Annotated in this window: 100 protein-coding genes and 6 tRNA genes; 42 read left to right on the top strand and 64 right to left on the bottom strand. The window is 36.7% G+C overall.

From position 1 onward, the window contains the following. Positions 1-915: two-component system response regulator RssB (gene rssB / locus JEP36_RS10220; RefSeq protein WP_198630162.1), on the bottom strand; the 915-nt coding region annotated here is incomplete at its 3' end. A 149-nt stretch (positions 916-1,064) separates the two neighbouring features. Between rssB and JEP36_RS10215 the strand changes: the two genes are divergently transcribed. The 3 genes from JEP36_RS10215 to JEP36_RS10205 all read left to right on the top strand — a co-directional run bounded on the left by JEP36_RS10215 (position 1,065) and on the right by JEP36_RS10205 (position 2,765). Then, on the top strand, positions 1,065-1,538 hold the full coding sequence (locus tag JEP36_RS10215) for a YchJ family protein (RefSeq protein ID WP_198619927.1): 474 nt from the start codon (positions 1,065-1,067) through the stop codon (positions 1,536-1,538). Positions 1,539-1,576: 38 nt separating this feature from the next. After that, positions 1,577-2,425: a formyltetrahydrofolate deformylase gene (gene purU / locus JEP36_RS10210; RefSeq protein ID WP_069368973.1), complete on the top strand. Its 849-nt coding sequence runs from the start codon at positions 1,577-1,579 to the stop codon at positions 2,423-2,425. A gap of 255 nt (positions 2,426-2,680) precedes the next feature. After that, positions 2,681-2,765 (top strand) — tRNA-Tyr (locus JEP36_RS10205). 32 nt (positions 2,766-2,797) lie between these two features. Here the strand turns inward: JEP36_RS10205 and JEP36_RS10200 are convergent. Next, positions 2,798-3,661, bottom strand: coding sequence for a LysR family transcriptional regulator (locus JEP36_RS10200; protein ID WP_198619926.1), 864 nt, complete (start codon positions 3,659-3,661; stop codon positions 2,798-2,800). A gap of 448 nt (positions 3,662-4,109) precedes the next feature. Between JEP36_RS10200 and xthA the strand changes: the two genes are divergently transcribed. Next, positions 4,110-4,916, top strand: a complete 807-nt coding sequence (gene xthA / locus JEP36_RS10195) for an exodeoxyribonuclease III (RefSeq protein WP_198630161.1) — start codon at positions 4,110-4,112, stop codon at positions 4,914-4,916. A 68-nt stretch (positions 4,917-4,984) separates the two neighbouring features. Here xthA and JEP36_RS10190 read toward each other — a convergent pair whose 3' ends face one another. The 3 genes from JEP36_RS10190 to JEP36_RS10180 are packed head-to-tail and all read right to left on the bottom strand — an operon-like array spanning position 4,985 to position 8,561. Then, positions 4,985-6,946, bottom strand: a complete 1,962-nt coding sequence (locus JEP36_RS10190) for a DNA topoisomerase III (protein WP_198630160.1) — start codon at positions 6,944-6,946, stop codon at positions 4,985-4,987. A 4-nt stretch (positions 6,947-6,950) separates the two neighbouring features. Beyond that, positions 6,951-7,994 carry a selenide, water dikinase SelD gene (selD, locus tag JEP36_RS10185; RefSeq protein ID WP_198630159.1) on the bottom strand — a complete coding sequence of 348 codons (1,044 nt, stop codon included), beginning with the start codon at positions 7,992-7,994 and terminating at the stop codon, positions 6,951-6,953. 15 nt (positions 7,995-8,009) lie between these two features. Next, entirely contained in the window at positions 8,010-8,561 is a 552-nt protein-coding gene (locus tag JEP36_RS10180) for an NAD(P)H nitroreductase (RefSeq protein WP_023581966.1), read from the bottom strand. A gap of 545 nt (positions 8,562-9,106) precedes the next feature. Here JEP36_RS10180 and sppA point away from each other — a divergent pair. From sppA to pncA, 3 genes are all read left to right on the top strand, one after another. Then, entirely contained in the window at positions 9,107-10,963 is a 1,857-nt protein-coding gene (gene sppA / locus JEP36_RS10175; RefSeq protein WP_198630158.1) for a signal peptide peptidase SppA, read from the top strand. A 245-nt stretch (positions 10,964-11,208) separates the two neighbouring features. After that, a complete protein-coding gene (gene ansA, locus JEP36_RS10170) occupies positions 11,209-12,231 on the top strand; it encodes an asparaginase (protein ID WP_109372094.1) in 1,023 nt (340 codons plus the stop codon). A gap of 22 nt (positions 12,232-12,253) precedes the next feature. Then, the gene (gene pncA, locus JEP36_RS10165) at positions 12,254-12,898 is read left to right on the top strand and encodes a bifunctional nicotinamidase/pyrazinamidase (protein WP_198630157.1); all 645 of its coding nucleotides are present in this window, start codon (positions 12,254-12,256) and stop codon (positions 12,896-12,898) included. 107 nt (positions 12,899-13,005) lie between these two features. Here the strand turns inward: pncA and JEP36_RS10160 are convergent, their stop codons facing one another. Beyond that, positions 13,006-13,287, bottom strand: coding sequence for a YeaC family protein (locus tag JEP36_RS10160; protein ID WP_100160296.1), 282 nt, complete (start codon positions 13,285-13,287; stop codon positions 13,006-13,008). Positions 13,288-13,368: 81 nt separating this feature from the next. Next, positions 13,369-13,806, bottom strand: coding sequence for a peptide-methionine (R)-S-oxide reductase MsrB (msrB, locus tag JEP36_RS10155; protein WP_196532548.1), 438 nt, complete (start codon positions 13,804-13,806; stop codon positions 13,369-13,371). Between the two features lie 343 nt (positions 13,807-14,149). Between msrB and gapA the strand changes: the two genes are divergently transcribed. Both gapA and JEP36_RS10145 read left to right on the top strand, forming a co-directional pair. Then, positions 14,150-15,145 (top strand): glyceraldehyde-3-phosphate dehydrogenase, encoded by a 996-nt coding sequence (gene gapA / locus JEP36_RS10150; RefSeq protein WP_109372088.1) that lies wholly within the window; start codon positions 14,150-14,152, stop codon positions 15,143-15,145. Positions 15,146-15,259: 114 nt separating this feature from the next. Continuing rightward, positions 15,260-16,144: a D-hexose-6-phosphate mutarotase gene (locus JEP36_RS10145; RefSeq protein ID WP_196532547.1), complete on the top strand. Its 885-nt coding sequence runs from the start codon at positions 15,260-15,262 to the stop codon at positions 16,142-16,144. A 101-nt stretch (positions 16,145-16,245) separates the two neighbouring features. Here JEP36_RS10145 and JEP36_RS10140 read toward each other — a convergent pair whose 3' ends face one another. The 5 genes from JEP36_RS10140 to fadR all read right to left on the bottom strand — a co-directional run bounded on the left by JEP36_RS10140 (position 16,246) and on the right by fadR (position 23,077). After that, positions 16,246-16,998, bottom strand: coding sequence for a MipA/OmpV family protein (locus JEP36_RS10140; RefSeq protein ID WP_198619918.1), 753 nt, complete (start codon positions 16,996-16,998; stop codon positions 16,246-16,248). Between the two features lie 101 nt (positions 16,999-17,099). Beyond that, complete coding sequence (gene hypF / locus JEP36_RS10135) at positions 17,100-19,403, bottom strand: carbamoyltransferase HypF (RefSeq protein WP_198630156.1); 2,304 nt, start codon at positions 19,401-19,403, stop codon at positions 17,100-17,102. A gap of 49 nt (positions 19,404-19,452) precedes the next feature. Continuing rightward, positions 19,453-20,565 (bottom strand): alanine racemase, encoded by a 1,113-nt coding sequence (gene alr / locus JEP36_RS10130; protein WP_198619916.1) that lies wholly within the window; start codon positions 20,563-20,565, stop codon positions 19,453-19,455. Between the two features lie 13 nt (positions 20,566-20,578). Next, positions 20,579-21,883 carry a D-amino acid dehydrogenase gene (locus tag JEP36_RS10125; protein ID WP_109373571.1) on the bottom strand — a complete coding sequence of 435 codons (1,305 nt, stop codon included), beginning with the start codon at positions 21,881-21,883 and terminating at the stop codon, positions 20,579-20,581. Between the two features lie 474 nt (positions 21,884-22,357). Then, on the bottom strand, positions 22,358-23,077 hold the full coding sequence (gene fadR / locus JEP36_RS10120) for a fatty acid metabolism transcriptional regulator FadR (RefSeq protein ID WP_109373572.1): 720 nt from the start codon (positions 23,075-23,077) through the stop codon (positions 22,358-22,360). 233 nt (positions 23,078-23,310) lie between these two features. Between fadR and nhaB the strand changes: the two genes are divergently transcribed. Further along, a complete protein-coding gene (nhaB, locus tag JEP36_RS10115) occupies positions 23,311-24,855 on the top strand; it encodes a sodium/proton antiporter NhaB (protein ID WP_109373573.1) in 1,545 nt (514 codons plus the stop codon). 178 nt (positions 24,856-25,033) lie between these two features. Continuing rightward, on the top strand, positions 25,034-25,558 hold the full coding sequence (gene dsbB, locus JEP36_RS10110; protein ID WP_109373574.1) for a disulfide bond formation protein DsbB: 525 nt from the start codon (positions 25,034-25,036) through the stop codon (positions 25,556-25,558). Between the two features lie 84 nt (positions 25,559-25,642). Here dsbB and JEP36_RS10105 read toward each other — a convergent pair whose 3' ends face one another. From JEP36_RS10105 to JEP36_RS10085, 5 genes are all read right to left on the bottom strand, one after another. Then, entirely contained in the window at positions 25,643-25,951 is a 309-nt protein-coding gene (locus tag JEP36_RS10105) for a putative hemolysin (RefSeq protein ID WP_198619915.1), read from the bottom strand. A 33-nt stretch (positions 25,952-25,984) separates the two neighbouring features. Beyond that, complete coding sequence (locus tag JEP36_RS10100; RefSeq protein ID WP_023581949.1) at positions 25,985-26,317, bottom strand: SMR family transporter; 333 nt, start codon at positions 26,315-26,317, stop codon at positions 25,985-25,987. Positions 26,318-26,451: 134 nt separating this feature from the next. Next, entirely contained in the window at positions 26,452-27,681 is a 1,230-nt protein-coding gene (locus JEP36_RS10095; RefSeq protein ID WP_198630155.1) for a sugar transporter, read from the bottom strand. 460 nt (positions 27,682-28,141) lie between these two features. Further along, entirely contained in the window at positions 28,142-28,561 is a 420-nt protein-coding gene (locus JEP36_RS10090) for a hypothetical protein (protein ID WP_198619913.1), read from the bottom strand. Between the two features lie 239 nt (positions 28,562-28,800). After that, positions 28,801-29,586 (bottom strand): class I SAM-dependent methyltransferase, encoded by a 786-nt coding sequence (locus JEP36_RS10085; protein WP_232805439.1) that lies wholly within the window; start codon positions 29,584-29,586, stop codon positions 28,801-28,803. Between the two features lie 289 nt (positions 29,587-29,875). Between JEP36_RS10085 and copM the strand changes: the two genes are divergently transcribed. From copM to JEP36_RS10065, 4 genes are all read left to right on the top strand, one after another. Next, complete coding sequence (copM, locus tag JEP36_RS10080; protein WP_109373579.1) at positions 29,876-30,247, top strand: CopM family metallochaperone; 372 nt, start codon at positions 29,876-29,878, stop codon at positions 30,245-30,247. A 167-nt stretch (positions 30,248-30,414) separates the two neighbouring features. Next, entirely contained in the window at positions 30,415-31,326 is a 912-nt protein-coding gene (locus JEP36_RS10075; protein WP_198619912.1) for an AraC family transcriptional regulator, read from the top strand. 228 nt (positions 31,327-31,554) lie between these two features. Next, on the top strand, positions 31,555-32,724 hold the full coding sequence (locus tag JEP36_RS10070) for an iron-containing alcohol dehydrogenase (RefSeq protein WP_198619911.1): 1,170 nt from the start codon (positions 31,555-31,557) through the stop codon (positions 32,722-32,724). A gap of 295 nt (positions 32,725-33,019) precedes the next feature. Then, positions 33,020-34,051: a glycosyltransferase family 9 protein gene (locus JEP36_RS10065; protein WP_198630154.1), complete on the top strand. Its 1,032-nt coding sequence runs from the start codon at positions 33,020-33,022 to the stop codon at positions 34,049-34,051. Positions 34,052-34,243: 192 nt separating this feature from the next. On the opposite strand, the gene JEP36_RS10060 is transcribed toward JEP36_RS10065, so the two are convergent. The 10 genes from JEP36_RS10060 to JEP36_RS10015 form a co-directional block, all read right to left on the bottom strand. Next, positions 34,244-34,330, bottom strand: a tRNA-Leu gene (locus tag JEP36_RS10060). A gap of 171 nt (positions 34,331-34,501) precedes the next feature. Next, positions 34,502-34,588, bottom strand: a tRNA-Leu gene (locus JEP36_RS10055). 133 nt (positions 34,589-34,721) lie between these two features. Continuing rightward, positions 34,722-34,808 (bottom strand) — tRNA-Leu (locus tag JEP36_RS10050). Positions 34,809-34,813: 5 nt separating this feature from the next. Beyond that, positions 34,814-34,887 (bottom strand) — tRNA-Cys (locus JEP36_RS10045). Positions 34,888-34,912: 25 nt separating this feature from the next. Then, positions 34,913-34,988, bottom strand: a tRNA-Gly gene (locus tag JEP36_RS10040). Between the two features lie 141 nt (positions 34,989-35,129). Further along, positions 35,130-35,678, bottom strand: a complete 549-nt coding sequence (pgsA, locus tag JEP36_RS10035; RefSeq protein WP_075674025.1) for a CDP-diacylglycerol--glycerol-3-phosphate 3-phosphatidyltransferase — start codon at positions 35,676-35,678, stop codon at positions 35,130-35,132. Between the two features lie 55 nt (positions 35,679-35,733). Beyond that, positions 35,734-37,566, bottom strand: a complete 1,833-nt coding sequence (uvrC, locus tag JEP36_RS10030; protein WP_196574360.1) for an excinuclease ABC subunit UvrC — start codon at positions 37,564-37,566, stop codon at positions 35,734-35,736. Next, the gene (locus JEP36_RS10025) at positions 37,550-38,209 is read right to left on the bottom strand and encodes a LuxR C-terminal-related transcriptional regulator (protein ID WP_198619909.1); all 660 of its coding nucleotides are present in this window, start codon (positions 38,207-38,209) and stop codon (positions 37,550-37,552) included. The genes uvrC and JEP36_RS10025 overlap by 17 nt, the downstream gene beginning before the upstream one ends. A 217-nt stretch (positions 38,210-38,426) precedes the next feature. Continuing rightward, positions 38,427-38,831 (bottom strand): GFA family protein, encoded by a 405-nt coding sequence (locus tag JEP36_RS10020; RefSeq protein ID WP_198630153.1) that lies wholly within the window; start codon positions 38,829-38,831, stop codon positions 38,427-38,429. A 104-nt stretch (positions 38,832-38,935) separates the two neighbouring features. Beyond that, on the bottom strand, positions 38,936-41,995 hold the full coding sequence (locus JEP36_RS10015) for a DUF2339 domain-containing protein (protein ID WP_198630152.1): 3,060 nt from the start codon (positions 41,993-41,995) through the stop codon (positions 38,936-38,938). Positions 41,996-42,201: 206 nt separating this feature from the next. Between JEP36_RS10015 and glpX the strand changes: the two genes are divergently transcribed. After that, positions 42,202-43,182 carry a class II fructose-bisphosphatase gene (glpX, locus tag JEP36_RS10010; protein ID WP_160230428.1) on the top strand — a complete coding sequence of 327 codons (981 nt, stop codon included), beginning with the start codon at positions 42,202-42,204 and terminating at the stop codon, positions 43,180-43,182. A gap of 109 nt (positions 43,183-43,291) precedes the next feature. Here the strand turns inward: glpX and JEP36_RS10005 are convergent, their stop codons facing one another. The 4 genes from JEP36_RS10005 to JEP36_RS09990 form a co-directional block, all read right to left on the bottom strand. Next, positions 43,292-44,323, bottom strand: coding sequence for a methylphosphonate esterase (locus JEP36_RS10005; RefSeq protein ID WP_075674019.1), 1,032 nt, complete (start codon positions 44,321-44,323; stop codon positions 43,292-43,294). A 10-nt stretch (positions 44,324-44,333) separates the two neighbouring features. Next, positions 44,334-45,290: a DMT family transporter gene (locus JEP36_RS10000; protein ID WP_075674018.1), complete on the bottom strand. Its 957-nt coding sequence runs from the start codon at positions 45,288-45,290 to the stop codon at positions 44,334-44,336. A gap of 130 nt (positions 45,291-45,420) precedes the next feature. After that, positions 45,421-46,158, bottom strand: a complete 738-nt coding sequence (locus tag JEP36_RS09995) for a glutamine amidotransferase (RefSeq protein ID WP_006532984.1) — start codon at positions 46,156-46,158, stop codon at positions 45,421-45,423. Between the two features lie 27 nt (positions 46,159-46,185). Continuing rightward, a complete protein-coding gene (locus JEP36_RS09990; protein WP_198630151.1) occupies positions 46,186-47,406 on the bottom strand; it encodes a PfkB family carbohydrate kinase in 1,221 nt (406 codons plus the stop codon). A gap of 1,032 nt (positions 47,407-48,438) precedes the next feature. Between JEP36_RS09990 and JEP36_RS09985 the strand changes: the two genes are divergently transcribed. Beyond that, a complete protein-coding gene (locus tag JEP36_RS09985) occupies positions 48,439-48,930 on the top strand; it encodes a DUF4822 domain-containing protein (protein WP_198630150.1) in 492 nt (163 codons plus the stop codon). Positions 48,931-49,055: 125 nt separating this feature from the next. Here JEP36_RS09985 and JEP36_RS09980 read toward each other — a convergent pair whose 3' ends face one another. The 4 genes from JEP36_RS09980 to JEP36_RS09965 all read right to left on the bottom strand — a co-directional run bounded on the left by JEP36_RS09980 (position 49,056) and on the right by JEP36_RS09965 (position 52,113). After that, a complete protein-coding gene (locus tag JEP36_RS09980; protein ID WP_198630149.1) occupies positions 49,056-50,192 on the bottom strand; it encodes an AAA family ATPase in 1,137 nt (378 codons plus the stop codon). Then, on the bottom strand, positions 50,189-50,893 hold the full coding sequence (locus JEP36_RS09975; RefSeq protein WP_198630148.1) for an RNA ligase family protein: 705 nt from the start codon (positions 50,891-50,893) through the stop codon (positions 50,189-50,191). Before JEP36_RS09975 ends, JEP36_RS09980 begins: the two co-directional genes overlap by 4 nt. A gap of 258 nt (positions 50,894-51,151) precedes the next feature. Then, positions 51,152-51,727 carry a YiiX/YebB-like N1pC/P60 family cysteine hydrolase gene (locus JEP36_RS09970; RefSeq protein ID WP_232799388.1) on the bottom strand — a complete coding sequence of 192 codons (576 nt, stop codon included), beginning with the start codon at positions 51,725-51,727 and terminating at the stop codon, positions 51,152-51,154. Beyond that, entirely contained in the window at positions 51,706-52,113 is a 408-nt protein-coding gene (locus JEP36_RS09965; RefSeq protein WP_196532529.1) for a DUF4878 domain-containing protein, read from the bottom strand. The genes JEP36_RS09970 and JEP36_RS09965 overlap by 22 nt, the downstream gene beginning before the upstream one ends. 832 nt (positions 52,114-52,945) lie before the next feature. Between JEP36_RS09965 and JEP36_RS09960 the strand changes: the two genes are divergently transcribed. Then, complete coding sequence (locus tag JEP36_RS09960) at positions 52,946-53,203, top strand: hypothetical protein (protein WP_006532995.1); 258 nt, start codon at positions 52,946-52,948, stop codon at positions 53,201-53,203. A gap of 110 nt (positions 53,204-53,313) precedes the next feature. Then, positions 53,314-54,006 (top strand): XRE family transcriptional regulator, encoded by a 693-nt coding sequence (locus JEP36_RS09955; RefSeq protein ID WP_109373592.1) that lies wholly within the window; start codon positions 53,314-53,316, stop codon positions 54,004-54,006. Between the two features lie 21 nt (positions 54,007-54,027). On the opposite strand, the gene JEP36_RS09950 is transcribed toward JEP36_RS09955, so the two are convergent. The 4 genes from JEP36_RS09950 to JEP36_RS09935 form a co-directional block, all read right to left on the bottom strand. Continuing rightward, positions 54,028-54,654, bottom strand: a complete 627-nt coding sequence (locus JEP36_RS09950; RefSeq protein ID WP_198630147.1) for an ABC transporter ATP-binding protein — start codon at positions 54,652-54,654, stop codon at positions 54,028-54,030. Further along, a complete protein-coding gene (locus JEP36_RS09945) occupies positions 54,648-55,424 on the bottom strand; it encodes an ABC transporter permease (RefSeq protein WP_109401741.1) in 777 nt (258 codons plus the stop codon). The genes JEP36_RS09950 and JEP36_RS09945 overlap by 7 nt, the downstream gene beginning before the upstream one ends. Before the next feature lie 99 nt (positions 55,425-55,523). Then, a complete protein-coding gene (modA, locus tag JEP36_RS09940; protein ID WP_196532527.1) occupies positions 55,524-56,279 on the bottom strand; it encodes a molybdate ABC transporter substrate-binding protein in 756 nt (251 codons plus the stop codon). A gap of 252 nt (positions 56,280-56,531) precedes the next feature. Continuing rightward, the gene (locus tag JEP36_RS09935) at positions 56,532-57,515 is read right to left on the bottom strand and encodes a sugar-binding transcriptional regulator (protein WP_099075600.1); all 984 of its coding nucleotides are present in this window, start codon (positions 57,513-57,515) and stop codon (positions 56,532-56,534) included. Between the two features lie 370 nt (positions 57,516-57,885). Between JEP36_RS09935 and cutA the strand changes: the two genes are divergently transcribed. Beyond that, positions 57,886-58,194 (top strand): divalent-cation tolerance protein CutA, encoded by a 309-nt coding sequence (gene cutA / locus JEP36_RS09930; protein ID WP_198630146.1) that lies wholly within the window; start codon positions 57,886-57,888, stop codon positions 58,192-58,194. A 398-nt stretch (positions 58,195-58,592) separates the two neighbouring features. Further along, positions 58,593-58,826, top strand: coding sequence for a stationary-phase-induced ribosome-associated protein (sra, locus tag JEP36_RS09925; protein ID WP_109373597.1), 234 nt, complete (start codon positions 58,593-58,595; stop codon positions 58,824-58,826). Positions 58,827-58,954: 128 nt separating this feature from the next. Here the strand turns inward: sra and JEP36_RS09920 are convergent, their stop codons facing one another. Both JEP36_RS09920 and JEP36_RS09915 read right to left on the bottom strand, forming a co-directional pair. Beyond that, positions 58,955-60,007 carry a DNA polymerase beta superfamily protein gene (locus JEP36_RS09920; RefSeq protein ID WP_198619901.1) on the bottom strand — a complete coding sequence of 351 codons (1,053 nt, stop codon included), beginning with the start codon at positions 60,005-60,007 and terminating at the stop codon, positions 58,955-58,957. After that, the gene (locus JEP36_RS09915) at positions 59,991-60,770 is read right to left on the bottom strand and encodes a nucleotidyltransferase domain-containing protein (RefSeq protein ID WP_198619900.1); all 780 of its coding nucleotides are present in this window, start codon (positions 60,768-60,770) and stop codon (positions 59,991-59,993) included. Before JEP36_RS09915 ends, JEP36_RS09920 begins: the two co-directional genes overlap by 17 nt. A gap of 142 nt (positions 60,771-60,912) precedes the next feature. On the opposite strand from JEP36_RS09915, the gene JEP36_RS09910 reads away from it, so the two are divergent. Beyond that, positions 60,913-61,500: a hypothetical protein gene (locus JEP36_RS09910; RefSeq protein ID WP_198619899.1), complete on the top strand. Its 588-nt coding sequence runs from the start codon at positions 60,913-60,915 to the stop codon at positions 61,498-61,500. A 60-nt stretch (positions 61,501-61,560) separates the two neighbouring features. Here the strand turns inward: JEP36_RS09910 and JEP36_RS09905 are convergent, their stop codons facing one another. From JEP36_RS09905 to guaB, 3 genes are all read right to left on the bottom strand, one after another. Next, positions 61,561-62,052, bottom strand: a complete 492-nt coding sequence (locus JEP36_RS09905; RefSeq protein ID WP_099075606.1) for a hypothetical protein — start codon at positions 62,050-62,052, stop codon at positions 61,561-61,563. A gap of 230 nt (positions 62,053-62,282) precedes the next feature. After that, on the bottom strand, positions 62,283-63,860 hold the full coding sequence (gene guaA / locus JEP36_RS09900; protein WP_100160335.1) for a glutamine-hydrolyzing GMP synthase: 1,578 nt from the start codon (positions 63,858-63,860) through the stop codon (positions 62,283-62,285). Positions 63,861-63,944: 84 nt separating this feature from the next. Then, entirely contained in the window at positions 63,945-65,411 is a 1,467-nt protein-coding gene (guaB, locus tag JEP36_RS09895) for an IMP dehydrogenase (RefSeq protein ID WP_109373637.1), read from the bottom strand. A gap of 169 nt (positions 65,412-65,580) precedes the next feature. Between guaB and xseA the strand changes: the two genes are divergently transcribed. Then, positions 65,581-66,963: an exodeoxyribonuclease VII large subunit gene (xseA, locus tag JEP36_RS09890; protein WP_198630145.1), complete on the top strand. Its 1,383-nt coding sequence runs from the start codon at positions 65,581-65,583 to the stop codon at positions 66,961-66,963. Positions 66,964-67,067: 104 nt separating this feature from the next. Here the strand turns inward: xseA and JEP36_RS09885 are convergent, their stop codons facing one another. The 5 genes from JEP36_RS09885 to maeB form a co-directional block, all read right to left on the bottom strand. Beyond that, positions 67,068-69,311, bottom strand: coding sequence for a TonB-dependent receptor (locus JEP36_RS09885; protein WP_198625718.1), 2,244 nt, complete (start codon positions 69,309-69,311; stop codon positions 67,068-67,070). Positions 69,312-69,477: 166 nt separating this feature from the next. Then, positions 69,478-71,646, bottom strand: a complete 2,169-nt coding sequence (locus JEP36_RS09880) for a S9 family peptidase (RefSeq protein WP_198630144.1) — start codon at positions 71,644-71,646, stop codon at positions 69,478-69,480. Positions 71,647-71,674: 28 nt separating this feature from the next. After that, a complete protein-coding gene (locus JEP36_RS09875) occupies positions 71,675-72,457 on the bottom strand; it encodes an energy transducer TonB family protein (protein ID WP_232797462.1) in 783 nt (260 codons plus the stop codon). Between the two features lie 45 nt (positions 72,458-72,502). After that, complete coding sequence (locus JEP36_RS09870) at positions 72,503-73,372, bottom strand: ChaN family lipoprotein (RefSeq protein WP_196532492.1); 870 nt, start codon at positions 73,370-73,372, stop codon at positions 72,503-72,505. Positions 73,373-73,587: 215 nt separating this feature from the next. Further along, complete coding sequence (maeB, locus tag JEP36_RS09865; RefSeq protein ID WP_198630143.1) at positions 73,588-75,870, bottom strand: NADP-dependent oxaloacetate-decarboxylating malate dehydrogenase; 2,283 nt, start codon at positions 75,868-75,870, stop codon at positions 73,588-73,590. 556 nt (positions 75,871-76,426) lie between these two features. Here maeB and JEP36_RS09860 point away from each other — a divergent pair. After that, positions 76,427-77,050, top strand: coding sequence for a response regulator (locus JEP36_RS09860; RefSeq protein ID WP_069368881.1), 624 nt, complete (start codon positions 76,427-76,429; stop codon positions 77,048-77,050). 77 nt (positions 77,051-77,127) lie between these two features. On the opposite strand, the gene JEP36_RS09855 is transcribed toward JEP36_RS09860, so the two are convergent. Beyond that, a complete protein-coding gene (locus JEP36_RS09855; RefSeq protein ID WP_100160343.1) occupies positions 77,128-77,688 on the bottom strand; it encodes a hypothetical protein in 561 nt (186 codons plus the stop codon). Positions 77,689-77,894: 206 nt separating this feature from the next. Here JEP36_RS09855 and JEP36_RS09850 point away from each other — a divergent pair, with 206 nt between their 5' ends. Genes JEP36_RS09850 through JEP36_RS09840 form a run of 3 tightly spaced genes read left to right on the top strand, consistent with a single transcriptional unit; the run spans position 77,895 to position 80,067 of the window. Further along, positions 77,895-78,266, top strand: a complete 372-nt coding sequence (locus JEP36_RS09850) for an ArsC family reductase (protein WP_109373644.1) — start codon at positions 77,895-77,897, stop codon at positions 78,264-78,266. Between the two features lie 5 nt (positions 78,267-78,271). After that, on the top strand, positions 78,272-79,402 hold the full coding sequence (gene dapE / locus JEP36_RS09845; RefSeq protein ID WP_198625720.1) for a succinyl-diaminopimelate desuccinylase: 1,131 nt from the start codon (positions 78,272-78,274) through the stop codon (positions 79,400-79,402). Further along, a complete protein-coding gene (locus JEP36_RS09840) occupies positions 79,399-80,067 on the top strand; it encodes a M15 family metallopeptidase (RefSeq protein WP_109373646.1) in 669 nt (222 codons plus the stop codon). The genes dapE and JEP36_RS09840 overlap by 4 nt, the downstream gene beginning before the upstream one ends. A gap of 2 nt (positions 80,068-80,069) precedes the next feature. Here JEP36_RS09840 and JEP36_RS09835 read toward each other — a convergent pair whose 3' ends face one another. Continuing rightward, a complete protein-coding gene (locus JEP36_RS09835; RefSeq protein WP_109373647.1) occupies positions 80,070-80,453 on the bottom strand; it encodes a DUF454 family protein in 384 nt (127 codons plus the stop codon). Between the two features lie 98 nt (positions 80,454-80,551). Here JEP36_RS09835 and JEP36_RS09830 point away from each other — a divergent pair, with 98 nt between their 5' ends. After that, entirely contained in the window at positions 80,552-80,761 is a 210-nt protein-coding gene (locus tag JEP36_RS09830; protein WP_109373648.1) for a YpfN family protein, read from the top strand. Here the strand turns inward: JEP36_RS09830 and JEP36_RS09825 are convergent. The 3 genes from JEP36_RS09825 to ypfJ form a co-directional block, all read right to left on the bottom strand. Further along, positions 80,724-82,772, bottom strand: coding sequence for a tRNA(Met) cytidine acetyltransferase TmcA (locus tag JEP36_RS09825; protein ID WP_198630142.1), 2,049 nt, complete (start codon positions 82,770-82,772; stop codon positions 80,724-80,726). The two genes, JEP36_RS09830 and JEP36_RS09825, sit on opposite strands and share 38 nt — an antisense overlap. A gap of 2 nt (positions 82,773-82,774) precedes the next feature. After that, on the bottom strand, positions 82,775-83,227 hold the full coding sequence (locus JEP36_RS09820; protein ID WP_006533030.1) for a DUF441 domain-containing protein: 453 nt from the start codon (positions 83,225-83,227) through the stop codon (positions 82,775-82,777). 61 nt (positions 83,228-83,288) lie between these two features. Continuing rightward, positions 83,289-84,173: a KPN_02809 family neutral zinc metallopeptidase gene (ypfJ, locus tag JEP36_RS09815; RefSeq protein ID WP_198619858.1), complete on the bottom strand. Its 885-nt coding sequence runs from the start codon at positions 84,171-84,173 to the stop codon at positions 83,289-83,291. Between the two features lie 268 nt (positions 84,174-84,441). Here ypfJ and JEP36_RS09810 point away from each other — a divergent pair, with 268 nt between their 5' ends. Further along, the gene (locus tag JEP36_RS09810; protein WP_198619857.1) at positions 84,442-85,140 is read left to right on the top strand and encodes a helix-turn-helix transcriptional regulator; all 699 of its coding nucleotides are present in this window, start codon (positions 84,442-84,444) and stop codon (positions 85,138-85,140) included. 102 nt (positions 85,141-85,242) lie between these two features. After that, positions 85,243-85,854 carry a glutathione S-transferase family protein gene (locus JEP36_RS09805; RefSeq protein WP_198630141.1) on the top strand — a complete coding sequence of 204 codons (612 nt, stop codon included), beginning with the start codon at positions 85,243-85,245 and terminating at the stop codon, positions 85,852-85,854. 166 nt (positions 85,855-86,020) lie between these two features. On the opposite strand, the gene purC is transcribed toward JEP36_RS09805, so the two are convergent. The 4 genes from purC to dapA all read right to left on the bottom strand — a co-directional run bounded on the left by purC (position 86,021) and on the right by dapA (position 90,061). Beyond that, positions 86,021-86,734 (bottom strand): phosphoribosylaminoimidazolesuccinocarboxamide synthase, encoded by a 714-nt coding sequence (gene purC, locus JEP36_RS09800; RefSeq protein ID WP_088495303.1) that lies wholly within the window; start codon positions 86,732-86,734, stop codon positions 86,021-86,023. Positions 86,735-87,258: 524 nt separating this feature from the next. Next, positions 87,259-87,849 carry a phosphatase PAP2 family protein gene (locus JEP36_RS09795; protein ID WP_023581905.1) on the bottom strand — a complete coding sequence of 197 codons (591 nt, stop codon included), beginning with the start codon at positions 87,847-87,849 and terminating at the stop codon, positions 87,259-87,261. Positions 87,850-88,098: 249 nt separating this feature from the next. Continuing rightward, positions 88,099-89,145: an outer membrane protein assembly factor BamC gene (gene bamC / locus JEP36_RS09790; RefSeq protein ID WP_198630140.1), complete on the bottom strand. Its 1,047-nt coding sequence runs from the start codon at positions 89,143-89,145 to the stop codon at positions 88,099-88,101. A gap of 16 nt (positions 89,146-89,161) precedes the next feature. Further along, positions 89,162-90,061 (bottom strand): 4-hydroxy-tetrahydrodipicolinate synthase, encoded by a 900-nt coding sequence (gene dapA, locus JEP36_RS09785; RefSeq protein WP_198619854.1) that lies wholly within the window; start codon positions 90,059-90,061, stop codon positions 89,162-89,164. 215 nt (positions 90,062-90,276) lie between these two features. On the opposite strand from dapA, the gene JEP36_RS09780 reads away from it, so the two are divergent. Together JEP36_RS09780 and bcp are read left to right on the top strand one after the other, a co-directional pair. After that, positions 90,277-90,834 (top strand): glycine cleavage system transcriptional repressor, encoded by a 558-nt coding sequence (locus tag JEP36_RS09780; protein WP_088495300.1) that lies wholly within the window; start codon positions 90,277-90,279, stop codon positions 90,832-90,834. Positions 90,835-90,852: 18 nt separating this feature from the next. Beyond that, positions 90,853-91,323, top strand: a complete 471-nt coding sequence (bcp, locus tag JEP36_RS09775; RefSeq protein WP_151435413.1) for a thioredoxin-dependent thiol peroxidase — start codon at positions 90,853-90,855, stop codon at positions 91,321-91,323. An 85-nt stretch (positions 91,324-91,408) separates the two neighbouring features. Here the strand turns inward: bcp and JEP36_RS09770 are convergent, their stop codons facing one another. Continuing rightward, on the bottom strand, positions 91,409-92,485 hold the full coding sequence (locus tag JEP36_RS09770; RefSeq protein WP_109373655.1) for an AI-2E family transporter: 1,077 nt from the start codon (positions 92,483-92,485) through the stop codon (positions 91,409-91,411). 154 nt (positions 92,486-92,639) lie between these two features. On the opposite strand from JEP36_RS09770, the gene JEP36_RS09765 reads away from it, so the two are divergent. The 3 genes from JEP36_RS09765 (at position 92,640) to JEP36_RS09755 (ending at position 96,423) form a co-directional block, all read left to right on the top strand. Continuing rightward, positions 92,640-94,112: a M48 family metalloprotease gene (locus JEP36_RS09765; RefSeq protein WP_198619853.1), complete on the top strand. Its 1,473-nt coding sequence runs from the start codon at positions 92,640-92,642 to the stop codon at positions 94,110-94,112. Between the two features lie 9 nt (positions 94,113-94,121). Continuing rightward, complete coding sequence (gene arsC / locus JEP36_RS09760) at positions 94,122-94,478, top strand: arsenate reductase (glutaredoxin) (RefSeq protein WP_109373657.1); 357 nt, start codon at positions 94,122-94,124, stop codon at positions 94,476-94,478. Between the two features lie 694 nt (positions 94,479-95,172). Continuing rightward, a complete protein-coding gene (locus JEP36_RS09755) occupies positions 95,173-96,423 on the top strand; it encodes an MFS transporter (protein WP_198630139.1) in 1,251 nt (416 codons plus the stop codon). Between the two features lie 218 nt (positions 96,424-96,641). Here the strand turns inward: JEP36_RS09755 and hda are convergent, their stop codons facing one another. The 4 genes from hda to upp all read right to left on the bottom strand — a co-directional run bounded on the left by hda (position 96,642) and on the right by upp (position 101,103). Continuing rightward, the gene (gene hda, locus JEP36_RS09750; RefSeq protein ID WP_006533048.1) at positions 96,642-97,349 is read right to left on the bottom strand and encodes a DnaA inactivator Hda; all 708 of its coding nucleotides are present in this window, start codon (positions 97,347-97,349) and stop codon (positions 96,642-96,644) included. A 225-nt stretch (positions 97,350-97,574) separates the two neighbouring features. Next, positions 97,575-98,780: a mechanosensitive ion channel family protein gene (locus JEP36_RS09745; RefSeq protein ID WP_088495294.1), complete on the bottom strand. Its 1,206-nt coding sequence runs from the start codon at positions 98,778-98,780 to the stop codon at positions 97,575-97,577. A 285-nt stretch (positions 98,781-99,065) separates the two neighbouring features. Then, positions 99,066-100,367: a uracil permease gene (gene uraA, locus JEP36_RS09740; RefSeq protein ID WP_109373660.1), complete on the bottom strand. Its 1,302-nt coding sequence runs from the start codon at positions 100,365-100,367 to the stop codon at positions 99,066-99,068. Positions 100,368-100,476: 109 nt separating this feature from the next. Further along, positions 100,477-101,103 (bottom strand): uracil phosphoribosyltransferase, encoded by a 627-nt coding sequence (gene upp / locus JEP36_RS09735; RefSeq protein ID WP_023581896.1) that lies wholly within the window; start codon positions 101,101-101,103, stop codon positions 100,477-100,479. Positions 101,104-101,334: 231 nt separating this feature from the next. Here upp and purM point away from each other — a divergent pair, with 231 nt between their 5' ends. The 6 genes from purM to mgtE all read left to right on the top strand — a co-directional run bounded on the left by purM (position 101,335) and on the right by mgtE (position 109,076). Then, on the top strand, positions 101,335-102,375 hold the full coding sequence (gene purM / locus JEP36_RS09730) for a phosphoribosylformylglycinamidine cyclo-ligase (RefSeq protein ID WP_198630138.1): 1,041 nt from the start codon (positions 101,335-101,337) through the stop codon (positions 102,373-102,375). Positions 102,376-102,388: 13 nt separating this feature from the next. After that, positions 102,389-103,018, top strand: a complete 630-nt coding sequence (gene purN, locus JEP36_RS09725; RefSeq protein WP_198619851.1) for a phosphoribosylglycinamide formyltransferase — start codon at positions 102,389-102,391, stop codon at positions 103,016-103,018. Positions 103,019-103,124: 106 nt separating this feature from the next. Then, positions 103,125-103,715 carry a spermidine N1-acetyltransferase gene (gene speG, locus JEP36_RS09720; RefSeq protein WP_088495291.1) on the top strand — a complete coding sequence of 197 codons (591 nt, stop codon included), beginning with the start codon at positions 103,125-103,127 and terminating at the stop codon, positions 103,713-103,715. Positions 103,716-103,761: 46 nt separating this feature from the next. Then, on the top strand, positions 103,762-105,843 hold the full coding sequence (gene ppk1, locus JEP36_RS09715) for a polyphosphate kinase 1 (protein WP_196532480.1): 2,082 nt from the start codon (positions 103,762-103,764) through the stop codon (positions 105,841-105,843). Between the two features lie 4 nt (positions 105,844-105,847). Next, on the top strand, positions 105,848-107,380 hold the full coding sequence (ppx, locus tag JEP36_RS09710; protein ID WP_196532479.1) for an exopolyphosphatase: 1,533 nt from the start codon (positions 105,848-105,850) through the stop codon (positions 107,378-107,380). 232 nt (positions 107,381-107,612) lie between these two features. Beyond that, the gene (gene mgtE, locus JEP36_RS09705; RefSeq protein WP_109373665.1) at positions 107,613-109,076 is read left to right on the top strand and encodes a magnesium transporter; all 1,464 of its coding nucleotides are present in this window, start codon (positions 107,613-107,615) and stop codon (positions 109,074-109,076) included. A 72-nt stretch (positions 109,077-109,148) separates the two neighbouring features. On the opposite strand, the gene JEP36_RS09700 is transcribed toward mgtE, so the two are convergent. Then, on the bottom strand, positions 109,149-109,370 hold the full coding sequence (locus tag JEP36_RS09700) for a hypothetical protein (RefSeq protein WP_198625726.1): 222 nt from the start codon (positions 109,368-109,370) through the stop codon (positions 109,149-109,151). Between the two features lie 772 nt (positions 109,371-110,142). Here JEP36_RS09700 and JEP36_RS09695 point away from each other — a divergent pair. Beyond that, positions 110,143-111,516, top strand: a complete 1,374-nt coding sequence (locus JEP36_RS09695) for an MFS transporter (RefSeq protein WP_198619848.1) — start codon at positions 110,143-110,145, stop codon at positions 111,514-111,516. The last annotated feature ends 77 nt before the right edge of the window (positions 111,517-111,593 follow it).

Below are 111,593 nucleotides of genomic sequence, written 5' to 3'. Positions count from 1 at the left end.
AAGTTGCAATGTACCTAAGGGAACACCGCTATTTAATTCAAATTTTTTACTTTCTGTTTTTATTTCAGCTTTTAAACCTGCTGAGGCTAATAATATATTTTTTTTCTGCGTATGATAATATCCTAGTGTTATAGGAAATTGTCCTTTTACCCCAATCTCATTAAGCATTTTATTTAGTTTATTCAACATATTATACATACTTGGTAAAGATCGTATTTTTTCTGATGACTTTAATACATCATTAAAAACAACCCGTAAGAGTAAAGCGACCAAAAGCCCATTTTCATCATCTCTCGATATATCGACACAATAGAAGATAATTTGATCTTCGGATAAAGCCGCAATATCAAATAATAAACCCATTTTAGCAATATCATTTAATTGACGATAATTAACACAATATCCCGCAACAATCTGCTTAACCTGTGGTTGCATCTGTTTTATGAACGATTGAATATAATGGGTATCTTTTCGTAAGCTATTCCAAAGTGGTTCTAAATGTATACCTTCTATTAATACTGATTCAAAAAAGCCAGGGCATAATACTTCAATGACTTTTTGTTTTAATTTCTCAAGATGTGTTATTGGCTTAAGAAAAATCTCTTGTGCCCCTAAACGCAACATATCATCTACTTCAGCCATATTATCTGTACATGAAATAGCAATAACAGGAATAGCCAATTTACGTTGTTCAAGATGACATAAAAAAGTGGGACCATTCATTACTGGCATACGGATATCACATAAAATAAGATCAGGAAGCAATCCCCCTTCTAATAAAGATAATGCTTGGCTACCGTTATCTGTTGTATAAACGCAAGCCTTTTCATGTGAGAAATATTCCGTCAACATGGTGCGAAAAACGACCTCATCATCAATTATTAAGATTTTTTTACCCACTAAGGCTTTATTCATTGGTGACTCCGGTAACTATCGTTTCACATGCTGATTAATTAGCGCTACATTATTAGTTTAGTTCAACATTGACGTTAATTATTTCCAATCATTACTTTTTTCAATCTATGGGAAATCGTCATACTGATAACGTGAGTTAGGACATTATTTTGTCAAGTTTATGCCCCTGTAATAGCCAATTATTCTACTCGAATTGCTGTGAGCCTTACCATTTAGGTCAAAAGAACGCCCCAACAGCAGAAGCATTGATGCGTTCGCGTTATAGCGCGTTCGTTAAACATAATGCTGATTACTTAATCAAGACGTGGCATCCCTCTTGTCGTGTTGTCTCCTTGCATGATGAATTAGTTTCTGGCTTTCCAAATACACAATGGCTTGGACTCAATGTTATCTCATCGCAAGTAAGCACAAATAAAAATGAGGCATATGTTGAATTCTCGGCTTGCTTTATTGAAAGAAATGCCGATGATAAACAGTACTTACATGAACGCTCTCGTTTTCTAAAAATAGATGACTGTTGGTTTTATATTGACGGTGTGAAACCGAAAGTGGGGCGAAACGATCCCTGCCCTTGTGGTTCAGGGCGTAAATACAAAAAATGTTGTGAAAATAACATCAAATAACTGCAAACACAGAAGTAAAAGAAAGGATTTATCCATACATGCAACACCAAAATACTCAAAAAAAAATACTGCGTACTATTTGCCCTGATGCAAAAGGACTTATCGCTAAAATCACGAATATTTGCTACAAACATCAATTAAATATTGTTCAAAATAGTGAGTTTGTTGATCATCGTACAGGTCGCTTTTTTATGCGCACCGAGCTTGAAGGTATCTTTAATGATGAAACCTTTCTTGCAGATTTAGATGATGCCTTACCACAAGGCTCAAAACGTGAATTAAATACCGCAGGTCGTCGTCGCATTGTCATTATGGTGACAAAAGAAGCACACTGCTTGGGTGACTTATTAATGAAAAGTGCATTTGGTGATTTGGATGTAGAAATTGCCGCCGTCATTGGTAATCACGATACGTTAAAACATCTAGTAGAACAATTTGGTATTCCTTTCCATCTTGTTAGCCATGAAGGCTTAACCCGTGATCAGCATGATGAAAAGTTAATTGCACAAATTAATCAATACAAACCTGATTATGTTGTACTCGCAAAATACATGCGTGTATTAACACCTGCATTTGTACAAAACTTCCCGAATCAAATTATCAATATTCACCACTCTTTCTTACCTGCCTTTATTGGTGCACGCCCTTACCATCAGGCTTATGAGCGCGGTGTGAAAATCATTGGTGCAACAGCACACTACGTAAATGATAATTTAGATGAAGGCCCAATCATCACTCAAAATGTGATTAATGTTGACCATACGTTTTCTGCTGAAGATATGATGAGAGCCGGTCGAGATGTTGAAAAGAATGTTCTTAGCCATGCTTTATATTGGGTACTTTCACAACGTGTCTTCGTTTACGGTAACAGAACAATCATTTTATAAGTTTTCTGTCACTAATAACGCAAACAGTGTGACTATCTAAATGTAAACCGCGATATAAAACATATCGCGGTTTATTTTTTATCTCTTACTAATAGAGATGATATTGCTTAAAATCAATACGATAGCGCATAAAGCTCGAACGATACGCACAATTTTACAGCAGTCAGTCTGTTTTTAGTAAAATAGCGCTTTACAGATCTCAGGTATTTGGTATTATTGCGCCCGCTGTCACGGACAGCAAAACAATTTAATGTTGGTGGGATACCCAAGCGGCCAAAGGGAGCAGACTGTAAATCTGCCGTCACAGACTTCGAAGGTTCGAATCCTTCTCCCACCACCATCTCCTCTTAGCTTTACCCCAAAAAATTCTTTTTATTTCATTTTATTAATTAAATCCAAAAATCGATTCAATACACTTGAATGATACTTAGATTTATAGATATAACAGCTATACTGAATTTCAGGCTGAATTAATGGTATAAAGCATAAATCTGCTTCATACTCACTTTTCAATGGGTTTTCATCTGTTAATAAAAGAGAATGATGCGTTTGAATAAAACGTAAACAGCAATTAAGATCATCCATTATTCTGACACACACTGTCTTTCCTCTATCCCCAATTTCACTCTCTAATTTTTTTATCTTAGCTGTTTTGTATAATGCCGGATCACATAACCAAATATTTTCACTTAAAAGCCTATCAATATTATTATTCACACTATTCACGAGTGTTTTTTGACAACAAATACCCAAGTGTTTATTTTCTATTTTATGAAGAAGACTAAATTTTTCACTAATAATTTTCTCAGAACTTAATATTAATGTATTACCATCATAGTCGGGTATTTCTTCAAAGTTTTCTCTTGAAAATCGCATTATATTTATATGGGAATAATTTTTATTTGCTGCTTGATAAAACTGAGTTAAATACTGACTTTTTCCCCAATCATAATAAACATGAATGCTATTATTTATAATCCCCGAGATATGTTTTTTAGTTATCTCTTTTTCCTGAAGATAGAGCGATTTCAAATCATTATAAAGCTCAAGACCCTCTTGGGTTAAACTCATACCAAACTTCTCTCGCTTAAATAAACGCTTTCCTAACACGGCTTCAAAGTCTTTGATAGATTTAGCGACGGGAGGCGTCGTGCGATTCATCACCCGCGCCGCTTTACTTAACGAGCCGTTTTCGACTACAGCCATAAAGGCTTCTAACTTACGAGAAAAAAACATAATTCACCATTCCTTTGCTGTGTAGAATAAAATAATTTCATTGATTCATTTAATGTAAATAAAATAGTGATTAATTAATTTAAAAATTAATTTTATATAAAAGCAGTCTTATATAAATATTCTTTTACCTCCTTTTAATGAATACAATTTATAACTACAATATTATTTTTATTATGTCATCATTCTTCACATATAAAGAATAATAATACTTATATTCTTCTATCAAAGATTAGTTTATGTTTCTAGTTTGTTTAATTAATATTTTTTGTTATACAATTAATTATTTTTATTAAATTAGCGCGCTTTATTTAATGGCCTTTATTTTTTATCTCATTTTATCTTTCTCTTGATAAGCTGTGCCATCATTTCAGTGATTTGCTTACATTCATTTTATGATCCTGCTAGTATAAGACATCCTATTATTCAATATATAAATGGTTACAGTCACATGAAATTTGTCTCTTTCAATATTAATGGCTTACGCGCTCGTCCTCACCAACTTGAAGCTATCATAGAAAAACATCAGCCAGATGTTATTGGGCTTCAAGAAACGAAAGTTCATGATGATATGTTTCCATTAGATACGGTGGGTGCCTTGGGTTATCATGTTTTCTATCATGGTCAAAAAGGGCATTATGGAGTTGCCTTACTCACAAAAGAAAAACCTGTCGCAGTACGTAAAGGCTTTCCTGGCGATGAGGATGATGCTCAACGTCGAATGATCATGGCAGATATCGAAACACCAGCGGGTTTATTAACAGTTATGAACGGTTATTTCCCTCAAGGCGAAAGCCGTGATCATGAGACTAAATTTCCAGCAAAAGAAAAATTCTATGCTGACCTGCAAAATTACCTAACCACTAGCTTAAAACCAACCTCTCCAGTACTTATTATGGGTGATTTAAATATTAGCCCAACAGATAAAGATATTGGTATTGGCGAAAATAATATGAAACGTTGGTTAAAAACAGGTAAATGTTCTTTCCTACCAGAAGAGCGGGAATGGCTGGCAACCTTAATAGGTTGGGGGTTAACAGATACATTCCGCCAACAACATCCTGAAGCTGATGATAAATTCTCGTGGTTTGACTATCGTTCTAAAGGGTTTGATGATAACCGAGGCTTACGCATTGACTTACTTCTAGCAAGTCGCTGCTTAGCGGATAATTGTATTTCAACAGGAATTGATTACGAGATCCGTGGAATGGAAAAACCATCTGATCACGCACCAGTTTGGGCTGAATTTAAAATCTAATCAGATAAAATCTTAATTCAGTAAAAGCACTTCCCTAAATAATAAAGGAAGTGCTTTTTTATTTGTGCTTAATTATCAGTAGTTGTTTCTTTACTCTGCACTTTATTTTTCGCGGGGCTTGCTTTGTTACTTCCTTTAGTTGCTGTCTTGCGCTTTTTATTATGCGCGGGTGCGGGAAGATTTCTGAAAGCTTGAATATTTGGACGACGCTTCGCTTGAGTAATCAACTCTATCAAGGTGTTATTTAATGGCATCATAAAATCTTGATATTTAAATTGTTTCTCACTAATTTGCGTGAGTATCGATTCCCAATGTGCAGTCATATCCGGTAAAGTTGCCATATCTGGCAATACATGAATTAATGCTCTACCCGCTGGGGTTGAATTAATGGCTCGCCCTTTCTTTTGCAAAAAACCACGCTTAAATAACAGCTCAATAATTCCCGCTCTTGTCGCCTCAGTGCCTAATCCATCCGTTGCTCTTAGGATTTTCTTAAGCTCTTTATCTTGAACAAAGCGCGCAATTCCGGTCATAGCAGAAAGCAATGTTGCATCAGTAAAAGGTCTTGGAGGCTGCGTTTGCTTTTCAACAATCTCTCCCTTTTCACACAGCAGTTCATCACCTTTAGCCACTATTGGCAATGCAGAGCCGTCATTTTCAGCATCTTGCTCTTTCGCACCTAATAAAACTCGCCATCCTGCTTGCGCTAAAAAACGCGCTTTAGCGATAAACTTGCCATTCTCAATATCAAGTTCAATAACGCATTTACGATAGACAGCATCAGGCATAAATTGCATTAGATATTGGCGAGCCACGAGATAATAAATATTTTTCTCATTTTCACTTAATGAGATATTGCCCGTTTTTGCTGTTGGAATAATCGCATGGTGAGCATCAACTTTTTTATCATCCCAGCAACGATTCTTTTTATCAATATCTAGAGTATCTTGCGGTAATAAGCTTGCGTCATGTGTGCTGATCGCATTAATAACGGCATGGCGGCCAGCAAAATGTTCATCAGGAAGATAACGGCTATCAGAACGCGGATAAGTAATTAATTTATGCGTTTCATATAATCGCTGGCAGGTATCTAAGACTTGTTGTGCGCTTAAACCAAAACGTTTTGCCGCTTCAATTTGTAACGCTGAAAGCGAAAAGGGTAATGGGGCAATTTCAGACTCTTGTTTATCTTGGTAATCTGTAACATTCGCTGGCTTGCCTTGAATTCTCTCAACAACATGCTCTGCAAGTTTACGATTTAATAATCGCCCTTCTTCATCTTGCCAAGGTTCACAATGTTCACTTGGTTGCCAAATCGCGGTAAAGCGTTCATCGGCAGGTGTTACAACATGTGCTTTAACTTCAAAAAAATCTTTAGGAACGAAGTTTTCAATTTCTTCATCACGCCGAACCACTAAGCCTAATACTGGCGTTTGTACTCGCCCTACTGACAATACACCTTGATAACCATTACGCTGACCTAATAGCGTATACGCTCGAGTCATGTTAATACCATAAAGCCAATCTGCTCTTGCTCGCGCTAAAGCAGATACGCACAATGGTACAAACTCATGGTTATAACGTAGCTTATCAATAGCTCGCGTCACTGCCGCTGGGTTTAAGTCATTAATTAAGCAACGACGCGCCTGTTTTCTTTGCTCTTCACTGATATTTAAATAGTTAAGTACTTCATCGACTAAGAGCTGACCTTCACGATCGGGGTCCCCCGCATGGATCACTTCTTTTGCCTGCTTAAGTAGTGTTTTGATGGTTTCTAGCTGCTTTTTAACATCAGCTCGGGGCTTGAGTTGCCATTTTTCAGGAATAATGGGCAAATCATCTAACGACCAGCGGGCGTACCGCGGGTCGTATGCATCCGGCTCAGCTTGTTCAAGTAAGTGACCAACACACCACGTCACATACTGGTTATCACCACAAAGAATAAAGCCATCGCCCCGTTTATGGGGCTTTGGCAATACATCAGCAATAGCGCGAGCAAGGCTGGGTTTTTCTGCAATAAATAATCTCATTACGTTAGTTAGTCACTTCAATCAACGCTTTTCCTGCCACTGGCTCAGTTAACTCACCGATAGAGGTTAGTTCAATATCAAAACGAGCAGCGACCTCTTTAACCTGTTCCACGGCTTCAGGTAATACAGCTAATAATAAGCCACCTGATGTTTGCGGATCACAGAGTAATTTACGTTGCATTTCAGTGATCTCACCAATTAAATGACCATAACTTTCAAAGTTACGACCTGTACCACCAGGAACACAGCCTTGTTCAATATAAGACTCTACTTCTGGCAATCTTGGGACTCGTGAGAAATGAATGGTGGCTTGTACACCAGAGCCATCACAGATTTCGCTTAAATGCCCTAATAAACCGAATCCTGTAACGTCTGTCATTGCAGTGACGCCTTCGATATCAGAAAAATCAGAACCGGCTTTATTCATACGGCACATAATTTCTGTTGCTAAACCTTGGTGCTCTGGTTTTAACAAACCTTTTTTCTCAGCCGTTGTTAATACACCAATACCCAAAGGTTTAGTTAAAAAGAGCTGACATCCTACTTTAGCTTCACTGTTTTTCTTCACTTTGCTCACAGGCACGACACCTGTAACGGCAAGGCCAAAAATAGGTTCTGGCGCATCAATTGAGTGACCACCAGCCAGTGAAATGCCTGCTTCTTGGCAAGCGGCTCGACCACCCTCAATCACTTCACGCGCAATTTCAGGTGCCAGTTTACTAATAGGCCAGCCTAAAATAGCGATTGCCATAATAGGTTTTCCGCCCATTGCAAAAATATCACTGATTGCATTCGTTGCAGCGATACGCCCAAAATCATAAGGATTATCAACGATTGGCATAAAGAAATCAGTAGTACTGATAATACCTGTGCCATTTCCTAAATCATAAACAGCAGCATCATCTTTGGTTTCATTACCTACAAGTAAGTGAGGATCATGAAACTTAGCTTGTTCGCTATGTAAAATGGTTTCTAAAACTTTTGGCGAGATCTTACAACCACAACCTGCACCATGACTGTATTGTGTTAAACGAATTGCTTCAGACATAACATGCCATCCTTTTTAAAAATAAGTCACAAAATCAGTTAAGTCAGCAGGAGAAACCGTCATTGGCGCTTTCAGGGCTGGCGTGCCTAAATAAAGGAAACCAATAATCTGGTCATGTTCACCACAGCCAAGTCCTTCTCTTACAACTGCATCATGAGTCCAAGAGCCTGAACGCCAAATCCCCCCAAATCCTTGAGCAACAGCGGCCATTTGCATTGCTTGTACACTACAACCGGCTGCAACAACTTGCTCCCATTCAGGAACTTTAGGATGATCTTTCACTTTCGCAATGACCGTGATGATCAATGGGGCACGAAAAGGTGCATTTTTTGCTTTTTCTTCAACTTCTGGCCCTAAATTACCCACAACCGCGGCTTTATGTAGTAATTGGCTAAAGCGTTCAATGCCTTCATTTTGCATCACAACGAAATGCCACGGCTTAAGTGCACCATGATCAGGCGCGCGCATACCGGCTTGTAAAATAGTATTGAGGGCTTCACTATCGGGGGCTGGAGTAGTCAGTCGGGAAGCTGAACGGCGGTTCAAAAGCAGTGTTAATGCATCCATTTTTATTCTCCTGTCAGCATTTTATTTTAGCAAGATCCCATTCTTATGGGGATGGACAGTTCTTATCAATTCGCAGTATAACAAACTGTTATATTACCACCATCCGCAGATTTAGGCGGGAATTTTTCTAAAAATCAGGTGTGTGGTCATTTAATCGTAATTTATTGTTCATAAAATGATTAATCTTAGCTTACTAAGTTAATTTAAGCTGATTTTGATCCTATTTTTCTTTTTAATTTGACGATTTTCTATATTACTTTGATGCTTTTTTGTGTGAATTTATTTAACTATTTTTACGTAAGATAAATGTTTGCTTAATAACATCTTAAGTAAAAAGTTATCATTAGTGTTTTCCTAAAAATCAATGACAGACATTCAATAAGAGCTATATTAGAATATTCCTTTATTGTTATTACTATTCTCTCTATTGATAACAACATTTTTTGTTTTAATAGTATGAGATTATGTAGATGTAGCCTGCTTACCAATAATTCTAGCATGACTGTTTAGGATTAAATTTTAGCTTTACATGATGTGGAGATAATATGAATAAAATTATGGAGTTAATCGGCGCAATATTAAAATTCAGTTGGCAAGCCATTAACTTTATCAGAAAATTAATCTTAAACGTTATTTTCTTTTTCCTTCTCTTTGTGGTCATTGGTATTTTCTTAATTAGCAAAGAAGCACAAAAACCAATGGATTATGAAGGCGCCCTTCTTGTTGATCTTAAAGGTGTGATTGTTGACCAAACTGCAACCCAAAATCCTTTAGGGGAAGTTGGGCGTGAGCTTTTAGGCGTTTCGGGTAGCCAGCTCCAAGAAAATTCATTATTTGAAGTCGTCGATACACTACGCCTAGCCTCTCAAGATCCGAAAATTAAAGGTATAGTGCTTAAACTTGATGAATTTGTCGGCGCAGATCAGCCTTCGCTAAATTATATTGGTAAGGCACTTACTGAATTTAAAAAAACAGGCAAACCGATTTTTGCAGTGAGTGGCTATTACAGTCAGCCGCAATATTATCTCGCTTCTTATGCAGATAAAATTTATCTCACACCTCAAGGTGCAGTGGGTGTTTATGGTTTTGGCTTTCAAAATCTCTATTACAAAACACTGTTAGAAAATTTAAAAGTAAGTACTCATATTTTCCGCGTAGGAACGTATAAATCTGCGGTTGAACCGTTAATGCGCAATGATATGTCTGCGGAATCTCGAGAAGCTTCATTACGTTTAGTTAATGCGCTGTGGTCTACTTATTTAACCCAAGTGGCAGAAAACCGTAGCATTACCACAGAAGATGTTTTCCCAGGTGCAAAAGAGATGATTGCACAGCTACGCAATGCAGATGGGGATAACGCAACTTATGCGCTAAATCGTAAATTAGTGGATTCTGTCAGCTCATACGCTCAATTTGAAGCTGATATGACAGAAACCTTTCAGTGGGATAAAGAGAACAAGCAATTTAACAATATCAGTATTTATGATTATGCCGATACGTTAACTTCATCATTACCTGCAAATGATGAAGGTAATATTGCCGTAGTCGTTGTTCAAGGCGCCATTATTGACGGCGAAAGCATTCCGGGCTCCGCAGGCGGTTCCACCATTGCAAATCAAATTCGCCAAGCCCGTTTAGATCCTAATATTCGAGCACTTGTATTACGTGTAAATAGCCCAGGTGGTAGTGTTTCAGCATCAGAACAAATTCGCAGTGAAGTTGAAGCCTTTAAACAGCAGAAAAAACATGTGGTTGTTTCAATGGGAGGATTAGCAGCATCAGGAGGATATTGGATCTCCACACCTGCAAATAAGATTATTGCTAGTCCTTCAACATTAACGGGTTCTATTGGTATTTTCGGTGTTATTAATACCTTTGAAAACAGCCTAGAGTCTATTGGTGTTTATACCGATGGTGTCACAACATCACCTTTAGCAGGATTATCTGTCACCAATAAGTTGCCTGAAGAATTTGCCGAGTTGTTACAACTGAATATCGAAAGTGGTTATAAAACATTTCTTAATTTAGTGGCTGAATCTCGTAAAAAAACGCCAGCTCAAATTGATCGTATTGCTCAAGGTCGAGTGTGGGTAGGAATAGATGCAAAAAATGTGGGCTTAGTCGATGAGTTTGGTGATTTTGATGATGCCATTGATGCCGTTGCTAAAATGGCAAAAATTAAAGAGCCTGTTATTGATTGGATGAAGCCAGAATTAAGTCTCTCTGAACAGATAATCATGAGCTTATCAAATAATGCAAAAGCTATTATCCCTGATCCATTACAAGCTTATTTACCAGCCCCTGTTTTAAGAGAAGTAAAATCACAAACGGAGTTTTATCGCAATATGAATGATCCGCTTAACCGCTATGCGTATTGCTTATCTTGTGGTGATATTCAATAGCCGTTTTTGTCTCAACACCTGCTCTTTCAGAGCAGGTGTTTTTCTCTTTTTTTCCTGACTTTGTTTAGCATAATATACTGACGATTATTTTTTGCCCGTTTTTATCAATAGTATTTTTAACACAATGATTTAAAGTAGATATTCATTAATCTCTATTTTCTTTTTTTAGCATCCTTTCCTTTTTTTATTCTGTAAACTCCCTATAATCAGGTATTTCTCACAGCCTAATAAGAGTGTTTTGTCTGATGCAAAAGAAATCAATCTACGTTGTATACACGGGTGGTACTATTGGTATGCAACATTCTGAACACGGCTATATTCCTGTATCAGGACATTTACAACGCCAATTAGCCAAAATGCCAGAGTTCCATCGCGAAGAAATGCCTGATTTCACAATCAAAGAGCATCTTCCGCTGATCGACTCTTCAAATATTACCCCTGAAGATTGGCAATCTATTGCTGATGATATTAGTGAAAATTATCACAACTATGATGGATTCGTTATTCTTCATGGTACTGATACAATGGCATTTACTGCTTCTGCACTCTCTTTTATGTTTGAGAATCTTAGCAAGCCTATTATTGTTACTGGCTCTCAAATTCCTTTAGAAGCCTTACGGTCTGATGGGCAAACAAACCTATTAAATGCGCTTTATCTCGCTGCTCATCATCCAATTAATGAAGTGGCTCTATTTTTCAATAACACGCTGTATCGCGGAAACCGCACCGTAAAAGCACATGCCGACGGCTTTAATGCCTTTGCATCGCCAAATAGCGCACCACTGTTAGAAGCGGGCATTAATATTAAACAATTTAAAATTAATTCCTTTCCTAAAGGAAATGGTGAATTTACTGCACATAATATTACGCCTCAACCTATCGGTGTTGTCACAATTTATCCGGGTCTTTCCGATGAAGTCGTTAAAAACATCCTGATGCAACCTGTGAAAGCCTTAATATTGCGCTCTTATGGTGTCGGTAATGCACCATCACACCCAGCTTTACTTTCTACCCTACGTGAAGCAACAGAGCGTGGTATTGTTGTTATCAACCTTACACAATGTATTTCTGGCCGAGTGAATATGGAAGGTTATGCAACAGGTCAAGCATTAGCGGAAGTTGGGGTGATCAGTGGCTTTGATATGACATTTGAAGCAACATTAACTAAACTGCATTATCTTCTTAGCCAACAATATAATTACACTGAAATCTGCCGACTAATGCAACAAAACCTACGCGGTGAAATGACATTAGACGATAACGACTAAGTTTAATCTAAAGGTAAAAGTGGTGAAAAATTCTGCACTGTTATTGGTTGATATACAAAATGATTTTTGTACAGGTGGTGCATTAGCTGTTAATGAAAGCGACATAGTTATACAAACAGCCAATCAACTTATTCATAGTTTCAAGCAATCTAAAAATCCTATTATCGCCAGTTTAGACTGGCATCCAGCCGATCATCTTAGCTTTGCTGAAAATTCAGGCACAGTTGTGGGAGAGGTAGGTACTCTTAATGGATTACCACAAGTTTGGTGGCCAATACATTGCGTACAAAATTCTTATGGCGCTGCATTTCATCCTGAATTAAACCAAGCACTGATTAATCATATTATTTACAAAGGGCAAAATCACCTTATTGATAGTTATAGTGCTTTTTTTGATAACGACCATGAATACCAAACAGGTTTGCATACACTTTTGCAGACATTAAATATAAAACATCTTTATATTTTAGGAATTGCTACGGATTACTGTGTCAAATTTACAGTGCTAGATGCGTTGTTATTAGGATATCAGGTTTCAGTTGTTACAGACGGTTGTCGCGGTGTCAATATTCAAGATGACGATAGCGAAAAAGCACTAGAAGAGATGAGAGCAAAAGGCGCAGCATTAATTGATTCAGCACATTGGCTTAATCGTAACAATCAATAAGTTCGTTATTTTCTTTATCTTCATAAAATGAAAAAGGGGCTAATTTTAACCAATTCGGTTAATAAATAGCCTCTTTTTATATTTATTCTATCCATTCAACACAGGTTTTATTCATCATCCATTGGCGTTAACGTCGCTAAGCGTTCAGATTGAAACTGAGCTTTTAATTCTTGTTTGCTCTTCATGGTAATTTGTCCATTAGTGCCTACCGTCATATGCTCAGGTGTGTGGTTATTTTTCGCCTGCCATAATAAAACAATCTGCATGCAATGTTCTTTTTGCTCATCGGTCAATGCAACACCATCAGGCCATTTACCTAGTTCAACTGCGGTTGAAATACGCTGATAAATTTCAGGGGTTACCATCGAAATAAGTTCATTAACTTCCATTGATTGCTCCATAAGCTAAATAATCATTTGAAATGGCTGAATCGTTTTTTCAATTGTTATTATTTTGTTAACTTAATTGAGTTAACCGACTTGTTTTTCGCCTGTTTCACTATTCGTAAATGAAAGAGATGCTGAATTAACACAATAACGCTCCCCTGTTGGGGCTGGGCCATCATTAAAAACATGACCTAAATGTGCATCACATTGCTGACAACGGATTTCAGTTCTTTTCATATTATGAGAAAAATCATCAATATAGCGAATTGCATTATCACTAACAGGTTGATAAAAGCTTGGCCAACCACATCCCGCATCAAATTTTGTATCTGAATAAAACAGAGGAGCAGAACAACATAAACAGTGATAAATTCCTGTTTGACGGTTGTGTAATAATTTACCACTAAATGGCGGTTCTGTGCCTTGCTGTTGCGTTACATAACGTTGCATTTCGTTGAGTGTTGATAAATCAAGGTGATTGTTATTACTTGAAATATTCACTTTCTTTTCATTATCTGCCATATCGACCTCTTGCCCAGAAAAATGCTTTTTAAAACAACAGTGAATAATAACAAAGATTTAACAACAAATCTGGAAAATATGGTCTAAAATCATCAAGAGTAATCTTTAGTTTTTGAAATGTGATGAATTTCACATAACGGAGCAAAGGTAACTTCATTTATCGGCGTTGATCCCGATAATACACAGCGTAACATTTGGCTAAAACGACCAATCTTTAAGCGAAAAGTGTTTTTTTAATTGATTTTTTGCAATTATTGACACGATTCCGCTTGACGATTGGCGCGGTTTTGGTAACTTTAGAAGCAACTTTTTAATTCACTAAATTAAAGCTGGTGGAATACATATGACTATCAAAGTAGGTATTAATGGTTTTGGTCGTATCGGCCGCATCGTTTTCCGTGCTGCTCAAGAACGTTCAGATATCGAAATCGTAGGTATTAACGATCTGTTAGACGCAGACTACATGGCATACATGCTGAAATACGATTCAACTCATGGCCGTTTCAACGGTACTGTTGAAGTAAAAGATGGCCACCTCGTTGTTAATGGTAAAACCATCCGCGTAACTTCAGAAAGAGATCCAGCAAATCTGAAATGGAACGAAGTCGGTGCTGACGTTGTTGCAGAAGCAACTGGTCTGTTCTTAACTGATGAAACCGCTCGTAAACACATCCAAGCTGGTGCGAAAAAAGTTGTTCTGACTGGTCCTTCAAAAGACAACACACCAATGTTCGTAATGGGCGTAAACCATAAATCATACGCAGGCCAAGATATCGTTTCTAACGCATCTTGTACTACTAACTGCTTAGCGCCTTTAGCTAAAGTTATCAACGATAACTTCGGTATCGTTGAAGGTCTGATGACTACTGTTCACGCAACAACTGCAACTCAACGTACTGTTGATGGTCCATCTGCAAAAGACTGGCGTGGTGGTCGTGGTGCTTCTCAAAACATCATCCCATCATCAACTGGTGCTGCTAAAGCGGTAGGTAAAGTTATCCCTGAACTGAACGGCAAACTGACTGGTATGTCTTTCCGTGTTCCTACTCCTAACGTTTCTGTTGTTGATCTGACTGCACGTCTGGAAAAACCAGCAACTTACGCTCAAATCTGTGACGCTATCAAAGCAGCAGCTGAAGGCGAACTGAAAGGCGTTCTGGGCTACACTGAAGATGCAGTTGTTTCAACTGACTTCAACGGTGAAGTTCTGACTTCAGTATTTGATGCTAAAGCAGGTATCGCACTGAACGACAACTTTGTTAAATTAGTTGCTTGGTACGATAACGAAGTTGGTTATTCAAACAAAGTTCTGGATCTGATTTCTCATATCTCTAAATAATTAGAGTTTAGAAAGTCACGATTTCTTTTAGAGCCACCTTTTCGGTGGCTCTTTTATTTTCTAGCCAGTCAGTTTATTGTATTGAAATAGTCAGTGACATAAGGTCATAAAATAATGAATGAGAAAATTTTTTCTTTGCCGATTATTGAACAAATATCACCTTACTTAAGTCGTCGGCAATTAGGCGAACTTCCTATCCTTGTTATTTCACATCCTAAAGTACGCGCAGCTATCAGTCTTCAAGGCGCACATTTAATTGCTTGGCAACCCGCACAAGAGCATCCTGTATTTTGGGTAAGCGAAGCCTCTCTCTTCACTCCCGGTGTTGCCATTCGTGGTGGTATTCCTATTTGCTGGCCTTGGTTTGCTTCAGCAGGTACACCAAGCCATGGATTTGCACGAATTCTTCCTTGGGAATTTAGTGCTCACACAGAGCAAGAGGATGGCGTACTCATTACCATGACACTAAAAGAGAGCCAGCAGACGCAGAAATATTGGCCTCATGAGTTTACGGTTATTGCTCGCTTTAAATTAGGCGCAACCTGTGAGGTTGAATTAGAATCTTACGGTGATTATGAAGCGACAGCCGCCCTTCACTCTTATTTTAATGTGAGTGACATTGATAATGTCTCTGTAACTGGCTTAGGAGGCCACTACATTGACACCGTGGCAGATAAAGAGGTTTACACTGATGAAACCTCATTACGCTTCAATGGACGCACTGACAGGCTTTATACAGAGCCTGACGATTTTAATCTTATTCATGATGATGGCTGGGATCGCACAATTGAGGTTCATCATTACCATCATAGTGATGTGGTATGTTGGAACCCCGGTGCAGAACTCGCAAGTTCAATGAAAGATATGAGCACAGGTGGCTATCGTAAAATGGCTTGCGTAGAAACCGCTCGTATCCACCAACCATTAAAACCAGATAACGTTCATCCTGGTCGCTTATCTCTGGTAGTTCGTGTTCGTAAAAATATTGCCGAAAAATAAAGTATTACTGATATCTTGCCACCATAAAAAAGCTTCGAGTTTGAATCGAAGCTTTTTTTATTATGGCTAATCTTACTAAATTCTAGTTAGATTTTCGCTAATTAGAATGCGTAAGTCACACCTGTCCACACAATCGCTGTAACAGATTTATTCACCATTGGGCTGTCTTTCACTTCACTTGGTAAATGGTCAACACGTCCCATCGCAAAGAAATTCCAGTTTTCAGCAAACTTATAGTTCGCCGATAGCTCTACATACGGTCTCCAGCTATCATTTGGCGTATATTCTGCTAAACCACTACGTTGAGATTCTGCGTGAGTAATACCATAAGCGTAACGGTTTTGCTTTTTGTTTTCCCAAACAACACCTGCACCTGGTTGTAAAGACCAGTTACCAAATTCGAAAGGATATAAATAAGCGGCGTCAGCGATAATACCGTTACTTTTGCCTAGCATATCACCAGAAACGATCGCTCTTAAGCTACCCCATGATTCGTGGTGTTTATAAGTAAAGCCACCCATCATAGTGTCACGGCGACGATTCAGTTTTTTCATTTGCTCATCGTCACTATCGCTTGGTTTAAAGGCTTGAGGATAGTAGTGTAAATCAACAGAAAGTTGATCTTTCGGTGTATTCCATAGGTAATATCCCGCCGCTAACGTTGCGAAATAGAAATTCTCTGATTGGTAATTAACTTGCGGTACTGGTAATAAATAATCTTTTGATTTAGCCCCTTTATAAGGAGTGACTTGTGCTAAAACTGAACCACCAATTGACCATTCTCCAGCAAATGCTGCTGGCGTGCTTAATCCTGCAATAACGGCCAAAGAAACGATAATCTTCTTATTACTCACGATGATTTTCCATATTGTCATTAATCATTAATAAAGTAGCAACCAAAAACCTATTTCAGTCACAACTAACTAAAACTGGCATTATTTTACCTATAATTATTTTATTTTTGCATTAAATGTGTAGCAATCAATGCTTGCCCTAATGCAATACCGCCATCACCAGCAGGTAACATCATAGGTGTTAATACTTTTTTATTGTTTAATTTTTTCTTAAACAGGTGTTTGAGTAGCATGTTATTTAACACACCCCCCGTAAGTACAATGGTATCAATCTGATGTTCATCCGCACATTGCAATGCAATTTCGCTTAAACTTTCAGCTAATAAATAATGAAATAACCACGCTTTTTCACTGACATTAAGATCAACATCCTCCCATTGTGTCCAAAAAACAGATAGATCAAGCAAGTTGTTTTTTACAGGCATCAAATGCCCATATTGCTTAATAATTTCTGTTTGTTTGTCTTGATGACACTGTAATGCCGCCGTTTGTAAGTAACATGCAGCTTCACCTTCCCAACTTATTTCTTTAGGCCCTAATCCTAATGATGCTGAAACTGCATCAAAAAACCGACCACAAGAAGAGGCTTTAGGCGAATTTAAACCACGTTCTACTGCCTTACTTAATATTTGCAAATCATTACTAGGTATCATTTTGGCGATAACACTACCTTGCCAATCTTTAGAAAAAGTAGCTAAATGTGCGAACCAGTTTCGCCAAGGTTGAACTGAGGCAAGATTGCCTCCTGGCATAGCAACCGCAGGAAGCCCACCAATCCGTTCTGATTTTTGATAATCCACCAGCAAACATTCTCCACCCCATAAAGTCCCGTCTTGTCCCAAACCTAATCCATCAAGAGCAATACCAATAACAGCACCTTGTTGATGTGTATGACCATGTTCAGCAAGACAAGAAACAATATGTGCATGATGATGAGAGACTTCAATAACCGGAATATTTTGCTCTTGAGCAAACTGCTTACCCAACTGATGACTGATGTAGTTAGGATGTGCATCTATTGCAATTGCTTTAGGGGTGAAGCGATAAATTTGTTGGAAGAGAGCCAACGATTTTACCAACTGTTGTCGCACGCTTAAATCATCAAGATCCCCTAAATGAGGCCCCATAATGGCTTGATGCTGACGTAATAAGCAAAATACATTTTTGAGATCGCCCCCCATTGCAAGCACTGACGGTTGCGCCTCAAAATCTTCAGGTAATGAAATCGCATCAGGTACATATCCGCGAGAACGTCGGATCATGACGCTCTGTTTACCCTCAATACGAACTAATGAATCATCCGCCCTTTGTATAATTTCTCTATTATGCATTAAGAATAAATCTGCAATATCTTTCAATTGCATTAAGGCATCTTCATTACTTAATGCTGGTGTATGGCCTGATGCATTTCCTGATGTCATAACAAGAGGAATGTTCGTACCACGCGCTAATAGATGTTGCAGTGGATTGGCTGGCAACATAACACCAATTTCAGTTAATCCCGGCGCAATAAGCTCCGCAAGTTTAGGTGTAACAGTTTTAGGGACTAATACAATTGGGGCTGCGGTGCTTTGCAATGTTTGGATAGCTGTAGGAAGAAAATCGAGATCTTGCTTATCTGCTTTAATTTGATCAATTCCTGTGATCATCACAGCTAATGGCTTTGCGGGTCGGTACTTGCGTTCGCGTAATAATGCAACGCTCTCATTATTACGTGCATCACACACTAAATGAAAACCACCAATACCTTTAACTGCAACAATTTTTCCAGCAAGTAATGCTTCACAAGCTTGGGTTAATGCAAGCTCTTTCGTTGCTAACTCTTTACCCTGATTATCTGCAAGCCAGATATGAGGCCCACATACAGGGCATGCATTAGGCTGAGCATGAAACCGTCTATCTGCGGGATCTTCATATTCATGTTTACATTCAGGGCAGAATGGAAATTCAGACATAGAAGTAAAAGGCCTGTCATAAGGCATTTTTTTTATAATAGTAAAACGAGGGCCACAATGTGTGCAGTTAATAAAAGGATAATGATAACGACGATTTTGTGGGTCAAACAATTCATCAATGCAAGCTTGGCAAGTTGTTGCATCAGGAACAACTTGTGTATCCATTTCGCCACCACCACTTTTTACAATAATAAAATCAGTAGGTAGCTGTTCCCATTGATAAGGTGATTCTTCTATACGTTCAATACGTGCTAATGGTGGGCATTCTGCTTTTAATGCCTCTATAAAGAGTGCATTTTTAGGTGAAGGCGTTAAATGTATCAATACCCCCAAACTATCATTGCTCACTTGCCCTAATAAACCAAAACGATGAGCTAATTGCCAAACAAATGGGCGAAATCCAACGCCTTGAACCTTTCCTTTCACACGCAATGCAATGCCATTACTCATAGGATCACCAAATCAAAATAAATTTAATCTTATTCTAGTTTAGTGATTATCAACAACTTTCATTTAGATCAGAAAAAGTGGAATTAGGTAAATTTATCATCACTTCAACAATAACTCTTGGTGCTATTGCACACAGTAATTCGTAACCAATAGTGCCACATGCCATTGCAACATCATCAACAGGAAGTTCTTTCCCCCATAATTCAACTGGACTACCGTAATTGACATCAGGAAAATCCGTAACATCAATGGTTAGCATATCCATAGAGATGCGCCCTACCAATTGTGTTTTATGTCCATTAACAATAACAGGTGTACCGTCTGGTGCGTGTCTTGGATAACCATCAGCATAACCACAGGCAACAACACCGATCCGCATATCACGCTCAGCGGTATATCGGCTACCATAACCTATCTGCTCACCTTTTTTGACTTGTTGAATGGCTAATATTTCACTATTAAATGTCATTACGGGTTGTAAATCGAAATTAGCAATATCTTGCCAAACACCCGAAGGAGAAACACCATATAAAATAATACCTGGGCGTACCCAATCTTGATAAGTTTCAGGATCAAATAACGTTGCAGCTGAATTTGCCAAACACCGAGGTAATTCATTTACCATTGCCTGATTAATGGCGGCCTTTTGTGCATTCATGTTCAATCCAGTATCTGCATTAGCAAAATGCGACATTTGGATAATTGAACCAATATTTTTGATACTTTTCGCACGATCAATCGCTTGTTGATAAGCATCAGGACGATAACCTAAACGGTTCATTCCGCTATTAAGCTTAAGATAAATATTGATAGGTCTTTCTAATTGTGCTTTTTCTATGGCATCAAATTGCCAATCTGAATGCACTGCGGTGGTAAGTGAATAGCGCTCGAGTAAATAGACATCTTCTGGTTTAAAAAAACCTTCGAGTAAAAGGATGGGACCAACCCATCCTTGCTCTCTTAACATGATAGCTTTGTCTAACTCAATTAATGCAAAACCATCAGTATGACTTAATGCCGGCCAAACACAGGATAATCCATGTCCATAAGCATCTGCTTTTACAACAGACCACACTTTGCTGCCTCTGACTCTCTCTTTAATAACAGATAGATTATGGCTTAATGCATCGAGGTTAATGGTTACTTTTGTGGGTCTGGACATGTTTTTTCCTCAATTAATAAGCTGCATCAAGTTTTTGCCCCGGTAAGAGCAATTTAGTATTAAAGCCATCGATATACCGAAACACAGATAAATCATCAGCGGCAATAGCAGGTTTATTCCCTGAAATTAAATCAGCCAATAATTGTCCAGAGCCACATGCCATTGTCCAACCTAATGTGCCGTGCCCTGTATTTAATGATAAATTGCGATAAGCCGTAGGTCCTACAATTGGTGTACCATCAGGTGTCATAGGTCTTAAACCTGTCCAAAAAGTGGCTTTCTCAATATCACCACCACCTTGATAGAGATCTTGTACAACCATTTTTAATGTTTCACAGCGCGATTTTAAAATATCCAGATTAAAACCAACGACTTCTGCCATTCCGCCAACACGAATTCGCTCATCAAAACGAGTTACTGCGATTTTATAAGTTTCATCTAAAATAGTGGATGTTGGTGCTCTTGAAGCATCAATAATCGGCATCGTAAGTGAATAACCTTTAAGAGGGTAAACTGGAATAGCGACTTTGTTTTTCAAAAACTCTGTTGAATAAGAGCCCATGGCAACAACATAATGATCGGCTGTTAATAATCCATCATGACATTGAACACCCGCTACTTTATCACCATCAAATAACAAATGTTTGATTTCTTTGTTAAACAAGAAAGTAACACCTGCATCTTCTGCCATTTTAGCGAGTCTTTTCGTGAAAGTTTGGCAATCACCCGTTTCATCATTTGGTAAACGTAAACCACCTGTCAATTTGTGACTAACATGCTCAAGTGCAGGTTCGGCTAATTTTAGTTGATCCGCAGTTAACAATTCATAAGCAACGCCTTCTTGCTTTAATACAGCAATATCATTGGCTGCATTATCAAATTGCTTTTGATCACGGAAAAGTTGCAGAGTGCCGCCTTGGCGACCTTCATATTCAATGCCAGTGTCTTGGCGTAACTGACGAATGCAATCACGGCTATATTCGGCAATACGCACCATGCGGCTTTTATTCATAGTGTAATGTGACGCATCACAATTACGTAACATTTGCCACATCCAACGTAATTGGAAAAGTGAGCCATCGGGTTTAATCGCTAATGGTGCGTGCTTTTGAAACATCCATTTAACTGCTTTTAATGGAATACCTGGCGCGCCCCAAGGCGTTGCATACCCTGGAGATATTTGGCCTGCATTACCTGCACTCGTCTCTTCAGCTGCACTATTTTGTCTATCAACAACAATGACTTCATGGCCTTGTTGCACAAGATACCACGCACTCGTTACACCAATAACGCCGCCACCTAAGATGATCACTTTCATGGCAAGACTCCAATAATTTACATTGATATAACATAAGAATAATATTCCATACACAAAAAGCCAATATAGAATAATCATCTAAGCCAATAAAAAGATAGATTTTAGAGTTAAGTCACATTTGATTGTTATTCGACAGATGATTTTCAAAAAAAAACATTTAATTAACCAGTAAAATCAATGATATATTATTTTTACTGTAAATTATAAAAATATTGATTAGTAAATTATTTTAAATTGAAGGGATTTTAAGGTGTAGGAAAAGAAAATTGGAACTTTATTAAAATCTAAAAATTAGCTTATTTTAAGATGATAACGCCTAAATTAACTCACTTTGGTTACTCTTTTTACTAAAAATAACCTATTTAAAGCATTGCCTAAAAAATGACACATTGGCTTTTTAAAAAGCATAAAAAAACCAGTATCACAAATTATATGCATACTGGTTTTTCTATTGTGATAAAGCAGCAAACGTAATTAGCGTTTTACTTCTTCTAGGTCACTTGGTAATGGTGACTGTAAACTTTGCCAGATAACACCACTGTCTTTACCATATTGACGGACACATTCCATGACATGCTCGACATCTTTTTGCTCACATAATGCAGCCAGTTTTTTATAGAATGCTAATGCGAGTTCTTTGGCTTGAATATTTGAGAAATAATAACGACCTACGCGCGTATAAAGCCCTTTTAAGCCGTTTAAGATAAGACCATAAATTGGGTTACCTGATGCAAACGCCAATCCACGGAAAATGTTGTAATCCAGTTCACTAAACTCATCAGCGCTATTTTCAGTAGTAAGCTCATGGTTTAAAATTTCAATACATTTTTCAGGGCTATTTCTAAATGCTGTACGTATAAAAATAGCTGAGATATTGGTTCTGACGGCCAATAAGTTATCTATTAACTGTGGTACTCGATCATGATCGAGACGAGCGACTGTTTCAAGGATATTAAGGCCTGATGTTTCCCAGAAATTGTTTACCTTCGTTGGCTTTCCGTGTTGAATTGTTAACCAACCATCACGAGCAAGGCGTTGTAACACTTCTCTTAATGTGGTTCTTGTAACACCGATTAATTCAGAGAGCTCACGTTCCGCTGGAAGAATAGATCCAGGAGGAAAACGATTATTCCAGATGCTTTCAACAATATACTCTTCCGCAAAACCTGCGGGGCTTTGAGCCTTAATAACCATATTTTTATTTCTTCCGAAGCGATTTTTCTGCTAATAATGGAAAAGATAATATCAGAATGCGTAATTTTGATATAGCTCAACCATCATTAAATAGTGAATGGCATCATAAAACTTGATGTAGCTTTATCAATTTATTATTACTGAGGCGCTTAATTTCACAGCGATTAGCGCGTACTATGGTTAAATTGCGCATCATTGCGCTTAAAATCTCTATTTGGAGGATGAGAAACCTAATGGATATGAGTATAAGACAAGCACTACTAAAGAACTTTATGGGGAATTCCCCAGATTGGTATAAGCTTGCTATTCTTACTTTTTTAATTATCAACCCACTGATTTTTTTCTTTGTTGACCCTTTTGTCGCCGGTTGGCTATTAGTTGTAGAATTTATTTTTACACTGGCTATGGCGCTAAAGTGTTACCCGTTACAACCCGGAGGATTACTTGCTATTGAGGCCGTCATCATTGGTATGACTAGCCCAAAACAGATTGGTCATGAAATTGCCAACAACCTTGAAGTGATTTTGCTTCTTGTCTTTATGGTTGCAGGTATCTATTTTATGAAGCAATTATTACTGTTTGCTTTTACTAAACTGCTGTTATCCATTCGCTCTAAACGAATGTTGTCTATTGCCTTTTGCTTCGCAAGTGCATTTTTATCTGCCTTTTTAGATGCTTTAACCGTTATCGCGGTTGTAATCAGTGTCTCTCTCGGTTTCTATTCTATTTATCATAATTTCGCTTCTAACCAATCAGGTGCAGAATTAAATAATGATGGATTTATTGATACCGCAGAAAAAAAACAAACTTTAGAACAATTCCGTGCTTTTTTACGTAGCTTAATGATGCATGCGGGTGTTGGTACTGCATTAGGTGGCGTAATGACCATGGTTGGTGAACCACAAAACCTTATTATTGCAAAACATTTAGAGTGGGATTTTGTGACCTTCTTTATCAGAATGTCACCTGTCACTATTCCTGTTTTCTTTGCTGGCCTTGCAGTGTGCTACCTTGTAGAACGCTTTAAGCTCTTTGGTTATGGTGCTGAATTACCTGATTTAGTTCGTAAAGTTCTCACTGAATACGATAAGAAAAACAGTGAAAAACGCACTTCTCAAGAAAAAGCACAACTGATGATCCAAGCATTAATTGGTATTTGGTTGATTGTTGCTTTAGCGCTCCATTTAGCAGAAGTCGGTATTATCGGTTTATCTGTTATTATTCTTGCCACTGCATTTTGTGGGATCACAGAAGAACACGCTCTTGGTAAAGCATTTGAAGAAGCCTTACCTTTCACTGCGTTATTGACTGTTTTCTTCTCTATTGTTGCTGTTATTATTGATCAACAATTATTTGGCCCTATTATTCAGTTTGTTCTTCAAGCTTCAGAATCCTCACAACTGTCTCTTTTTTACCTCTTTAATGGTCTACTATCTGCTATTTCAGATAACGTGTTTGTGGGTACGGTTTATATCAGTGAAGCTTTAACAGCATTGCAAAATGGATTAATTAGCCAATCACAATATGAACATATTGGTGTTGCTATTAATACAGGTACAAACTTACCTTCTGTTGCGACGCCAAATGGTCAAGCCGCATTCCTGTTCTTATTAACATCAGCATTATCACCACTTATCCGTTTATCATATGGTCGTATGGTGATAATGGCACTGCCATATACAATTGTAATGACATTGCTTGGTTTACTGGCTGTTGAATTTTGGCTTGTTCCTGCAACACACTGGTTTTATGAAATTGGTTTAGTTGCTATTCCATAACAATAGATCCACAGTTACACCACATAAATAGGACTTTTATTTGATAAAAGTCCTATTTTTTTCATTAAAATAAGCTTGAATGTAAATATTTGTGAAATAACAGGTTTTAACTTTTTTTGCGCTTGATTTTTGGGCAGAATAGGCACTTATTTTATTTAATATTTAAATGGATATTATTATGCTGACTTCTCTTCGTCACTGGTCACAAAGCCGTTTTTCATGGCTGTTGCTCGCATTAACAGCAATAGGTCTTGAAGGTGCTGCATTGTATTTTCAGTACGGAATGGAATTAATGCCTTGCGTAATGTGCGTCTATCAACGTATCGCGGTATTAGGGATCTTAGTTGCTGCATTGATTGGGGCATCTGCACCTAAAATGGCTCTTATGCGTATGGCGGGTAGTTTCTTATGGATTTATTCTGCATACCGAGGAATTGAACTAGCTTGGGAGCATACACAACTTATTCTGAATCCATCACCTTTTGCAACCTGTGATTTCTTTGTCACTTTACCTTCTTGGTTTGCCCTGCAAGATTGGTTCCCTTCTGTATTCCAAGCAACCGGTGATTGCTCTGTCAGCCAATGGCAATTCTTAACTTTAGAAATGCCACAATGGATGCTTATTATTTTCTCTGCTTATTTTGTTGTAGGTTTATTAGTATTAATGAGCCAAATAACAAGTTCTTTTAAGACAAAAGAATAAAAAAGAAAATAGCCTTTAGCGATAAACTAAAGGCTATTTTTATAATAGAGAAATGGTGATTCAGCATTCAACCCCAAATAAGCTTTAACCTGGAATGCAAGCCCCTTCTATTAAAGCTTGTTCACTACAACGCTTACCATTAGCAAATTGACACACTGGCGTTTGACCGCCATGCAATTCATAGTTTAAAGAAGGCACACCACCTGAAAAGACACAGGTTGCCTTGGCTGATTCTTCTAAGGGAATATCAAGGCTGGTTGTCGGTATCGTTCGACTTTTACTAACCATTTGTGTAGATGAATATTGTGTCTGCGCTGAATTACTGCATCCTGCAATAAAAGCAAAGCTAGTCAACATAATAAGATAACAAGCTGTTTTAAATTTCTTTTGCATCAAAGACACCCTAATTTATTCCAGTTATTCCTATTAGTGTGAAGCACTTTTTGAAAGTAGATTTATAACTAAAACACCAGCAATAATTAAAGTCATACCAACAATGGCAGGTAAATCGAGTTTTTGTTGATAAAGAAATACTGCTGCAACAGAGACTAAAACTATCCCTAATCCACTCCATATTGCATAAGCAATACCTAATGGCATAACTCTTACCACTTGAGAAAGTGCCCAAAAAGAAAGACAGTAACCAATGACGACTACAATAGATGGATATAATCGGCTAAAACCATCAGAAGCTTTCAGCATTGTTGTCGCAATGACTTCAGATATAATTGCCAACATTAAGTAAGTTAATCCATTCATTTTTTCGCCTTAATCCTATACAAAGTCAATTTTGTGAATTCTATCACAAGCGAGATTACGGATATTCATCTACAACAAATAAAAAAGGCACTCTTCCTATTGAATAAGTGCCTTTATATCGTAGAAATACTTATTTAGTGTTGATGAAGTTGATTCCTTTGGCGGGGTTCCCCGCCCATAGCAACACGATAACGATTAAAGATAAAACCACACCAAACCGCTGCAATAATACTTAATATTGTTCCTGCATAGCCAATGTTTGTCATACCAGCATGTAAAATAACCTGATTACCAATCAATGCTCCAGCACCAATACCGATATTAAAAATACCAGAATAAATAGACATAGCGATATCTGTTGCATCAGGTGCTAAATCAATCACTTTCACCTGCATTCCTAGCCCAATACACATAAATCCAATACCCCAAAATATAATCAGCACAATAAATGCGGTTAGATTCTGGCTACTGATCATTAATAAGCTTAAACAAACAGTAAGCAATATTAAGGCTGAAAATAAGAATGATGTTGGCATTTTGGTGCTATAACGACTAAATAACACGCTACCAATGATACCGGCTCCACCAAAAATCAATAACACCAACGTAGCAAAATTCTGATCCAGATTTGCAATATCAACCACAAAAGGCTCGATATAACTATACGCTGTAAAATGCGCCGTTACGGCAATAACCGTTAATAGAAAGATCCCCATGAGTGGGCCGCGCTTTAATAACATAGGCACACTTTTTAGTGATCCTGAATGCTCACTTGGTAATAAAGGTAAATAACGCATTAATGCAAACATAGTAATTAAGGCTAATATCCCAATGCCCATAAATGTTGCACGCCATCCTAACCACTGTCCAACAACACGACCAATAGGTAAACCTAATACTGTTGCAAGTGCTGTTCCTGTTGCTAATAAACCTAATGCCTGAGCGCGTTTACCAGCAGGTGCTACTCTAATAGCTAGTGATGCAGTAATAGACCAAAATACTGCATGAGAAAAAGCGACACCAATACGCCCTGCTATCAGTGATTTAAAATCCCATGCCACACCAGATAAAATATGACTTAAAATAAAGAGTATAAATAAAATAATAAGTAACTTACGTCGCTCAACTTTACTTGTCATTATCATTAAAGGCAGAGACATTAAAGCAACAACCCAAGCATATATCGTGATCATTAAACCTGTTTGAGCTGGGAGCATACCAAAGCTTTCAGAAATATCACTTAACAATGCAACAGGAACAAATTCTGTTGTATTAAAAACGAAAGCCGCGAATGATAATATTATTACCCTGATCCACGCTGTTTGTCGGCTAACTTCATTTACGTTTGATGCTGCGATATTCATAATTGATTGATATTTTCTTAAATTATATTGATATATATGCCATGCTTTTGATAGAAGCTTTTGTCTGATTTGCTTTTCTTACTTGCGCTAAAATTGATTTATTAGATTGAAAATAAAAAATAGTATTAAAAATAAAAACACATTTCGTTAGAAACAAAAAATAAACCAAATTATCACCAAATCTCACTGCTAAAGCGAATCAGCTATCAATTTTAGCATATTCGTATCGCGATTTTAAATCCCCTTGGCAACTTCTTTTTAACGTTAACATAATCTTTTAATAGTAAGATTGTAGATATAAATGCCCTATTGCTACTTTATGGTAAAGAATAAAAATATACTCTTTTCAAGAAAAATATATCGCATATTCATTGAATTAAGTTAAGAGATACTAATTTAATAACCGAAAATAATCTTACTGTTGGATAAAAGATAAATAAAAATAGAAAGGATATTAAGATTACTGACTCAAGTCAGTAATAACTTGAATTGCTTGCTCGCAAGCAATATTTTTCGTAGGTGATGTCGAACCATCAAAAGCATTTTTGATAGTTGAAATTTGTTCTTTTGCTGGTCGTGATAGCGTTAAATTTCCATTAGAAAGTGCTTTTTCAACATCATTTAGCTTTTCAGCTAACTGCTGACAACTTCCATTATTATCTTTAGATTGATAAATAGCCATAAGCGTATCGCGTTTTGCTTCTACGGTAGAAAGCGTTTTACGTACTGTTGATGACGAATTTTCAATCAATTCACGGCTTTCACTCCAAAACTCAGTGGTATTTTCTTTAATGACAGATACTATGATAATAGCGACAAGAATAGCCAACATAATAGTCAGCGATAATATCCCTCCTGCAATAATAAGTATCTGTTTCATATTAAACTCCACATATCAATCATATCTGTTTTAATATTTATTTTTTAATGCTTATTTTTAATGCTTATTTTTAATATATATAGTTAAAATAAATCAGGTTCAATCTGGATTACGATTCTTTTTATTTTTTACATTTTATTACGGAGGTATACAGTTCTATTTATTCTTATTAATAGAAAAACAAGCACCTAGTTTTACCTAGGTGCCATTAAATGATATATAAGCTTTTCTTGATGGAATTATTTTTTAGAGCAACACGCAATATAATTTAAAATATGCCGATTTTCTCTAAAAAAACGAAACATTGATAAGAAGCGTGGCCTATTTTGCTTATTTGCCAATCCATTTTTAATTATCTTAGCTGTTCTAAATAAACCTTCATCACGAATTAAACCAATAGGTGACATTAAACTCATGTTGCCAGATTTTATTTTTACTTCTGAGAAACCAATATTAATAAATAAATCATGCCACTCTTGCTTAAACATTGGTGCTACATTTGATTTCACTACACCGATTAATTTATCTCTATTAACATCATCATTTTTCTTCATAATATCATGAGTTAATAATAAACCACCGGGTTTTAAAACACGGTAATACTCTTTTACTAGCTTTGTTTTGGCTTTATCTGCATACATTGTCAACATTGCTTCATTTATAACAATATCAAACGTATTATCAGGAAAAGGCAAAGATAACGCATTGGCTTTGGTTAATTGAATCAAATGTGATAATTGTGCTTTATCAACATTATTCTGTGCATGAGCTAAAGCATTATCATCCATATCGACAGCAATAATATGGCAACCATATTCCTTAGCAATTTCAATTGAAGTTGTCGCCATATTACAAGCAATCTCAAGAACATGGCTTGATGATGTAAAATGTGCGTTATTAATCAACCAATCAGATGCCTCTACACCGCCGGGTCTTAAACGTGTTTTCCCTAAACTTGCTAAAAAGGTATGTCCTGCTTTTGAGTGCTCTTGAGACATAGACTGCGCTGTAGTTTGATTATCCATATAGCTCGCCTTAAAGTTGTATTAATAATGCAACTTTATAATAAAATACATTAAATGGGAATAGTTATCATTACTTTTCTATCTTTTATAAAGAAATTCTGAGTGTATAAAGAGATATGAAATTGAATTTAGGGATATAACCAATTGAAATAAAATGGGTTAAAAAGGCTATTTTGTAATTACGTCATTAAAGGTAAAGAACATTAAACTTTGAATAACAACATTGACCTTCCCCTAGGGGGAATCTTTAGAGTAATAACAATTACACGATAAATTAAAGGAAACTGTTATGAAAAAGATTTTACCTACTGCTGTTATTTTAATGAGTGCTATCTCTTTTGGTGCAATGGCAAACAATACACACATGAACATGAATATGGATACACCTCATAACAGTTCGCCAATGCAAAAAGAACTCAATGATTCCATGAATAAGATGCATGCCGATATGGCAAAAGGGATGAATACCGATAATGCAGATGTCGCTTTTGCTGATGGCATGATTGCCCACCATTTAGGCGCTATTGATATGGCTAAGATTGAGTTGAAATACGGTACTGATCCTGAAATGCGTAAACTAGCTCAGGCTATTATTGATGCGCAAGGCCCTGAAATAGAACAAATGCAAAAATGGTTAGAAAAAAATAAAACCAATAAATAATATATTCATAAGGCTGTGATTTATTAGGCACAGCCTATCTTATTTTTGATGTTTACTTTCCAGATTTCTTATTAAATATACGTCAAATAATTTTCTAATATTCATCTCATACATTATAATTTTGCGACGACGACAATATTAATCGCTTTATCCCGTATGGAGTCCATATGAATAAATTAGAAAACATGGCGTTATTAACTCAAAAACTAGCCATGCAGATTGAAAAATGGACTCATGATACTAATCAATTTGAAACTCAAATTCCGGGATTAACGCTGACACACTGGACTTCTCCTACACCAATTACCAGCCATACTCACAAATCAGGAATATGTTTAATTGCCCAAGGTGAAAAGAGAGTGATCTTAGGAGAAGAAAGCTTTATTTATGATGCCAACCATTTTTTAATTTCTTCAATAGAACTCCCAGTTATGGCAAATATTATGAAAGCCAGCAACGAGAAACCTTTTTTAGGGCTAGTTATGGAGTTAGATCTGCAAGAAATATCGCAACTCATCGTTGATAGTGAATTAACATTTAACTCAGATTTAAATGCTCAAAAAGGAATTGCTGTTGGCAAATTATCAGAACCTTTAGTCAATGCCTTTATTCGCTTGCTCACTCTTCTTGATGAGCCTGATAGTATTAAAATTCTTGCTCCAGGTATAAAGCGTGAGATTTTTTATCGTCTACTTATTACAGAGCAAGGTGAACGATTGAATCAAATCGTCACAGCAGGTAGTCATAGTCATCAAATAGCTAAAGCGATTGATTGGTTAAAAAGTAATTATATAAAACCATTAAATATCAGTGAATTGGCTTCATGTTCTGGAATGAGCAAATCTGCTTTTTATACTCATTTTAAAACAATGACATCAATGACTCCGCTTCAATTCCAAAAAAAATTACGACTCAGTGAAGCCCGTCGATTAATGTTAACTGAAAATTTAGGTGCAACGACAACCACTTTCCGAGTTGGTTATGAAAGCCCTTCTCAATTTAGTCGTGAATATAGTCGATTATTCGGAGCTCCACCAGCAACAGACATTAAGTTGCTTAAAGAAACGGATCATATTTAACCGTTATAAATGCTCTTGTTCTTTCTCTAAGCTGATTTATATTATTCACAATCATCATTTTAGTTTTTTGGAAAAATAGGCAAGAGACTAAGAAGATCAGACATTCATTTCTAAATGCGAAAGCGATAGCATTTTCCTCAACAATTAATCTGTCTCTATCTTATTTGAAGTTAAAAAATACATTAGGCTTTAATTAGATAGTCTTTAATCTGGCAAAAGGATATCAAAATGCAACTCGATTTCTCTTACTATAATCCAACCACCATTCATTTTGGTAAGAATTCTCTTGCTAAATTAAATGATGAATTATCACATTATGGCGAAACAGTTATGCTGATGTATGGCCGTAACGCGATTAAATCAAATGGGCTCTATGATGAGGTTATAACCATACTCCGTCATGCAGGTAAAAACATTGTTGAGTTATCAGGCGTTATGCCAAACCCAACTTATAAAAAAATGATGGAAGGTGCTCAGCTAGTTCGCGAACACAATGTCAGTTTGATATTAGCGGTCGGTGGTGGCTCCGTTATCGATTGTGCGAAAGGCATTTCCATTTCGGCTTATTGTGAAAATGAAGATCCTTTCCAAAAATACTGGGTTGAATACCAAGATGTGACAAATAAAATTGTTCCTGTCGCATCAATTCTTACCATGGTAGGCACAGGCTCTGAAATGAATGGTGGTTCAGTTATTACCCATGAAGAGACTAAATATAAAATTGGACGTGCATTTCCTGCAAATGTATTTCCTAAGTTCTCGATTTTAAACCCAGAATATACTTTTTCTGTTTCTCAGTATCAGATGGTAAGTGGTGTTTTTGACACTATGTCGCATTTGATGGAGCAATATTTTTCTGATGAAGGTGCAAATACAACCGATTATTTAATTGAAAGTTTATTAAAATCTTCGATTGATAATTTACGTATCGCACTAAAAAATCCAACAGATTACGAAGCCAGAAGTAATCTTATGTGGAATGCAACACTTGCATTAAATACCCTCACAGGATTATCAAAAACACAAGATTGGCAAGTTCATATGATTGAACATCAATTAGGGGCTTATACAGACTGTGCACATGGAATGGGACTCGCAGCGATTTCTCTACCTTATTATCGTTTTATCTATAAGTTTGGTATTGAAAAATTTGTACGATTTGCAACTCAAGTATGGGGAATTTCCGCAGAAGGAAAAACGCAAGATCAAATTGCCCTTGAAGGTATTGATGCACTAGAACGTTTCACAAAGGAATGCGGCATTATTACATCATTAGAAGCCTTAGGTGCAACAAGAGAAATGCTTCCTGAGATTGCACAATCAACCACAATTATTGGTAGAGGCTATCAAAAGCTAACCTCTAAAGATGTACTCGATATTTTGGAAGCGTGTTTTTAATTACCCGTAAATGGCATTATAAACATAGTCTTAGTTACTAAAGATAAATTTTATATTAAGACATATAACAAATACGATGATTATCTAAAAAATAGTCATCGTATTATCAATAGTACAGCCTTTGAGCTTATCTTCTTCTCATTTCCTATCCCTATCCCAAAAGCAGATTAATTCCCTGATAAAGATGCCTCTACATATCGAATCGCTTATAATCATAAATATACAATATGATTACTGCTGAAGTCATACTCATCAGCAATGAATTTCTCTCATTCGAATATACATAAATCTAATTATGCCTAAAATATTAATAATACAAAGAGATAACATTGGTGATTTAATACTTACAACACCATTAATTGACTCTCTTGCCCATGAATATAATACAAAAATAGATCTGCTCGTAAACTCTTACAATCAAGCCATCCTAGAAGGCAACCCTTCTGTTGGAAATGTACATATTTACAGTAAATTACATCATAAAAAATCAGGACAATCATCCCTAAAACTTATTCTAAGTCGCTTGAAAATTATTTTTGATATGCGTCGTCAGCATTATGATATCGCAATTGTTGCTCGTGACCATTGGGCCAAAAGAGCATTACAATGGGCAAAATTATCAGGTGCTAAGCGTATTATCGCTATTGGCAATGACGCGCCTTCAGCAGTGACAGATCCTATTCCAACGCCGTCTAACAAAGGCCATATCGCTGAGTTGTTCTGTCAACTAGCCCATCCTCTTGGAATAGAGAAAAAAGCTGGCCCTTTAAAATTGTATGTCAAAGATGAAGAGATCTCTGCAATTCGTCAACGCATTAAAATAACTGAAAATGTTCCTATTTACGGCTTACAAATCAGTTCACGTAAACCACAACAACGTTGGCAAGCAGAAAAATTTATCGAGTTAGCACACCAATTAACACAACGTGAAAAATGCCACATTCTTCTCTTTTGGTCGCCAGGAAGCAACGACAATAAACAGCACCCCGGTGATGATGAAAAAGCACAGTTTATCCTTGAACAGTGCAAAGATATCCCTATTACGCCAGTACCTACGCAAAATCTTAGAGAATTAATGGCTGGTATGTCTTTATGTGATCAGATGCTAACCAGCGATGGTGGTGCATTACATATTTCAGTGGGTGTTGGTGTGCCGACAGTAGCGATGTTTGGTAATAGTGATGCTGATTTTTGGGGTCCATGGCATATTGCCAGTGAAGTACTGAAGGCACCTGAAGATAATGTAGGGCTTCTTACGGTAGACGATGTATTGACTCGTTTTATTATACTAAGAGATCGAGTCATTGCTTTAAATACAAAGAGTTAATTGCCAAACACTAATACAAAAAACATTAAATATAAATCACCTTATTGCTACACCTGATAAGGTGATTTTTTATTTTATACCCATCGAGTTGATAAAATCATATTTAAGTAGCAATAAAATAATATATTCAATTTGATTTTTACTTTTTATGATCAAAAAAAAACGGACCTTATTAAGGTCCGCTTTTTTATATGGTGCCCAGGGCGGGACTTGAACCCGCACAGCCTTACAGCCGAGGGATTTTAAATCCCTTGTGTCTACCGATTTCACCACCTGGGCTAAATTGTATTTACTTGTCACACTTAATACTTGTTTATCAAACAAGATAGATAACAAATAAATTTAAAGCATTTACTTCTAAAACAGCTAACTTTAGTTTTTTGCTTTTCTCTCACTAACTTGTTGCTAGAGGAAGAAAAAACGGACCCAAGTTAAGGTCCGCTATTTATATGGTGCCCAGGGCGGGACTTGAACCCGCACAGCCTTACAGCCGAGGGATTTTAAATCCCTTGTGTCTACCGATTTCACCACCTGGGCTAAATTCTGTGGTGCGTCCGTAAATCCTTATTACTAAGATAGATACTGGCATGGACGACTTATTACTTATTTACTTCTCAATGCCATTTACAATGGACTTTCTTTTTGCACCAAACTCTTTATCTTAAAGAGATGGTGCCCAGGGCGGGACTTGAACCCGCACAGCCTTACAGCCGAGGGATTTTAAATCCCTTGTGTCTACCGATTTCACCACCTGGGCATTAATGGAGGCGCGTCCCGGAATCGAACCGAGGTACACGGATTTGCAATCCGCTGCATGACCACTCTGCCAACGCGCCTCAACTACTCAATCTCATAAGAGATTGGAGCGGGAAACGAGACTCGAACTCGCGACCCCAACCTTGGCAAGGTTGTGCTCTACCAACTGAGCTATTCCCGCATTACCGAACTTGCTGATTTACTTATTTATTTCTGTAAACCGTTGTGCCTTTCGATGCGTTGCATTCTACTGATTTCCTGAATCTAGTCAACACTATATTTGCATCTTTTTGACTGTTCGGTGAATTTTCAGTCATTTCGATCAACCTTCGCGCAAATCTGACCACGCAGCGCTCAAATATTGAAACATTGACCAGAAAGTCAGCACTGTTGCGATATATAATAAAGCGAATCCAAACCATTCTGCTTCAACAGTAGGACGCCATAATAACACAACAAGCGATCCCATTTGTGCGGTCGTCTTCACTTTTCCTATCCAAGAAACTGCAACACTGTTACGTTTCCCTAATTCAGCCATCCATTCTCTTAATGAAGAAATAATAATTTCACGAGCAATCATTGTTGCTGCAGGTAAGGTTATCCACCACTCATGATAGTACTCAGTAATTAAAACAAGTGCTGTTGCAACCATTACTTTATCCGCTACTGGATCAAGAAAAGCTCCGAAGCGGGTAGTTTGTTTCCATCTACGTGCTAAAAAACCATCAAACCAGTCTGTTGCAGCTGCTACCATAAAAATAATAGCGCAAACTAATGGAGCATCTTTGAATGGTAAATAAAACACCAAAACAAAGAATGGGATTAGAGCGACACGAAATAGAGTTAGCCAAGTTGGGATATTTAGTTGCATAGCGTTCTACACGACCTAGAAAAGTGAGAGTTATTAATATGGTGCATCAATACACTTAGTGTTTCAACGCATTAAAAATTTTTTCTGCTAATGCCGTCGAAATTGTGGGGACTTTTGCAATTTCTTCAACACTTGCATCTCGTAAAGCTTGTAGCCCTCCCATATATTTCAACAACATTTGACGACGTTTGGGCCCTACGCCTTCAATAGACTCCAGCGAACTGGTATTTTTTACTTTTGCTCTACGTTGACGATGTCCCGTTATTGCATGACGATGGGATTCATCACGAATATGTTGGATCAAATGTAACGCAGGTGAATCAGAAGGTAACGCCATTCCTTCACCTTCAGGCACAAAAAACAAAGTTTCAAGCCCTGCTTTACGATCACTTCCTTTTGCGACACCAATTAATTTCGGGTGTGATTTGTCCCAATCAACATTAAGAGAATCAAATACCTCTATTGCTTGTGCTAATTGCCCTTTACCACCATCGATAAAGATAACATCTGGAACCTTACTGTCTTCTAATGATTTACCATAACGTCGAGTAAGCACTTGATTCATCGCCGCATAATCATCACCAGGAGTAATACCACTAATATTATAGCGCCTATATTCAGATTTTAATGGGCCATTCATGTCAAATACTACACATGAAGCCACAGTTTGCTCTCCCATAGTGTGACTAATATCAAAACATTCCATTCGTTTTATCTCTTTCATATCAAGAAGAGACATCAAAGAGGTATAACGCTGTGAAATTGTCGATTGCTCGACTTGTTTTGAAGCCAATGCCGTTGCCGCATTTGTTCTAGCTAATTTCAAATAGCGCGCCCTATCACCACGCGGTTTTGTTTGAATTTGAATTTTTCGACCTGCAATTGAAGATATAGATTCAGAAAGAATGGCTTTATCTTCTAAATCAAAATCGAGCAAAATTTCACTTGGTAAAGTACGAATTGCACTGCCTTGTAAATAAAATTGACCAATAAAAGTCTGAACAACTTCATCGATTGAGGTATTTGCAGGAACTTTAGGAAAATAACTCCGACTACCTAACACTTTACCTTGACGGAAAAAGAGAACATAAACACAAGCAATCGCACCATTAAAAGCAACACTGATCACATCAAGATCATCACCAATATTGGCAACAAATTGTTTTTCTGTTACTTGCCTTACCGCTTGAATTTGATCACGAATGCGAGCGGCCTCTTCAAAACGTAATTCTTGGCTAGCTCCTTCCATACGTTTAACCAATCCATCAATAACTTGCGTATCATCACCTGAAAGAAAAAGTCGCACATAATTAACTTGTTGGGCATATTCTTCATCAGAAACATAACCTTTTACGCAAGGTGCAAGGCAACGCCCAATTTGATATTGCAAACAAGGTCTTGAACGATTGCGATAAACACTGTCTTCGCATTGACGAATAGGAAACAATTTTTGCATTAATGCTAAGGTTTCTCTTACTGCAAAGGAGTTAGGAAAAGGTCCAAAATATTCCCCTTTCGCATGTTTTGCGCCACGGTAGCTAGCAAGTCTGGGGTGTTTATCACCGCTTAAATAGATATAAGGATAGGATTTATCATCTCGCAACAACACATTATAGCGAGGCTGATAACGCTGAATGTAGCTGTGTTCAAGCAATAAAGCTTCCGTTTCTGTATGGGTGATCGTGACATCAATATTTGCAATGCACTTCACTAAAGCTTCAGTTTTACGGCTATTTACCTGTGTACGAAAATAGCTTGAAAGCCTTTTTTTCAGATCTTTAGCTTTGCCGACATAGATTACTGTGTCTGTTGCATCATACATCCGATACACACCTGGTTTATCTGTGACTCGGCTTAAGAATGCTTTGGCGTCAAATTTGTCTTCCACTTTGTAAATGACTCTCTATCTCAATTAACCCATAACGTATTGCTATATGTGTTAATTCTACATCACCTGAAATTTTAAGTTTACTAAACATTCGGTAACGATAGCTATTTACTGTTTTTGTATTAATATTCAACTCACTTGCGATTTGTGTGATTTTCTTCCCTCTAATGATCATCGACATAATCTGCAATTCTCGTTCAGACAGATGATGTAAAGGATTTAATTCTTGCTGTAATTTTGTTAGTGCGATTTCCATCGCTAACTCTTGGCTTATATACCGTTGACCGATACAAACCTGTCGGATAGCTTGCAGAATATTTTCACAAGAAGTATCAGCTACAATAAAACCTTCAATACCCAATTGAAGAAGTGTTATTGATAATATTGAATCTGTTTTTGGTGAAATAACAATAATTTTAATTGATAAAGATGATCGCTTTATTCTTTTTATAGAATCAATTAATGAGACTGAAGGTGCTGAATAAATAATAATAAGATTAACTGAAAATTGTCGGCAATAACGAAATGCATCATTTTCATTATTCACCACCTTTCGGATATTAATTTTTTTAATCTGGCTAAGAAGTGTTTTTATTCCCAAGCTAAATATTTCAACTCGACTTATTATCAATGTATTTATCAATAACTTTTTCCTTTTAAATTACACCATAACAAAGAACATTAAATCAATTCTTCACAGGCGTGAATACAAACATCATACTATAATAAGAAAATAGCAACCCAGCGCTTCCTTTATATTACATTAATATTTATTTAATGAAATAAAATAATAAAAAAGACTCATGTAGAAAAGAGTCTTTAAAAAATAAAAAAAATATAAAAAACTAATAAATGAAATGTTATTTATTGAACATATTCATAATATCTTGTTCTGTTAGCATGGGCGTTTTTTCTACAAAATTATAATAATTAGGTTTGCTATCTATATAAATTTGCATTGTCAGTTTACTTTCTTTTGCATCGGGGAATAATCCTGCTGATACATAGTAAGTATGGGTTTCTTTTAGATGATAAAAAAGATGAGAACCACAATGCTTACAAAATGCTCGTTCTCCCCATAAAGATGAATCATAACGTGTTATATTTTCTTCACCTTCAATCTTCAAATCTGATTTACAATCAATTGAAAAACCAGGGTCACCATTCCAACGCAAACACATACTGCAATGACAAACGCTGAGTGCAGAGATATCTTGCGCTGTCGATAGCTTAACCTTGCCACATAAACATTGACCTTGATGCATTGATACTCTCCTCTTCTTTAGATCATGAAATCATGCATTAATCACTTAAGATTATATGCATGATTTAATTTCAAAGATCAATAAAACGCACATGTAAAAAACGTCTATACTTTTGTATTTTCTCTTTGCTTTTTAGGTGGCAATGGTGAGAAATACCCAATTAATAAAATCAGTATTGCAACACCAATGAAGGCCAATGCTCTGAGCAACCCACTACTTAATGATGTATCAATTAGGAAAAGTTTAGCGATAACTACGGCCAACAGTACGCCACCAATAAACCATTGTGAACGTAACTTCTTACGTGTCGCCATCACCATAGTCACTAACGCAGTAATTGCCCAAATAATGGCTAATACTGTTTGGATAACTTTGGAATTAATTATTGCATAACTCGACCAATCAATATCTGTTGCAAAGACTAGTCCTCTTAATAAAATACCGTTTGCCCACCAGAAAATCATAGCTGGAATAATGTAATTAAATATAATCAAGTTATTTTTCAATAATATTTGATATTTAGGTGACTGTTTTATTACTAATATAAATTTATAGCCAACCCATATTCCAATAACTCCCATTAGATCCATTAAGTTAAATAATGGAATAAATTTAACTCCACTTTCAGTGCCGTCATTAAAGTTTGCAAAGATTAAAGAAAGTGCCAGTAAACCTAAAACAGGAAAAGTGACTACCCAATAAGCATTTTGGTACTCTTTTATCCAATCAACTTTCATTGCTAGTATATAGCTTATTGCAATAAATAAACTTATAACAAAAATTACGCTTGCAAAATGTAAACTCACATAAAGGTACGTAACATCCATTAACCAAATAATTTCAGTAAATAAGAATAGAACAATAAAGATAAGGTGCATACTGTGGATCAATGCTTTATTTATCCTTTGTTTCGGCAATAACGTATTTACCTTAAGCAAGTAAAAACCACTCGCAAAAACTGCTATCCAGATAATCGCACTTAACCAATTATCAATTAACGAGCCTGCAAGATAGATGTACACCAACATAATAAGCGCTGACATCGGCCATAATAAAATAGAACAACTAGCCAACTCAGAAAATTGGGCTTTCTTCCCAGCAAAGAACATGCCCCAACAGCTAATAAGAATAAAAGCAAAGGTAATGGATTTTACTTCTGGAGAAAGCCAATGTTCGCCATATTCTTGTAGAAGTAAAACGCTATATCCCCAACTTACAGCAGAAATAAATAGTGTTACATATCCAATAGTTCGATTATCAAGATTAATAAATTGTGCTCGATACCACAGTACTGCGACGGCAAATACAACGATGACTTGTGTTACAAGCATTAGCCAATCGCCTAGCGAGATAACAGGCATGTTAAATAATAAAACAGAGGAAACCGCAACTAAAATAGTCCCTGCAATCGCAGGTTTCTTTTGCTGCTGTAAAACAGAAAATGCAAGGATCATTACCCCTTCAATTGCCCATACAATCGATGTCCATTCAGCAGAGAATGCAAATGGTACGGCTAAAGTAGCAAAGGTGACAGATAGCATAAAGAAGGCAATTGCCAGTAATTTGCCCTCTTCACGATAACGCTTAAGTGCAAACCAACTTAGTGCGAAATAAGCTAATCCATAAAGTGATGAAGCAATAGCAACACCATATGGCCATTCAGAAGCTAATCGATGTTGGAAGATAAAACCAATTAATGGCGTACCAAATAGTAATGTGGCATCAAAAGGAATATTAAGTTTCAGTTTATTTTTTAATGTTGAAAGTTCCGTTGCAACACCAAAAATCAACCAATTTGCAATTAAAAATAGCTGGCAAGGTAAATAATCAGCATGGGTGTAATTTGGTATTGCCCATATAAAAGCAATACCAAAAGTAAATGCAAAACCAATAAGATTTAATAAACGCCAAACTTGCCAATGGCTGATAATAAGAATACCAATTGAAAGAATAAGATAATAGCTAAACAATGCAACATAATTGCCACTACCCGTAGACAATAATACAGGTGCTAAATAACCACCAAGTGAAGCTAATATAGCTAAACTAATAGCCCGATGAATAACTGCCAAACTTACACTAACCAAACAGATAAACACCATAATAGCGAGAGCAATGCTAATAGGAATAAAATCATAAATTTTAGTCGCAGCAAAAATAGTAATGTAAAACCCACCAATGCCGCCACCTTGCAAAATTAATGCATATATCAGGTTTTTCTTTCTAAGCCACCAGCCAATACCTAATAACGCTAAGCATCCTGTTCCCGCCATCATTAAACGTGTTGATGCTGAGACAAGCTCATTCTCAATACTATATTTAAGTAAATAAGACAGACCAAAAAAGAGTAATAACATCCCTATTTTAGCCAGCGGATTTCCTGTTACTACCCAATTCCAAATAAGCCCCAAGATCGATTTCTGTTGACGTTTTGGACGAGGGTTTAAATTAGGTCTATATTGCGATGCAGGTCTATTTGCTTGAGGTGTAGCATTTCCTAAATTACCTGTTTCAGATCCTGCAAGGCTTGCACTTGCCATATTAGCTCTATTTTCGGCAAGCAGATCTGATGTTGATTTAACAGATGTTTGTTTTGCCTCTTGTTGGTAATGATGGGCAAAACGACTTGTTGCTATCTTAGGTTGATAAGGCTCAGCTCCTTTAGGTGTAGGGGCTGTTGATATTTCTGGCTGATCAGGTTGTTTGTTTTCAAAGTTAATATTATTAACCATAGAAGATTGAACAATTGGATTTTCTTCTTTAGGAGAAACTTTATTAAATGCTGTTTCTTGTGATGCTTGTGCATATTGAGATACAGGCGCGTCTTTATTTTCCGCCTGATTTTTCACATGTTCTGTTGTGTTAATAGGTTCAACTGTTTTAGGTTGATAAGTTGAAGCAGTTGAAATCGTTGATTGAGGCTCTTTTTTTATATCACAAGAGAAATCCTTAACTTCGCTTTTCTGAGCGTCAAGCTCTGTGCGAATATCCGCAGCGTTATCTTTACTTAATAACTTAAATAATTTCTCTTGTTGTTCAGTAAGTTTTTCTTCAAGCTGTTTAATTCGATGTAACAATGAGTTGCTATTTGTATAAGCGTGATATTGCCAATACAAAGATACCACGACAAATATTGTAACGATAAGCACCAAAAAGTCATCCATAAACCTAATCCTTTTGCGTTAAGCATCACATGCTTTTAATCTCTTAACCTTAGTTATACTTTAATTTTCACAGATTTATCTTAGTTTATTCCTAAATAACCTATTTCGAGAACTCTTGATTTAAACCTAGCACATAATTTCGAAAAAAAGGTATGATCGGCAACCTATCTTAATCTTCCATTTATATCGCAAAACACACTCATAATATGAAATTAAATGACGAATTAACTAATGCTATCGCTTCTGTAACAGAAGCCGCAGCTATTGCAGCAATGCCTTGGATTGGAAAACAAAATAAAAATGCAGCAGATGATGCTGCTGTCAGTGCTATGCGTGAACGTTTGAATAACCTGAATATCAATGGTGAAATAGTCATTGGTGAAGGTGAAATAGATGAAGCACCTATGCTCTATATTGGCGAAAAAGTAGGTAATGGGAAAGGCGATAAAATAGAAATCGCGGTTGATCCAATTGACGGTACTCGCATGGTCGCTACGGGTGAAAATAATTCCCTAGCCATTTTAGCCGCAGGCTTTGAAGGCAGTTTTTTACAAGCTCCCGACATGTATATGGAAAAATTAATTGTGGGTAAGCAAGCTGCTGGTGTGATTGATCTTAACCATTGCCTTGAATATAACCTTGATGCGATTGCACAAACATTAAATAAATCTATTGAGCAGTTAACTCTCGCTATTTTAGATAAACCGCGTCACCACGATATTATTAACGATCTACGCGCTAAAGGTATTAATGTTATTACACTACCTGATGGTGATGTTCTAGCCTCTTTATATGCCACAATGCCTAATAACAGTATTGATGTTATGTATGGTATTGGTGGAGCACCTGAAGGCGTAATTAGTGCAGCTATCGCTAAGGCATTAGGTGGTGATATGCAAGCACGTTTAATTACTCGTGATATTGCAAAAGGAAATAGTGCAGAAAATAGAGAATATGCCGTTTCTGAAATTGCTCGTTGTCATAAAATGGGTACTGATGTAAATATTAAATTGTCATTAGACACATTAGTACGTAACCAAGATGTTATGTTTGCCGCAACCGCGATTACCAAAGGTGATTTCTTATCTGGTGTTAATCAACAAGCTCAATATCTACAAACACATTCTTTAGTAATTAATGGTTCAACACACTCATTACGTTATATTGAAAATTATCATTTACGTTAATGCTTAAATTTGTCTTCGTTTCCTTGAGACATAAAAAAGCGGCACCTTATTAAGATGCCGCTAAATTTACTTCAAGGGGTATATTTATTGTTATTTATTCACTTCAGATTTAAGCCAACAAATTGGCTGGATTCTCAACACATAATTTTTTGATAATAGATTTATCAATGCCACGTTGAGCCAATAATGAAAGGAATACATTAGGAACAAATCCCCAGCCATTCCCCCCATTTTTCGCCCACATCTGTTTTAAAAACACATCATGGCTTAATACAATTTGGCTACCATAACCTCGTTCAATTAAAGTTGCGACAGCTTCTACGGTATCCATAACACTTGGTGCCGCACCCTCTTTAGGGAAAGAGATATCCAGACCAATCATATCAAATTCAAGCCAAACACCGCGATCTAACATTTTGCATTGATAATCAATATCTTTACCTGATGGATCAGAATGTGCCAATGAAATCTTAGCGGGATTACATCCCATTTCTGTTAATAGAATATCTAAAACTTCATCACCACGACGTTGCCAACCTGGCATATGAATATTCATCGAAGCATGAGGATTACTGTTTTGTGCAATAGCGGCGGCACGTAGGCTATTTTTCTCACCATCTGTAAAGAATGGAGAAACACCAATTTCACCAATCATACCTGCACGAATATCAGTACCATCAATACCTACATTCAATTCATCATCAATGATTTTTGCCATTGCATCAATATCATCAGCCAGCCGTTCTCCTTCAAACTTTTCAATATAAAGTCCTGAAGAAGCTACAACATTAATACCTGTTATTTCTGCAACTTGTCTTAGTTTTCTAATATCACGTCCAATGGATGAAGAGCCTGTTGCATCAACAATTGTTCTTCCACCTAACTCTTTGAAGTTATTTAATTCAAAAATAACATCTTCGATTGGTTTTTTATCCATATTATCGCAACAACAATATGGATCGTATTTAAGTCCCCACTGAATATCTGCACTCACTTTTTTATCAACTAACACATGCGAGAATTCATAAAAAGGTTCATCAACAACACCTGAGAGATCATTAAAGAGGTGTTCATGGGGCAATGTTAGCCCCATATCTTCTTTTTTCACGGGGCCAGTTACGGTTTGAATATAACCTTTCATTACGATACTCCTACGCTTTTGCTGACTTAGTCGCTCTGAATTCAGGAATTGTTGTTACAATTGCACCCACTAACGCAAATAATGTACCGATGATTGTCACTAAATAAACGGTATTGCCCAATGAAGGTAATAACAAGTCAATTAATACAGAACCTAACAATTGACCCGCTGTTGAAGCAACACCTAACATCAGTAAGCCTAAACCACGTACTAAAATAGCCATTAATGCGATAGACATAAGCCCTAAAGGACCACCTAAATACATCCACCAAGTACCGGGTAATTCAAGAGTGATATGACCTAATGCCATACGAACAATAAGAGCAATCGTTAAAACAGTGAAGCCAACAATAAAGTTCCAAGTGATAGACACCATCATAGAACCTGTTGCTTCTGCAACTTTTGAGTTACCTGCTGGCTGCCAACCGGCTAATAAACCCGCAAGGAAAGGTAAGATTGCTAAATAAATAAATGAGGTTGAGTGCCATTGCGGAGAAACTACAAATAAAGTCGCAACAACAGCTAACACAGCTCCTAATACACGATATGGTGTGAAATATTTTTTCTCATCAACACCAACACCAAAGCGGTCACATAATAAGCCTGATAATAAAAGTGCTGAAATTAATGCTGTTTGGAATGTTGCAATCCCTAATGCACTCGCAGAAGCCCCTTCAGAGAAAACAACCATTGCCCCACAAAGCCCCGCAAACCAGTTCCATAATGGAATTTTGCGCGTTTTAATTAAACTAGGGATTGAAGCAAATTGCTGGCGATACTGTTTTTTCGACATAATGATAAAAAACATCACCACTAAACCACTGGCAAAAGAGATAACTGCACTGGCGTTACCATCTTTTAAAACATGCCCTAACTGCCCATTCACCGCAGACTGCATTGGTGATAGCATACCTGCTAACACAGTTGCTAACATCAGCAATGGTGTTGATAAATTTTTTGTACTCATAAGATGTTCCTTTTGGATTATTGGCTATGAGTGATTTCTTTTTTTATTTTTCAAGTAATCGGTTTTTTATTAGCGCAGAGCAGCAACTCTGCGCTTTTTTACTTTTTATGACAGTTATTCTTAATTCAAATTAACGAGCGATTTGTTTAAGAATGTTGACCCACATATCGGCATAATGCGGCCATGCTAAAAATTCTTTACTTCCCCAGTGAGGAGAACAGTCACTCATAAAGCAGCCTGTTTTTCCTTTTTCAAACTGACCAAATACCAGTAATGGATCTTCGCCAATATTTAATACAGTTTCTGTATTCTCTTTAGCTGAAACTTTGTTATAGCCAAGGAACATTGGCCATTCACCAAAACCTTTTACGGATGCATGCTCTGCATTAACCGCACTTGCAAATACACCTTCTGGCGCTTCAACACGATCGTCGCCATCCAGCATTTCAACAGGCAGAACTTCTGCAAGTAATGTATTTTTGTAGTTTGCTTTAGCTTCAATACCCATAAATGACAAGTAACCACCAATCATTAATAAACCACCGCCATTAACCACAAACTCTTTAATTAACCCTAATGCGTTAGGGATAACTTTCATGTTATAGAAAGTATCGTTTTGCAGAAGGAACGTATTTGCACCAATATCACTAATAACAATGACATCGTATTTAGCTAATGCTTCAGCCGTTTGAGGGAATGCAACCTGAACGGTATGAGCTGGCATATAATCAACTTCAACACCCTTTTCTCTTAAGCAACTTAATAAGAACGTTGAACCTTCTTCATATTTGCTGGAAGTGAAACTGTCGTAGCCTTTGGAGTGGATCATATGAATGTGCCATGACTCACCAATAAATAAGATTTTCATTTTTATTCCTCTTTCAAAAAAGATTATTTATTCAGGGGATTGGGTGACAATCTGTGAATATGTTGTTTGATTGATGCGATGCATGACATTAATATCTTCAGGCATTTCTGAAGCATTACTCGTCTCAACAGCTAATGATGAAAAAGCTGATGCATAGCGTAACGCATAAGAAAACTGCTTTCCTTTTGCCAATGAGGCAGCGAGTGCTCCATTAAAAGCATCACCTGCCCCTGCTGTATTTTTTACAACTGCCGGATATGCCGGCGAATAAATATACTTATATCCGTCATAAGCTAACGAACCTTTACTACCCAGCGTAATAACCACCTTATTTACGCCTTGCTGATAAATAGAAACTGCAGCATTTTTTGCAGATTCTAAATCAAGTACTTCTATCCCAGATAATAAACTTGCTTCCGTTTCATTAGGTGTTAAAACATCTATCATTGGAAGTAATTCATTAACTATTTTGTTATAAGGTGCTGGGTTAAGAATAATAGGAATATTATTTTCGTTTCCAATAGCAATAATTTCTTTTAATGCTTCAATATTCGTTTCTAATTGAATTAAAATTATATCCGCGTCAATAATTTTATCTTTCTGTATTTTTACTTCATCAGCAGAAATATCCATATTAGAACCCGAGTAAATAGAAATAATATTCTCTCCACTCTCTTCCGACACAAAAATAGACGCTGTTCCTGTTTGATAATTTTCAGTTTGATATATCGTTGACGTTTTTATTTTTGATGACGATATAAAATTAACTGCATAATCACTAAATTGATCAGTACCTATCTTCGTAATAAAATGTACCTGTGCATCAGCATAACTCGCCGCCAATGCTTGGTTACAGCCTTTACCTCCTGGTGAGAAGATAAATTTATTCGATAATAAGGATTCCCCGGCTTCTGGCAATCTAGGAAGATAACTAATCATATCAACATTAAATGAGCCCAGTACGCACACCTTATTTATTGCAGTCTTATTTGCTAAATCGTTTTTATCAATTTGATCATTACATTCTAGAAATTGTATAATTTCTTTCTTAGCGACTTTATCTAATGTCTCAAATTCTATAAAAGCACCACCATGGCATCTTTTTATAATTCCTTTTTCTGCTAGTGTATTTAAATCTGATCGTATTGTCTCTTTGGTAACATCAAGTTCTTTGGCCAAAACAGAAACTTTTACTGCACCATTACCTTTAATCAGATTAATTATTTTTTTATGACGTTCTGCTTTCATTTAATGTTACCTCTATGGCAACAACTTTAGTTTATTAGTTGTTATGGGATTGTGATTACAATCATATGTTATTTATTAAAAGCAAAAAAAAGCAGAAATACAAAAATAAAAAACAAAAAGAAACAGAAATAAACAATGATAATCGTAAGATTATTTAATAAGTAAATTTAGAATTTATTTATTTTTCAGACAAAGTAAATCAACATATAACGTCATTCCAATCTATTTACCATAAATAAATTTAATATTATTTTTTATTTTTATACTGGAGACAAAATTAAAAGATTAAATATAAAAATAAAATTTACTTTTATAAATAAGGCATTACAGAAAAATAATTTTATATTTCTGTAAAATATCCGTAATAATGCTTAAATAAAATACAATCTAATTGAATCGAGCAATGCATTAATTATTTTTATCATCGCGGATTTTTAAAACGCATTTGCCATAAAGAAATTCTAATCATTAAATACCAAAGAAAACGATACCCTTTTACCAAAGAACATAAATCACTTAAGTAATGCAAAAGTAATGCTTAAAACATCTTCTATTTTTGTCTTTTCATTTTTGTGATCGAGATATCATTCAATACGTTTACAACACCCTTTTCATAAATAAAATATTGATTATTTATTTCAATCTTTCATTTTATGCACCATTTTTACAGAGAGCTGGCTATTTATCTTTGTCTATATTGCACATCGATTGGTCAAGCTTTGATCTAATTTTGTAAATAAGGAAGGCTTTCTATACGTTTTATCCATTGTTTATAATAATTATTTATATTGTTGAACATCTTTTAATCGGATAATAAATCCTAAAAACAAAAATTATTGATACTTAACACCGAAAACAACGCAGTTAAAGTGATTTAATTCTAGCTGTTTTTGTAAAACAACCTTTTCATCAGAAACATTCTGACATACTTCTTTTCTGGTACTTACCTCGTTTCATGCCTAACTTTATTACTAACAGGAAAAACATCAGTGTTCATAGACAAGAAGTACAACGTAAAATAAGGATATATTAATGAAAATAAAATCACTTATCGCAATCTCATTATTAAGCGCTAGTTTTTCTCTTTTTGCCACAGAGAGTTCGACATCAACTGCCAATATTCAAACTCAAGGAGTTATTCAGGCTCAAAAAGAACTGAATGACTATGAGAAAGTCATGATAGAAAAAGTTTGGATAACGACTGATGCTATCGATGAAAAAGGAAATAAAACTGTGGCCGATAATCCTCAAGTCAGCAACTATTTTGGACTTGCTGAGTATTACCCTAATGGCACTTTTATTATGTTTACACCGGAAGGTAAACAGAAAATGCAAGGTGATTGGTCAATGTCAGATGATGGCAAAATACGTACCTTAGTTGCCAAAGATACTGAGGGTAAAACATTATTCACCCGAGATGTAGAAAATATCACGGTTAAAAATGATGAATATACCTATCGTATTTATCCAAATGCTGATGATCGTAATACCTATTTCGATATCATCCATCACGTTAAAAAATAAATTTAGTACGTTGTTTTACCTGCAAATTAATCCTACTCAATAAGTAAAAAGGGTTACTTATAAAAATAAGTAACCCTCACTTTACTTTATAACCTACTTATCATTTCGCCGAAATAATCGGATAATTAAAGTATGGTCTGAGATTGCCCTTCAATCCAATAAATCACTTCATGCGCTTCTTCTGGTGTTGGTACTTCCAATTTACTCAACATGCGTTCCATTACTTTAACTGGCACGGCTTCGTTTCTTGCATTATTTTGCCTCTGCCACTGCACATAAGGGACTTCAATATAAACCAATCTAATTTTCGCATTATAACGATAAAACAAAGAGATAAGTTGATCTCTCATTTTTCTTGTAATATTGGTGGCATTCCAAACAAAAGGTTTATGCTCTCGTAAATAAAGACGGGCTTGTTCTTTTGCTTGCTGTACTATCCAACCATTAGCATCTCTGTTATCAGGCTTAATATTATGCTGACGACGGAGATCATCTAAACTCACAATCGGAAGATCTGCACAATGTTGGCGAATAAAAGTATCTTTTCCCATACCTGGTAATCCACATAACACCGTAACTTCACTTCCTTTTTCAGGGTAAGGCTCATAATTGCAATCCGTACTATTTTCTGTATAAAAATAGTGAAAGCGAGCATCATCTGAAGGAAATGGAGCAACCTTACGCCAACAATTTAGCTCTTCACAATAAAGCGCAAATAACACAATTTTATCAAAAAGGGCTTGTTTATCTTCACAATCTCGCCCTAAAATATCAGCTTTAGCTAATAATGCCAACAAATAGCAATCTACTCTTAATGATGCAGCAAGTAGCGCTTTTTTAGGATCAGGCTTATCCATCACCCACAACGGTAGCCCATGAAAGCGAACTAAAGCCGCGATCTGCTCTCTATCAGCAAAGCTTAAAGGTACTTTTTCATACAGAAAAAGACGTGTTGTTAATTCCCCTTTACGTGCATGACCCGGTGAAACAATACGCCCCTCTTCTTCGCGTGTTGTAGATCGTTTTTCCACATCATGAAGTAGTGCCGAGATCCATAAAATTTGCTGTTCTCTTTCAGTTAAAGTCTTATATTCTGGCAATGATTTAACTGAATTGATTACTCTTTGTGTATGTATCGCCACATCACCTTCTGCATGATGAATAGGATCTTGCATAACACCAGCCATATCACTAATTTCGTCATACAATCCACAGAGATGTTCCCATGACATTTCAGTGTGTAATTTCTTATGAAGCATCATTGAGACTCCTGTGTTTTTTCCCAAATTAAAGAGGCTCGTCGCCAATTTTTTTTCCAATGAACATCTGTTTTAACGTGATCTTTTCTAACATATTTAAAAACACGATGTGAAAAATCATCTAAAGAAAATGATTGTGCATCTCGTGTAACAATACCTTCCATTGGGCTTGGTTTTTGCGTTAAAACATCATGTGATTGAAAGAAACTTGCCTGTTTCGCTTGTGAAACAATCATATTTTCAAAATCAGTTTTATCCTGACATTTAGGCAGTTTAATTTCTAGCACAGTTGGAAGATCAAACAGAGAAGCATAAAACTGCACTTCTTCCCAACTTAGCCATTTATCTTTATAACGAACCGCAAACACATAAAAATATTCTTCTAGGTGTGCATATTCAATAGAATGAATGGCATATAGATTCTCGCCGAAAATATCTAACTCACCTAAATCATTTTTCATCAATTGCCAACGTTGGCGCAATTGAGATGTCCACGCTGATTGTGTTGGGGTTGCATGCGAGCGTGCAAAAACACCCATTTTATTCAGGCAATTATTTTCTCCATCCAGTTTTTCTGTATGGATAAGTTGTTTTATCTTGCAAATATCCTGCCACCATTGTGCATTTATACGATCGTCGTTTGTTGTGCCTGGTGAAAAAGGATAGTGATAAGTTCTATCATATTTTTGTGATTGATTATTCATTATTTAATACTCATCAAGTAACAGAAGTCCTACCAAATTTAAAAAGAAATTCAGTAAGTTAATTTTTCTGTATTGCACTATTCCTTCAGTGCCTTAATGTGTATTACATAACAACGACCTAAATAATCAAAAGAGAGAGGAAAATAAATTTAGACAGATATTACCTATAACTTTCCAAAAGAGCTAGACAATTAATATACATTTTTCTTTGTATTTTTTCTAATTAGTCTTACGCTTGAAATAACTTAAAGATAAATATCACTGTGGATATGGAAAAATATTTTCAGAGTTAATCAGATTTTCAGGAAAAATAAGTGGATTATCTGAAATAAATGGCATATCTAATTTTCGACTACCCGTGGAAATAGAAACCCCAGCTCTTAACCATGCAGCAGCAACTAGCTCAGTGCAATAAACACCCTGTCCTGGGTAAATACTAAATTTTTCACCAACTCGTTCTAATGCAGTTTGCACCGCAATATTTCTAGCTTCTTCACTTCCTTTCACTTGGTAAAAACGAACTGAATTCGGCTTTGCTCGACTAATGAAAAATTCAAGACTATCCACAGTAACGCCATCTTTTATATTGCTATGTTCACTGGGTGTAGAATGGATCACTTGAACACCGTAATCAGAGATCCACAGCATACCTACGTGGCTAAACCCACTTTTATCAACTTGTTTAATTATCTCACTAATAACTTCATCCCCATCCCGAAAGACTAAATCACCATTTTTTAAGTCATGAGGCAAAGCGAGTGCATAAAATGCACCCGCTAAGAATAAAGCTACAATATTAAATATGCGAACAATCACTTGAAAGCAACTTTCCATTTACCATCAACATTAATCATTTCTTGTGCTTTTGTTTTTTCTACACCATCTTTTAAGACAGTTTTTAATGTCACTATTGCGCTCTTTTTATCTTCGCTATATTCAACACTAACAATTTCAACCTTGCTTAAACCCCCCTGCTCTTTAACTTGTTTCCCTGTTTCCGCAACAATCATCTTAAACTTGCTATTAAATTGCTCTGCTCTTGGATCTTTTTCCATTTCGCCTAAGTGGATTAATGATACTGCTTTATCTCCATTTCCTTCTGCAATTGCTTCAACGAATGCAACGGCAGCCTGCCCTGGATCATCTGTTTTATCACCACAAGCTGATAACACCATAACTGTAAATATTAAAAACAGAGAACCCACAATTTTCTTTAACATAATTCGCCATCACCATAAAAGTTATTTTAACTAAAAGAAATCTTATATAAAATATTTCCTATATTAAGATATAAGACAGTAAATGCATTATTTAAAATTAATTCAATAAAGAGAGATAACTTACCTTTCCTACCAATAAATTATACGTGATAAAAGTAAGTTTAGGCATATTTTTATATCATTCACTATTTTCAGATAGAGATTAAATGAAACTAAATTAGTTTTGCCGCATATCATAAAAAGAGTAATTTTAATTTGCACAAGAAACCTACTCGTTACATAATGAAAATATCTTATATATTTACCCTTTATAATCAATAAATAAAGAAAAAACATCTCTACTTTAGCTTTTTGCTTTCTTTTTAAGAATATAATTAGGAGCAAATATTAATAATATTGAGTATTAATATTTTTTCGATAACATTAGAATAAAATTATTCTCTATTTATTGTCGAAACTACTTTAATATTTGCTAAATATAATACTTTTTGCCTTAATTTATCTAATTAACAAGCATCATTTAAACTAATATCTCATGAGAAATATCAATTTAATATTACAAATAACAATATTACAACAATTAAGTAGACTAAAAAACAATTCTATTTGTTTTCACAATATATCACAGCGTATTATTGCCTAATATTTAGGTCATTTGCTTATAACACATTGCAAAAAAACACAAATAAACACTAGAAAAATTGTGATCGCATACACTTTTTTGCATCATTAATGCTATTTAAGACAAATAGAAACTGCTTTTTTATCAACAAATAGGTAATCTAGCGGTCTGATTTTGATGACCAAACATGAATAGTTAAAAGGATATTTTATGTTTACTTCACAGCTCATGCTGGTCGGTTATGTGTTGTTGGTAAGTCCTTGTGGAAATGATTCTTGTGATGCAGTTCCTGTTACAGAAACAATTTATACTAAAGATGAATGCACAACACGACTTAACTACTTAAAACAAAAAAGACCTGACCTTATTATTTTCTGTGGAGAAGTCTTGAGAGATCCTGAAGTTACTGATGAAAACCCTTACCTCACCCCACCAGATAGTGCAGACGACGTTTTCAAAATTAAGTAACTAATCTATTCCTAGTTTTATAATTAAGATAAAATACAATTTAATTTGTTTTCTTTTTACGATATACTCTTTGTACTTGAATATGTAAGGACACGTATTAGGAGTCACTAATGTCTATTGCGAAACGTACCAAAGATAAACGCATTGCGTTAGGTTTAACACAATCAGAACTTGCTACTTTAGCGAGTACGACACAGCAATCCATAGAACAGCTAGAAAGTGGTAAAACTAAACGCCCCCGTTTTTTACCTGAATTAGCAAAAGCATTAAATTGTGATTTGGCTTGGCTACTCGAAGGTGAAGAACAACCCAATGCAACTTCTGAAATTCCACCAGAGAATGAATGGCAACCGGTGAGTGAATGGGACAGTAATACCCCTTTAGGTGCCGATGAAGTGGAAATTCCCTATTTTAAAAGTATCGAACTCGCGGCGGGTGACGGTTGTTGTACTAACGAAGATCATAATGGATATAAATTGAGATTTTCAAAAAGCACATTACGCCGTTATGGCGCATCTTCTCAAAACGTTATTTGCTTTTCTGTTTATGGCGATAGTATGTCACCTGTTATTCCCAATGGCTCAACAGTCACTGTCGATACAGGTAACACACGTATTGTTGATGGTGGCATTTATGCTATCGAACAAGATGCCTTGTTTAGAATAAAACTGCTCTATCGTCAACCGGGCGGTAAATTGATTATACGTAGTTATAATAAAGACGAATTTCCTGATGAATCAGCAGAAACTGATTCTGTAAAAATTATGGGGCGTATTATCCATTGGTCAGTAATGGCTTGGTAATCAATAAGCAAAGCAACAATTTCATAGTATAGAATTTTCAGTAACAACTTGTCCTTTAGACAATAAAACCGTTTTATCTGCTAGCGCTCTGATTTCACGAGGCTCATGAGTAACCATGATCATCGTTATTTCCTTAGATTTTAAGGAATCAATTAAATCCCAAAGCTGATAACGTGTTTCCCAATCCAAACTCGAAAAAGGTTCGTCCAGTAGTAACAGTTTGGGTTGGCTAATAAGCGCTCTTGCCAATGCAACGCGTTGTTGCTCCCCTCCTGAAATTTGATGAGGATAACGTGTAGCGAGATGTGCAATTCCCATTTGCTCTAATATCGCCTTTTCTCTCTCCTTGCTTCGTTTCTGTTTTGCACCATATTGTGCTAACCATAAATTTTGTGTCACAGTCATAAACGGAAATAAATAAAGCCGTTGATTTAAATATCGACAAGAGCGTAACCATACTGGTTGTTCATTTATATTTTTATCTGCAAGGTAGATATCACCAGTGTATGAAGTATATCCAGCAATCGCATTTAAAAGCGTTGTTTTACCACTTCCAGATGTACCACTTATTCCTAAACATGTTCCTTTTTCTACGTCCAACGAAATATTTTTTAATATACCCGTTGTTAATGAACGAATTTCTAACATGATCTTTTCCTTTCTCGCTGTAAACGATGTAATGCAAATAACAAAGTAATCGCGATAGCGATAAGAACAAGCGCACAACCTATTGCCAGAGTAAAGTCTCCGCTGGCAATATTTAAATAAATTGCCATAGGCAACGTTTCTGTTTTTAACCTTGTTGCACCAGCTAACATTAACGTTGCGCCAAATTCACCTAAAGCTCTAGAAAATGCAATGATGCTTCCACTCATTAAAGCTGGCCAACACAGTGGTATTTCAATCAAGAAAAATGTTTTTGTTGGCGTTAATCCTAAATTTTGTGCCGTTTGAATATAAGCAGGATCGACAGACTTAAAAGCAGAGAGACTATTTCTCATAATAATCGCGCTTGCGACATAAGTTTGAGCAATAATAATACCCAATGGTGAAAAAAGAGAGCGAGATAATTCAGGAAAAACGCCTGTTAAAGGGCCCTGATTTCCTAACAATAATAATAATCCGATACCGATAACTAATGGAGGAGTAACCAAAGGCAAATCTAATAACGCATCAATAAAACGATGTCCTTTAAAAGGAATTCTTGCCATTGCCCATGCGGCAGGTACACCTAGGATAATTGCTAGACATAAAGAAGTTAACGCTGTACTGAGCGACATGCCAATAGCAAAATGGAATTCAGGATCGGTAATAACTTGCCTCAATTCAACATAAGAAAGTTGGCATATCAATGCAATTAGCGATCCTAAGATCAGAAATAACAATAAAAAAAGTGGAATTAATGCCCATCGAAACACGTTATTTCCTTTTTAAGATAGATATTTATTTTGCTGTAATAATGAAAAAAGCCACCAGTGAGTTGGTGGCGAAAAAACACAATTTATGTGAGAAAAAATCTATGGTTTCGAAATTACAGGAAGAAAACCATAATCAGTAAAAGCCTTTATCCCTTCAGCACGAGTAAAATAATCAGCAAGTAATTGTGCTTCTTTCGGATTTGCTGATGTTTTTAAAACAGCAAGCGTTGCCACTTCTTCTGGGCTACCTTCAGGAACTGGAAGCAAAACGAGTTTATCTTGATTTTTCATTGCATCTGCATACCCAATAATGGCGGCATCCACTTCCCCATTGAGTAAATACATAAGCAATTGTTTAATGGTTGCAGTGCGTACAACAACTTTATCACGTAGTTTATCGCCTTGACCTGATGCATCAATAAGTTGCTCGCCACTTTTTCCTAATGCGATAGCTTTAGCATCACCCATACCTAGTTTTAATGAACTATTCGCAAGATCTTCTAGTGTTTTAATATCACCCACTTTATCTTTACGCACAGCAATAACTGGAATATGGCGAACAATAGAATATTGATTAACTACTTGTCCTTCTTTATTTAACTTTTCCACGTAATCTTGTGAACCGGGAAAAAATAAATCCCCCTGCTTAGTTAAATTAAAGCGTGTTAGTATTTGACCTGAACCGCCATATTCAATAGTAACTTTATTTCCTGTCTCTTTTTCAAATACACTCACAACTTGCTCTACTGGTTGTTTTAATCCAGCGCCTGCATAAAGATGAAGCTCTGCTGCAAATGTATTATGGCAAATTAATCCTAATGCTAGCCCTAAACCAGCAAGAAATTGGCGTTTCATAAAAGTGGTGATCCCGACTATCGTTATATAATTTTTTATATAATGAATGATATAAGTATTTAAGGCAAGAGGCTCATATAAAAAAAGATAAAAATGTTAACAACTTATCATTTTTATCTTTTTCTTTATATGTAAGCTTTACAAAATAGACTGATCAAAACAAATGCTTCAAATACTTTATTTTTATCAGAAATAAGTAAAGCTTAAATAGTGGTTTGCCAACAAATCCTCGCTTTCACGAGGATTTTATTACTAATTGTCTAGCTCTAATAATGCCAGCGCTGTGACTTCATCAATCACAATATCAGTGGCGTAACCTCCTTTTATCGCCCCTATTGTCGCCTGAATATTTTCCACACCACCAGCAATAAAAAGTCTCTGTGTTATTTGTCTTAACTGAGCAAGGCTTATTCCCATTATTCTAAGGTCAATATCAGAAACCAAAGGATTGCCTTGCGCATCATAAAAACGTCCACAAATTACGCCAACAGCACCCAAATCACGATATTGAGCCATTTCACTGCTCGTTAAAACCCCCGTTGTAACCAAAGGATTATCATCTAATGTATTACCCACAACAAAAAGGGCTTTATTACACTGATTTAGCGCTGAAAAATTACGCCTAATAATAGGTTCAGCTTGAAGTTCCATTGCTAGGCGCGCACTAGAAACCACCGCAGGCACATGCAAATTAATACTGCACCCTGACAACTTGTTTGCGATTAACGCGGCTGCTTCTGTTGTTTTAAAATCAGGCTGTGGCGCTACTGCACCTATCATTTGTAGTACGGTGATATTTTTTAATGACTTGGGTGGAAGATAATTACCCAATTTATAAATTGTTCGTCCCCAAGCAACACCTAAAATATCATCGTCATTAATTATCTGAGAAAGATACATTGCTCCTGCTTTCGCTAATCTTTCTCTATTCATATTTAAAGTGTGTTGCGATTTATTCTTTTCTTCATCAGGTAAAATAAGCACATTATTAAGATCGAATTTTGCTTTTATTCTGATGGCATAATCAATCGTAGAAAATACTGATGAATCCAAGTTAATATTTACGAATCCTTTTTCTCTAGCTAGATGCAAATATTTCACGACGGTGACTCGAGAAACACCCATAATATTTGCAACTTCACTTTGGCTGAGTCCGTCTTGATAGTAAAGCCACGCAGCATAGAGAACGGGATCATTATCAAATAAACTCGCGTTTTTTAGCGAATTATTATCCATTTTAAACCCCACAAATTTTTATAAATCTTATGACTAATTAGTTTATTTTATATTAGAGATATTATTGAAGGTAAAAATGCCTTTAGCAAAATTAAGCCTTATAACACAAATAGATAGATTTCATTAATCTAATAATAATATCGGCACCCTGATATTTTTCTTTACTACAAGAACCTTATAATACGTAAAAAGCCCTTAATAATGCCGTAAACATTTCATATCGAGAAAGTTTTTTTTGAAAAAACTGTTTTATTTCGCTAAAAATAAAAATATTAGCTTTAAGTTTTAAAAAGTTTTATTTTGATAAAATTAAAATCACCAAACCTTATTGTTGCTATGAAAGATCGAATTAATTTTAAAAGGAAAAACAATGATAATTGCATACTCAACCGCACCAAATGAAACAATCGCTAATGAAATTGCTCACCACCTCATCAATGCAAAACTTGCTGCTTGTGTGAATTTAATACCTCACGTAAAGTCTATTTATCATTGGAATAATGAAATTGTTGAAGATAATGAAATATTTATGATGATAAAATCCGAAAAAAGTAAACAGCAAAACTTAATTGATACTCTTATCGAAATACACCCTTATGATACTCCTGAAGTAATTATAATACCGATTGAAAATGGTTTTAAAGGTTATCTTAATTGGATCTATACCTCCTTGAATTAAAATAATGTTAAATTTTTAACGAGATCTCTTTTCTAATTCTCTTTTTCAAAAAAATGATAATTAATTGTAAATTAAAGCATCTTATATCATCTCAATTATGAGACAAATAACTCAATGTTAATATTAAGCTAAATTTCTTATTTTTAATCATGACAAGTGTTTTAAATACACTTTATAAGTGTAAATATTTTAATTTCAACTATGATAATCTAGATACTTAATTAAATTTCGAATATAAAAATATTTATCTTATTAATCTGAATATTTTTAAAAAAAGGGGAAATATAGGCAGAATAGCCTTTAATGCTAAATTAATAAGGTTACCAATATCTTATTCTTTTTATTCTCTGCTATAATAAATAGGCTTTCTCTAAATTACATGCAAAAAGGAGTGAGTTGTGAAAACAAACAGAGTCGCAAGACGTATTTTAGGTTTACCTTATAATTTGAGTCGGTCTAAAAAGAAAGTGCGTTTTTCCATTATTGCCTCTGCAAACGCAGAAAATATGCCTGCTGAGTTAAAAAATACAGCTAAAATCTGTTTAAAACAGGATTTTAGAAAGAACGCAGAGCACAAGCGTATATATATGAAGTTAACAGATGCTTACCCAGAGTATCTTGCAACTAATTAATATTTTTATATATCAACGCTATTTAATAAATATTTTTACATTTAGTTTGTATACTTAAAATATTTAAAATAGCATATCCCTTACATTACGTAAGGGATATTAGTTTTCTAGGCTAGTTTATTTTTCTATTAGTTATAAAGCTCTTTTCTTATATTTATAAGAGCAACTTCTGCAATTGAAGGCTCAATTTTTTCAGGCAACAGGCTTAATTGAAATGCTCTCTTAATAGTCTTAATAAGAATTTCACTGCGCTCTAATAATTCATTATAACTAAACTGACCTGCCTTAATTGCTAATAATTCATCTCTGTTATCACACCAAACCTTCACTTTACCTTCTTGTGCAATCCCTAATGCAATATAGAGTAATCTAAAGGTATGCATCATATTCTTGCTATCATAACTTCTGCCATGATCGATGTTTTGTTGGTAACGAACATCATTACGTTGCTCAACCCACTGCCAATATTCATGATATTGCTTGCGATATGCACTATAACCTTCTTTATTAAAGCTAAGATAACCTTCTAATTTTGCTGTTTTAGAAATACTACTTAGCAATACATCATTAGCATTTTCTTTTTTTATTATTCCTTGATAAGGCACTTTATCACCATAATAAATTGCATAAATATCTTGAGCATGAGTAAGTTTTGCTAACCCAACATTCTCTTGTTTCCAACGTCGATTTTCTAACCAAGTATTGATTAATGTTGTTTTTCCATCTTCAATGACATAACAAAAATCAAGAATAGTTTTTAATTTTTTTTCGACCGGATTTACTATTTTTTTGTTTAGTCCCTGAGCTTTCTTAATCTGCCCTTGTGCATAGCGCACAAATGTTTGAACACAAGTTTTAGACAAAAACCATTCTGGTTTTATCAATGACATTAAAGGATGTCGATAAATAACCATCTGTTCGGGTGAATTAAGTAACTCTAAAATATTAGGATTAGATGCACACAATAGTTCTATAAATCGTCCAAGTTCATAATAGACTATATCATTGGTTTCATTACTTACTTGTGGTGTGTATTTCAACCCATAAAAAAGATCTTTAGGAAGATAAAAGACACCTTTAATATCTGTATCTGATGTTTCCGTTGCAAGATTATGTGAACGACTTCCAGCAATACTTTCAAATAAAAGGTAAGGTTTTATATCTTCAATAGTCAGTTTCATCTAATTTTTTCCTAAACCAATTATTTAAAATATTATTATCGGGTACTGTTCTCTTGGTTAATTGAACATTTGTCTCTTGCCATAAAAAGATCACTAGATGTTGCATTGCATCTGTTGGAACCCAAGTAAAATGTTCATCTTTATCTGATTTAAATTCTACTAGTTCTTTGATGACTTTTTGTTCTTCGATAGTTAAAATTTTTATCAGCTTATCCAATTCCATAGGCGGAATGTTACTCGTTTTCACTGTCCAATAGGCGGATAAAAGAGAGCGTAACATATAGAACCATTTTTTTAATTTTATTGGCTCTGCACTAATCTCATTTTTAGCGTTATTTTCAGGAGAATATCCACTCACAACTTTAGCAATTCCTCTGTAATGATGAACAATCACTTTTGGTTGATAATAGAGTTCTGCAAGCTCAAATAACTCTTTTTGAACATTAGGGTATTGTTGATAAATTATTGGCGATTGGAGCCACTCTAATAATATACAATTCGATTTGCGTAATAAGTGTAGAGCTTTGGTAATATCCCAAGCGCCTACATCAAACCAACTATTTTCTATCCATTCGAAGGTTTCTTTAGGTTTATCAATAGAAAGATAAGCATTGCGAGGCCGTATAAAAATACCTCGCACATCATAATCACTATCTGTTGAGGCAAATCCCCAAGCTCGACTACCACTTTCAGCAACATAGAGTAGTTTGACTTGATACTCTTGCTCTATCTGCGGGAGTTTTTTTAAAATCTCATTATGCATGATGTCCTTATCTCCTTATTGTTACTTTTTCGCTAATTTACATCTTAGTTCTAATATTCTATGGTTATAACACAGACATACACCAATACAAACTTGGCTAATTTTTATTTTTTCATGTGTAATTAATTGGTCTATAACTGAAATGATCACCTCACAACAAGCACAAGATATCGTTCTTAATCACTGTCACTCATCACTTTGTGATGAACGGTTTGCTATTTATTTTTGTGAGTTATCGCCGAAACAAGATTTTTGGATAATCCGTTGCAACTCTGAACATTATGTTATTTATAATCAACTAGAGCATTGTTATGTCGGTGTAAATGCCTATTTAGTGAATACCTCTACAGGTAAAATTGATATCGTTGGTAGTGGAGAAAGTGTCGAGGATTTTCTACAAGATATCTATGATACCCAAACTGCTGATAGTCAGTTCTATCTTCTTCGCCCCACTTTTTCTAAAGAAAACAAAATCGCATTACTTAATTTGAAACAATGGCTAGAATGCGGATATACCGACATTATTAATTTACTCACCATTAATAAAAATTGGTTTACTAATAAACACCGTAATTTACAACATGTACAAGCATTATTAAATAAGCGGAATATTGAAACTGAAATTGTTCTCGTGGATAAAACCGAGCATGCCATTATCGTCGATAATAGTATATGGTTTGAAGAGGATATTAAAAAAGAATTAAAAAAGGTTATTGGTATTGGGGTTTAATGATTTATTTAAAACATTAAGAATAGCATTCGTCATGAAAGCTATTCTTATCTATTTATATTATTGGAAATGTGATTTTTCTATATCAAACCCTGATAAGTCAAATTTATATTGGACCTTACCACCTTGATACGCATTTAGTTCAATAATTGCTTTATTTGCATTTTTTAGTTGTTCAAAAAAGACCTTGGGTTCAAAAACAAAAACAATATTGTCTCCTCCTTGTTGAGGAAGATACTCCTTGCTCAATATTTCATTATTATCAAATTTAATTGAAAACTGGCAATTCTCATATTCAGTTAATTCACCACAATAAAATTGTCCATTTATCATTTCAAGAAGTACATATTGTGTATCTAGATGTTTTCTTAAAATTATTCTCAGTTGGTTTTCTTCATAAGGAAAACCCAAGTTATTTATATTGCTAGATAAATTACCAGAGAAATAAAAAGATGTATCTCTTAATTCATCTTTTTTCTCAGAATATTGCCAATTAGAAGCATTAGCACCAAAAGAAGCAATTATTATTAATATAAATAGAATGTTTCGCATTAAAAATCCTCAGTATTATAAAAATATGCTATTCATAAAAAACAAATTTCAATAATAACAAATTTTAAAATAGTCAAATGGCTTAATAAGCTAGATTTTAATGCTATTCTTTGTATACGAACTGTAGTTTTTTAACCATCAATTCTCAATCTAAACAAAAAAGCCACCAGTAACTTACTGATGGCTATTAGTTTTTTAACCTTTATCAACTATTGCTGACAAACGGTATTTTATTCCCACTCAATTGTTGCTGGTGGTTTACCGCTGATATCATAAACAACACGAGAGATACCACTAACTTCATTGATAATGCGGTTAGAAACACGACCTAAGAAGTCATATGGTAAATGTGCCCAATGTGCTGTCATAAAGTCCACAGTTTCAACTGCACGTAATGAAACAACCCAGTCATATTTACGACCGTCACCCATAACGCCCACTGAACGCACAGGTAAGAACACGGTAAATGCTTGGCTTACTTTGTTATATAAGTCAGCTTTATGCAATTCTTCAATAAAGATAGCATCAGCACGACGCAGTAAATCACAATACTCTTTTTTGATTTCACCTAATACACGAACCCCTAAACCAGGACCTGGGAATGGATGACGATAAAGCATGTCGTAAGGTAAGCCTAACTCTAGACCAATTTTACGAACTTCATCTTTAAATAGTTCTTTTAATGGCTCAACTAAACCCAGTTTCATATCATCAGGTAAACCACCCACATTATGGTGTGATTTAATCACATGAGCTTTACCTGTTGCAGATGCGGCAGATTCAATCACATCTGGGTAAATAGTACCTTGCGCTAACCATTTAACTTGTGGCTGTTTAACCGCTTCTTCATCAAAGATTTCAATGAATGTGTGACCAATGATTTTACGCTTTTTCTCAGGATCGTTTTCGCCCTTCAACGCAGTTAAGAAACGTTCTTCTGCTTCAACATGGATAATATTTAGGTCAAATTTACCTTTAAACATTTCCATGACTTGTTCTGCTTCATTCAGACGCAATAAGCCGTTATCAACAAATACACATGTTAAACGTTTACCAATCGCACGGTTTAACAATAATGCAGTCACTGAAGAATCAACACCACCTGATAATGCTAAAATAACGTGATCATCACCAATTTGCTCTTTTAAACGAGCAACAGTGTCTTCAATAATTGCAGCAGAAGTCCACAGAGCATCACAACCACAGATATCTAAAACGAAACGTTTTAAAATCGCTAAACCTTGATGGGTGTGTGTAACTTCTGGATGGAATTGAACACCATAAAAACGTTTCTCTTCATTCGCCATAATAGCAAATGGGCAAGTTTCAGTGCTGGCTACTGTTACAAAGTCTGATGGAATAGCAGTAACTTTGTCACCGTGGCTCATCCACACATCTAATAGTGGTTTGCCATCTTCGCTAACTGAATCTTGAATATCATTGAACAGAGCACAAGTTTCACGAATTTCAACTTGTGAATAACCAAATTCACGCTCACCAGAAACTTCGACGTCGCCACCTAATTGCATTGACATCGTTTGCATACCATAACAAATTCCTAATACAGGAACGCCTGCATTAAATACGTATTCTGGCGCACGAGGGCTGTTGTCTTCAGTAGTACTTTCAGGGCCACCAGACAGAATAATACCATTAGGATTAAATTCACGAATTTGTTCTTCTGTAACATCCCATGCCCAGAGTTCACAATAAACGCCGATTTCACGGATACGACGAGCAATAAGCTGCGTATACTGTGAACCGAAATCAAGGATAAGAATGCGATGATTATGGATATTTGCTGTCATTTGTGGTGAATTCCAAAACAGATAAAGTCATAAAGTTGAAAGGCTTGCTAATTTATAATCAAAACAAGCCTTTCTCGGAATAAATTACATACCTAAGCGATAGTTAGGTGATTCTTTCGTGATGGTCACATCATGGACATGGCTTTCTTGAATACCGGCACCACTGATACGAACAAATTCAGCTTTAGTATTCAATTCTTTAATTGTTGCGCAGCCTGTTAAGCCCATGCATGAGCGTAAACCACCCATTTGTTGGTGAACGATAGTTTTTAATAAACCTTTATAAGCAACACGACCTTCGATACCTTCTGGTACTAATTTGTCTGCTGCATTGTCAGTTTGGAAGTAACGATCTGATGAACCTTTAGACATCGCACCTAATGAGCCCATGCCACGATAGGATTTATAAGAACGGCCTTGGAATAGTTCGATTTCGCCCGGAGATTCTTCGGTACCTGCAAACATTGAACCAACCATCACGCAAGCTGCACCTGCTGCTAATGCTTTTGCGATATCGCCAGAGAAACGAATACCACCATCTGCAATAACAGGAATGTTACGATCTTTCAGTGCTTCAACTGCATCTGCAATAGCGGTAATTTGTGGTACACCAACACCAGTTACGATACGTGTTGTACAAATTGAACCAGGACCAATACCAACTTTAACCGCACTTACACCTGCATCTGCCAGTGCTAAAGCACCTTCTGCGGTTGCAACGTTGCCACCAATGATAGGGAGATTTGGATACAATGCACGAGTATCACGAATGCGCTGTAATACGCCTTCAGAATGACCGTGAGAAGAGTCAATAAGTAAAACGTCAACGCCAGCGGCAACTAATGCTGCTACACGCTCTTCGTTACCTGCACCTGCACCAACAGCAGCACCTACACGTAAACGACCGTGTTCATCTTTACATGCGTTTGGTTTACGTTCTGCTTTTTTGAAATCTTTTACAGTGATCATACCTTTCAGATGGAAGTTGTTATCAACCACTAAGGCTTTCTCTACACGTTTTTCATGCATTCTTTGCATGACAACATCTCGTGCTTCGCCTTCTTGTACTGTCACTAAGCGCTCTTTTGGTGTCATTACCGCAGTAACTGGTTGGTCTAAATCAGTAACAAAACGAACATCACGACCAGTAATAATACCCACTAATTCGTTGTCATTAGTCACAACTGGGTAACCCGCAAAGCCATTGCGTTCAGTCATTGCTTGAACTTCACGTAAAGAAGTTTCTGGTGTTACGGTGATAGGATCAGTGACAACACCACTTTCATGTTTTTTCACACGACGAACTTCTTCAGCTTGGCGTTCGATAGACATGTTTTTGTGGATAAAACCAATTCCACCTTCTTGAGCTAATGCGATAGCTAAAGGCGCTTCAGTCACAGTATCCATTGCAGCAGACAGCATAGGAACATTTAGGCGGATTGTTTCAGTCAGTTGAGTAGACAAGTCGGCAGTATTAGGAAGAACAGTGGAGTGTGCAGGAACTAACAAAACATCATCAAATGTAAGTGCTTCTTTTTTAATTCGTAACATAGCAATATCTCACCAAGGCGGCTTTTAGGAAATAGAAAATATTGCCGCGGAATTATACACACCGTAATCGGTTGCTTCTAGCTTTTTTTCAAAATTTTTATTGATCCTGCCACTAACTTAGGTAGTATCAATCAATTAAGTCTTTGTTTTAAAATTTGATCTGGCTCACATGACACTACCGATAAACAATAATATTTTTACTGTTAGCCGTCTAAATAAGACCGTTCGCCAGTTATTAGAAATGGAAATGGGTCGCATTTGGATCAGCGCTGAAATTTCCAATTTTACTCAACCTTCTTCTGGTCACTGGTATTTTACGTTAAAGGATACGAATGCCCAAATCAGAGCGGCGATGTTTCGTGGGCAAAATACTAAAGTTACTTTTCGCCCTCAGCATGGTCAGCAAGTTTTAGTTCGCGCAACAATTACATTGTATGAGCCACGAGGCGATTACCAATTGATTGTTGAGAGTATGCAACCTGCTGGTGACGGGCTATTACAACAACAATTTGAGCTATTAAAACAAAAACTCAGTGCGGAGGGGTTATTTGATGCAATTCATAAAAAACCCCTGCCATCTCCCGCTAAACAAATTGGTGTTATCACTTCATCAACCGGAGCAGCACTACACGACATCTTAAATATTCTTCGTCGTCGTGATCCTTCTTTGCCAGTGCTTATCTACCCAACCGCTGTTCAAGGTGCTGAAGCGCCTATGCAGATTGTTCATGCCATCGAACTTGCTAACCGCCGTAAAGAGTGTGATGTTTTAATTGTTGGTCGTGGTGGCGGTTCGTTAGAAGATCTCTGGACATTTAATGATGAACGCGTTGCTCGTGCTATTTTTGCCAGTGAAATTCCAATTGTAAGTGCAGTTGGTCATGAAACCGATGTGACCATTGCTGATTTTATTGCCGACCTTAGAGCGCCAACCCCTTCTGCGGCGGCAGAACTCATTAGTCGTAACAAACTTGAGCTATTGCGCCAACTACAATCACAGCAACAACGCCTTGAAATGGCGATGGATTACTATTTAGCGAAAAAATTACGCGCAATAACACAGCTCCATCATCGTTTACAGCAACAGCATCCTCATTTACGTCTTGCTCGTCAGCAAAATGTATTAGCTTCCACACAACAGCGTTTAGTCACTAGTTTTCAGCGGCTATTGCAAGCCAAGCAACATCAACAAACACAACTACAAAAACGCCTTAATTACCAAGAGCCTAGTTCACAAATTCAAGCATTACTTCGCCAACAACAGCAGTTGATTTACCGTATGAGAGAAAGTATTTCACTACAGTTATCTCGTCAACGTGAACAATTCGCTATTAGTTGCTCTCGTTTAGAAAGTGTGAGTCCTCTCGCAACACTTTCTCGCGGTTACAGTATTAGCGAAACAGAGTCTGGAGAAGTGCTGAAAAATACCAAACAAGTGAAAATTGGCGATCCGTTGAAAACACGCGTTGAAGATGGTTGGATCACCAGTGAAGTAGTTAAAACACAAAAGATAAGAGCTAAACGTAAAACAACACCTAAAAGTGACGATTAACTTAAATATTATTGTTTAGTGAAACCGTGATACAAAAAACGGCACCAATCTTCCTTTGATGCCGTTTTTTATTATTTATACTTTAAAATAATCATTACGTTACATTAAAAACGTACTTCTCCTGCAAAAAGATAACTTCTGCCACGGGCAGTTTGTGTATTTGCACTCGGATCTTGCATAATCGGCGCTGAATTACTTCTATCAAGCGCATTAGAATAGTTTTTATTCATTAAATTATGCACGGCAAATTTTAAAGAAATATTTTTATTAATTCTGTAATTACTATAAACGTCGACAACCGTTGGGATATCATCTTGCTGTACCATTGGTACTTTACCTGTATCGTAATCTACCCCTTCTGGTGAGGATTTACGTGCTTTTCCCGTTATTTGGATCACAGTGCCTAGTTCTAATGACTGGTCATCAAAGAAGCGAACACCAGTATCAATAGTGGCATAATATTTAGGTAATTCAGAAGCGGGCGTTTGCCCAAAGTCTGTACTGGCAATCGAAGTCGGCTGTGAAGTTCGTTGATCACTGTATGAAAGGTTAGTGTAAAACACCCCTGCGTCATAATTTGCTTGTAGCTCATAACCACGTAAAGTCACAGGATCAAGGCTATTGGTGTACAAGAAAATATTCCCATCGTATTCTATCCCCGCGTAATCCTCGCCAGTTAAAGAACCGTCATTTTTACAACGCACCCCACCTTTACATACCAAATAAGAATCACTGGAAATGTAGTCTTTGATTTTTGTGTGATACCACAATCCTTTAAATCGTAAACTATCACCTTCTATCATTAAATCTGGGTGATAACTATTAAAACCAATTTGGACGGTATCGGCTTTTTCACTTTTTAAAAATGGATTCATTGAAGCACCACCTTCATTGGCAAAAAAGATCTCTTGTGATGTCGGTGCCCTCATGGTGTGTGCATAGCTTACAAAAGGCTGAAATTCAGGAATAATTTCGGCAGAAAACAACATGCCTGGATCCCAATTTCTATCATGGCGACTGAGGTTCATTTCACCTTCGGGGAAACATGCGGCTCGTGGATCACAAGCGGGTTTTCGCCCTTTAATATGATAATCGACATAATTTAAATTAAGGTCGAGAGTATAAATATCATATTCAAATTTCATTTGTGAAAAGAAGCTGGTTAAATCATTTTTTCCTTGAGGTGCAAACGTATTATATTCAACCATATTTTGTGCTTGCCACGGATCAGTAGAAGGTGCAATAACACTGCGTTTGTATTCTGTTGACATTAATTTTGTGCCCAGTGTTAATGCCATATCCAATTCATCATAATTAAAGCGGCTGGTATTTTTAGCGACTAGTGAATCAGATATATTTTTTGCATTTGCTTCACGTAAACTCACAAGAGAATCACCCGCAAACTTTTGCGATGCTTGACTATGGCTAAGCAGAATTTCGCTATCAAATAGATCATTTAATGGTGTATAGCGATATTTTGCATAATAATCTTTAGCATCAATTTTACGGCGATTAAAATCATTGTTATAAAAACGACCACTTAATTCTAATTCATGAGAATCATTTGGTTTTATATTTATTTTGGTAAGTTCTGAGTGTGGTCTTTGATTAAATTCTTTACTTGTAGAAAATTCTTCACTATTAAAGCCAGCGCCATTTTTATAAGACGATTCTATTTTATGTCCACTTAACGCAAGCATTGCACCAACAGAACCATTATCATTAAATAATGAACGCTGCCCTGCAAAAGCAACCATACCGTTATAACCTAAGCCATTTGTACCACCAGCTGCTTTACTTCTGACACCCCAAGTGTGTCCTTGAAATAAAATATCTTCTACACCAATAGTTTTAAAATTAGCACTTCCTGCCAGGGCATTAATACTATTTTCACCGTCTTGTTGACCACGAGAAATATCGATTTGAATAATAAAATTCGGATCGATCATGCTATTAAATTGGTTGTAAGGTTGCGCGCCATGCGCATATTGGCTAGGTGATGTGCTATACATAGTTTGAGTGACACCATCAACCATCATATTAACGCGACCAAAACCACTTAATCCGCGAATATTAACACCAATGCCCGGCTGACTCACATCCATTTGAGTATATGTTCCCGGCGTTGAACGTAATGTTTGTTCAACAGATTCAAGATTATTAATTTCACCAATAGAGCTATAAGCACCCGGTTTTCCCAATGCTTTTTGTTCAGGCGTTTCTTTTTGTGCTGATGAAACTTTTAAGCTACTAAATTGAATCGCTTTATCTGTTTCAGATGCAATGGCAAGATGATTAACACCCGAAAATAAAATAAGAGTGCTAAGTATTTTCCTTGTAAATTTCATAATAAACCTATTCTTTATTTTTATTTAAATAGGCTCACGTTGCTTTATATAAAGTAAATTAAACTAGAAAATATTATTATTGTTATGTTTGCTTTAAATAATAGCGCTGTCTCCCTTAAAGAGAGACAGGCTAATTTATTAAACTGATTTACTATTACTGATTATTCTATTTTATATTTTGAGCTTTAAAATAGACTTCAGGCTGTTCTAACATCAGAATAAAGGCATATTCTTTTGCTGTATCGCGTAAGCGATTAAAACGCCCTGATTTACCACCATGCCCTGCACTCATATTAGTTTCAAGTAATAGCAGATTATTATCTGTTTTTAATTCACGCAATTTCGCAACCCATTTTGCAGGCTCCCAATATTGCACTTGTGAATCATGTAACCCTGTTGTGACTAATAAATGAGGGTATGCCTTGGCAACCACATTGTCATATGGGCTATACGATTTTAGGCGGAAATAAACGTCTTTATCCGCAGGATTTCCCCATTCTTCATATTCCCCTGTTGTTAAAGGAATTGAAGCATCAAGCATTGTTGTCACAACATCCACAAATGGAACTTGAGATACAACACCTCGGTATAATTCAGGTGCCATATTCACAACGACGCCCATTAATAATCCGCCCGCACTGCCACCCATAGCGTAAACGTGTTTGGGTGCTCCGTAACCTTTGGCAATTAGATATTTAGTGGCATCAATAAAGTCTGTAAAAGTATTAACTTTATGTTCCATTTTACCTTGGTTATACCAGCGTTTACCTAATTCACCGCCACCACGCACATGCACAATGGCATACACAAAGCCTCGGTCTAATAAGCTTAAACGAGGTGAACTAAACGAAGGATCGATGCTGCTACCGTAAGAGCCATAGCCATAAATTAAGATAGGATTTTCACCTTTCTTAAATAAGTCTTTGCGATAAACCAATGATACGGGAACTTCAACACCGTCTTGTGCTTTTACCCAGATACGCTCGCTTTCATATAAATTGCGTTCAAAGCCTTTCACTTCTTGCTGTTTAAGCAATTGCTTTTGATGCGTTTGCATATTCCATTGATAAGTTGAAGAAGGCGTTGTCATGGAAGTATAACCAAAGCGAAGCTCTTCGCTATCTGCTTGAGGGTTAAAACCTAGCCATGCCATATAAACAGGATCGTCAAAGGTCACATTTGTCGATTGACCTGTTTTCCAATCAATTTGACGTAATGACACTAGTCCTTGTTTTCTTTCTTCCACAACTAACCAGCGATTAAAGAGATCAAAACCTTCTAAATCGACCTCTTTTTGTGGTGCAATGACGGTTTCCCAAGGCTTATCGATTGATGCCGTTTTATAAAGACCAAACAATTCACTCTCATGATTCGAACGAATATAGAATTCACCATTAAAATGGTCGATATCATATTCACGCCCTTCTTGACGCGCAGAGAATATTACCATTGGTTTTTCTGGCGCATTCGCATCAATTAAACGAGATTCTGAGGTTGTTGAGCTTTCAATAGAGACAAGAATGTAATCTTCAGATTTACTTTTACCCATCCATGTATAAAAGCGATCGTCGTTTTCTTCGAAGATTTTGACATCTTGTTTACGATCAGTGCCATATTGATGGCGATAGATTTGATAAGGCAGTAAGGTTTGCGGATCTTTATCAACATAAAATAGTGTTTTGCTGTCGTTTGCCCACACAAGATTTGCTGAGATATTGGTTAACACATTCTCTTTCCATGTATTATCCGATAAATCTTTATAGGCAACATTATAGTTTCTGCGCCCTTCTTTATCTTCTGCAATAGCGATACGTTTGTTATCTGGGCTGATTGTCAAATCACCTAATTGATAGAATTCGTGCCCTTTAGCACGTTCGTTTCCATCAACGAGAACTTCCCATTCACCTTCGCTATTTACTGGTTTACGCTGATAAATAGGGAAATCTTTACCTTCTTGATAAATAGTACGATAAGTATAGCCATTATAAATATAAGGCACTGATTCATCGTTTTGAGCCATACGGCTCACCATTTCATTAAAGAGCGTTTCTTCGAGCGCCTTGCCTTCTTTCATCACTGATTCAGTATAGGCATTTTCAGCATTCAGATAATCAAGCACGTTAGGATCTTTACGTGAATCATCTCTTAGCCAATAGTAATTATCGGTGCGCGTGTCTCCATGTTCTGTCATCACATGAGGCACTTTATTCGCTTTTGGTGGCATCACTAGGGAGTCCTTCTGATTTTGAGCCAATGCAGGTGTTGCTGAAATTAACAATGCCATGATCACACTCGTTAATTGCAACGTCATCCGTTTTTTTGTTGCGACTAGCATAACGTTTTATTTCCTTTTTGACCTGTCGTTAGAACGTTAGTGTAGAAAACTCAATTGGCATTTCAACCATTATTTTACCTTTCGACAATAACTCAATTGGTGGTATCGGTAAGGGCTCTGCACGTTTGAGTACTCGTTGTGCTTCTCTGTCTAAAGAACGCACGCCACTACTAAGAATTAATTCACTCGATATGACATAACCTTGTTCATCAACAATAAAGCGTACTTTAGAAATCCCTGTTCTACCTTTACTTTTAGCTTCTTCGGGATAGGCTTTATAGCGATTAAGATGCCCTTTTGTTTTAGCTTGCCATAATGCTAATGCGCTTTCCGTGCTATCTGAATCGCTATCATAATTTGCACTAACATCATTAGATTGCTGTTTCGCCGCAGAGCGACTGCTTGATGGTGCTGATTGGCTAGACACATTTTCGCTAATAGTAGGCGCGGGCTTTACCGGAGAGGTTATAGGTGTCACTTTAGCTGTTTGCTCTACATTGACTCTTTTTTTAGGCTTTTCGAGCAAAATATCTGCATTTTCATTCACAATCAGATCAGGCTGTTTTTCAGCAATATCTTGCTCTACCTTTTTTTGACTTGCTACCGCCAATTGTTGATCGACGCCTACAACCTGTTTTTCATCACTGAGTGCTTGGACGTTTTCACTTAAGCTCATCATTACAGCTAATTCTGGCTCTTGTATAAGTACCGTATTCTCTTTATTGAAATAAAAATAAGCCATGACAAAAATAGCATGTACACCGAGAGCCAAAATAAATGCTTTAGAACTACAAAGCTGAAATTTTGGCATTTGATCCATACAAGAAGAAATAAGCATATTCGTGTTATCAATAAATTAAGGTAAGGCGACAGGTGTTATCCAAAGATAATCGGCATGAACGGAAGTCACATCACTTCCCTCTTCCGTCATTATCACCACAGTTACTTTTTCATTCGGCGCTAGATCAGCAACGTGTAAAGGTACACCCATTACTTTTGTGGCATGAAAAGAGCCAGCAATTAACAGAGCGGGTGTCGGAGCATCTAATAAACTTTTAGCCATTGCACGATCACGCAATTGCTGAATAACCGTCATTTTTTCTGCTTGTGTTTTATCAAGCTCACCGCCATGAGAAAGCTCAATTGTTTTTTGAATAAGTTGGCGAACAGATGTATCAGTTGAATGCACACCATCAATAATAGGAGGATTTTTATACGCACTAGATATTTCACTGCGATCAATATTTGCCGCTAATAAAGGATAATCAGCGCTTAGCCCTGCTTTAACTATATTGCCATACCATTTCCAAGGCCAACCTGAATTCCATTTTAATGCAGCCATTAGTCGCTCATCTCGTAGATATTCAGATCCTGAATAACGTTTCTTTGTGTTATCCACTAATGATTGCTGGCTTGGCGTTAGCATCTCAAGTAAAACCGCTCCTTGAGGGCGTTTTTTAGGTAGCTCTGTCATTAACCAATATTCAATATCATGATGATAAGCATTGTCATGTTTTTCACCAATAATCACATGTGATTGACTTGCTAATCGTGTTAACAGTGTGTCTGCTGTGATGGATTGCCCAGTCTGAGTATCAATGATGTTTGCTGACTGAATAATTGCCAGATCTACGGTTGATACAGGTTGTTTTTCTATTGAATGACATGCTGAAAGACTTATTAATGAAACTAGTAGTAAGATCCTTTTTGATATTGAGAAAAACATAATCATCCTATTAGTTATATATACCTACTTTAGTTAGACGCATAGGTTAATATTGTTGCTAATAATTATCAATATCATTCTTATATTAATTTGTATTTAACATTCTTTATGCTGATTTGATGAGCATAAAAAACCCCCGATAATCGGTTGTCCAACTATCGGGGGTCACTTCAATAAAAGGCGCTTTATGAATGGAATTATTTAATTAGTAACAATTAATTTTGAGATTGTGCCTGAGCTTCCACAACAGCTAATGCCACCATATTCACGATACGACGTACTGATGCAATTGGCGTCAAGATGTGGGCAGGTTTAGCAATACCCATTAATACTGGTCCTACTGTCACACCATCAGAGCTTGTCACACGCAGCAAGTTATAGCTAATACGTGCAGCTTCCATTGTTGGCATAACTAATAGGTTTGCAGCGCCTTTTAATGGACTATCTGGCATCACATCACGGCGAATAGATTCTACTAATGCTGCATCTGCATGCATTTCACCATCAATCTCTAATTCAGGTGCACGTTGCTTGATTATCTCTAACGCTTTTCTGAGTTTGATTGAAGATGGGCTATCAAATGAGCCGAAACTTGAACGAGAAACCAGCGCTGCTTTTGGCTCGATACCAAAGCGACGAATAGTATCAGCAGCCATAATCGTAATATCGGCTAGTTGTTCTGCGGTCGGATCTTCATTAACGTAAGTGTCTGTAATAAAGGTGTTACCACTTGGCAATAGCAGAGCATTCATTGCTCCTGCGGTTTCCATTCCTTCACGTAAGCCAAACACATTTTTGTAGATTTCAAAATGTTCAGAATAGCTACCCACAGTACCACAAATCAGGCCATCTGCTTCACCTCGGCGAACCATAATGGCACCAATAAGTGTTGGATTGCCAATCATTGCACGGCGAGCTTGCTCTTGTGATACACCGCGACGTTTCATGATTTGGTGATATTCTTGCCAATACTCTTTGAAACGTGGGTCGTTTTCATTATTCACCACCTCAAAGTCTTTACCAGCTTTAATGTGTAAACCCAATTTCTGAATACGCATTTCAATCACACTAGGACGACCAATTAAAATTGGAGTGGCTAATCCTAATGTTACTAATTCTTGTGTTGCATGCAGTACGCGGTTTTCTTCCCCTTCTGCTAACACAATGCGTTTTTTCTCTTTTTTCGCTTGCGAGAAAATAGGTTTCATAAATAAGTTCGTTTTATAAACAAACTCATTAAGGTGTTCAATATAAGCAGAGAAATCTTCAATTGGACGTGTTGCAACACCTGAATCCATCGCCGCTTTTGCAACTGCTGGCGCAATTTTCACAATCAAACGTGGATCAAACGGTTTCGGAATAATGTATTCAGGACCAAAAGAGAGTTCCTGATCACCATAGGCAGAAGCAACTTCTTCGTTTTGTTCCGCGAGTGCTAATTCTGCAATAGCATGAACACAAGCGAGTTTCATCTCTTCATTAATTGCTGTCGCACCAACGTCTAATGCGCCACGGAAGATGAATGGGAAACACAATACGTTATTAACCTGATTTGGGTAGTCAGAACGCCCTGTACAGATAATCGCATCTGAACGTACAGCTTTTACTAACGGCGGTAAAATTTCAGGTTCTGGGTTTGCAAGCGCGAGAATAAGTGGATCGCGAGCCATTTTCTTGACCATTTCTTGCGTTAATACGCCAGGTCCTGAGCAACCTAAGAAAATATCAGCATTATTAATAACGTCATCTAATGTACGAGTACCGTTATCTTCGATTGCATAAGCAGCTTTGGTTTCTGCCATATTAGCTTCACGTCCACGGTAGATAACCCCTTTAGAGTCACATACAGTGATGTTTTCGCGTGTTAGCCCTAAAGCAACTAATAAGTTCATACAAGCAATAGACGCGGCACCTGCTCCTGATACCACTAATTTTACTTTACTAATTTCTTTTTTAATAATACGCAAGCCATTGAGAATTGCGGCTGTAGAGATAATCGCTGTACCATGCTGATCATCATGGAATACAGGAATGTTCATTTTCTCACGCAGTTTTTTCTCAATATAGAAACACTCTGGTGCTTTAATATCTTCGAGGTTAATACCACCAAATGTTGGCTCTAATGATGCGATAATATCAACGAGTTTGTCAGGATCTGTCTCATTAACTTCAATGTCAAAAACATCAACGCCAGAAAACTTCTTAAACAAAACGCCTTTACCTTCCATTACAGGCTTACCTGCTAAGGCACCGATATTTCCAAGTCCAAGTACCGCAGTACCATTTGAAATCACCGCGACAAGGTTACCTTTGGCTGTGTAGCGATAAGCAGCAAGAGGATCTGCTGCAATTTCTAAACAAGGAGCGGCGACGCCTGGTGAATAAGCTAATGCTAAATCACGTTGGGTTATGAGTGGTTTTGTTGGTGTTACTGTGATTTTGCCAGGTACGGGAAATTCATGAAAATCTAGAGCGCTTTGTTTTAATTTGTCTTCCATCTTCATATCCTTTGTATCAATAGGGTAAGGGCTTCGTTAGTATAATGGTAATGGAGCGTTAAATCATGACGGCTCCGACACTTTTTTCAAATTAGTAAACAAGATTTATTATAAACAATTAATACCTAGTTATAGGTATATTATTAACACTATTTAATTTCACCGGTGTAATAAACTCGAACAGAAAAAAGACAATATTTGTTTATTATTTACCAGATATTAAATTAACATTTAAAATAATTAATTTTTTTATATTGTTTAAAAAAACAATAACTATTTTCACTTTTTGATTATTTTTTAAATAGCCTTATCTCTGCACAACTCATTGTAACTATAAAGATTTTATAGAATTAGATTTTTTGTTAGTCGTTTTGGTTATTTTCTTTTTTACCCGTAACAATAATTGGTGTAATATTGCGAACCGTCAATTTTATTTTCTTATTGTTTTAATAAGATGTCTGATTCTAATTTTTATTCCTCATTTGGAATTTACTTTTTTATTTTCTGCTATTGGAAAGATTACGCACATTATTATTTTTTTTTAGGGAGAGGGGTTATGCCTAGCTACTCAATTATGATAGTGGATGATCACCCTATCATGAGATATGGATTACGGCTATTGTTAGAAAAAGACAAGGACTTTGTCGTAGTAAGCGAAAGTGGCAATGCTCAAGAGGCTGTAACCGCTGCAAAACAGTTAAATCCAGACTTAATTATGATGGATTTAAATCTACAAGGGCGTTCAGGTATCGATATTATTCGAACACTTCGTCGCTCTGGTTTAACATCTTATGTTCTTGTTTTATCCGTTTCTGATTCACGTAATGATGTTTACGCTGCGTTGGATGCTGGCGCAAACGGTTATCTTTTAAAAGAGTGTGAGTTAGACATGCTATTACTTAGCCTACGCAAAGCAGCTGTTGGGCATCCTGTTTATAGTGAGCGAGTGTGGCAATATATTCAACTTAGGCAAAACTATTCTGATCCACTTTCAGCATTGACTAAAAGAGAGTTGGATGTTCTTCATGAAGTGTCTGCTGGAATGAAAAATAAACAAATTGCTGAGAATTTATTTATTTCTGAAGAAACAGTGAAAGTCCACATTCGTAATATTTTAAAGAAACTGCAAGTCACTTCTCGTTTAGCTGCCAGTCTTATTCTTATTAAGCATCAGTACTAAACGCTTTACCCCGACACAGGGTCGGGGTAATCAGAGCTATTATTGAATATTCTGCTTAGTGCTATATTAAATCATCTCTACTCAATAGGAACTGGATAACTTAATACTTTAAAATGGTTATCTGGTAATTTTTCGATATTTAACTGGTACAGCTCTCGATTTATTCCATTAATCACAATATCAAGTTCGCTAAAAGCGGATTGTATTTCTTCATTGGTTGCCCATGAAGGAATACCTTTTACACCATAATAAAAATAAATTTTACTTTTGCCTGATCCTATCGGTTGGATCTCTTTAATTTGGCTAATGAACAGGTGACCATAACAGAAGTCTTGATAAGGTTGCCATGCTCTGCGCCCTTTTTCACTGAGATTGAACACCCATTCTTCTCCATTTGCGGTTTGTTCAATCAATCCTGCCTCAACTAATGCATGCATTCTTTCTAGCACCCAAGGTGCATCATCTTCATTGCTGTACACAGGCCATTTCCCTTCGCCCAAACACAATAAATAATCACTGTTAAAAAAAGCCTCTAAGGCTATTTTATACTCATCAACTTTTTGACTGTCATTTTCTTCATCTGCCCAGCTAAAAGAAGAAAGTAAAAGCAATATAAGACTCAGTGAAATACTTTTCATATTCTCTTTTACCAACGGAAATCTTTATTCGTATTTGTATTACTCTACGCTACACAATTCGTTACACTAACGTGACAGTTTAATATCCGATATATTTTATAATGTAAATAGGATTTTTCACTACAACAAAAGCTGTTATTTTGGAATTGTATAACACTCATTCTCATCAATACTAATATTACGTATTGTCATATAAGGAAAATATCATGTCCACGACAAACCTGACATATACCATGTACGGCATAAAAAATTGCGATACAATCAAAAAAGCACGTAAATGGCTAGATGATAATCATGTTCCCTACACGTTTCATGATTACCGCAAAGAGGGTTTGACGGAAGCATTATTACGCACCTTTACAGAAAATTTAGATTGGCAGACACTTGTGAATAAAAGAGGAACAACTTGGCGTCAATTATCTGATGAAGAAAAAAACGCAATCACTGATGTTACCTCTGCAATCTCACTTATGTTAGATAAACCCGCGATCATTAAACGCCCTATTCTTGTGTCATCAGACAACCGCTTTGTTGTTGGTTTTGATGTCAATGATTATTCGTCCTTTACAGGAGCCTAATTTTTATGTCCTGTCCTGTTATTGAGCTTGCACAACAACTGATTTCGCGTCCCTCAATCAGCCCTGATGATCAAGGTTGTCAGCAACTGATTATCGATAGGCTTGCCCCTCTTGGTTTTACGATTGAAAGAATGCCTTTTGGTGAAACTGAAAATCTCTGGGCTTGTCGTGGTGGTGAAGGCGAAACACTAGCTTTTGCTGGTCATACTGATGTTGTACCAACAGGTGATCTTGATTTGTGGGATAACCCGCCTTTTGAACCATCTATTCGTGATGGTATGTTATATGGACGCGGTGCGGCGGATATGAAAGGCTCGCTTGCCGCCATGATTGTCGCTGCTGAACGTTTTGTTCGCTCTTATCCTGATCACCGTGGACGACTAGCCTTTTTAATTACATCGGATGAAGAAGCCAAAGCCGCAGACGGCACAGTTAAAGTCGTACAATCGTTAATGTCACGTGGCGAACGTCTCGACTATTGCCTTGTGGGTGAGCCTTCAAGCCAACATCATTTAGGCGATATGGTAAAAAATGGTCGTCGAGGCTCAATAACAGCAAATTTAATTATTCAAGGTGTGCAAGGTCATGTCGCTTACCCTCACCTTGCAGAAAATCCTATTCATCTTGCCTCCCCTTTTATCCAAGAGCTCGTTAATACTGTTTGGGATGAAGGTAACGAGTTTTTCCCAGCAACCACAATGCAAATTGCTAATATCCATGCAGGTACAGGCAGCAATAATGTGATCCCCGGTGAGCTGCTTATTCAATTTAATTTCCGCTTTAGTACTGCCATTACAGATGAAGAAATTCGCCAACGTACAGAAGCGTTACTACAAAAGCATCAACTTCGCTATCAGTTGGAATGGTCTTTATCTGGTCAGCCTTTTATTACTGGGCAAGGTAAATTACTTGAAGCTGTCCGTTACTCCGTTAAGCATTACACCAATTTAGAGCCAGAGCTTTCCACCAGTGGAGGCACTTCTGATGGTCGATTTATTGCCCAAATGGGCGCGCAAGTTGTCGAATTAGGCCCTGTTAATGCAACAATTCATAAAGTTAATGAGTGTGTTAATGCGGCAGATTTACAACAGCTTAGCCGAATTTATCAGCGGGTTATGGAGCAACTTATTTTATGATAACGCCTTTAATGCTAACTGGCCGTTCTACTGATCATTTAGTCACTTTATCTGGTCAGCATCGCTTACAATTTAATGCCACTAAAGCTTTTTTAGCATTACAACAACAAGCCACAAAAGCAGGCTTTAAATTAATGCCAGCCAGCTCTTTTCGTGATTTTAATCGCCAATTAGCTATATGGAATGGAAAGTTTGAAGGTACTCGCCCTGTTTTAGATGCACAAAGCCAGCCAATAGATATTCATGCATTATCAGATGGTGAGCGCTGTATCGCTATTTTAAAATGGTCAGCATTGCCTGGTGCAAGTCGCCACCATTGGGGCACTGAGATTGATATTTACGATCCTTTTCGTTTACCTGAAGGGCAATCATTACAATTAGAACCTTGGGAATACGAAGATGGTGGCTATTTTGCAGAGCTTAATGAATGGTTAACAGAGAATATGTCAGCGTATGACTTTTATCGCCCTTTTACTCATAAAGAGAGCGATATTGCTTACGAGCCATGGCATATCAGTTATTGGCCTCTTTCCCATGAAGCTTCTCTTGCTTATACGCCTGATATTCTAAAATCTGTGTTAGAAGAAGAGAATATTTATGGTAAACAGTGGCTGTTAGCTAATCTTGACGAAATATTTGCACGTTACATTGTTTTGCCTGAGTAACGTTATTTTTCACATGGGACTTCTTGTTGATCATTAACAGGAAGTCTCCACATAAATATCAACAAACACACTAAGATTATCAGCAATAATATTCTGACCCAAAGCATAGACACTAGCCACAGTGAAATCGCAAAGGTAATTAAGATCACTAAGATTGCTTTAGGTTTCGCCCCTTTAGGCATAGCGTGATAAGTTTGCCAATATCGTAAATAAGGACCAAACCAAGAGCGATAAAGTAACCAATAATGGAAGCGCTTCGACGAACGAGAAAAACACCATGCAGCAAGCAATAAGAAAGGTGTAGTGGGTAACACAGGCAAAATAACACCTAATGTAGCTAATCCAACACATAACCAACCTGCTATAATCAATAATATCCGTTTCATGCTGTGCTTTTCCAACCTATGCTTTATTGCGTTATTTTATAGAGTAAATAAAAAAGATCCTCATTCTCAACAACAATTTTAAAATATAAGGCTTATTTATGCACTGGATTGCTGACTATTGGTGGGTAATTTTAATTCTTTTAGTAGGAATTATCATTAACGCTATTAAAGATATGAACAAAATCGATCCCAAGCAATTTCTTAAAAATAAGCGAAAGTTGCCTCCACATCGTGATTTTAATGATAAATGGGATGATGAAGATGATTGGCCTAAACAAAATCAAAACAAGAAGGATGAGAATAAGTAGCTAGCCACTGTTGATAACGCGATGTTAATTGAGGATCTTTTTCAGCCATTAATTGCGCACATTGCTCTCTTAATTGCTTAGTTAAGACTTTTTTTCCTGATAAAGAAAACTCAGCCACACACTGCTCGAGTGACTTATTGTCTACAAAAAAAGCCACTAATAACGGATAGTGTTGCTCATAACCTACTAAAAAATTAGCAACACTCTCATAAACAGTAAGTGCGGGACGATGAGCAAATGCAAAACCCGCCATCACTAACCAACGGTCTTGTGATGTAGCAACATGATTTGGTATTAAATTATCCGCTAAGCAGAGCTTGGTTTGCTGTTCTATCTGCGGATATTGCAAAGCAAAAGCGCGTAAAGACGAGCGTAATAACTGTTCGCCTTTTTCTGTTAGTGGATAAATTGCCATTGCAGCGTAGCATCCACTGCTTGCCTCTTTATGTACCCCTAAGCGCACTATTTGAAAGCCACATTGCATCCAAAACTGTGCTAACACTTCGGTATAACCAAAGCTCATCGAAAGATAATCAATAGCCTGTTTTTGACTCTCTTTTACAATATTAGCAATTAAAGTTGCGGCAATTTTTTGGCGTCGATATTGAGGTAAAACAGCAATGCGGCTAATACGCAATGAGTTCAAACACATTGCATCGGGTGTTAAACCATAAGTTACTAATGATTGAGCAACCAAATTACCTCTTGGCCTACGAGTACCTAGCCAGACATCATAAGCAAGTTCGAAAGGTAATCCTCCTTCTTCGATACACCACACAGCACCCACGATTTTTTTATTGATTGATGCTGACCAATAACGCTGTTTTTGACCATCAAGTAAACGCCGTAGATCAAGTGGCGTTGTTCGATAATGCGCACTAGTAAGTAACTGATAAAAATCATGTAGTTGTGAAATATTGTTATGCCAATTTCCTTGAAGCTGGTGGATATCGACTTCACCTTGTTTTTGACGCTCAAAATCAGACTCAAGCTCATCAAGCAATAACAATTGATTAAGCCAATTTTCTAATGGACAATCTTTAGCCCAACGAATTGGTGTTTGTAATTGATAGGTATGCAAATTAGGAATGTTATCTCCTAATTTCAGCATAAAACCTCGCCCTGTTCCTTCATAGCCTTGTACTGTGGTTGTCATTAAGACATTAGGGAAATAACCACACAGCACTTCTAGTTGTGCAATAGGCAAAGAAGCAGCCTCATCAATAATTAGCCAATCACTTTGAATTTCGTTATTTATACACAGCGCTAATAAATTATCAGGAGAGTAAAATGAAATAGCTTTATTGGTGTGTGAAGATAAAACATCTGTACTATTTTTAGCAGGTGCACATACCAGCACATTTCCTTGATATTGTTCGATAAACATTCCCGCCAGCGCTGACTTTCCTCTGCCTCTTGGTGCAATAACACTCCAAATACCCGATGTCGATAATAGCAAATTATCTAAAATTACTTGCTGTTCTGCGGTTGGTTTACCTTGTGGAAGTGCCCAAGGTTTAGCCTTTTCAATCAATTTGGGTAATTGAAATGGCGTTGATTGTTGCCAGACAATTGCTTTGTCATCACCTAAAGTGATGTTTTTTAGCCATGCCATAAAATTTGGTGTTGAAAGTACACCTTGAGCATCATTCCATCGCTGACTATCGTTATCGGTATAACTGTCCCAACGTTCAATATCAGGCAAGCACAAAATCAATACACTACCTGCTTTTAATGTGCCCGTTAACATGGCTAAAGCATCAGTATTAAATCCTTCATTAGCATCAAAAACCGCATGTAGGAACTCACGCCCCAATAGGCGAATAGCTTGTTCAGGTAAAATAGCATGGGGTTGATTGAAAGAAATAGTGACCCAATCACCTTGGCATAATTGAGTAATTTGCTGGATCTGTGCCGTTTGCCATGCTGGTTCACCCGCTAATAGCAGTAACTGGCGTTGCCCTAATTGAGCTAATTTTTGCTGATATTGATGTAAATGAGACAATGGCACAGCTAGGATTTACCGATTAACAATGAAAGAATACCAGCTGCAATTAATGGCCCAACAGGCACACCTCGGAAAAGTGCGACACCAATGACTGTTCCCACTAATAAGCCAGCAACCGTTGAAGGCTGGTTATTCATTAGAGAAACGCCCCGTGCGCCTAACCAAGAAACCGCGATACCTATCGCAATTGCTAGTAATGATTTCCAGTTTAAAAATGAGTTAAGAACTTCTTGCCCTGAAATACGTCCTGTTGCTATGGGTGTCATTACCCCAATGGTCAAAATTAAGATCCCGATAGTCATGCCATATTTTTCAACAACAGGAAAATATTGATTTAGAGGTGTGATTTTAATCACTAGCAAAGCAAGCATTGCTAACGTTACAGTCATATTATGACTAATAATGCCAAGTCCTGCGAGAACCAGCAAAATTAATAGTGAGGGATCAACGTTACTCATGTTTGTTCCTAAACCTTTCTCTTTATAGCGTTAATTATCTTTTATTTACCGACAAATGGTATTAGTTCAAAGACGAAGAAGCAAATGTATCGCAAGATTTAATACTGCCACTGTTATAGCCTCTCATAAACCAAGTCTTGCGCTGTTCTGCTGTGCCGTGTGTAAAACTATCGGGCACTACATAACCTTGCTGTTGTTTCTGTAACTTGTCATCACCTATCGCTTGCGCCGTTTTGATCGCGGTTAATAAATCGCTTTCATCAATACGACCTTCACCTGCAATAAAATGTCCCCACATTCCAGCAAAACAGTCTGCTTGCAACTCTAATTTTACAGATAAACGATTTGCCTCTGCTTTTGAACGCGCCATTTGTTGTTTTTCACGCATTTGATTAGTGATACCTAATAAATGCTGAACATGGTGCCCTACTTCATGTGAAATCACATAACCTTGAGCAAATTCACCGCCACCACCTAGGCTATGTTTCATTTCATTATAAAAAGAGAGATCGAGATAAATCTTTCTATCCGCGGGACAATAAAAAGGTCCCATTATTTTTGTACCTGTACCGCATTGCGTTGTGGTGCTGTTGGTATATAAAACAAGTTTAGGATAGCTATATTGTTTGCCTGCTTGTGCAAAAATAGTTTGCCAAAAATCTTCTGTACTGGCTAAAACGACGCTACTAAAATCTGCGGCTTCATTATAAAGGGCACTTTGTTGTTCGTTGCGTTGTGGCGATTGGTCGGTTTCACCCGTTAATGAGTTAAAGTCAAATCCCATAAAACTGGCTATCACTAAAACAATAATAACCACAAACCCATATTTAGTGCGTAACAAAAGTGCAATTAATCCTAATGGGAGATTGCCACCGCCTGATGCGGGAGAAGATTGCCCTCTTCTATCTTCAACATTGTCACTTCTTCGGCGATCATTCCAACGCATAACTTATCCCCACATTTTAAATAGACGACTTTAGATTTATTATGAACAAATTTATCACTTGATTTGAGATAATAACAAATAATTGCAATCTCTATTCCCTATTTTTTAAGAGCAAGATAATAGAGACTATCAGAGTAAGCTAGTACCCGTTGTCACAACGAAAAAAATAAGCATCATAAGGAATTAAAACTGCTTTTTTAACGATTTCATAATAGAATTCTTATTTCTTGCCTTTGTATTTTTTCTTCACTAATAAATAGATAATTTAATGACTCGAACTCAACGTTTACTCACTTTATTGCAGATTTTAAAAGAAAATCGCTATCCGATAACGGCAGAGGTATTAGCAGATAAATTACAAATTAGTGTTAGATCTATTTATCGTGATATTGAGTCTTTACGTAATCAAGGTGCTGAAATTACGGGTGAAGCAGGTATAGGTTATCAGCTAAAATCAGGTTTACTCCTACCGCCATTAACCTTTGATATTAATGAACTTGAAGCACTTATTTTAGGTTTACGTTGGGTAGAAAGTAATACAGATAAAGAGTTAAGTCACTCGGCGTTACGGGCAATTAATAAAATCAATGCTGTAATAACAACACAGCATCAAACATTGCTTGAACAAAATACATTGTTTGTTCCCACTAACCGAATTATTGAAGTTGATCATACCATTGCTAAAGATATGCGTTTTAGTTTACGCGAAGAAAAAAAAGCCAAAATAGATTATAAAGATGCTCAAAAACAATTAAGCACTCGAATTATTTGGCCTATTGCTGTGGGTTACTTTCAAGATTCACAAGTGATTGCTGCATGGTGTGAACTACGCCAAAGCTATCGCCATTTTAGGCTCGATAGAATTATCTCTTATGAAGTATTAAGTGAGAATTTGCCTTACCCTAAAAACTATTTACTCTCTCGATGGAAAAAAGAGATCCTCAAAGAGGCTCCTGACAAAAACTGACGCACCGTTTGCGTAATATCTTCCTTGCTGTTCGCTGTTCTTTGTTTAGCTATAGTTTCAGTTTAAACAACTTCATATTAATCAACACAGTAAGGAAACATTATGAGTGAACTTATTCTTTATACTAATACAATGTCTCGCGGTAACACCGTTGAACTTTTCTTAAAAATATTAGATGTGTCTTATCAGCGTGTTGAATTAGAATATGGCGAACCAATGCGCACCCCTGAATATCTTGCTATTAATCCGATGGCAAAAGTTCCTGCATTAGTCGATGGCGAAACCGTTGTTACAGAGACAGCGGCAATTTGTGCTTATTTAGCAGATAAGTTTATTGAAAAAGGATTTGCTCCTGCCCTTAATTCACCTGAGCGTGCTGCTTATTATCGTTGGTTCTTTTTTACAGCAGGCCCTATTGAATCTGCATTTACGGTGAAAGAGCTTGGTATTGAACTTAATGAAGAACAGCAAAAATCATCTGGTTTTGGTTCTTTTGAACGCGCTTTTCATTGCTTAGAAACGGGCTTAGCCAGCGCCAAACCTTATCTTTGTGGTAAAAATCTGACTGCCGCTGATATTTATGTGGGTTATTTCCTTATATTTTTGTGCAAGTATGCGCTTATCCAGCCTGCACCTCTGATTAATCAATATATTGATAGCCTTGCGCTTAATAATGAGATTAAACAATTATTAGAAAGCTTAGGATTACGATAAATTTTCTTATTATTAAACATAATTCAATCAAGCTATCTGTATAGTTGCTTAATTATGTTCTTTAATACATTTTCATTTAAAACGTGATATTTAAAACAAAAGGTCAGCTTTTAAGCTGACCTTTTCTAATTACATCTTGTTTAACTTGACGTAATCGTTTGCGTATTTAGTCTAAAGAAACACCGATTCGACGTGCAACTTCTTCGTATGCTTCAATTAATCCGCCTAAGCTTTGACGGAAACGGTCTTTATCCATTTTATCTAAGGTGTTTTTATCCCATAGACGGCTTCCATCAGGAGAGAATTCATCTCCTAATACAACTTTGCCATGAAATAGACCAAACTCAAGTTTAAAATCGACTAAAATAAGTCCTGCTTTATCAAAGAGTTCGCTAAGGACATCGTTTGCTTTATAACTCAAACGTTTCATTTCTGCGAGGTTTTCTTTAGACACCCAACCAAAGGTTTCACAATAAGATTCATTGACCATAGGATCATGACGAGCATCATCTTTCAAGAATAAATCAAAGATTGGTGGATTTAAAAGTGTACCTTCTTCGATACCTAAACGTTTGACTAATGATCCCGCTGCACGATTACGGATAACGCATTCAACAGGTACCATATCGAGTTTTTTTACTAGCACTTCATTATCAGAAAGCAAACGTTCCATCTGCGTTGGGATACCCGCTTCTTCCAGTTTATTCATAATGAAATGGTTAAATTTGTTATTTACCATTCCTTTACGATCAAACTGTTCAATACGTTGGCCATCTAACGCTGATGTATCATTTCTGAATTCAAGGATAAGAAAATCAGAAGATTCAGTGGCGTAGACCGTTTTGGCTTTTCCACGATACAACTCAGCTTTTTTCTGCATCTGACACACTCCAAAGATGTGATAGGTTTAACAAGAAATTTGCTTCCCATACTCTACTCTAGATTAGATAAAAAAGCTTTTAAAACGTGAGTACTATCACTAAAAAATCTCAGCGACAACGCATTGCTCACAACGTTTTTTTGTTGAAAACCACACCATAATTAGAAATCATATTTCAATTAATTCTATTGAATAACTGCGCTAATAACTAAAGTTATCATAATCAATATAAAGAGTGGTTTAGTAAAATTAGGATATATAAAATATAAAAAGTCAGAATAAGAATAATTATAGATTATATCACCTTATTATTTCTATTTTCAGATGATATTCTTAATAGACCTTAGATCTGTTTCAGATTACATCTATTTTGAGTAATCAATAATAAAAAAACCAGATTAATTTCTTTTTATTGAAAATTAATCTGGTTATCAATATTAGCATTAACAAGTTTTAATGATTTATCTCTTATCTATTTTTATATTAAAAAAATTCATGTTATCTCGTAATAACATAATGCTTTATTAAATAATAAAACAGTAGATCTCATAAGCAAACCAACCTAATAAAGCGCCGGCAGGTAAATCAATTAAGTAATGTTGTTTTGTAAACATGCAAGATAATGCAATAAATAATGGGAATAAGAAAACCCATGGTCCTAAAGTTGCATAAGCAAGACACGCTGTGAGTGTTGCAACAGAAACGTGCATACTTGGGAAGCAGTTTGAGGAATCATCAAAATACTGAACAAACTTAAGAAATTTCTCTGACGCTGTTTTTCCTGGGTTTAAGGTACGCCAATGTGCTGGGGTTGCAACAGGGAACACAACAAAGAAAAACATTTGCATAACTAACAAAACAATATAACTAAAAACAATCATAATAAATTGTCTTGAGTCTTGAATGATCCAATTGAGATATAAAATTGCAGGATAATATAAAAAGCTATAGATCCATGACCACCATGGCCAGAAAGGGATCTTTTCATCAATCGGTGAATTAATAATTTTCACTTCTCTCAATGTATATCGTTGAGTAAAAAAATAAAATTGATAAACACCTACAATAAGTATCCCACTTAATATCAAGTGAATAATCATATCACCTGCACTCATAAATACTCCTTCATATAGTCAGAGAATGCTTTGTTATTTTTATTTAAGAATAAGAATTGACGCAATATTGCATAAAATTAAGCGTATTGCATTAAGATTAATATTATTAATAAATTTAAATTAAACCCTATCATTAAAAGAGCATTCAATTAATGATGTTTAATTTAAATTAATACAATTAAGTTAAGATCATAAAAAAAGCCGCACAACATATATTGTGCGGCTTCTCATATTTTTAAAGAAGAATACTTATTTTACAGGCTTACTGAAAGCAGCTTTCAGTGCAGCAACCATTTGATCATTTTGTGATTGTGTTAATGGTTTACCTTTATCACTGATAAATTGTAAACTACTTCGGTTATTTAAATCGCCGACTTGTAATTTATAATCCGCTTCTTCAACAGTTGGTCTATCAACACCTAACGCACTCCAGTTTGCACTGCTCATTCCTTTATAGGTTACTTCAATTGAACCTTTAGAACGTGTGCGATCGCCCATCTTCATACCAACACTTTCTAATGCAATAGGTAATCTATCCCAAACCACATCAAATGGTGCACGAACGATGATCACTGGAAGGCCAGCATTATCACTGCCGCTTTGGACATCGATAATACCTTGTATGTTGCTGCTTGCCGTATTTTCGCTTAAATTACGCATACGGTTTAAGCCATCAACCAATTCGTTAAGCATTAAAATATTATAACGCTTCACTTCAGCCGGATCAGTCATTTCAGTTTCGCCTTGGCGTAAACCTTCGTTAGTCACTGTTAACGAAATAACATTACCTGACTGAGCAATTACTAAACGCTGGCGTGTTTGGAAAGGTACGTTTTCATCAGCACGTAACCATGTGATCCAATCAGTATGGAGCTCTTTTTGTCCAGCATCACTTTTAACAATCGCAATACCTTTCTCTTTTAAGATAGAGCTAACTTGTTCATATAGTGTTGTGTTTTCAGGTGAGTTTGGTAATAGCAAACGGCTGTTATCTGCATTATTTTCACTACGAGAACCACTTAATAGATTCAATGCTTGAGTTGGTGGACGAATATCAAGCGCTAAACCAACAGGTTCAGTTCTTTTAGGGGTTGGAATGTCATATTCCCCATTTTGCAAAGGCAACACCATACCCGCCGGAATCGCTAAATTCTTTAGCCCTGCTGTCTCTAAATAAGACTCATCACCACTGATCTGACGTTTATAGCGCTGATCACTTGAACAGGCTGCCAGTAAGACCACCAGCGACAGACCCGCGACTTTCATAATCTTTGATTTATGCAATAGTGTTGCCATTAAAATTCCCTAAGTTTTACAGTATTCCCGCTGTTAACAGCGCTTTCTCAACAATTTGCTGACCTGATGATGTCAACGGAGTCATAGGTAAGCGCAATGTGGCGTCTTCAATCAATCCAATACGTTGACACGCCCATTTAGCTGGGATTGGATTAGGTTCAACAAATAACTGATGATGTAAGTCCATCAGACGTCGGTTAAGTTCACGCGCTTTCGCAAACTCACCCGCATTTGCTAATCGACATAATTCTACCATCTCTGACGCAGCAACGTTAGCAGTAACCGAAATAACACCCTGACCGCCAAGTTGCATAAAGTCTAATGATGATGCGTCATCACCACTTAATAAGATAAAACTATCATCATTAACCAACTCTTGGATTTGACTAACACGACTTAAGTTCCCTGTCGCCTCTTTAATTGCCACAATATTATCCAACTTGGCTAAACGTGCAACAGTTACAGGCAATAAATCGCATCCAGTACGACCCGGTACATTATACAGGATTTGTGGTAACTCGGTGCTTTCAGAAATCGCTTTAAAGTGCTGATATAACCCTTCTTGTGAAGGTTTATTATAATATGGCGTTACACTTAAACAACCTGCAATACCTTTATTTTCAAACTGTTGTGTAAACCAGACTGCTTCAGATGTTGCATTAGCGCCCGTACCGGCAATGACAGGAATACGCCCATCAGCCATATCTAATGTCATTAAAACGACATCAACATGCTCGTCATGACCTAATGTTGCAGATTCTCCAGTTGTACCGACAGAAACAATTGCAGCACTGCCTGCCTTAACATGATAATCAACTAATTTACGTAAACTAACCCGGTCAACGTTGCCTTTTGCATCCATTGGTGTCACCAATGCCACCATACTGCCTGTAAAATTAAATTCGTTATTCACCATAATCATTGCTCCGAGATAGACGTATACTCAATGGTACTCATTCATTGCTCTATTGAAAACTACTTAACTCTAGGTTTCTAATGAAATTTGCTAATATTCTTTGATATGAATTAAAGAGATATAATAATTGAAGATAGTGAACAAGGGATCTTGGCAGAAATCGAAATTTGTGTTTACCTGTTAAGAATAAACTGAAAGTCAAAAGGAACCTTATTTTGCCCATACCTGATAAACATTTTCTCGTCATTACTGCATTAGGTGCTGACCGTCCTGGTATTGTTGATACCATTACACAATTAGTCAGCCAATGCGGATGTAATATCGAGGACAGCCGACTTGCGATGTTTGGTCAAGAGTTTACGTTTATCATGCTACTTTCAGGTGGCTGGAACGCTATTGCACAGTTAGAAGCGTTGTTGCCCATTAAAAGTGCCGAACTGGATTTATTGACCGTAATGAAAAGAACGACCAATGGTGCACCAATTACCTATCCTTCAACAATTGCAGCGAAAGTTGATATTGAAGATGCGCCCGGTATTGTAGAACGCTTTACTAATCTATTTAGCCAACATAATTTTAATCTTGCTGAATTAATATCTAAAACACATCCATCAGAAGATGGCTCACCTGCCCGTTTAGAAATACAGATTACGGCGCATAATCCATTAGATGATCATGGTATTGTTATTAATGAGAAATTTAATCAATTATGTACAGAGCTGAACGCTCAAGGCACAATAAGTATCGTAAATAGTCTGATGATGAAACAGTAAAAAATGGAGAATGACCTAATGAACCCATTAAAAGCCGGTGAAAAGGCGCCTCAATTCAGTCTGCCCGACCAAGATGGAGAAACGATTAATTTATCTGATTTCGCTGGCCAACGTGTGCTCGTTTATTTTTACCCTAAAGCAATGACACCAGGTTGTACAACCCAAGCTTGTGGCTTACGTGATGAAATGGATGCACTAAAAAAAGCCAAAGTTGAAGTATTAGGTATCAGTACAGATAAATCAGAAAAACTTTCCCGTTTCGCTGAAAAAGAGATGTTAAATTTTACGTTGCTTTCAGATGAAGATCATAAGATCGCAGAAGAGTTTGGTATCTGGGGAGAAAAGCAATTTATGGGAAAAACTTACGATGGTATTCATCGTACAACATTCTTAATTGATAAAAATGGTGTTATCGAACACGTATTTGATAACTTTAAAACCAGTAACCACCATCAAGTCGTTCTCGACTATCTCGCTCAACATCCATAATTAATACTTCGAATTGATAAGATAACAGACAGCTTACACTGTCTGTTTTTTTATCTGTTTTTTATTAATATATTCAATGAGGTACTTAGCTTTTCTTTATATTTTGCTCATTCGCAATTTCATCGGGTAATGCATGCAATACTGCTTTTATCAGCGTTGCTAATGGAATAGCAAAGAAAACGCCCCAAAATCCCCACATTCCACCGAATATAATCACTGATAATATAATGACTAACGGGTGCATATTTACGGCTTCAGAATACAGAATTGGTACTAATAAATTACTATCTAATCCTTGAACAACAAGATAAGCGATAAATAACGCCCAGAAATCAGAGCCTAATCCCCACTGCGATAATGCAATCACAATAACTGGGATCGTTGCTAAAACAGCACCAACGTAAGGAACTAAAACAGAAACACCGACAATAACAGCAAGTAATACAGAGTAGCGTAAGTCAAAGAAAGCAAATACAAAATAAGTGAAAATACCCACAATTATCATTTCAGTGACTTTACCGCGAATATAATTGGTAATTTGCTGATTAACTTCAATCCAAACTTGTGCTGCCAATATTCTGTTTTTCGGCAAAACACGACGAACCGCATTAAGCATCTGTTGCTTATCTTTAAGTAAGAAGAAAGTCATTAAAGGAACAAGAATAAGATAAATCGACAGTGTAATAATTCCGATTAACGAAGCTAAAGATACTTTTAATACAGATTCAGCCACCGTTGAGAACTTGCTGCGTAAATTTTCTGCCATCATATCAACGATGCCGGCATCCATTAATGCAGGGAAGCGATCGGGTAATTCATGTGCAAATGCATTGAACTTATTGATCATATTTGGGATATCTGAAATCAGCGTCATCCCTTGTTGCCACACCGTTGGCGCTAAAATCAAAATAACAATGGCACTAATACCGATAAAGAGTGTCAGAATTATCGATACTGCCCATATACGGGCACATCCTAATTTTTCAAGTAAATGAGTTGGCCACTCTAAAAGATAAGCAAGCACAATTGCCACCAATAAAGGAGCAAGTATGCCACTGAAAAAATACAGAATTGAAAAGCCGGCAATCAAAATGACCACAAGGGCGATAACTTGTGGATCAGCAAATCGGCGTTTGTACCATTGAACAAGCAAGTCCAGCATGAAAATAAAGATCCTTTATAATAATCAGAACAATAGAGCTATATGTATTCATTTACATAAGCAATAATCTTTTGACAGATTTTACGTTAGGTTTTGCTATCATACATCATTAATTATTAATTATTCGTTAAGATAGCCATCAGGATACAGTTGTATGAAACTCAGACTTAAAAAACCCTTAGTCGCGCTTCTTGTTTCTGCGTTGCTATCAACATCAGTAGTGCCAGCGAATGCTGCGATTGATATTGAAGACTCTTTACCTGATATGGGAACGACCGCAGGTTCAACATTAAGCATCAATCAAGAAATTGCTATGGGTGATTACTATACTCGCCAACTGCGAAATAGTGCACCATTAGTTTTTGACCCATTACTCTCTAACTATATTAATAATTTGGGACAAAAACTGGTTTCTAACGCCAGCTCAGTCAAAACCCCTTTTCACTTCTACTTAGTTAACAACCCCAATATTAACGCCTTTGCTTATTTTGGGGGAAACATTGTTTTGCATTCTGCCCTCTTTCGATATAGCCAAACAGAAAGCGAATTAGCTTCTGTTATGGCTCACGAAATCACACACGTTACTCAACGACATCTAGCGAGAATGCTTGAAGATCAGGCTAAAACAACACCTCTTGCTCTTGCAGGTGTATTAGGTTCTATTTTGATATTTATGGCAAACCCGAATGCAGGTCTTGCAACCTTTACGGGAAGTATGGCGGGTATGCAGCAAAATATGATCACATTCACACAAATGAACGAGCAAGAAGCAGACCGTATCGGAATACAGACACTCTATCGAGCAGGATTTGATCCCAAAGGGATGCCTGACTTTATGCAAATTCTTGCTGACCAAGTACGATATAGCTCTAAACCGCCTGAAATGTTATTAACGCACCCCTTACCTGATAGCCGTTTATCCGATGCAAGAAGCCGAGCCAGTCAATTTCCTGCTCGGCAGGTTCCACAGTCAGCTGACTTTCTGTTTGCTAAAATGCGTGTATTAACCATGCTGACGAAAAACCCAACATCAGAGAATGCATTACAAACGATACTTGATCAGTTTAAGCAAGGTACTGCTCTTGAAAAGTCAGCCGCAAATTATGCGCTAATACTGCTCTATTCTCGTGATCGCAAATTTGATGACGCAAGAAAATTGCTCACTCCGATGTTAGAAAAAGAACCTAACAATATTTGGCTTATTGATGCCATGACAGATATCGATTTAGAACAAAACCGTGCAGGTGATGCGGTTGCAAGATTACAACTCGCATTAAAGCAAAGGCCCAATAACAATGTCCTTATTGCCAACTTAGCGAACTCATATATGCATAATAAGCAATATAACGAAGCTAATCGCCTACTTTATCGTTATACCTTTGATAACCCAAACGATCCTATCGGCTGGCAATTAATGGCAGAAAATTCAGCCAAACAAGGTGATAGAGCTCATGAATTAGCTGCTTATGCGGAAGATTTAGCACTCAGAGGTGACTTTGAAACAGCGATCCGTTACTTAGGTGATGCAAGCAGACAAGTTAAGCTGGGTAGCAATGATCAAGCTCGCTTTGATGCTCGCATAGACCAATTAAGAAAAATTCAGCAAAGAGACAGCCAATTTAAATAAGGGACAATCATGACCAAAAAAGTGACGATTTATCATAATCCACGCTGTTCAAAAAGCCGTGAAACCTTACATTTACTCGAAGAAATGCAAATAACGCCTAATGTTATTCACTATCTAGATACAGCACCTTCAGTAACGGAGCTTAAAACACTGCTCAAAGCATTAGGTTTTAATGATGCAAGAGAGTTAATGCGCACAAAAGAAGAAATTTATAAAACGCTAAAACTGGCTGATGAAACATCACAAGATGCATTAATTCAAGCAATGCATGAAAACCCTAAACTTATTGAACGCCCTATTGTGGTTGTCGGTAATAAAGCCCGTTTAGGCCGTCCACCAGAGCAAGTAAAAGAACTGTTTATTTAATTTTCAAAATTTAAAGCCCATATTTATGTTCTTACATATATGGGCTTCGCTCTATTTACTTCACTATTAATCCCGCAACCGTTTACTCTCTTTTCTCAATTAATAAATAAATTATTAAATGTTGTTAAATTGTAAACATTACAATTAGCAAAGTGTTTCTTATTTCCACAATAGAAAAAAACCAATCGTTTTATGCTTTCAAAATTTTTCATCTCAACCTCATATTTTTTATGAGTAAGAAATCGCCATTTTTGAAAACTTCTATCGAGATCACACGACATCGTATAAACTCACAATTATAAGAAAAAAATAATCATGTGTTTCATTTATATTGTGACTCAAGTCTCTTTACACAAATGCATTCCTACATATCATGGATATCAGAAAATATGATAGCAGAATTGATAAACAATAAATTCTCGCCAAAATATTTTTTCATTATCATCCAAGAAAGAAATTAACAAAAAACACACATTTAAAACAATACTGCAACACAGCAATAAGCTTTCAATTTGTTATTTACTCTATCTCTTCTTTTATTGTTGTTTTTTTAACTTGATAACAATTAGTCAGTGTGAAACGAAGTTGTAGATGTATATGAAATAAACAACGTTATAGCCAACATTATGGGCAATTAAAACTAACCAATCGCCATTATTGGTGTCGGGTGATTGCTAGGCTAATAGGAAAACAGATGAATATCGTACTTAGATTAAAACTTGTCTCATTCCTCCAGTTCTTTATATGGGGATCTTGGCTTGTAACATTTGCCTCGTATCTCTTTGGAGAGCTGCATTTTAAAGGTAGTGATGTTGGGCTTATTTTCAGTGCTCTTGGACTTGCCTCACTTATCGCACCCGTCATCATGGGATTTATTGCAGATAAAATAAACAACCGCAAATTAGTGTTTATTACCCTGCATATTTTTTCTGCATTAGCATTAGTGTTAATGTCGCAAATGACGACAGTAACCACACTATTTTTTGCAACTTTATTACATTTATTGTTCTTTATGCCAAGTATCTCAATGGCAAACAGCATCATTTTCGAACTGTTAGAACAAAAACATTTAGAGCCTAATAACTATTTCCCTAAAATTCGTGTTTACGGCACTGTTGGTTTTATTGCAGCCATGTGGGTTATTAGCTTCTTAGGTTTAGGTAATAGTTACCACCAGCTCTTCGTTGCAGCGATCGCTTCTATTGTTTTAGCTGTATTTGCAATGTTCTTACCTGCAACTAAAGCAGCTGACAAAAATGAAACTAAAGCCGAAGAAGTGGCATTTAGTATCACTAATATCTTGCAAGTATTTAAAAAGAAAAATGTCGTTGTTTTCTTATTCTTCGCAACACTGTTAGGATCTGTACTGCAAATTACCAATACCTTTGGTGTGCCATTCCTACAAGATATCGCACAATCTCCAAATGCAGATGATTCATTCTTTGCACGTTATCCTTCTGTGTTCTTATCTATTTCACAGATTTCAGAAGTCGTATTTATTCTGTTTCTGCCACTGTTATTAAAACGCGTAAGAATCGAAACGATCGTTTTATTCAGTATGGTTGCTTGGATCTTACGTTTCGGCTTCTTTGCCTACGGTGACTACACATCACTAGGTCAAATCGTCTTATTGTTATCAATGATTGTGTATGGTTGTGCATTCGACTTCTTTAATATCTCTGGTTCACTGTTCTTAGAAAAAGAGATCCCTTTACAATATCGTTCAACAGCACAAGGTATGTTTATGACCTTAGTGAACGGTTTTGGTACTTATTTAGGTGCAATGTTAAGTGGCTGGGTCATTGATTTATATACCACCAATGGTGCGGTTGATTGGAAATCATTCTGGTTAATCTTCACTGGCTACACGGTTGCAATCACTGCACTTTATCTGATTTTCTTACTGGTTCCTCAGAAGAAAGCCAAAATAGTAGAAGCAAACTAATTATTTAACCCTCCTCCTTTATTGTTTGTGTCTCTCGCCGCTTGCCTTGTATAAAGACAAGCGGTTTTTTTATCTTGTGTTTTTATTAGAAAAGACAAAAATAGAAAATTCACCCTTAATAAATAACAAATATTTGTTACCTTCAATGGGTGTTGAATTTGAAAAAGAGAGGTAGGATTGAGATTATTCGCCTCACCTAACGAGATGAGTGAGGCTATTTAAAGTTTGAGTATATCTTTCACAAATGGGATGGTCAGTTTACGTTGAGCAACAATAGAAGCGTGATCAAGTTCATCAAGCATTTCAAATAAGGTGCGCATTTTTCTATCTAAACGTTTTAATACAAAACGACCCACATCTTCAGGTAATTCAAACCCACGAAGTTTTGCTCTTAATTGCAGCGCCTGAATTTTTTCTTCGTCACTTAAAGGTTGCAAACGGTAGATTTGCCCCCAATCAAGGCGAGATGCTAAATCAGGAAGTTGTAACTCTATTTGGCGAGGCGGTCTATCCCCTGTAATTAATAAACAGGTTCGTCCATGCTCTAAAACACGGTTATAAAGGTTAAATAAGGCGAGTTCCCACTCTTCATCACCAGCAATACACTGAACATTATCAATACAAACTAAGGATAAATGTTCCATGCCTTCAAGAACATCGGGAACAAAATAGGCACGTTTATCAAGGGGAACATACCCAACAGCATCACCTTTTAATGAAAGCTCAGCACAAGCGGCATGTAATAGATGGCTCTTTCCACCTCCGTCACGGGACCAGAAATAGATATAACTGCCATGAGATTGATGAATGGCGGTTCGAATTGCCGCGACTAACGACGCGTTTTCCCCTGCATAAAAGCTATCGAATGTCTCATCATCGGGCAGAGATAGTGGTAATGATAGCTGTGACGGCGTATTCAGAAGCACCTCACCTGAATAGTTTAATAAACGTGGTGATTCTAACACAAATTCTCACAAGGTCAGAACCAATATTAAAAAAGCACACTGCACTGATTAAGATAACAGCAAGATCACCGAGATAAGCCTATTTTATATACTCCTATCACCTCTCATTGAAGGGTTTCCTAACTGTACCTCGAGTTATTTAGAGCCAAATCAGAAAGCATTCCGTGTTTAATTAGTTTTACTTTATTATCTGAATTTTAATTTCGCAACATCATTACCAGAAGGTTGCTGATAAATGTCGAGCTTAAAATATTTGGCTGATGCATTTATATACTCAAAAATTTCAGATTGAGTTTCTTCATATTCAACCCAAGTGGTTGCACGAGTAAAACAATATAACTCTACAGGTAGTCCCATTGGTGTAGGTGGCATTGTTCTGATCACTAAATACATATCAGGTCGAACATCACCACGCATTTTTATCCAATTTAGCATGTACTTACGAAATAACTGTAAGTTAGTCACGCCTTTTGTTTCTAACCACTCATTAATATCGCCAATTTCTTCTTCTTTTCCTTCAAGCATCGTTTCTATGCTTTTACGAAGCGGCGCTGTATTTTTTAATTCTAATACTAACTCTTGCGTTGCAAATGAAATCGAAGATTGGTCAATATAAAAACTACGTTTAATCCGACGCCCTCCCGATGAAAACATCGGTTGCCAGTTAGTATATTTTTCGGTCAAAAAGTCTTTGGTTGGAATACGGGAAATTGTATTATCCCAATTACGTACAGTGATCGTATGTAATGCGATATCAATAACCTCACCGCTGATATTACTACTGGGTAATTCAATCCAATCATAAAGCTTTAATACTTTTCCGTTAGAGATAAGAATATTGGCAACAAAAGAGATAAGTGTATGCTGAAAAACAAACATTAACACCGCAGCAATGGCACCAAAGCTTGAGATAATAATAAGTGGTGATTGCTCAGTAAATAACGCAATGATCAGGATAAAAGAGATAATCCAGACCACAATTTTGGCAATTTCAATATAGCCTTTGATGGAATTATTTCGATGCCACGCTTTTTTAGCGTGCCTAATATTGAAGATATCAAGAGCATTATTAAGTAATGAAGCGATATTGATGATAATAAAGGCGCGAGCAACCGTTTCAAAGATAATATTCATTTCAGCTGAAAAAGACGGTAGTAGCTGATTAATATAGAGAACAAGTGTAACTGCAACAATAGATGCGCTCTTTTTAGCAATATCTTCTATGGTTTCTTCATCTGAAAGCTCAGTAAATAAAAAAAGTAAACGCTTTGCTATTCGGCGGAAAATCATTTTGGCGAGAAACCACACCACCAGCAACACAATAACTAAAAATATTGTGGTAAAAATCTGCTTTGATGTAATGAAATCATAAATTTCAATCAGCTTTTCCATAAATTACGTTATACCTTTTTTGAAACACCCCAACCTTAAAACGAATATCACTTAAATAGCAGATAAAATGCCTATTTCGCATAAGAACAGACCCCCATTGTCTCATTTATTTTATTTAAATAAACATCATGATTGAATTAATCATGCTTTTCTAAGTTTTTAATACTTAAAATATCAAAAATCTTAGTTTTTAATATGACATAAAAATAAAACACAATAAAAAAGGTGGAGATCATCCACCTTTTTTATTAATTTCAGCATATTGCTTTAGATTTTCTTAATCGATTACTTTTTGTTTGCTGTACCACTAACCGATTCAATGGTGTTATCCACTAATTCTGTTTCAGGGCGAACAACACTCACTAATTTAAAGATCAAGCTTAAAACAATACCCACGATGGTTGCTAATGCCATGCCTTTTAATTCAGCAGCACCAATTTGAATGGAAGCACCACTCACACCGACAATCAGAATAATGGCAGTTAATATCAAGTTTTGCGGTTTATTATAATCCACTTTTGAATCTAACAAGACACGAATACCTGATGCACCAATAACACCGTAAAGCAGTAATGAAACCCCACCCATAACAGGAACAGGTACAGCAGCGATAGCCGCAGCCAGTTTACCGACACAAGATAATAAGATAGCGAGAATTGCCGCACCACCAATAACCCATGAGCTGTAAACCTTAGTGATAGCCATAACACCAATGTTTTCACCATAAGTGGTATTAGGTGTTGAACCAAAGAAACCCGAAATAATGGTAGAGAAACCGTTTGCGAACATAGAACGATGTAAACCTGGGTTTTTCATTAAATCGCGTTGTACAATATTTGCTGTAACAACAAGGTGCCCAACGTGCTCAGCAATAACAACTAATGCGGCAGGTAGAATAATAAAAATAGCACTCCATTCAAAACGCGGTGAATAGAATGTCGGTAGTGCAAACCAGTTAGCTTCTTTAATTGGTGTAATATCAACAACGCCCAAGAAGAAAGAGAGTGCATAACCTGCTAATACCCCAATAAGAATAGGAATAATAGCAAGGAATCCTCTAAACATCACAGAGCCTAAGATAGTCACACCTAAAGTCACCATAGAAATAAGCAGTGTCTGACTATCAACTGGTGCATCTGCACTTGGTAATAATCCTGCCATTCCCGCAGCGGTTCCTGCTAATTCAAGCCCGATGACGGCAACGATTGCGCCCATTGCCGCAGGCGGGAACATCACATTAATCCAGCCTCGCCCTGCTATTTTGACAATACCAGCAACGATACAAAATAACACACCACAGACGATGAATCCCCCAAGTGCTAATTCATACCCTAAAGGTAACAACAAAAGCACAGGTGAGATAAACGCAAAACTTGAACCTAAATAAGCAGGAATGCGTCCTTTACAAATAAAGAGATAAAGCAGGGTTCCGATCCCGTTAAATAATAATATTGTTGCCGGATTAACTTTAAATAAAATTGGCACAAGTACGGTGGCGCCAAACATTGCAAACAGATGCTGAAGACTCAACGGGATTGTTTGTAATAATGGTGGGCGCTCTTCTACCCCGATTGCACGACGAGTCATGCTTACGACCTCTCTTTAATATGAATGTGAAATTGGTTTGTATATTTCTAACTATAGAACAAGATAATTAGGTTCAAAAAAAAGCCGACTATCAAAGTCGGCTTAATTATTATTTTGTACCAAATATCTTATCACCAGCATCGCCAAGACCTGGAACGATGTACCCGTGCTCATTAAGATGGCTATCAATAGATGCAGTATATAATTCCACATCTGGATGAGCTTCTTCTAATGCCTTAATACCTTCTGGAGCAGCAACCAGTACTAATACTTTAATTGAAGTACAACCCGCATTTTTTAATAAATCAATTGTGGCAATCATAGAGCCGCCTGTTGCTAACATAGGGTCAACAACAAGAGCCATACGCTCTTCAATATTGGATGCTAATTTCTGGAAGTAAGGGACGGGTTTTAATGTTTCTTCATCGCGGTAAACGCCAACTACACTGATTCGGGCACTAGGAATATTTTCTAATACTCCGTCCATCATCCCGATACCTGCACGGAGGATAGGAACTACTGTGATTTTTTTTCCTTTAATCTGTTCTATCTCTACCGAACCACACCAACCTTCTATTGTTACCGTCTCTGTTTCTAAATCGGCGGTAGCTTCATACGTCAGTAGACTGGAAACTTCTGAAGCCAGTTCACGAAAGCGTTTAGTGCTTATATCATGATCTCGCATCAGCCCCAATTTATGTTGAATGAGTGGGTGTTTTACCTCAACGATCTTCATAATTTCTCCTAATGTACGACGCAGCCTGACAAAAAAATCGCGAGATTATACCGCTTTTTTGCCAACATTCCATCGTTTTTCTATTGATATTGATCAAGCGCACAGCTTTTAACCACACCAACATGAATAATTGTGACCTATAAAGAAGATCCTCGCAAACGTTTGCTTTGCCTGTTAGAATAGCGCCCGCACACATTTTTTCTTAACAGCAACTTGCCGTGAGGGCTCTACGTGACTAACAAATCCTCTCTCAGCTATAAAGATGCCGGTGTCGATATTGATGCAGGTAATGCTTTAGTCGATCGTATCAAAGGTGTAGTAAAAGAAACCCGCCGTCCTGAAGTTATGGGGGGTTTAGGTGGATTTGGCGCACTTTGTGCAATTCCATCTAAATACCGCGAACCTATTTTAGTTTCAGGCACAGATGGCGTAGGAACTAAACTTCGCCTTGCAATGGATTTAAATCGCCATGATGACATCGGGATTGATTTAGTCGCAATGTGTGTCAACGATTTAATTGTTCAAGGTGCAGAACCCCTTTTCTTCCTTGACTACTATGCCACAGGAAAATTAGATGTCGATACCGCAGCACGCGTAGTAACAGGTATTGCAGAAGGTTGTAAGCAATCTGGTTGTGCATTAGTCGGTGGTGAAACTGCTGAAATGCCAGGAATGTATCACGGTAATGATTATGATATCGCAGGCTTTTGTGTCGGCGTGGTTGAAAAATCAGAAATTATCGATGGCAGCAAAGTTAAAGCTGGCGATGCTCTAATCGCTTTAGCATCAAGTGGTCCTCATTCTAATGGTTATTCATTAGTCAGAAAAATTCTTGAAGTCAGCAATACACAAGCTGAAAACACATCATTAGGCAATAAATCATTAGCTGATCACCTATTAGCCCCTACTCGTATTTATGTAAAGTCACTACTTTCATTAATTGAAAATGTGGATATCCATGCTGTGGCACATATTACAGGTGGCGGATTCTGGGAAAATATTCCTCGTGTATTACCTGAAAAGACGCAAGCGCGTATTGATAGTAAAAGCTGGGAATGGCCACTGGTTTTTAAATGGTTACAAGATGCGGGACAAGTCAGCACACATGAAATGTATCGCACCTTTAACTGTGGTGTTGGATTGTTAATTGCCGTTAACCCAAATGACGTTGAAAAAACATTAGCACATCTTGCTGAGTGTGGTGAAAACGCATGGTTAATTGGTGAAATTGCGCCACAAGCTGTGGGTGAAGCACAAGTTATTATTAACTAATGAAAACATGTGAATGAAAAATATTGTCGTCCTCATCTCAGGAAACGGCAGCAACCTACAGGCGATTATTGACGCCTGTAGGGCAAATAAAATCACGGGTAATGTGGTTGCTGTCTTAAGTAATAAAGCTAATGCGTATGGTCTTGAACGGGCAAAACTTGCTGATATTCCAGCATATTTTGTTGATCCAACTCTATATAATGACAGAGCTGATTACGATAAAGCATTAATTGAAAAAATCGATGCTTATCAGCCCGACATTGTGGTTTTAGCCGGTTTTATGCGTATTTTATCGCCTGATTTTGTGACTCATTATCAGCATAAATTATTAAATATTCATCCTTCTTTACTTCCTAAATATCCCGGATTACACACTCATCGCCAAGTTTTAGCGAATAAAGACTCTTTTCATGGCGTTACCGTCCATTTTGTTACAGAAGAACTTGATGGTGGTCCCATGATTATTCAAGCTCGCATTCCTGTTTTACCAGATGATACTGAACAATCATTACAAACAAGAATACAAGCAGAAGAGTATCGTATTTATCCATTAGCGATCGGTTGGTTAGCTGACGAGCGATTAAAAATGCAGAATAATCAAGCCGTTCTCGATGATATTGCGCTTTTCGACAACCTTGATTGACTATTTCGTTTAAGATAAAAAGTCACATTGTGCTACACTGTAGCCCGCGTGACTTTTTTTATGTCACCCTTTTCTCTTTTTATTCAATGCATTCACCGAGGTGCTTATGTCCGGTGGTAAGAAAGTTCCACCTATAAAATTACGTCCTCTCGAACGAGAAGATCTCTCTTTTGTCCATCAACTTGATAATAACGCCAGCGTTATGCGCTATTGGTTTGAAGAGCCTTATGAGGCTTTTATCGAGTTAAGCGACCTTTATGAAAAACATATTCACGACCAAAGTGAACGCCGTTTTATTGCCGAAAGTGACGGCACTAAAGTTGGACTTGTCGAGTTGGTTGAAATTGATTATGTTCACCGTCGTGCTGAATTCCAAATTATCATCGCTCCTGCGCATCAAGGCCATGGATATGCTGCACGCGCGGCGAAACTTGCGATGGATTATGCATTTTCTGTACTTAATTTATACAAACTCTATTTAATCGTCGATAAAGAGAATGCTAAAGCGATTCATATTTATGAAAAGCTTGGCTTTAAAAAAGAAGGTGATTTAATAGATGAGTTTTTTGTTAACGGTGCCTACCGTTCTGCGATTAGAATGTGTACTTTCCAAGCACCTTATTTTGAACAAAAAGCCAAAGAGGCGAAACCCGAGAATTTTGTTAAACCGGGTGCAACTATTAAGCAACACGTCTGATTTATTCAGATATTAAGTTTTAACTTTAACCCTTGTTGGAGTTCAGATGTCCCAGGAACGACTCTATATTGATAAAGAGATCAGTTGGCTTGCGTTTAATGAACGTGTATTACAAGAAGCGGCTGATAAAAGAAACCCGTTAATTGAAAGAGTCAGGTTTCTGGGGATCTATTCAAATAATCTTGATGAGTTTTACAAGGTTCGTTTTGCCGATGTAAAACGCCGTATTTTGATTAATGAAGAACGTGGCTCACGCTCTGCATCAAGCCATGCTCGTCATCTTATAAAGAAAATTCAATCAAAAGTAGCTAAAGCCGACCAAGAGTTTGATGCTTTATATAATGATTTGTTACTTGAAATGGCGCGAAACCAAATCTTTTTAATTAATGAACGCCAAATCTCGCCTAATCAACAAATCTGGTTACGCCAATATTTTCGTCAAAATTTAAGAAAACACATCACGCCTATTTTAATTAATCCTGAAACAGACTTGGTTGAGTTTCTTAAAGATGACTACACCTATTTAGCGGTTGAAATTGTGCAAGGGCAAATTATTCATTATGCCCTGTTAGAAATTCCGTCAGATAAAGTACCTCGTTTTGTTATTCTGCCGACAGACCAAGGGCGTAGTAAGAAAAAATCCATGATTTTATTGGATAATATTTTACGTTACTGTCTTGATGAGGTGTTTAAAGGCTTCTTTGATTATGACTCATTAAGTGCTTATTCCATGAAAATGACGCGAGATGCAGAATACGATCTTGCAACAGAAATGGAATCAAGTTTACTTGAAATGATGTCATCAACATTAAAACAACGCCTTACCGCAGAGCCTGTCCGTTTTGTTTATCAACGCGATATGCCTGATGAAATGGTGGCGTTGCTGCGCAGTAAATTAGGTTTATCGAATAATGACTCCGTCATTGCTGGTGGTCGTTATCATAATTTTAAAGATTTTATTAACTTCCCAAATGAGGGTAGTAAATTTCTATTAAATAAGCCTATTCCTCGTTTACGCCATATTTGGTTTGATAACTTCCGTAATGGCTTTGATGCGATACGTGAGCGTGATGTTTTGCTCTATTATCCTTATCATACCTTTGAGCATGTGTTGGAATTGTTGCGCCAAGCCTCTTTTGACCCAAGTGTTATCTCAATCAAAATCAATATTTACCGTGTTGCTAAAGACTCTCGAATTATTGATTCGATGATCCACGCTGCGCATAACGGCAAACGTGTCACGGTAGTTGTTGAGTTACAAGCACGTTTTGATGAAGCAGCGAATATCCACTGGGCAAAACGCCTGACTGAAGCGGGCGTTCACGTTATTTTCTCTGCACCGGGTTTAAAAATTCACGCGAAGTTATTTATCATTTCACGTTTAGAAAATGGTGAAATCATTCGCTATGCTCATATCGGTACGGGGAACTTTAACGAAAAAACAGCGCGTCTTTATACTGACTATTCACTATTAACGGCTAACACTGAAATTACCAATGAAGTACGTCGCGTTTTTAGCTTTATTGAAAACCCTTATCGCCCTGTCACCTTTGAGCATTTAATGGTTTCGCCACAAAACTCGCGCACCCTTTTAAATCAATTAATCACCAATGAAATTCACAGTGCACAAGCAGGGCATCCTGCGGGTATTACATTAAAAGTGAATAATTTAGTTGATGAAGAATTAGTTAATCGCCTTTATGACGCTTCAGAAGCAGGCGTAAAAGTACGACTGTTAGTTCGAGGAATGTGTTCTTTAGTGCCTAATCAGCCGGGATTTAGTGAAAACATTCAAGTAACCAGTATTGTTGACCGCTTTTTAGAGCATGATCGTGTTTATGTTTTCACCAATAAAGGGGATGAAAAAATCTTTCTCTCCTCTGCCGATTGGATGACGCGAAATCTTGATTATCGCATTGAAGTTGCAGTAGCTTTGCTTGATCCTCAACTTAAACAGCGCGTTCTTGATATACTGGATATTCAATTTAATGACACCGTAAAAGCACGTTATATCGATAAAGATTTAACAAATAGCTATGTTCCTCGTGGAAATAAACGTAAAATCCGTTCCCAGCTTGCTGTCTATGAGTATATTAAATTGTTAGAACAACCCGGTTCACGAGCGTAATTTTATGCCTTTATCACAAGATGACTCTTCACCACGTCCTTTAGAAATTGCGGCTATTGACCTCGGTTCTAATAGTTTTCATATGATAATTGCGCGTGTTGTTAATGGCGCATTACAAGTCTTAAGTCGTTTAAAACAGCGAGTTTATCTTGCTGATGGACTTGATGATGATAACGAATTAAGCGAAGAGGCTATGTTACGTGGGCTCTCCGCCCTTTCCCTTTTTGCTGAAAGGTTACAGGGTTTTCCCGCAGAAAATGTCACCGTCGTGGGAACACACACTTTGCGTGTCGCCACTAATGCGAAAGTCTTTCTTCAACGAGCCAAAGAAGTTATTCCTTATCCTATTGAAATTATTTCAGGGCATGAAGAAGCTCGACTTATTTTTATGGGAGTTGAGCACACTCAATCTGAAAAAGGTCGAAAGCTCGTTATCGATATCGGTGGTGGCTCAACAGAATTGGTTATTGGTGAAAATTTTGAGCCAATTTTAATCGAAAGCCAACGCATGGGTTGTGTTAGTTTTAGCCGTCAATTTTTCCCAGAACAAAAAATTAGCGAATCTGCTTTTCGCAAAGCGCGAGAAAAGGCAGCGCGTAAAATGGAAAAAATTGCATGGCAATACAAAATGACTGGCTGGGATGTGGCTTTAGGGGCATCAGGAACAATTAAAGCGGCTCATGAGATCTTAGTTGAGTTTGGTGAAAAAGACGGTGTTATTACTCCAGAACGCCTACTTATGCTCACTAAACAAGTTTTACGATTTAAGAAATTTAAAGATATCGCCCTTCCAGGTTTATCCGATGAACGTAAACATGTTTTTGTACCAGGTTTGGCGATTTTATGCGGTATTTTTGATTCATTAGGATTAAAAGCCCTACACCTATCTGACGGTGCATTACGTGAAGGTGTGCTTTATGAAATGGAAGGCAGATTTCGCCATCAAGATATCCGCCAGCGCACAGCTAAAAGCCTTGCAGAACACTATAATATCGATAGAGAACAAGCAAAACGTGTTCTTGAAACTATGCAATCTCTTTACGCTCAGTGGGCACAGCAAAATCCTAAGCTAGTTCGCCCTGATTTAGAGGCTATTTTAGTTTGGGCTGTTATGTTACATGAAGTGGGATTAAGTATTAATTTAAGTGGATTACATCGCCATTCTGCTTATATTCTTTCAAATACTGATTTACCTGGCTTTAATCAAGAGCAACAACTGTTATTAACAACTCTCGTTCGCTATCACCGAAAGGGGATCAAGTTAGATGAGTTACCTAAATTTAATCTTTATAAAAAGAAACAGTATTTTCCACTCGTACAAATACTAAGATTAGCAACTTTACTTAATAATCAGCGACAATCGACGACAAAACCTGCATCTTTGCGTTTAGTTACAGATGAAAATCATTGGACGCTTTATTTTCCTGCAAATTATCTTTCTGATAACACATTGATGGAATTGGATTTAGAAAAAGAACAAGAACATTGGCAGTCAGTTCCGGGGTGGAAACTGGATATAAAAGAGGAATCTGCTTAACAATATGATATTATACAGAAAAAGACGCTAGTCAATGCGTCTTTTGTTGCATCTATCATACAACAACTATCACATAACAACATAGGTTTGATTTGTGACGATAATATGAACATCACCAACGCAATATTGTTCAAGATTCATATTTTTTATACGGAGAAGACCGATAATCATCCTAAAATGGAATAATTAGTGTCAATGGTTATCTCCCTCGTAAGAATTAAAAAGGAATAACATGTCTCAACCAGCTATCAACAATGATACTGCGGCTGCCATCAATCCGTATTCACAAAAAGTGGCACACCTGCGTCAGCAAATTTTGAGCATCTTTCTCGAAGATGATCATTTTGTTGAAACCGTTTTAGGTGAAGCAAGTGAAAATGATAGGCTGAGCCACCATGAACTTCATGAAAAAATCACCACTGTTAGAGAATTACTACAAGATCTACACGCGGCAGATATTGCAGATATTCTTGAAGCCCTTCCCTATGACGAACGTCTCGCATTGTGGCATTTGGTTGATAATAATGAACGTGGTGCTGTTTTAGTCGAAGCTTCTGTCGCCGTTTGGGACAGCTTAATTAAAGATATGACTGACCGTGAATTATTACGATCGGTCGCCACATTACATGTGGATGAGCAAGCGTACATCGCAGAGCACTTACCTCGCGATACGATGCGTCGACTTCTTACCTATTTAGAACCAAGTCTGCGTAATAGAATAAGAGAAGTTCTTCAATATCCAAAAGACAGCGTCGGCCAGATGATGGATTTTGAGTTCGTCACTGTGCGAGGTAATGTTACGTTAAAAACGGTACAGCGCTATCTACGCCAACGGGGTTCTATTCCTGAAGCAACGGATAAAATTTTCGTTATTGATAATAAAAATCATCTGTTGGGCGAGCTTCCATTAACCACTGTTTTGACGCAATCTCCTGATAAGCTTGTCTCTGATGTAATGAAAACAGACACCGTGAGCTTTATGCCAGAAGAAAAAGGCGAAGACGCGGCGGGTGCGTTCGAACGTTACGACTTAATTTCTGCGGCTGTTGTTGATAGTAATGGTCTTCTAATGGGGCGATTAACTGTTGAAGATATCGTTGATAACATGCATGAAGAGAGCGATACCAATCTTCGTCGTATGGGTGGTTTGAGCCCAGAAGAAGACGTCTTTGCACCAGTCGGACAAGCGGTTAAAACACGTTGGACTTGGCTTGCTATCAACTTATGTACTGCTTTCGTTGCCTCTCGTGTTATTGGTGTGTTTGAACACACCATTTCCCAATTAGTCGCTTTAGCAACACTGATGCCAATTGTTGCTGGTATTGGGGGAAATACAGGTAATCAGACTATCACAATGATTGTCCGTGCATTAGCTCTACACCAAATTCAAACTGGAAGCTTTTCTTTCTTAATTTTAAGAGAACTTGGTGTTGCCTTTATCAATGGTATTGTGTGGGGAGGGATCATGGGAATTGTCACCTTCCTTCTCTATGGTGACCTTGCAATGGGTGCCGTGATGACAATGGCAATGGTGCTCAACCTGTTAATGGCTGCCATTATGGGCGTATTAATACCAATGACGATGATAAAATTTGGTAAAGATCCTGCCATTGGTTCAAGCGTTATGATAACCGCTATTACGGATACAGGTGGTTTCTTTATCTTCTTAGGTTTAGCAACTATCTTCTTAGTTTAAGACATTTTCTCATTACACTAACGCCACTGATAATAAAATGCAGTGGCGTTTTTTATATCAATCAAACAAATATTAAGCCGTTGTTGATAGGTAATAATAGACAAGCAACAATGCAATAACCAATGAAGTAATAAAAGTCTTTTTAACAGAGGCACTTAATAGATAACTGCCATTTTGATTGGTGTCATTAAGCATGGCTTTTAGTACTAAACCACCACCTAATGCAACGATAGAAAGTGATGCGAACAAAATAATTGCAGCTAAAAGAACAGCACTCATTGAAATAGAGACCATAAATCCTCCGACAGTTCAATTGACTTACTGATGTAATTATAACCAACAATCACTTTTTTGACGCTTATTTTTGTTTTTATTTCTAATTCGACAATAAAATTCAAAAAAATCACACAATGCATAAAAACACAAAAATATGATTATACACCAAAGATTTATTGGCATTGAATTTCAATTTCATTGAAATTTTTGAAATTTAAGTTTATCAAAAATATTTTTAACATATAGCAGAATATTCTAGTAATCTATTTTCTATCAGATCATATCTTTCATTATTGATGAGAATAACTTTCTTAATTATCTAATAATTACTTTATTAACGAAAAATAATAAATTAAATTATGACTGAATTTATTATTCAATTTATAATTTAAATCGTAATAAATATATTCAATATAATATCTATTTTATTTGATAATATCGAAATTTCACTTATTAATAAGCATTGTAATATTTTTACAATATATCAATAAAGAAAATAAAATAAGAGTTTAATATTAAGTATCTACAATTAAACCACATAAAAACACAAGAAATAATAATAATAAAGTTCATTTCGTTGTTTTAATTTCATCTATTTACATTATTAAGAGCTTCCTGTTATAACTTAAACCATCATCACAACATTATTCTTTCTCGCATAAATAGCCTATAAATAACCATTCGATGTTATTTATTTTCACCCTATTTTATTCGTTAATTTTCAAAGAATTTACTTGTGATCTTATTACGCATTATTTTTTTATCACGATGATTATTATAGGTTGTAATTATGACATCACAATCACACTCCACTCAGCCGTTGAGTCAACCTACGGCAAGACCATTGAACCGCAACGACTATAAAACGTTGGGTTTATCCTCGCTAGGGGGAACGTTGGAGTTCTATGATTTCGTGATCTTCGTGTTCTTTACGAAAACATTGAGCCACTTGTTCTTTCCCGGTGATAACGCCTTTATTGCACAAATGCAGACATTAGGTATTTTTGCTGCTGGTTACCTTGCCCGCCCTTTGGGTGGCATTATTATGGCACACTACGGAGATATTATTGGACGTAAACGCATGTTTACCTTAAGTATCTTCTTAATGGCTGTACCAACATTAGTTATTGGTTTATTACCAACTTATGCCAGTATTGGTGTTGCTGCACCATTATTGTTGTTGTTAATGCGCATTATGCAAGGTGCGGCCATTGGTGGTGAAATGCCAGGTGCTTGGGTGTTTATCGCAGAGCACACGCCAAAACAACGTTATGGCTTAGGTGTAGGAACATTAACCTCAGGCATTACAGGCGGTATTTTATTAGGTTCAATCGTGGCAATTATCGTTCAACGTAGCTATACCAGCCAAGAAGTAAATGACTTTGCATGGCGTATACCGTTTATTTTAGGTGGCGTATTCGGTTTGATTTCTGTCTACTTACGTCGCTTCTTACAAGAAACACCTATCTTTAAAGAGATGGCTGCAAAAAAAGCCTTAGCACAAGAAATGCCTGTGGTTTCAGTTATTAAAAATCACAAGCAAGCGTGCTTAATTACTGCTGCATTAACATGGTCTTTATCAACAGCTATTGTTGTCACCATTTTGATGACCCCCGGTGTCATTGTTGAAGGGATCTACAAAATTGATAGAACGACATCATTAGAAGCGAACTGCGTTGCAACATTAACCTTAACCTTAGGTTGCATATTCTGGGGTTGGATTAGTGACAAATTAGGAACACGCGCGTCAATGACATTATCATGGGGTGGTTTGATTGTTACTGCATTCCATTTCTATGGCAGTTTAGATGCAGCAATGTCAGGTTTTCAGTTAGCGTTTAACTATGGTTTGATGGGCTTTTTTGTCGGGGCGATTGCAACTACACCTATCGTTAGCACAAGAGCATTTCCACCATCAATTCGTTTTTCTGGTTTGTCTTTTGCTTACAATATGGCTTATGCCTTATTCGGTGGATTAACGCCAATGTTAACAGGAATATGGTTAGAAAAAACTGCAATGGCAGGTGCATATTATGTTGCAGGCGTATCATTATTAGCTATTGCAGTCGCTTTCTTACCTTTAGCTTATAAAGGTTGGACGGCTGTAAAACCCACCACAAGAGAAAAAGATGTTGCATTGCAGATTGATAAAGTGGTCAGTTAGGCCTTTATCAATATCACAAAATCGTTCTACCAGTCCCCTTATACAATACCGCCCTTAATCAGGGCGGTATTTTTTTC

Origin of the sequence: Proteus sp. PR00208, from assembly GCF_016238545.1 — a bacterium.
Lineage (GTDB): Bacteria > Pseudomonadota > Gammaproteobacteria > Enterobacterales > Enterobacteriaceae > Proteus.
Note: the sequence above shows the minus strand (reverse complement) of the source record. Positions and strands in the feature narration are given on the sequence as shown.

Bases quoted from the DNA above. Each gene is read 5' to 3' on its own strand.
- JEP36_RS09835 (WP_109373647.1), bottom strand. From the start codon at position 80,453: ATGAAACGGATATTATTGATTATAGCAGGTTGGTTATGTGTTGGATTA.
- JEP36_RS09755 (WP_198630139.1), top strand. From the start codon at position 95,173: ATGAATATCGTACTTAGATTAAAACTTGTCTCATTCCTCCAGTTCTTT.
- JEP36_RS09985 (WP_198630150.1), top strand. From the start codon at position 48,439: ATGAAAATAAAATCACTTATCGCAATCTCATTATTAAGCGCTAGTTTT.
- JEP36_RS09770 (WP_109373655.1), bottom strand. From the start codon at position 92,485: ATGCTGGACTTGCTTGTTCAATGGTACAAACGCCGATTTGCTGATCCA.
- JEP36_RS09915 (WP_198619900.1), bottom strand. From the start codon at position 60,770: ATGCATAATGAGATTTTAAAAAAACTCCCGCAGATAGAGCAAGAGTAT.
- ppx (WP_196532479.1), top strand. From the start codon at position 105,848: ATGCCTTTATCACAAGATGACTCTTCACCACGTCCTTTAGAAATTGCG.
- speG (WP_088495291.1), top strand. From the start codon at position 103,125: ATGTCCGGTGGTAAGAAAGTTCCACCTATAAAATTACGTCCTCTCGAA.
- JEP36_RS09805 (WP_198630141.1), top strand. From the start codon at position 85,243: ATGAGTGAACTTATTCTTTATACTAATACAATGTCTCGCGGTAACACC.
- gapA (WP_109372088.1), top strand. From the start codon at position 14,150: ATGACTATCAAAGTAGGTATTAATGGTTTTGGTCGTATCGGCCGCATC.
- msrB (WP_196532548.1), bottom strand. From the start codon at position 13,806: ATGGCAGATAATGAAAAGAAAGTGAATATTTCAAGTAATAACAATCAC.
- modA (WP_196532527.1), bottom strand. From the start codon at position 56,279: ATGAAACGCCAATTTCTTGCTGGTTTAGGGCTAGCATTAGGATTAATT.
- selD (WP_198630159.1), bottom strand. From the start codon at position 7,994: ATGTCTGAAGCAATTCGTTTAACACAATACAGTCATGGTGCAGGTTGT.
- JEP36_RS10000 (WP_075674018.1), bottom strand. From the start codon at position 45,290: ATGAGTACAAAAAATTTATCAACACCATTGCTGATGTTAGCAACTGTG.
- JEP36_RS09920 (WP_198619901.1), bottom strand. From the start codon at position 60,007: ATGAAACTGACTATTGAAGATATAAAACCTTACCTTTTATTTGAAAGT.
- JEP36_RS10145 (WP_196532547.1), top strand. From the start codon at position 15,260: ATGAATGAGAAAATTTTTTCTTTGCCGATTATTGAACAAATATCACCT.
- JEP36_RS09935 (WP_099075600.1), bottom strand. From the start codon at position 57,515: ATGGATAATAATTCGCTAAAAAACGCGAGTTTATTTGATAATGATCCC.
- purC (WP_088495303.1), bottom strand. From the start codon at position 86,734: ATGCAGAAAAAAGCTGAGTTGTATCGTGGAAAAGCCAAAACGGTCTAC.
- JEP36_RS09995 (WP_006532984.1), bottom strand. From the start codon at position 46,158: ATGAAAATCTTATTTATTGGTGAGTCATGGCACATTCATATGATCCAC.
- JEP36_RS09955 (WP_109373592.1), top strand. From the start codon at position 53,314: ATGTCTATTGCGAAACGTACCAAAGATAAACGCATTGCGTTAGGTTTA.
- nhaB (WP_109373573.1), top strand. From the start codon at position 23,311: ATGGATATGAGTATAAGACAAGCACTACTAAAGAACTTTATGGGGAAT.
- dsbB (WP_109373574.1), top strand. From the start codon at position 25,034: ATGCTGACTTCTCTTCGTCACTGGTCACAAAGCCGTTTTTCATGGCTG.
- guaB (WP_109373637.1), bottom strand. From the start codon at position 65,411: ATGTTACGAATTAAAAAAGAAGCACTTACATTTGATGATGTTTTGTTA.
- JEP36_RS10085 (WP_232805439.1), bottom strand. From the start codon at position 29,586: ATGGATAATCAAACTACAGCGCAGTCTATGTCTCAAGAGCACTCAAAA.
- alr (WP_198619916.1), bottom strand. From the start codon at position 20,565: ATGTCCAGACCCACAAAAGTAACCATTAACCTCGATGCATTAAGCCAT.
- JEP36_RS09745 (WP_088495294.1), bottom strand. From the start codon at position 98,780: ATGGAAAAGCTGATTGAAATTTATGATTTCATTACATCAAAGCAGATT.
- JEP36_RS09860 (WP_069368881.1), top strand. From the start codon at position 76,427: ATGCCTAGCTACTCAATTATGATAGTGGATGATCACCCTATCATGAGA.
- JEP36_RS09880 (WP_198630144.1), bottom strand. From the start codon at position 71,646: ATGCTAGTCGCAACAAAAAAACGGATGACGTTGCAATTAACGAGTGTG.
- JEP36_RS10105 (WP_198619915.1), bottom strand. From the start codon at position 25,951: ATGCAAAAGAAATTTAAAACAGCTTGTTATCTTATTATGTTGACTAGC.
- JEP36_RS09830 (WP_109373648.1), top strand. From the start codon at position 80,552: ATGCACTGGATTGCTGACTATTGGTGGGTAATTTTAATTCTTTTAGTA.
- JEP36_RS10180 (WP_023581966.1), bottom strand. From the start codon at position 8,561: ATGGATGCATTAACACTGCTTTTGAACCGCCGTTCAGCTTCCCGACTG.
- JEP36_RS10095 (WP_198630155.1), bottom strand. From the start codon at position 27,681: ATGAATATCGCAGCATCAAACGTAAATGAAGTTAGCCGACAAACAGCG.
- xseA (WP_198630145.1), top strand. From the start codon at position 65,581: ATGACACTACCGATAAACAATAATATTTTTACTGTTAGCCGTCTAAAT.
- JEP36_RS10125 (WP_109373571.1), bottom strand. From the start codon at position 21,883: ATGAAAGTGATCATCTTAGGTGGCGGCGTTATTGGTGTAACGAGTGCG.
- bamC (WP_198630140.1), bottom strand. From the start codon at position 89,145: ATGGCAACACTATTGCATAAATCAAAGATTATGAAAGTCGCGGGTCTG.
- JEP36_RS09855 (WP_100160343.1), bottom strand. From the start codon at position 77,688: ATGAAAAGTATTTCACTGAGTCTTATATTGCTTTTACTTTCTTCTTTT.
- maeB (WP_198630143.1), bottom strand. From the start codon at position 75,870: ATGGAAGACAAATTAAAACAAAGCGCTCTAGATTTTCATGAATTTCCC.
- JEP36_RS09875 (WP_232797462.1), bottom strand. From the start codon at position 72,457: ATGCCAAAATTTCAGCTTTGTAGTTCTAAAGCATTTATTTTGGCTCTC.
- copM (WP_109373579.1), top strand. From the start codon at position 29,876: ATGAAAAAGATTTTACCTACTGCTGTTATTTTAATGAGTGCTATCTCT.
- JEP36_RS09840 (WP_109373646.1), top strand. From the start codon at position 79,399: ATGATAACGCCTTTAATGCTAACTGGCCGTTCTACTGATCATTTAGTC.
- JEP36_RS09695 (WP_198619848.1), top strand. From the start codon at position 110,143: ATGACATCACAATCACACTCCACTCAGCCGTTGAGTCAACCTACGGCA.
- JEP36_RS09885 (WP_198625718.1), bottom strand. From the start codon at position 69,311: ATGAAATTTACAAGGAAAATACTTAGCACTCTTATTTTATTTTCGGGT.
- fadR (WP_109373572.1), bottom strand. From the start codon at position 23,077: ATGGTTATTAAGGCTCAAAGCCCCGCAGGTTTTGCGGAAGAGTATATT.
- mgtE (WP_109373665.1), top strand. From the start codon at position 107,613: ATGTCTCAACCAGCTATCAACAATGATACTGCGGCTGCCATCAATCCG.
- JEP36_RS10200 (WP_198619926.1), bottom strand. From the start codon at position 3,661: ATGTTTTTTTCTCGTAAGTTAGAAGCCTTTATGGCTGTAGTCGAAAAC.
- upp (WP_023581896.1), bottom strand. From the start codon at position 101,103: ATGAAGATCGTTGAGGTAAAACACCCACTCATTCAACATAAATTGGGG.
- JEP36_RS09975 (WP_198630148.1), bottom strand. From the start codon at position 50,893: ATGAATAATCAATCACAAAAATATGATAGAACTTATCACTATCCTTTT.
- JEP36_RS09980 (WP_198630149.1), bottom strand. From the start codon at position 50,192: ATGATGCTTCATAAGAAATTACACACTGAAATGTCATGGGAACATCTC.
- sppA (WP_198630158.1), top strand. From the start codon at position 9,107: ATGAATAAAATTATGGAGTTAATCGGCGCAATATTAAAATTCAGTTGG.
- glpX (WP_160230428.1), top strand. From the start codon at position 42,202: ATGAAATTAAATGACGAATTAACTAATGCTATCGCTTCTGTAACAGAA.
- JEP36_RS09970 (WP_232799388.1), bottom strand. From the start codon at position 51,727: ATGGAAAGTTGCTTTCAAGTGATTGTTCGCATATTTAATATTGTAGCT.
- purU (WP_069368973.1), top strand. From the start codon at position 1,577: ATGCAACACCAAAATACTCAAAAAAAAATACTGCGTACTATTTGCCCT.
- cutA (WP_198630146.1), top strand. From the start codon at position 57,886: ATGATAATTGCATACTCAACCGCACCAAATGAAACAATCGCTAATGAA.
- JEP36_RS09960 (WP_006532995.1), top strand. From the start codon at position 52,946: ATGTTTACTTCACAGCTCATGCTGGTCGGTTATGTGTTGTTGGTAAGT.
- JEP36_RS09870 (WP_196532492.1), bottom strand. From the start codon at position 73,372: ATGTTTTTCTCAATATCAAAAAGGATCTTACTACTAGTTTCATTAATA.
- JEP36_RS10065 (WP_198630154.1), top strand. From the start codon at position 33,020: ATGCCTAAAATATTAATAATACAAAGAGATAACATTGGTGATTTAATA.
- JEP36_RS10190 (WP_198630160.1), bottom strand. From the start codon at position 6,946: ATGAGATTATTTATTGCAGAAAAACCCAGCCTTGCTCGCGCTATTGCT.
- JEP36_RS10020 (WP_198630153.1), bottom strand. From the start codon at position 38,831: ATGCATCAAGGTCAATGTTTATGTGGCAAGGTTAAGCTATCGACAGCG.
- JEP36_RS10160 (WP_100160296.1), bottom strand. From the start codon at position 13,287: ATGGAAGTTAATGAACTTATTTCGATGGTAACCCCTGAAATTTATCAG.
- JEP36_RS09990 (WP_198630151.1), bottom strand. From the start codon at position 47,406: ATGAAAGCAGAACGTCATAAAAAAATAATTAATCTGATTAAAGGTAAT.
- JEP36_RS09795 (WP_023581905.1), bottom strand. From the start codon at position 87,849: ATGAGTGCAGGTGATATGATTATTCACTTGATATTAAGTGGGATACTT.
- JEP36_RS10005 (WP_075674019.1), bottom strand. From the start codon at position 44,323: ATGAAAGGTTATATTCAAACCGTAACTGGCCCCGTGAAAAAAGAAGAT.
- JEP36_RS10100 (WP_023581949.1), bottom strand. From the start codon at position 26,317: ATGAATGGATTAACTTACTTAATGTTGGCAATTATATCTGAAGTCATT.
- JEP36_RS10090 (WP_198619913.1), bottom strand. From the start codon at position 28,561: ATGAAACAGATACTTATTATTGCAGGAGGGATATTATCGCTGACTATT.
- JEP36_RS09905 (WP_099075606.1), bottom strand. From the start codon at position 62,052: ATGCGAAACATTCTATTTATATTAATAATAATTGCTTCTTTTGGTGCT.
- JEP36_RS09820 (WP_006533030.1), bottom strand. From the start codon at position 83,227: ATGAGTAACGTTGATCCCTCACTATTAATTTTGCTGGTTCTCGCAGGA.
- uraA (WP_109373660.1), bottom strand. From the start codon at position 100,367: ATGACTCGTCGTGCAATCGGGGTAGAAGAGCGCCCACCATTATTACAA.
- dapA (WP_198619854.1), bottom strand. From the start codon at position 90,061: ATGGTGAATAACGAATTTAATTTTACAGGCAGTATGGTGGCATTGGTG.
- arsC (WP_109373657.1), top strand. From the start codon at position 94,122: ATGACCAAAAAAGTGACGATTTATCATAATCCACGCTGTTCAAAAAGC.
- JEP36_RS09850 (WP_109373644.1), top strand. From the start codon at position 77,895: ATGTCCACGACAAACCTGACATATACCATGTACGGCATAAAAAATTGC.
- JEP36_RS10015 (WP_198630152.1), bottom strand. From the start codon at position 41,995: ATGGATGACTTTTTGGTGCTTATCGTTACAATATTTGTCGTGGTATCT.
- JEP36_RS09765 (WP_198619853.1), top strand. From the start codon at position 92,640: ATGAAACTCAGACTTAAAAAACCCTTAGTCGCGCTTCTTGTTTCTGCG.
- hypF (WP_198630156.1), bottom strand. From the start codon at position 19,403: ATGAGTAATGGCATTGCATTGCGTGTGAAAGGAAAGGTTCAAGGCGTT.
- xthA (WP_198630161.1), top strand. From the start codon at position 4,110: ATGAAATTTGTCTCTTTCAATATTAATGGCTTACGCGCTCGTCCTCAC.
- JEP36_RS09810 (WP_198619857.1), top strand. From the start codon at position 84,442: ATGACTCGAACTCAACGTTTACTCACTTTATTGCAGATTTTAAAAGAA.
- JEP36_RS09965 (WP_196532529.1), bottom strand. From the start codon at position 52,113: ATGTTAAAGAAAATTGTGGGTTCTCTGTTTTTAATATTTACAGTTATG.
- guaA (WP_100160335.1), bottom strand. From the start codon at position 63,860: ATGACAGCAAATATCCATAATCATCGCATTCTTATCCTTGATTTCGGT.
- JEP36_RS10070 (WP_198619911.1), top strand. From the start codon at position 31,555: ATGCAACTCGATTTCTCTTACTATAATCCAACCACCATTCATTTTGGT.
- ypfJ (WP_198619858.1), bottom strand. From the start codon at position 84,173: ATGCGTTGGAATGATCGCCGAAGAAGTGACAATGTTGAAGATAGAAGA.
- JEP36_RS09700 (WP_198625726.1), bottom strand. From the start codon at position 109,370: ATGGTCTCTATTTCAATGAGTGCTGTTCTTTTAGCTGCAATTATTTTG.
- JEP36_RS09910 (WP_198619899.1), top strand. From the start codon at position 60,913: ATGATCACCTCACAACAAGCACAAGATATCGTTCTTAATCACTGTCAC.
- purN (WP_198619851.1), top strand. From the start codon at position 102,389: ATGAAAAATATTGTCGTCCTCATCTCAGGAAACGGCAGCAACCTACAG.
- pgsA (WP_075674025.1), bottom strand. From the start codon at position 35,678: ATGCAACTAAATATCCCAACTTGGCTAACTCTATTTCGTGTCGCTCTA.
- dapE (WP_198625720.1), top strand. From the start codon at position 78,272: ATGTCCTGTCCTGTTATTGAGCTTGCACAACAACTGATTTCGCGTCCC.
- bcp (WP_151435413.1), top strand. From the start codon at position 90,853: ATGAACCCATTAAAAGCCGGTGAAAAGGCGCCTCAATTCAGTCTGCCC.
- ppk1 (WP_196532480.1), top strand. From the start codon at position 103,762: ATGTCCCAGGAACGACTCTATATTGATAAAGAGATCAGTTGGCTTGCG.
- JEP36_RS10075 (WP_198619912.1), top strand. From the start codon at position 30,415: ATGAATAAATTAGAAAACATGGCGTTATTAACTCAAAAACTAGCCATG.
- ansA (WP_109372094.1), top strand. From the start codon at position 11,209: ATGCAAAAGAAATCAATCTACGTTGTATACACGGGTGGTACTATTGGT.
- JEP36_RS09950 (WP_198630147.1), bottom strand. From the start codon at position 54,654: ATGTTAGAAATTCGTTCATTAACAACGGGTATATTAAAAAATATTTCG.